The sequence below is a fragment of the Sphingomonas changnyeongensis genome, assembly GCF_009913435.1.
GTDB classification, from domain to species: Bacteria; Pseudomonadota; Alphaproteobacteria; order Sphingomonadales; family Sphingomonadaceae; genus Sphingomonas_B; species Sphingomonas_B changnyeongensis.
Genome location: NZ_CP047895.1, coordinates 825422 through 939283, shown reverse-complemented (window position 1 = coordinate 939283; position 113862 = coordinate 825422). Strand labels below are relative to the sequence as shown.

Here is a 113862-nt window from a genome sequence, read left to right as displayed (position 1 = left end):
ATCAGGTCGAGCGCGAAATATTCGATGAAGAAGTCCGCATCATATTTCAGGCTCTGCTGATACAGCGTGTGCAGCATCGCATGGCCGGTGCGGTCGGCCGCCGCGCAGGTGCGCTGCGCCGGCGGGCCTTCACCCATATTCTGCATCATGCCGCCGAACGGCCGCTGATAGATGCGGCCTTCGGTGGTGCGCGAAAACGGCATGCCGGCATGTTCGAGTTCATAGACCGCAGCCGGTGCCTCGCGGCACAGATATTCGATCGCGTCCTGGTCGCCCAGCCAGTCCGACCCCTTGACGGTGTCGTACATGTGCCAGGTCCAGTGGTCCGGCCCCATATTGCCGAGCGACGCGGCGATGCCGCCCTGCGCGGCGACCGTGTGGCTGCGCGTCGGGAAGACCTTGGTGATGCACGCGGTCTTGAGCCCCGCGCCGGCCACGCCCATCGTCGCGCGCAGGCCGGCCCCGCCGGCCCCCACGATGACGGCGTCATAGCTGTGGTCGATGATCTTATAGGCGTCCGCCATCAGGCAGCTCCCGCAAAGGCGATCTTGAGGATCGAGAAGATGGCCAGCGCGCCCGCGCCGACCGCGTAGAAGTTGAGCGCGACGAGCCAGAGCACGCGCTGCTCATTGTGCTGATAGTCCTCGATGACGACCTGCAGCCCCATGCGGAAATGCCAGAACACGCTGAGCACCGTCAGCATCATCGGCACCGCCGCCAGCGGATCCTGCAGCCACGCGGTCACCGTCGCGTAATCGAGCGACGGCAGCCGGGCGATCGAGAAGATGAACCACAGCATCAGCAGGAAGTTCGATCCCGCCGTCAGCCTGTGGGTCCACCAGTGATGGGCACCCGATTTGGCGGAGCCCAGGCCGCGCACGCGGCCGATCTGCGTTCCCGTTCCCATCAGCCCTTCACCACCAGAATATAGGTCCAGAACAAGGCGGTCGCGACGACCGAGAAGGCCCAGGTCAGCTGGGCCGAGCGTTTGTTCGATTTGAGCTCGAAGTTCGCGCCCATATCCATCACCAGATGGCGGACGCCCGATGCCATGTGCTGGAAGAAGCTGAGGCTGAGCCCGATGCCCAGCACATAGCCGGCGATGTTCAGACCGCCGGATTTGAGCGTGAACAGGTCGAGAAAGCCCTGATAGGCCGCCTCGCCGCTGGCCAGCGCCACCAGCCACCAGACCAGCAATATGGCCCCAACCGTCGCCATGCCCGACCCGGTGGCGCGGTGGAGGATCGACACCGCCATATGCGGGCCCCAGCGCCAGATGGTCAGGTGCGGCGACAAGGGCCGCGTGCGGTTGCTGCTGCTCATATCGAGCCCCTTTGCGTTGCTGTCGGGCTGCGTCTTAGCCCGTCTGCGCCAAGGTGCAACCGGGCGAAGCGGGAAAGCGCAGGTTTAACCGCGGCTTTACCAAAATCCCCTAACCCGGGGGCCAAGCACAGCCTGCCAGGAACCAACGCCGTGACCGCCACATCCTCCGCGTCCCACCCGGCCCGCCAGCCTGTTCGCGCCGCCACCATCGCCGACCGGCTGCGCGAGTTCGACCGCGAAGGCACGCTCGAAGCGCAGCTGCGCGAGGTGAGCACCCTGGTTGACGGCCATCTACCGGATATCGCTGCATTTTTCTGGCAGGCTTACAATGCCTCGCCCAATGTGGCGGCGAAGATCGGCGGCGAGCGCCTGACCCGCTTCGTCGAGGACAGCCTGCTCTACACGCGCGAACGGTTCAGCAATCCGCGCAGCGAACGCTGGGCGGATCTGGCGCGGCAGAATGCGGCGCGGTCAGAGGCGGCGGGCGTGCCGCTGCACACCACGCTGGCGGCGCTCAGCCTGACCTATGACCATGTGATCGACGTGCTTTACGACAAATGCGGCGACGAGCGGGAACGGTTCCGCAACCTTGCCCGCGCGATCCGGCGGATCATGATCATGGAAGCCGACATCATGTCGGCCCATGTCAGCGAACTGCGCGCCAACCGCGCCTCGGCCGAGCGGTCGCAGCATGCCGACATGTTCCAGAGCCGCATCGCAACCGAGGTGTCGAGCGCCTTTTCGCTTGGCGAAACGCTGCGCAACCAGGCGTCCGATGCCTCGGCCGCCGCGCGCGGGATGCTGGGCAAGGCAAGCGAAGTGGCCGCCGCCGCCGAACAGTCGGCGGTCGCGATGCGCGAGGCCGCGCACACCGCCGCCGGGCTGATCCGCGCGATCGAGGATGCGCGCAGCGAGGTCGAAGTCGCGGCCAATATCGCCACCCGCGCCGCCGCCCAGGCCGGCGATGCGGTCAGCGTGTCCGAGGCGCTGTCCGCCCATGCCCAGTCGATCGAATCGATTCTGGGGCTGATCCGCGACATTGCCGGCCAGACCAATCTGCTGGCGCTCAACGCCACGATCGAGGCCGCCCGCGCGGGCGATGCCGGGCGCGGCTTTGCCGTCGTCGCGCAGGAGGTGAAGAGCCTCGCCAACCAGACGGCACGCGCCACCGATGACATCGCCGCCAAGATCGCCACCATTCAGGCGGCAACGCGCACCACGGTCGACGCCAACAGCTCGATCCGCGACACGGTGGGCGAGGTCCAGCAATCGGCCGACCGCATCCGCACGGCGATGGAAACCCAGGCCCAGACGGTGACGATGATCACTGCCGCCGTGGACGAAACCGCCCTGGCCGCCGATTCCATGTCGGCGACCATCGCCGCGATCCGCCAGGACACCGAAAATGTCGCCAGCGAGATCGACCAGCTGGAAACCGGCTTCCGCCGCGTCGACGCCCAGCTGGGCCAGCTGCGCGCCGCGGCGACCGATTATGTGAAGCTGGTGGCCTGAGGGATTGTTTGTGCTGCGACTTGCGGCGCAGGAAGTTGTTTGTTGCGCGCCTCACGGCGCGGGGGCGGCACCGGCCCGCTCCCCCACCCGGCCACCCATATGATACTGCCGTTGGGTGGCCGGGTGGGGGAGCGGGCCGGTGCCGTTCTTCCCCAACAAAAACAAACCCCGCGCTCACGACCAGCCGCCTTGGCGGCCGGCCGCAGACCGGCTAGGCGCCGGGCATGATCCATGTCCTTCTGACCGGCGCGAGCCGGGGCATTGGCGCCGCCGCCGCCGCTGCGCTTTCCGACTGCCGGGTGTTCGGCACCAGCAGCGCCGATGGCGATCTGGCCGATCCGGCAACGCCGCAGGCGATCTGGCACAAGGCGCTCGACGCGCTTGACGGGCGGATCGATGTGCTCGTCAACAATGCCGGCGTGTTCGAAGCCGCCCCGCTCGATCTCGAGCATGACGACTGGGTGGCGGCGTGGGAGCGCACGATGCGCATCAACCTGACCGCATCGGCGGAGCTGTGCCGGCTGGCCGTCCGGCACTTTACCGATCAGGGCGGCGGGCGGATCGTCAATGTCGCCAGCCGCGCCGCCTATCGCGGCGACAGCCCGGCGCACTGGCATTATGCCGCGTCCAAGGCCGGGATGGTCGGCATGACCAAATCGATCGCCCGCGCCTATGCGCGCCAGTCGATCCTTGCCTTCGCCATCTGCCCGGGCTTCACCATGACCGGCATGGCCGAGGATTATCTGGAAAGCCGCGGCGGCGACAGGCTGCTGGCCGACATCCCGCTCGGCCGCGTGGCCATGCCCGAGGAAGTGGCCTCGGCGATCCGCTATCTCGCGCTCGATGCGCCCGCCTCGATGACCGGCGCGGTGCTCGACATCAACGGGGCCTCCTATGTCCGCTGACGCAGGCGGTGCGATCGACAGCTGGAAGGTCTCGCTGCCCTGCACCCGGGCCGAGGCGGAGGCGATCGATGCCGGGCTGATCGACATCGATGCCGTGCTGATGACCAGCGAGGAGGTCGAGGACGACCGCGAACGCTGGCGGCTCGACGCCTATCTGGAGCGCGCGCCCGATGCGGCGATGCTGGCCGCGATCCGCGCGCTGGTGCCGAGCGCGGCCGATATCGAGCCGGTGGTCGAGGCGCTCGGCGCGCAGGACTGGGTGACGCTCAGCCAGCAGGGGCTGGAGCCGATCCGCGAGGGCCGGTTCGTCGTCCATACCAGCGCCCATCCGGTCGCGCCGCCGCCGGGCGGGCGCGCCTTTCTGATCGATGCCGGCCGCGCCTTCGGCACCGGGCATCATGCGACGACATCGGGCTGCCTGGCGATGCTCGACGCGCTGGCCGGCCAGCATTTTGCCAATGTCATCGACATCGGCACCGGCACCGGGCTGCTGGCCTTCGCCGCCGCCCATCTGTGGCCGGACGCGGCGGTGACCGCGACCGATATCGACCCGGCGGCGATCGCGGTCACGGCGGAAAACGCCGCCGCCAACAGCATCGCCGGGCTGAAGCTGATCGTTGCCGACGGCACGCTCGACGACGCGATCGTCGCCGCTGCGCCCTATGATCTGGTGATCGCCAACATCCTGGCCGGGCCGCTGATGTCGATGGCCCCCGAACTGGCGGCGATTGCGGCGGCGGACGCGACCATCCTCCTCGCCGGGCTGCTGGAAACACAGCGCGCCGAGCTGGTTGCCGCCTTTGAAGCCTGTGGCTGCACGCTCGAAGCGGCCGACCGGCGCGGCGACTGGACGATCCTGCGCCTCAAGGCCGGCGCGACCCGGTTCGTGCCGGCAACCCCGCCCGACCCCAAGGGCCGGGACGGCTGGGCGCTCGACATCTAAGCCGTTATTCGCAGCGGCCGATCACCCGGCGGCACGCGACCGGGCATAGTCCTGGGTGCCGCGGGTGATGACGCGGTCGCCGGGCAGGATTTCGGCGATGGAAATGTCGGGCAGCGCCGCCAGCTCGGCATAAAGCGGCGCGAAATCGGTCTCGACCGTGACCCGCAGCAGGTCTTCAAAGCTCGGGATCACGAAATAATTCTGCTGATAATCGTCGATCCGATATTCGGTGCGCATCACCCGGGCGAGGTCGAAGCCCAGCCGGTTGGGGCTTGGATCGTCGAGCGCGAACAGGCTCTCGCCCTTGCTCGACACGATGCCCGAGCCATAGATTTTCAGCCGGCCATCCTCCTCGATCAGCCCGAACTCGACCGTGTACCAGTAGAGCCGCGCCAGCCGGTGGATGGCATTGTAGCGCATCGACCGCAGCCCGCCTTCGCCCCAGGCGACGACATAATCGGCAAATACCGGGTCCGCGAGCATCGGCACATGGCCGAACACATCGTGGAATACATCGGGTTCCTGCAGATAGTCGAGCTGATCGGGCCGGCGGATGAAATTGCCCGCGACGAAGCGGCGATTGGCCAGATGTTCGTAGAACACATGGTCGGGCACCAGCCCCGGCACCGCGACGACCTGCCAGCCGGTCAGCTTCATCAGCCGTTCGGACAGCTCCTCGAAATCGGGGATGCCGGGCTTGGACAGGCGCAGCACATCCAGCCCGCGCAGGAACGCGTCTGACGCGCGGCCGGGCAGCAGCTTGCTCTGCCGCGCAAACAGCCGGTCCCAGGTCGCATGATCCTCGGCGGTATAGGCCGCCCAGTTCTGCGGGATCGTCCAATCGGCACCCGCGCCTTCGGGCGGGCGGTCGAGCACATGCGTTTCCATGCGCCATTCCTAGACCGGGCAGCGCGAAAAAGCGATAAGCCGCTGTGATGGCGGCACGCATCATCATGGCGGCCGGGTTTACCGCGCTCGCCTATCCGGCGCTGGCGGCACTGCTCGGCGCGGTGCCGGTCAATCCGCGCTGGTCGCCGCCCGACACCGGCATCACCGTCCATGTCGCGACCAATGGCGTCCACAGCGGCATCGTGCTGCCGGCATCGGCGCTCGGCGATCTGGTGCGCCCCGGCGACCTGGCCGATCCGCGCCGCGCCGGGCCGCTGATCTGGATCGGCTGGGGCGAGCGCCACGTCTATCTGGGCACCCCGCGCTGGCAGGATGCCCGGCCCGGTCCGCTGATCGCCGCCGCGTTCGGCAGCGACGCCACGCTGATCCATGTCGATCACCTGACCGCGCCGCCACCGGGCGCGCGGCCGCTCCGCCTCAGGCCCCATGAATATCGCCGGCTGGTCGCCGCCATCCGGCGGAGCTTCGCCCCCGGCCGCCCGCGCCCCCTTGCCGGCTATGGCCCGGCGGACGTGTTTTACCCGGCGACCGGGCGCTATTCGCTGCTGTTCACCTGCAATGGCTGGACGGGCGCGGTGCTCCGCGACGCCGGCGTGCGGACCGGCTGGTGGACCCCGCTCAGCGCCACCGTGATGCAGTGGCGGTAGCGGGGGGTGTTTGTTCGGGAAGAACGGCACCGGCCCGCTCCGGTTGTTTGTGCTGCGCCTTGCGGCGCAGGGGCGGCACCGGCCCGCTCCCCCACCCGGCCACCCATATGATACTGCCGTTGGGTGGCCGGGTGGGGGAGCGGGCCGGTGCCGTTCTTCCCAGCAAACAACACCCGGTGCCGCCGTGCGGCGTGAGCCGCACCACCAACAATCCGTTCTTCCCGGCTAACCACTCCCCGCCGCGGCGACGATCGCCGCCCAGCCGGCCTCGTCGATCACGCGGATGCCCAGTTCCTCGGCCTTTTTGAGCTTGGAGCCCGCGCCCGGCCCGGCGACCACCAGATCGGTCTTGGCCGATACCGATCCGGCGACCCGCGCGCCCAGTGCCAGCGCCTGCGCCTTGGCCTCGTCGCGCGACATGGTCTCCAGGCTTCCGGTGAACACCACGGTCTTGCCGGTGACTTCGGAGTCGCGCTCATTGGCCGCAAAGGGCTGGGGGGCGATTTCGCGCAGCAGATCGTCCCAGGCGGCGCGATTGTGCGGTTCGGCGAAGAAATCGGCGAGAGCCTGGGCGACGACCGGGCCGACGCCCTCGACGGCGGTCAGTTCGGCAAAGGCCGCCGGGTCGGTGCCCGCGCGGGTGGCGACATCGGCCAGCGCCTCGACCGTGCCAAAGGCGCGCATCAGATCGCGCGCGGTGACCGACCCGACATGGCGGATGCCGATGCCGAACAGGAAACGCGCGGCCTCGGGCGTCCGGCGCGCCTCGATCGCGGCGAGCAGATTGTCGACCGAGGTTTCCGCCCAGCGTTCGCGGCCGACAAGCTCGGCCCGCCGGGCGCGCAGCCGGAAGATGTCGGCGGGGGCATGGAGCAGGCCGTCGCGGAAAAAGCTTTCGATCGTCACCCCGCCCATGCCGTCAATGTCCATCGCCCCCCGGCTGACGAAATGGCGCAGACGCTCGACCCGCTGGGCCGGGCAGATCAGCCCGCCGGTGCAGCGTATGTCGACCTCGCCCTCCTCGCGCACCGCGTCCGATCCGCATTCGGGGCAGGTGGCGGGAAAGACGAAATCCGGCCGCTGGATCTCGGGCGTCAGATTTTCGAGGATCTGAGGAATGACGTCGCCGGCGCGCTGCAGCGTCACCCGGTCGCCGGGGCGCACGCCCAGCCGGGCGATCTCGTCGGCATTGTGCAGCGTGGCGTTGGTGACGACGACGCCGCCCACCGTCACCGGCTCCAGCCGCGCAACCGGCGTCAGCTTGCCGGTGCGCCCGACCTGGATGTCGATCGCGATCAGCGTCGTCTGCGCGCGCTCGGCGGGAAATTTGTGCGCGACCGCCCAGCGCGGGGCCTTGGCCACCTGGCCCAGCCGCGCCTGCCAGTCGAGCCGGTCGACCTTGTAGACCACACCGTCGATATCGAACGGCAGGTCGGCGCGCAGCGCCTCGATCCGCCGGTAATGGGCAAGCGCGCCTTCCACCTGCTCGGCGCGCAGCAGCAGCTCCGACACCGGCAGCCCCCAGCCGGCAATCGCCTGCATCACCTCATATTGGGTGGCACCGGGCAGGTCCGACGCCTCGCCCCAGCCATGGGCCAGAAAACGCAGCGAGCGCGTGGCGGTGACCGACGGATCCTTTTGCCGCAGCGACCCGGCAGCGGCGTTGCGCGGATTGGCGAACACCCGCTCGCCCGCCAGCCGTTCGTTGAGCGCGGCGAAATCGGCCTTGGCCATGTAAACCTCGCCGCGCACCTCGAAGACGCGCGGCGCATCGCCGTTCAGCCGCGCGGGGATGTCGGCGATGGTGCGGACATTGGCGGTCACATCCTCGCCGACCATGCCGTCGCCGCGCGTCGCCGCCAGCACCAGCCGGCCGTCCTCATAGCGCAGCGAACAGGACAGGCCGTCAATCTTGGGCTCGGCGGTCAGCGCAACCCGCTCGTCCTCGCCCAGATTGAGGAACCGCCTGACCCGGATCACGAACTCCAGCACATCGGCATCGGCAAAGGCATTGTCGAGGCTGAGCATCGCCCGCGCATGCGGCACCTTGGCCAGATGCGCGGCGGGCGCGGCGCCGACCTGGCGCGACGGCGAATCGGCGCGCACCAGCTGCGGCCAGGCCGCCTCCAGCGCCGCATTTTCGCGCACCAGCGCGTCATAATCGGCGTCCGCAATCTCGGGCGCGTCCTCGGCGTGATACAGGCGATTGTGATGCGCGATCAGCGCGGCCAGCTCAGCCAGCCGGCGCGCGGCATCGCCCTCGGTCATCAGGGTCATTGCGGCTCCAGCAGCCGGGCCGCCTGGGCGCGGGCTTCGTCGGTGATGGTGGCGCCCGAGAGCATGCGCGCGATCTCCTCGCGCCGCGCCGCCGCGTCAAGCGGGACGACGCCGGTGCGCGTCACCAGCCCGTCATGGCTCTTGGCGATCAGCCAGTGGCCGGTGCCGCGTGCCGCGACCTGCGGGCTGTGGGTGACGACCAGCAATTGCGCCCGCCCGGCCAGCCGCGCCAGCCGGTCGCCAATCGCACTCGCCACCGCGCCGCCGACGCCGCGATCGATTTCGTCAAAGATCATCGTGCCGGCCCCGCCCTCCTCGGCCAGCGCGACCTTGAGCGCGAGGATGAAGCGCGACAGCTCCCCGCCCGAGGCGATCTTGGCGAGCGGCGCGAACGGCGCGCCCGGATTGGTCGAGATCATGAACTCCACCCGGTCGCGCCCGGCCGCGCCCCATTGCTCCTCGGGCAGCGGCTGCACCGCCGTCTGGAACCGCGCGGCGTCAAGCTTGAGCGGGGCGAGTTCGGCGGCGACCGCGGCGTCGAGCCGGGCGGCAGCCTCTGCCCGCCGGGCGCTGAGCGTCGCGGCCTCGGCCGCATAGGCCGCCCGCGCCTCAGCAGCGGCGGCGGCAAGCGCGGCCAGCCCTTCGCCGCCCGCAGCGATCCGCGCCAGCCGGGCGGCAAGCGTCGCGGCAAGCTCGGCAAGCGCGTCCGGCTCGACCCGGTGCTTGCGGGCGAGCGCGCGCAGCTCGAACAGCCGCGTCTCGATCGCCTCCAGCCGCGCCGGGTCATGCGCCAGCGCCTCATGCGCGCGCGCCAGCCGGTCCTCGGCCTCGGCGGCCTCGATCACCGCCCGGTCGAGCGCCGACAGCGCCTCGGCCAGCAGCGGATGTTCGCCGCCGATCCGGTCCAGCCGCCGCGCGGCCTGACGCAGCCCGGCAAGCGCACCGGCCGAGCCGCCCAGATGCTGGTCGACCGCCCCCAGATCCTCGGCCAGCCGCGCGCCGCGCTGGATCGCCGCCCGCTCCTCGGCCAGCGCCTGTTCCTCGCCGGGTTCGGGGGCAAAGCCGGTCAGTTCAGCGACCGCATGGTCGAGCCATTCGCGGTCGCGGTCGGCATCCTCCTGTTCAGCGCGCGCGGCGATGAGCGCATCCTCGGCGGCGCGCCAGGCGGCGTGCGCGCGGGCGGTGGCGGCACTGTCCAGCCGCCCGAACGCATCGAGCAGCGCGCGGTGGCCGCGCGGGTTGAGCAGGCCGCGATCGTCATGCTGGCCATGGATCTCGACCAGCCCGGCGCCCAGTTCGCGCAGCAGCGCCGCCGACACCGGCTGGTCGTTCACAAAGGCGCGGCTGCCGCCATCGGCCTTGACGATGCGGCGGACGATCACCGGCTCGCCCGGATCGATCTCGACCCCGCTGTCGGCAAGCGCCGGGGCGAGCGGCCCCACCGGCTCGAACGTCGCCGTCACCACCGCCTGCGCCGCGCCCTGGCGGACCAGCCCGGAATCGGCGCGCGCGCCGAGCGCGAGGCCGAGCGCGTCGAGCAGGATCGACTTGCCGGCCCCGGTCTCGCCGGTCAGCACCGACAGCCCCGGCCCGAACCCCAGGTCGAGCGCCTCGATCAGCACCACGTCGCGAATGGAAAGGCCGGTCAGCATCGCCTGCTGGTTAGCTGCATCCGCGCGCGCGCGGCAAGCTTGGTGGTGGTGGCGGGGCAGCGGTGGCGCGGCGGTGGTTGCCAGCGGCACGGCGCGCATGATAGGCGCGCGGCTTTCCCGGCCGGACTTTTCCGGCCCCAGTGCAGGCACAGACCGCAGCAATGTTCGAAACCCCCGCTTACGCCCAAGCCACTGGCGCCGCCGGCGCCGGCAGCGCCGCCTTTTTCGTGCAGATGGTGCCGCTGCTGCTCATCTTCGTCATCTTCTGGTTCCTGCTGATCCGTCCGCAGCAGAAGCGGATGAAGGAGCATCAGGCCAAGCTTGCCGCCGTGAAGAAGGGCGACACCGTCGTCACCGGCGGCGGCCTGGTCGGCAAGGTGACCAAGGTCGAGGACCATCATGTCGAGGTCGAACTTGCGCCGCAGATGCGGGTCCGCGCGGTCAAATCGACGCTGACCGACGTTCAGCCGCTGGGCGGCAGCAAACCGGCGAACGACTGATGCTCGATTTCCCGCGCTGGAAGATCTGGGCGGTCATCGTCACGACCGTCATCGGCATCCTGTTCGCGGTGCCGAGCCTGGTGCCCGAACGGCTGTGGCCGGCCGGCCTGCCCAGCCCGCGCATCAATCTGGGCCTCGACCTGTCGGGCGGCAGCCACATCCTGCTCGAAGCCGACACCGCCGATGTCGCCAAGCAGCGGCTGGCCCAGATGGAAGAAACGATCCGCACCGAAATGCGCCGCAACCAGCCGCGCATCGCGATCGGCGATATTTCGACCGCCAGCGGCCGGATCAGCTTTTTCGTCCGCGACGCGGGCCAGGTCGACCCGGCGGTCGAGCGCGTCCGCGCGCTGACGACCGGCGTCGGCGTGACCGGCCAGCGCGACTGGGATGTGCGCGTTGTCGATTCCAACCGCGTGATCGTGACGCCGACCGAGGCGGGCCTTGCCGATGCCGTCGACAAGGCGATGCAGGTCGCGACCGAGGTGGTGCGCAAGCGCATCGACGAGCTGGGCACGCGCGAGCCGACGATCATCCGCCAGGGCCGGGCACGCATCGTCGTGCAGGTGCCGGGCCTGCAGAACCCCGAAGCGCTCAAGGCGCTGCTCGGCAAGACCGCCAAGCTTGAGTTCAAGCTGGTCGACATCGCCGCCAGCCCGACCGATCTGGCGCAGGGCCGCGCGCCCGTCGGCAGCCAGATCCTGCCCTATCCCGACAATCCGCTGGGCGTGCCGCTGATCGCGGTCAAGCGCAGCGTGCTGATTTCGGGCGACCAGCTGATCGACGCCTCGCAGGGGTTCGACCAGCGCACCAACGCCCCGGTGGTCAACATCCGGTTCGACGGCGCGGGCGGGCGCAAATTCGCGCGGGTGACGCAGGAAAATGTCAACAAGCCGTTCGCGATCATCCTCGACAATCAGGTGATCTCGGCCCCCAACATCAACGAACCGATCCTGGGCGGCCAGGCGCAGATTTCGGGCAATTTCACCGTTGAAAGCGCCAACCAGCTGGCGATCGCGCTGCGCTCGGGCAAGCTGCCGGTCGCGCTCAAGGTGATCGAGGAACGCACGGTCGGCCCCGATCTGGGGCCGATTCGATCCGCAAGGGCGTGATCGCCGGCATCGTCGCGACGGTGGCGCTGATCCTGTTCATGCTGGTCACCTATGCGCGGTTCGGCGTCTACACGTCGCTGGCGCTGGCGGTGAACGCGTTCCTGGTGCTCGGCATCATGGCGATGATCGGCGCGACGCTGACCCTGCCCGGCATTGCCGGCTTCGTGCTGACCATCGGTGCGGCGGTCGACGCCAATGTGCTGATCAACGAGCGCATCCGCGAGGAACAGCGGCGCGGGCGCGGCCCGATCCAGTCGGTCGAGTTCGGCTATAAGGAGGCAAGCCGCGCGATCTTCGACGCCAATGTCACCAATGTGATTTCGGCGATCATCATGTTCGTGTTCGGCTCCGGCCCGGTGCGCGGCTTTGCGGTCGTGCTGGCGATCGGGATCGTCACCTCCGTGTTCACCGGCGTGACCTTCACCCGTCTGCTGGTCGCGGACTGGCTGAAGCGCAACCGCCCGAAAGAGATCGTGATCTGATGCGTCCGCTCAAACTCGTTCCCGACAACACCAACATCCAGTTCCTGCGCTACCGGATTGTGGCGCTCGTGCTGTCGGTCGTGCTGATCCTCGGCTCGGGCGTGCTGGTGGGCGTGCGCGGGCTCAATCTCGGCGTCGATTTTGTCGGCGGGCAGATGCTGCGCGTGCAGTTCGCGACCCCGGTCGATGCCGAGGCGCTGCGCACCACGGTCGACCGGCTGGGGCTGGGCGAGGCGACGATCCAGCAATTCGGCTCGCCGCGCGACATGTCGATCCGGCTGCCGCTGCCGCCGGGCGGTGAGGAGGGCGCGAACCGTGCCGCCAGCCAGGTGCGCGAAGCGGTCGGCAAGGCGTTTCCGGGCGCGCGCTTCGACGCGGTGGAAACGGTGTCGGGCAAGGTGTCGGGCGAGCTGTTCCGCACCGGGGCCTGGGCGCTCGGCCTCGCGATGCTCGGCATCGCGCTCTATATCTGGTTCAGCTTTGAATGGCAGTTCGGGGTGGGGGCGCTGTTCGCGCTGTTCCACGACGTGGCGCTGACCTTCGGCTTTTTCGCGCTGACCCAGCTTGATTTCGACCTCAACGTCGTCGCGGCGATCCTGACGATCATCGGCTATTCGCTCAACGACACCATCGTCACCTATGACCGCATCCGCGAGAATCTGCGCAAATACCGCAAGATGGACATGCGCACCCTGCTCGACCTGTCGGTCAACGAAACGCTGTCGCGCACTATCGTCACCTCGCTGTCGCTGATCATGACGCTGGGCCTGCTGCTCGCGATCGGGCCGGATGTGATCTTCGGCTTCACCGCCGCGATGCTGCTCGGCATCATCATCGGCACCTTCTCGTCGATCTATATTTCCGCCCCGATCCTGTTGTGGCTGAACGTGACCGGCGAAAGCTTCGTCCCCAAATCGGGAGCGGAGCCGGGGGCGGAGCGGATCGGCGGCGCGGAACGCCGGCCCGACTGATGCCCGAGCTGCGCCCAGAGGCCCGGGCGCCCGGCCCGGTCATCACCGGCTTTGCCGGCCCCGGCTTCCGGATCGACGGCGTGGCGACCAGCGGCGGCGCGCTGCTTTCGCCCGACTGGTGGCGGCCGATCGAGGCGACATCGCTCGATCTTGATCTGCTCGCGCCGCTGATCGCGCTCAGGCCCGAGTTCATCCTGATCGGCACCGGGCCGGTGCTCGTGCGCCCCGCCCCGGCGCTTGCGGCCGCGATCGAGGCCGAAGGCATCGGCATCGAGGCGATGGACAGCCGCGCCGCCGCCCGCGCCTGGGGCGTGCTGCGCGGCGAAGGGCGCTGGATCGCCGCCGCGCTGCTGCCGCACGGCTTGCCCCCCCGGATTTAAAGGCGTTAGGACAGGCCCCATGGATTTCCGCTTCTCCCGCCCGCTTGGTCTCGCCGCCTGTGCCGGTCTTGCCGTCATGCTCGCTCTGTCCGGCTGCGCGACCAGCGGGCCGAAGCGCGACACCGCCTATATCGCGCGCGATGTGAACACGCTTTACTCGGCGGCCAAGGCGCGGCTCGACACGCGCCGCTACAAGGAAGCCGCGCAGCTGTTCGACGAGGTCGAGCGCCAGCACCCCTATTCGGTCTGGGCGCGGCGCGCCCAGCTGATGAGCGCATTTTCCTATTATCTGTCGGGCGATTACAACGAATCGATCAGCTCGGCGCAGCGCTTCCTGTCGCTCCATCCGGGCAACAAGGACGCGCCCTATGCCTATTATCTGATCGCGCTCGATTATTACGAGCAGATCAGCGACGTCACCCGCGACCAGAAGCTGACCCAGCAGGCGCTGAATGCCATGGGCGAGCTGACGCGCCGCTATCCCAACACCGCCTATGCCCGCGACGCGCGGCTGAAGCTTGACCTGATCAACGACCATCTTGCCGGCAAGGAGATGGAGGTCGGCCGCTTCTACCAGCGGCGCGGCCAGTGGCTGGCCTCGACCTACCGGTTCCGCAAGGTCACCGACGAATATCAGACCACCACCCACACGCCCGAAGCGCTGCTGCGGCTGACCGAGAGCTATCTGGCGCTGGGCGTGCCCGAAGAGGCGAAAAAGGCCGCCGCCGTGCTGGGCGCCAATTACCCCGGCAGCAAATGGTATGAGCGCGCCTATCGGCTGATCGGCGAGCATATGCCCGAGGCCAAGCGCGCCGGCTGAGCCCGGCGGTTTCAAGCCCGCTTGCCTTTGGCGGCGCGGGCGCATATGTCGCGCCCTCCGGTCGGGGCGTAGCGCAGCCTGGTAGCGCATCACACTGGGGGTGTGGGGGTCGCAGGTTCGAATCCTGTCGCCCCGACCAAAAAATCCTCCCTTTCGCGGGGAGGATTTTTTTCTGTCCTACATATAACCTATCTGGTTATTCCTGCCGCCCTGTTCAAACCAGGAGCGGCGCAGTGATGGTGGACGAACTGATCGACGCAGTGATCGCGCGGGAGGGCGGCTATGTCGATCACCCCGCCGACCGCGGCGGGCCGACCAAATGGGGAATCACCGCCGCCACGGCGCGCGCGCACGGCCATGCCGGGCCGGTCAGCACCCTCTCCCGGGCGGCGGCGGCGGAGATTTACCGGCGCATATACTGGCTCAGGCCCCGCCTCGATGCGGTCGGCACCCGCGCGCCGCTGCTGGCGGCGGAGATGTTCGACACCGGGGTCAATATGGGGCCGCGCACCGCGATCGGCTTTCTCCAGCGTGCGCTCAACGCGCTCAACCGCGGCGCGCGCGATTATGCCGATATCGCCATTGACGGGCGGATCGGGCCACGGACGCTCTCAGCGATCGACGGCTTTCTGGCCACACGCGGACAGGCGGGCGAGACGGTGCTGGTGAAGGCGGTCGAATCGCTGCAGGGCGAACGCTATCTGCGCCTCGCCGAAACGCGCCCGGCCAATGAGGCCTTTGTCTATGGCTGGCTCGCCCACCGCATCGGCCAGGCGGCGGCACCGCGCCCGACCGACGCCCCCAGGACCATCCCCCTTGCCGGAGACGACGCCCATGCCCGTGCTTGATGGCCTGATCGGCCCCGTCGCCCGGCTGATCGACCGGGTGATCCCGGACCCGCGCGCCCGCGACGCGGCCAAGCTCGAACTGCTGCGGCTCGAAGGCACGCAGGAACTGGACGCGCTGCGCATGCAGATGTCGGCGATCCTGGCCGAAGCCGGCGCGGCCGATCCCTGGACCAGCCGGGCCCGGCCGGCCTTTCTCTATGTGATCTATGCGCTGCTGCTGTGGTCGATCCCGATGGGGCTGATCAGCGCGCTGTCACCGCGCTTCGGCGCGGCCATCGCCCAGGGCATGGGCGCCTATCTGGCAAGCCTGCCCGAGCCGCTCTACGCGCTGTTTGCAACCGGCTATCTCGGCTACACGGCGGCGCGCCAATGGGGAAAGTCGCGCGGAACCGATAGATAGGTTTCAGATATCTGATTTTATGCAGCTTTCACCAATGGCCTTGTGCCCGGCAAAAGCCAAGGAGGCGGCACGGAAGCCTGATGCTATGTCCGCTGCTGGGAGTGAAAGCGAAAGCGCCCAATGACCGCAGATGGGTGGGAAGCTGCCGTCAATCAATCACGTCCTGTGCGTCTGGAACCGAGATGACGTTCGAGCAAGACAGGTCAGCTCCAAGAAAGCTCAGCAACATAGACGGCATACCATCGGTGGCGTTCTGCGGCGGCGCATCCGCCCGAAGTTGGAGATACAAGTTAAGCGCCGATAGAAGCGCAGCTCTGACCGACGCAGCCTCAAGCTGCGGCGCTGTCGATGCAAGCGCTTTGTCCCCGTCGAGGCCAAGCATCTCGATCCGTCTGACCCCGCGCTGCGGCAGACCTGCCCGGCGGTATAGCATCGGACCGAGCACCTGTTCACGGAAGAAGGAAAGCATGCCAACCGCTTCGAACAGTTCGCCGCGCAGCAGCTTGGTGGCGGCGTAGTGCAGCCAAATCCAGGCGCGTGCTTCGAACCAGTCCGGGCTCATGTTGGGCCAAGCGATCGTCGCGGCGCCAAGCTGTGCCGCGATGCGTTCGCGATCGCGCGCAAACAGCACCGCAGGCATCTCGATTCGGTGATCAAGATCGGATGCAGTCACGAATTTCAGGTCCACGTGGAGCAGCGGGGGCCCGTAAAGGCAGATCAGCAAGCGCGGCTCGCCCACATGTTCTCCCGAAAAGGCGCTGATCAGCGTGCCCAGGCTTTGTGCAAATGCCATTCGTGAATTCATGACCTGCGGATATGCAACCTCGTCGATCACGAGGACGAAATCCAGATCCGAGTGTTCGTCCAATCCGCCATGGATGAACGAGCCACCCGCAAGCAGACCGTCGACATACGGATGATGCTTCACCGCCGCGAGGATGCGTGCGACAAAAGCGGCGTGAACGGGAGGAAGGGTGCTGGTCATACGTTTCTCTAAGCCAGCACTCCTGCATACTTGAGATAGCTAGGACATTCAATCACGCCTTCATCAGGTGCCTCATGCGAAGGCCGCTTTGGGGTCGGTTTCAGCCTGTCAGGTTTTTTCGAAAGAGGTGCGAAAGCGGACTGTTCCTGAGGCTTCGGACTTTGGAACAAAGGCCAAATCCCATAAGCCAAAGAAGCCCCGACGTCTCGCGCCTGCCCGGCCGCGCGGAGCATCGGAGCGAGGTCGAGGGCGTGGACCGCTGCCCCGCCAATATGGACCCCGCCGCCGCCCAGGACATGGGCGCCTATCTGGCAAGCCTGCCCGAGCCGCTCTACGCGCTGTTTGCAACCGGCTATCTCGGCTACACGGCGGCGCGCCAATGGGGAAAGTCGCGCGGGACCGACAGATAGGTTTCAGATATCTGATTTCGTGCAGCTTTCACCGATGGCCTCGCGTCCGGCAAAGGCCAAGGAGGCGGCACGGAAGCCTGATGCCATGTCCGCTGTCGGGAGTGAAAGCGAAAGCGCCCAATGACCGCAGATGGGTGGTTTTCTGCCACTACTTCATGTAACCAGTGGGCTGCCAGGTTCGGAAGGAGATGTCGTGTGTTCAAGCTCTTGCTGCTTGTTGGCGCGTCCCTAGCCCCAGCGTTCTCTTTCTCGAACGAAGACCGAGGGGGCCATGAAGCTGACATCTTTCGTGCCCCTCTGCTGAGGAGACCAAGGCAACCCTTGAGCAGCTGATTGACCAGGAACCTGAACCGTTGAAGCGCACGACCTCGGCCCGCCAGCATTCACAGGGTGGTCAAATAGCCATGACAACCCTCCAGTATGGGGCAGGTGAGGCAGCAATTGCATACCTTTATCACGATGCCCCTAATGCCGAAGGGGACGATTACATCTGCCGGATCAGGATCGATCCCCAAAGCGAAGCGGGCTTGTTTCTAACTATGAATTGGTGCCTCAGCTTCATCGATCAGGCCTACCGTCCTACCGTAGTTGTTCCTTCGGTGGAGCCGCGTTGACCTGCCATTAGCTGCAACAGTCTCAGCGCCCTTGCTAATGACCGCTTCGGGGTCGGTTTCAGACTGTCAAGTTTTTTCGAAAGAGGTGCAAAAGCGGACTGTTGCCGAGGCTCGGGACTTTGGGACAAAGGCCAAATCCCATAAGCCAAAGAAGCCCCGACGTCTCGCACCTGCATGCCCGCGCGGAGCACCGGAGCGAGGTCAAGGGCGTGGACCGCCGCCCCGCCAATATGGACCCCGCCGCGCAAACCCGTTAGCAGGCGCCATGACCGAACCCGCCGCCCCGGCTTCGCCGGCCCCGATGCCCCCGGCTTCGCCGGCCCCGATGCCATCGCCGTCGCTGTTCCTGTTCGCCATTCTTTACGGCGGGATGGTGTGCATCGCCGGCGTCCTTGGCAACAAGCAGGTGGCGATCGGGCCGCTGGCAGTCGAGGCGGGCATTTTCGCCTTTCTGCTGCTGGTCGTGATTTCAAGCGCGGTCGCCGAGCTTTACGGACAGGCGATCGCCAACCGGCTGGTGCGGATCGGGTTCGTGCCGCTGATCGTGTCGCTGCTGCTGTCGCTGATCGTCTGGTCGCTGCCGCCCGCGCCCGACATGGACCCCGCCTATCGCGACGCCTTCCAGCTGATGATGGGCCAGACATGGCGGATCTGGCTGGGCGGCATCATCGCCTATGGCACGTCGCAGACGCTGAACGTCACGCTGTTTTCCTGGCTGAAGGGCAGCAAGGGCGGTGCGGGCAGCCGGGGGCTGTGGCTGCGCGCCGGCATTGCCAGCATCCTGTCGCAGATCGTCGACACCTTGCTGTTCGTCACCATCGCCTTTTACGGCGTCTTCCCGATCGGCGAACTGATCGCCGGGCAGATGCTGGCCAAGGTCACGCTGTCGGCGCTGCTGGTGCCGGCGCTCATCTATATATTGGTGGGGCTTGCCCGCCGCCTCGACGCCCGCCCGATGGAAATTGCCTGATGACGCCTGCCCCGAACCCTGCCGAGCCCGGACCCGTGTCGCGCGCCGACATTCTGATCGAGGCGCTGCCCTATATGCAGCGCTATGCCGGCCAGACCTTTGTCGTCAAATATGGCGGCCATGCGATGGGCGATCCCGCGCTTGCCGCCAGCTTTGCCCAGGATGTCGTGCTGCTGAAGGCGATCGGCATCAACCCGGTCGTCGTCCATGGCGGCGGCCCGCAGATCGGCTCGATGCTCAAGAAACTGGGCGTCCAGTCGGAGTTTGTGAACGGCCTGCGCGTGACCGACGCGGAAACCGCGACGGTTGCCGAAATGGTGCTGTCGGGCACGATCAACAAGGAAATCGTCACCTGGATCAACCAGGCGGGCGGCCGGGCGGTCGGCATTTCGGGCAAGGACGGCAAGCTGGTGCGCGCCGAAAAGCTCGAACATGTCACCTATGACGCCGACCGCGACGAGGAGACGATCGTCGATCTGGGCTTTGTCGGCGCGCCGGTTTCGGTCGACACCACGCTGATCGATCATCTGGAAATCGCCGGCATGATCCCGGTGGTCGCGCCGATCGGCGTCGACGACAAGGGCGAGACCTACAACATCAATGCCGACACCATGGCCGGCGCTCTGGCTGCTGGGCTGGGCGCGGCGCGGCTGTTCCTGCTGACCGATGTGGCGGGTGTGCTCGACAAATCCGGCCAGCTGCTGACCGATATCGGCCCCGATCAGGTGCGCCGCCTGCGCGAGGATGGCACGATCAGCGGGGGCATGATACCCAAGCTGGAAACCTGCCTGCACGCCGTGGCCAACGGGGTCGATGCGGCGGTGATCCTCGACGGCCGCGTGCCCCATGCGGTGCTGCTCGAAATGTTCACCGACCGCGGCGTCGGCACGCTCGTCCGGGCGTGACCGGGGACCGACCACCGACCGCCTGGCACCCGACGACAGATCAAGGATAACGACCCGACATGACCCTGATCCTGACCGCCCTGCTCTACATCATCAACATTATCTGGTGGATCATCATCATCCAGGCGGTGCTGTCCTGGCTGGTCGCGTTCAACGTGATCAACACCTATAACGATGTCGTGCGGTCGATCTTCGAGGCGCTCGACCGGCTGACGACCCCGCTCTACCGGCCGATCCGGCGCATCCTGCCCGATCTCGGCGCGCTCGACCTGTCGCCGCTGGTGGTGCTGCTGGTGATCGGCCTGATCGACCGGCTGCTCCGCACCCAGCTCGCCTCCATGTATCTGGGCGTCTGAGGGGCGGACGATGGCGGCGCGGATCATCGACGGGCATGGCTTTGCCGCCGGGCTGCGCGCCCGGGTGGCCGAAGGGGCCGAAGCGCTCAAGGCACGGATCGGCCGCGCGCCGGGCCTGGCGGTGGTGCTGGTCGGCGAGGATCCGGCAAGCCAGGTCTATGTCGGCGCCAAGGGCAAGGCGACGCGCGAGGCCGGCATGGCCGGCACCGAATACCGGCTGCCCGCCGAAACCGAACAGGATTCGCTGCTCGCGCTCATCGCCCGGCTGAATGCCGATCCCGCGGTTGACGGCATCCTCGTCCAGCTGCCGCTGCCCGCGCAGATCGACGCCCAGGCGGTGATCGACGCGATCGACCCGGACAAGGATGTCGACGGCTTTCACGCGCTCAATGTCGGGCGGCTGGGGATCGGGCTGGACGGGTTCGTCCCCTGCACACCGCTTGGCTGCCTGATGCTGCTGAAGGCCGAGCTGGGCGACCTGTCGGGGCTGGATGCGGTGGTGATCGGCCGGTCCAACATCGTCGGCAAGCCGATGGCGCAGCTGCTGCTCGCCGAAAGCGCGACCGTGACCATCGCCCATTCGCGCACCCGCGACCTGCCGGCGCTGTGCCGCCGCGCCGATATCGTCGTCGCCGCCGTCGGCCGGCCGCTGATGGTCAAGGGCGACTGGCTGAAACCCGGCGCGACCGTCATCGATGTCGGGATCAACCGCGTCGCGGGGGCCGAGCCGGGCAAGACCCGGCTGGTCGGCGATGTCGATTTCGATTCAGCGCGCGCGGTTGCCGGCGCGATCACCCCGGTGCCGCGCGGCGTCGGCCCGATGACCATCGCCGTGCTGCTGCGCAACACCCTGGTGTCGGCCTGCCGCCGCCACGGCCAGCCGATCCCCGCCGGGCTGTGACGACCCGATGATCGAGCTGTTCGCCTCCGCCTTTGCGACGTTTTTCGTCGTCATCGACCCGCCGGGCTGCGCGCCGATCTTCGCCAGCCTGACCGCGGGCGCGACGCCCGCGCACCGCCGCGCGATGGCGATCCGGTCGGTCATGGTCGCCGCCGCCATCCTGTTCGCCTTTGCGATTTTCGGCGAGGTGTTCCTGCGCGCGCTGGGCATCAGCCTTGATGCATTCCGCATCGCGGGCGGGGTGATGCTGTTCCTGATCGCGCTCGAAATGGTGTTCGAGAAGCGCCAGGAACGCCGCGAATCGCGTGCCGAGGAGGTGAAGGCCCAGCCCGCGATCGAGGATGTGTCGGTGTTTCCGATGGGCATCCCGATGATCGCCGGGCCCGGATCGATCGCCAGCGCCATGCTGCTGATGTCGCGCGGCACCGGATGGTCGGAAAGCCTGACCGTGCTGGCGGCGCTGGGCGGCGTGCTGCTGCTCACCATGGTGGCGCTGCTGGTCGCCGGGCCGCTGATGCGGCTGGTCGGCCACAAGATCGAGGCGATGATCACCCGCGTGCTCGGCGTCATCCTGGCGGCGCTGGCCGTCCAGTTCGTGATCGACGGCATTCGCGGCGCGCTCAGCTAGAGCGGTTTTCGAGCCGTCAGGTGATTCCGCCGACTGGAAACCGCTCTAACGCAGCCGCCACAGCCAATAGGGCGATTTTGCGGGCAGGGTGACGGGCTCCAGCCAGTCGAACCGCTCCCCGCGCTCCAGCCGTGCGTAAAAGCCCTTGGGGCTGCGCGCCTTGTAGACCGTCGATTCGGGCAGATAGGGGCAGACCAGCAGATGCGTCGCGCCATGCGCGCGGATGATCGCGCGCGCGCGCTCCGGCGTGCCGTCAAAGGCGTGATGGACGTCGAGGATCGCGTCGCCATTGCGGTGGTACGGGCCGGCAATCGCCTTGTGATGCGTGACGGTGATCAGCCGGGGGCCGAGATCGACAAAGGTGAAGATGGTCGTCGCCGGCAGGCGGCCTATGGGGGCCAGCGCGGCCAGCGTCGGGCACAGCCGGCTGGCGCGGTTGATCTTGGCGCGCAGCGGGCCGGGGCGCGATTTGGGATAGATAGGCAGCGCGCCGACCAGGCTTGCCGCAGGAACCGCGCACAGCAGCCCCGCCGGCACAATGACCCGCACGAGCAGCCGGGTCGAGGCGCGCGCGCGCAGCACCAGCGTCCACACCATCCCGGCGCAGCCGAACAGGCCGATCAGCTGCGACGCCGGCCCGGCGCGCACCTGCCAGACCAGCATGGCGACCGAGAACAGCGACATCACGATCACCGACAGCCAGGGATAGACCGTCTCGGTGCCGCGCGCACGCCACAGGCAGTAAGCCGCCCCGCCCAGCCCCAGCGCCGGCAGCACCGACAGCCCGGTGAACAGCGGCCAGTCCTGCGCGAACAGCGGCTTGGCCTCACGGACATTGCCCAGCCACAGCCGGTAGAGTTCGGGCGACACGCCCTCGGGCCGGCCATGGCAGCCGGGCCAGGCGAACCAGAAAAAAGCGAGCGTCGCCGCCCCGGCAAAGCCCGCGAACAGCAAGCGGCCGCGCCATGTCTCGGCCGGGGCGATCCCGATGGCGGCAACCGCCAGACAGGCGACCGCAACCGTCGTCAGCCACACCGGGGTCAGCGCGTCGCACAGCGGCTGGCGATTGGCATAGGAGGCAAAGACGACATAGGCGATAATCGTCGCCAGCCCGAAGGACAGCGCATAGGCAAGCATGCGCGGCCGCGCATCGGCATGGACGACCCAGCGCAGCACGATCGAGGCCCCTGCGACCGCGATATAGGGCAGCAGCTCAAGCCCGATCGCCAGCGACACTGCGCTGGCGATGCCCACCACCATGCCCCCGCGCCCGCGCCGCGGATCGGCCAGTGCGGCGATGGTGAGCGCGAGCAGCGCCAGCTGCCAGCCATGATGATCGATCCTGAGCGGGCGGAACATGCCCATCGTGCCATGGGCAAAGGGCAAAAGCGCGGCAGCGAGCAGCCATGCGCCGGGCGCGACCAGCCGCCGCGCGGCCAGCGCCAGCGAAAACATCGCGAGCAGCAGCGGCAGCATCGGCGCGATCGCGACCGCCGCCTTTTCCGCCATCGCCCCACCGATGAACGGGCGCAGGCCAAGGATCAGCGCCGCGATCGGCAGATCGACGATCCGCGACCAGTGGATGTTGAAGCCGCCCGGCGGGTTGAGCTTCATCTGGCGAAGGTCGAACCAGTCCTGCCCGGCCAGCCAGGCGCGGACCTGCGCCATGCGCAGATTGTCGTCGGTGTCGGGCAGGGCGAAGCCGCGGATCGCGCCCGCGCGCTCCGACAGCATCCAGGCGCACAGCAGCAGCCAACAGATCACCAGCACGGCCTGCCAGTGCCGCCCCAGCCAGTCCCAGACCGGCTGTAACGGATCATCGGCGCGACGTTGCGGTTCCCATTGCATGACGAGCGCATTAGGGCGGTCGGCGTGAAAGGTGAACCATTCGATATGCTGATGGCGCGGATTCCGCCCGAACAGCGCGCGCTCTATGGCCAGCTGGTGCGATTCCTGATCACCGGCGGCTTCGTCACCCTTTTGGGCGCGGCCGTCTATGCGGTGCCGGCGCAGTTCATGGGCGTGCCGCCGCTTGCCGCCAATGTGCTTGCCTATCTGGTCGCGGCGCTGATCGGCTATGTCATGCACAGCCGCTGGAGCTTTCGCGGCCATGGCCGGCGCGACAATGTGGCGCGCACCACCGGGCGCTTCGTCATCGTCTCGCTGGTCAGCTTCAGCCTCAACAGCCTGTGGGTCTGGTCGCTGACCGACCTGGCGGGCGGCGAGCCATGGTGGGCGGTGGTGCCGATGGTGTTCGTGACGCCGGTCGTCACCTTCCTGCTCAACCGCAACTGGGTGTTCGGCTGATGGAACGCATCGTCTATGACCGCATGGCGGAGCTGGACAGCCGCCACTGGTGGTATCGCGCCCGGCGCGAGATCCTGGCTGGGCTGATCGCCCGCCACATCCCCTGCCCGCCAATGCCCGGCTGCTCGAAATCGGCTGCGGCACCGGCCACAACCTCGCCATGCTCGCCCGGTTCGGCAGCGTCGACGGGATCGAGATCGATGCGGAGGCGCGTGCGCTGGCGAGCGCCCGGTTCGGCAAGCCGGTGCTCGACGCGCCGCTGCCCGCGCTCGCGGGCGTCGCCGACGCGCATTATGATCTGGTCGCGGTGCTCGACGTGATCGAACATGTCGTCGATGACCGCGCCTCGCTGGTCCGCATCGCTCAGACGCTCAGGCCCGGCGGGCGGATCCTGATCACCGTCCCCGCCCATCCCTGGATGTGGAGCGCGCATGACGAGGTCAATCATCACCAGCGCCGCTACACCGCGCGCGCGCTCAAGGCGGTGATCGCAGATGCCGGGCTGAAGCTTGAGCTGTTCAGCCCGTTCAACGCGCTGCTGTTCCCGCTTGCAGCGGCGGCGCGCATCGCCGGGCGGCTGACCGGCCGCACGTCGAGCGACGACGCGCTGCCGCCCGCGCCGCTCAATGCGCTGTTCGAGGGGATATTCGGGCTGGAACGCTATCTGGTCGGGCGCGTGCCGATGCCGCCGGGCGTGTCGTTCGTCGCCATCGCATCGCCCGCGACATAGCCCAGCCGGGCCGAGGCGCGGCGGCCGTCATGGTCGCCGCCGACAATGTCGGCGACCAGATAGAGCGGCCGCCGCTTCGCCTCGATATAGAGCCGGCCCAGATATTCGCCGATCATGCCGAGCACGAACATCTGCACCGCGCCCAGCGTCACGACGACGAACATCAGCGAGGTCCAGCCCTCGACCGTCGCCCCGCGCGCCCAGGCGATCAGGATATAGCCGAGCAGCAGCACCGACGCGGCCCCCAGCCAGAGGCCGAAATGGCTCGCCAGCCGCAGCGGCGCGACCGAAAATCCGGTCACCGCATCGAGCGCGAAGGCGATCATCTTCGCCAGCGGATATTTGGACGTGCCGGCATGACGCTCGGCCCGATCATAAAGGAACGGGACCTGGCGGAAGCCGATCCACGCCACCATGCCGCGGATGAAGCGCGCCTGTTCGGGCAGGCTGAGCAGCGCGTCGAGCGCGCGGCGGCTCATCAGCCGGAAATCGCCGGTATCGACCGGGATCGGCGTCGGCGACAGCCGCGACAGCAGCCGGTAGAAACCGGCAGCGCTCGCCCGCTTGAACCAGGTCTCGCCCTCGCGCTGGCGGCGCACCGCATAGACGACATCGGCCTCGGCCGCGTCCATTTCGGCCATCATCGCGCCCAGCAGCTCAGGCGGGTCCTGCAGATCGGCATCGATGATCAGGATGCGCGCGCCGCCACACAGATCGAGCCCTGCGGTCAGCGCCAGCTGATGGCCGTGATTGCGCGACAGGTTGACCGCAACGACATGGGGATCGGCGGCGGCCAGCGTCTGCATCACCCGCCAGCTGGCATCGCGCGACCCGTCATTGACGAGCACGATTTCATGCGCGTCGCCCACCGCCGCGCGCGCCGCCGCAGACAGGCGGCGGTGCAGCTCGGGCAGGCACGCCTCCTCATTGTAGCAGGGGACGACGATGGACAGCAGGGGCGACGGGGCTGACGACTGATCCGGGCGGCGCATGGCGGGGTTTCCTATTTCACCACCCGGTAGAGCGCGGAGCGGCCATTCGTCCAGACCAGCGTCAGATCGGCGGCGCGCACCGCCCCGGCGGGGCATGGATCGTCCAGAGATAGTCAAAGGCCTGGCGGTTGAACTCGGCAGCCGCGCGGTCGAGATCCGAGCCTTCGCCGCCCCGGCACCATTTGGGGAAGACGATGTGCGACGGATCGCGGCCATAACGGCCGACGCCCGGCTGGCGGATGCTGATCAGCTGGGCATTGTCGACCGCCCACTGGTCGTTGGTGAAGGAATCGCGGCGCACGATGGCGAGTGCGGGCAGATGCTCGGTCCGGGCGGTCGTCCATTCCCAGCGGCAGTTGCGCGCGACCAGCGACAGCACCGGCGCGCCGCGCGGCAGATGATCGAGCGCGCGCGCCTCGTCCCGGTGCAGCCGGTCGTAAAGCAGGAAACTCGCCGTCGTCGCGCCGGCGCGCAGCCCGACAAAGGCCAGGCCCGCGACCGCGATCACCGTCGCCAGCCGCGCATGGCCGGGGCGGACCGCGACGGCGGCGAGCGCCAGCATCGCGATCCAGGGCAAAAGCCGCATATCGGCATAGGCCGAGCCGACCGCGACGCGCGGCATCAGCACGAACACCCCCAGCCCGAGCAGCGCTGGCAGCGCCAGCACCGGATCGACCCGCAGCCGCCGGTCGACCAAGGCGGTCAGGATCATCAGATAGACGATGCCGGCCGAAATGATGTCGAGATCGCGCCACCGGTCGCGCAGCAGCGACAGCACCCAGTAGAGCTTGGCCCCCAGTTGAAGAAATCCCAGCTGCGCGCCTGGGGCGATTCGCTTTTGACGAGCGCCATCAGCCCGAACGCGGCGGCCAGCGGCAGGCAGGCAATGCCTGCCCCCAGCCCCGCCGCCACCACGCCGCGCCCGGCGCGGCGCAGGCGGACGAACTCCGCCCCGAACGCGCCGATGCCCAGCATCCCCCAGCCGACCATATGGACGACCCAGAGCAGCGCGCCGATGACCAGGAACAGCCCGGCGCGCAGCCTGAGCCTGTCCTGCCGCCCGAGCCGGATCCACAGCGCGAGCGCCGCCAGCGACAGCGCGACCGACAGGCAGAAATTGATGAAGCCGAAATGGAACGGGAAGCCGTAAGCCAGCGGCAGCGCGAACAGCAGATGCGGCTGCACCCGGCCATGCACCTCGCGCGACAGCCACAGCAGCGCCGCGACGGTCAGCACCGGGATCAGCATCACGATCAGCTTGGTGCCCGCCTCGACCCCGATCAGCGGCGCGAGCGGCAGGATCAGCAGGTCGATGCCCAGATTGCCGATCAGCCGCCATTCAAAGCCGAAGCCGGTGGCGAGTGAGGCGACATCGCGCGCGGTCTCGACGCGGTACCGGCCCATATGGCCGATCACGTCGATCAGCGGCGGCACCTGCGGCCACAGCAGCGGCAGCGCCGCCAGCAGCATCAGGGCAATGGCGGTCGCGCGCCGGTCGAGCCAGTTCGGGGAAGACGTCACGCGCGCGCCTCTACCGGGCGGACGCCGCCACCGGCAAGACCCGCCACATCCGCGCCCGGCTGCCGAGGATCAGCACCGGCTCCATCCAGTCGGGGGCATCGCCGGCGCGCAGCCGCGCGGCAAGGCTGCGCGGCGGCAGCGGCACCGGCAGATCGGCCAGGCTTTCCGGGCACAGCAGCACATAATCGACCGCCCACAGCGCCGCCTGATAGCGGGCGGTGTCAGGCGCGGCGAGGATCAGGTCATACCAGGCGCGGTTGCCCGCCTGCGCCGCCGCCACCGGGGCCGCAAGCACGCGGTGGCGCGTCGCCCCCAGCAGATGCCCGCCAAGCTCGGGCGGGGCAGCGACGGTGCCGGGCGCGAGCCGGTCGATCTGGTCGAGCGTGCGCGCCGCCTGGCAGCCCGCGCCGATCGCCGCATGGGCGCGCGCCATCACCGCCGCCGGGCGTCCGCGCGCCAGATCGAGCGCGAGGCCGAGCGTCTGCCAGACGAGCCCGATCGCCGCCAGCGACAGGCCGAGCCGCGCCGGCCAGCGCCGGCCAAGCACCGCGAGCACGGCCCGCGCGAGCAGCGGCACGGCGAGCGCCGCGCCAAAGGCCGCAACCGACAGGTTGGCGAGCCCGCCGAGCAGCGCCCCGGCGACGCCCGCCGCGAGCAGCAGCGCCGCCTGTGCGGCATGCGCGGAGATGTCGTCCTGCCGGTCGCGCACGGGCGCAGCGCGGCGCGCCAGCGACACGGCAAAGGCGGCCAGCCCGGTCGCGCCCAGCCCGGCCGCCGCCACCCATGCCCCCGCCGACTGGCGGATGCCGGCGGCGGCAAAGCCGAAACCATCCGGATGGATCGCGCGCAGCAGCGGATCGTCACCGGCTCCGGCTGCGCAGGCCGGCATCAGCGCCATGATCACCGCCCATGCGAGCAGGGCGAGCGCCGCCGCCGCGCCCAGCCGCCAGCGCGGATCGGCCAGACGCGGGGCGAGCAGGCCGAGCGCGACCAGCGCCAGCCCGGCCACGCCCGCCGCCCCGACCCGCCAACCGCAAAGCCCGGACAGCTGCCGCCCTGAGGCAAAAGCACCGCATCGGCGACGGCCCCGGCGGCCAGCCCCGCGCCGCCGCGCAGGAGCGCGCCGCCGGTCACCGCCGGGCGGTCCGCCGCCCAGATCCCGATCAGCGCGACCAGGGCGGCCAGCAGCGGCGGCGTGGCCTCCGGGCCGATGGCGAGCGCGAGCGCCGCGAGCAGTCCGGCTGCACCGAAGCGGCCGCGCACCAGCGCGAGCATCGCCGCCTCGACCGCGACGATGCCCATGCCCAGCCCGCCAATCGCCCCCGGCCGGAAGGCGGCGGCGGCGGGCGTCGCGAGCGCGGCAAGCACCACGGCGATCAGCGCCGCGCGCGGCCCGGCCAGGGTGCGCGCCAGCGCCGCGGCGATCAGCATATGGGCAAAAAACAGCAGCTCGGGCCACAGCACCAGCGCCACCAGCTCGGCCCGCGCCGGACCGGTCACGGGCGACAGCGCGGCGACAAGCAGCGCCGGCACCAGATCGGGCAGCCGCGACCAGTCGAGCGCGGTGCCGCCCGGCGGGCCGAGACGGAGCTGGGTCAGGTCACCCGCCGCCTGCCCGGCCAGCCAGTCGCGGATCCCGGCCAGGCGCAGCATGTCGTCGGCCATGGGCAGCACCCGCGCCGACAGATCGGCCCAGGCCAGAAACACCTGCAGCGCGGTCAGCGCCACCGCCAGCCCCAGGGCCAGCGGCACCACGCCCGCCATCCGCGCCTCTCTCCCGGGGCGGGAGAGAGACAGGGTCATCCGCGCTGCCCGAGCAGACGGAGCCTCAGCGCATTGAGCTTGATGAACCCTTCGGCGTCGCGCTGGTCATAGGCCCCGGCATCGTCCTCGAAGGTGACGATCTTGGCAGAATAGAGATTGTGGCGCGGATCGGCGCGCCGGCCGACGACATGCGCCGCGCCCTTGTAGAGCTTCAGCCGCACGGTGCCGGTGACATGCTGCTGGCTGTGATCGATCGCCGCCTGCAGCATCTCGCGCTCGGGCGAGAACCAGAAGCCGTTATAGATCAGCTCCGCATAGCGCGGCATCAGCTGGTCCTTCAGATGCGCGGCCCCGCGGTCGAGCGTCACCTGCTCGATCGCGCGGTGGGCAAGATGCAGGATCGTGCCGCCCGGCGTCTCGTACATGCCGCGCGACTTCATGCCCACGAACCGGTTTTCGACCAGATCGAGCCGGCCGATGCCGTGGCGGCGGCCGAAATCATTGAGCCGGGCAAGCAGATCGGCCGGCCCCAGCCCCTCGCCATCGACGGCAACGGCATCGCCGCGCTCGAAATCGATGGTCAGATATTCGGGCGTGTCGGGCGCATCCTCGGGATTGACGGTGCGCGAGAAGACATAATCGGGCACCTCGTCCCACGGATCCTCGAGCACCTTGCCCTCGGACGAGGTGTGCAGCAGGTTCGCATCGGTCGAAAACGGCGCCTCGCCGCGCTTGTCGCGCGGAATCGGGATCTGGTGCGCCTCGGCAAACTCGATCAGGCGGGTGCGGCTGGTCAGATCCCATTCGCGCCAGGGCGCGATCACCTTGATGTCGGGCTGAAGCGCATAATAGCCCAGCTCGAACCGCACCTGGTCATTGCCCTTGCCGGTCGCGCCATGGCTGACCGCGTCGGCGCCGACCGCGCGGGCGATCTCGATCTGCCGCTTGGCGATCAGCGGGCGGGCGATCGAGGTGCCGAGCAGATACTGGCCCTCATAGACCGCGTTCGCCCGCATCATCGGGAACACATAATCGCGCACGAACTCGTCGCGCAGATCGTCGATGAAGATATGCTCGGGCTTGACGCCCATCAGCGCGGCCTTCTGCCGTGCCGGCTCGAGCTCCTCGCCCTGGCCGAGATCGGCGGTGAAGGTCACGACCTCGCAGCCATAGGTCTGCTGCAGCCATTTCAGGATCACGCTGGTGTCGAGCCCGCCCGAAAAGGCGAGGACGACCCGGTTGATCTGCTCCGCGCGCTGGCGCTTGTCCGTCATGCCCACAAACCTCCGTTTCGCCGCCGACTATGCACAAAGCCGCGCGGGCGCAATGGCGGATCAGGCAGGGGCCGGCACCAACGGGGCGGGAGCGGCGCGCAGCCGCGCTTCGGCGGCGGCCATGTAATCGCGCGTGATCGGCAGCGCGCGCCGGTCGCGGACATATTGCAGCTGGTAATTGCACAGCCCGCCGCTTTCAAAGGCGGTCAGCGCGCCGGCCAGATAGAAGCACCACATGCGGTAGAAGCGGGCGTCGTACAGCGCCTCGATCTCGGCACGGCGGGCGACCGTCCGGTCATACCAGTGCTGGATGGTGAGCGCATAATGCAGGCGCAGCGTCTCAATATCGGCGGCGATCAGCCGCGACGGCTCGCTCGCGGCGACAATCTCGCTGAGCGCCGGGATATAGCCGCCGGGGAAGATATATTTGGACGTCCAGCTGTCGGTCACGCCCGGCCCGCCCATGCGGCCGATCGTGTGCAGCAGCATCACCCCGTCCTCGGCCAGCAGATTGCGGCACTGGCGGAAAAACGTCCGGTAATGCGGCGGGCCGACATGTTCGAACATGCCGACCGAGACGATGCGGTCGAACCGCCCGGAGACATCGCGATAATCGACCAGTTCGAACCGCACATGGTCAGCAACGCCCGCTTCGGCGGCGCGGCGGCGGGCGACGCGCAGCTGTTCGTGCGACAGGGTGATGCCCAGCACATCGACCCCGGCGACCCGGTGCAGGTAAAGCGCCAGCCCGCCCCAGCCACAGCCGATGTCGAGCACGCTTTGCCCCGGCGCGAGCGCGAGCTTGGCGGCGATATGCGCCTTTTTGTCGGCCTGTGCGGTCTCGAGGCTCTGGGCGGGATCGGTGAAATAGGCGCAGCTATATTGGCGGTCGGCGTCCAGAAACAGGTCGTAGAGCCCGTCCGACAGATCATAATGATGGGCGACATTGCGCCGCGCGCGCCGCGACCAGTTCAATCGGTCGATCCGCCCCGCGACCGCACCCAGCGCCCGCCGCCAGACAGCGGGCGGTTCCAGCCGACCGCCGGTTTCAAACGGCAGGCCGCCGCGGATCAGCCGGACAAGATCGAGCACATCGCCCTGCTCGACGATCAGCCGCCCATCCATATAGGCCTCGCCCGCGCCGATGCGCGGGTTGCGGGCGATGCGGCCGGGGGTCGCGCGGTCGGCAAAGCGGATCGCGACCGGCGCGCGGCCGGGCGCGGGCTGGCCGTAACGGGCGATCCGGCCATCGGCATAGGTGACGGTCAGTTCACCAGCGCGGACGGCGCGGGCAAGCAGCTGGTCGAGAAGGAACATGGCCGGCCTCGCTTGTGTCCAGAGGATGGATTGGCTGCGCAACGGCCGGGCCGGCCAGGCGGTTGCGCGCGCGGCGGCTCAGATGCCGGCATACCATTCATAACCGGCCAGATCCTCCCACAGCCCGCCCTTGCCGCCATGGATGGCCGCGAGGCTTGCCACCGCTTCGATCCGCATCACATATTTGGCCTGTTTATAGCCCAGCTGCCGTTCGACGCGCAGGCGCAGCGGCGCGCCATGGCCGACGGGCAGGGTGCGGTTGTTCATCCCCCAGGCAAGGATCGTCTGCGGATGGAACGCATCGACCAGATCGATCGATTCATAATATGGCCGCCCGCCCAGGCTGTCGGCGCAGTGAAAGACGATATAGCGCGCCTCCGGCCGCAGCCCCGCCCGGTCGAGCAGCAGCGACAGCGGCGGGCCATGCCATTTGCCGATCGCGCTCCACCCCTCGACACAGTCGTGCCGGGTGATCTGGGTGCGCATCGGCATCGCCTTGATCGCGGCAAGGTCGAGCGCCAGCGGCCGGGCGACCAGCCCGTCGACCCGCAGCCGCCAGTCGGCAAAGCCATTTGCCAGATGCGCGGCATAGTCCGCAGTGCCGGGATTGCGGGTGCCGTTCATGCGGAACACCGGCGACATCTGGTCTTCGCGATATTCGCGCGCCAGCGCCATCCGGTCGACCAGCCGGCGCTGGAGCGCGCGGTGCGCATCCTCGGCCGAAAACAGCAAATGGCGCACCGCCGGCACCTCGCCCAGCCGGTCGCACCCGCCCAGCAGCCCGCCCGCCGCCAGCCCGCCGATCAGCCGCCGCCGCGACAGCGTCACGCCGCCGCTCATGCCGCCGCTCCGGTCATGGGCGCGCGCGAATCGCCGGGCACCCAGCCGGTGATCATCCCCGCAATCTGGCGCAGCGGCCCGGACAGCAGCACCAGCAGCAGATGGATGGCGATGAAGCCGAGCAGCGCGGCGGCAGCGATGAAATGCACGGAGCGCGCCGATTGCCGCCCGCCGAACATGCCGCTCAGCCACGGATAGCCGGCATCCATGCCCGGCGACATGGCAAGGCCGGTCACGATCATCAGCGGGATCAGCCCGAAAATCACCGCCGCATAGCTGATCTTCTGCAAGGTGTTGAACGCCGCCGGATCGGCCGGATCGTGAAAGCGCAGCCGCAGATGGGCGATAATGTCGGCCCGCAGATGCGCCGGGCGCAGCTCGCGCGCGCGCAGCCGCAGATCGCGCGCGGCATGGCCGTTCAGCAGGCTCGCCAGCATGAACCCCAGCAGCGCAAAGGACAGCAGCAGCGCCAGCGCCATGTGCCAGCGCCGGGCGAGCGCCAGATTATAGCCCGAGGGGATCGTCGCCCAGTGCGGAAAGGCGCGGGTGCGCGTCACGCCCGACGCATCGGTCCAGCGCCCCAGCACGCCGCTGGTGTCGAACCGCCAGCCGGCAACCGACAGATAGCCGGTGCGCTCGGTCGCGCCGATGTGCAGCCAGGCGCGGTCGGGATTGGCGCCATATTCACCCCAATAGAGCCGGGGATGGGCGTTGAAGATCATCGCCCCGCTCATCAGCAGCAGCGCGACCGCCGCCGCATTGACCCAGTGCCACAGCCGCGTCGCCAGCCGGTGCCGGTAAATGCCCCGCCCGGCGGCGCGGGCCTGCGTGCCGCTGTCCTGCGTGCCGTCATCCTGCGTGCTGATGCCCATACGCCCTCCCGTTCGCGCGTGCGGCTGGCCCGGTTACAGGCCCCGGCGATCAGCCAAGGCTAGCAGGTGCGGGCGGGCAGCGGGAGGGGCGGAACGGGCGGCTGGCGCGCAGGCGCAGGATCAGCCGAGCGCGGCCTGTTTTTCCTCGACCAGCCGATCAAGCTCCGCCCGGCTCTTTTTCTGGGCGGCCGATTTCAGCTGGCCGCAGGCGGCCATGATGTCGCGGCCGCGCGGCGTCCGCACGGGGGCGGAAATACCGGCTTCGAACACGATGTCGGAAAAACGCTGCACCCGCTCGGGCGTCGAACATTCATAGGGTGCGCCCGGCCAGGGGTTGAAGGGGATGAGGTTGACCTTGGCCGGCAGCCGGTATTTGCGCAGCAGCCGCACCAGCTCGCGCGCATCCTCGTCGCTGTCGTTGCGGTCCTTCAGCATCACATATTCAAAGGTAATGCGCCGGGCATTATTGGCGCCCGGATAGTCGGCACAGGCCTGGAGCAGCTCCTCGATCCCGTATTTGCGGTTGAGCGGCACGATCTCGTCACGCACCTCCTTGGTCACCGCATGCAGCGACACGGCCAGGTTGACGCCGATCTCGGTGCCGGCCTGAGCCATTTTGGGGACGACGCCCGCGGTCGACAGCGTGATGCGCCGCTTGGACAGGGCGATGCCGTCGCCGTCCATCACGATGCGCAGCGCGTCGCGGACATTGTCGAAGTTATAAAGCGGCTCGCCCATGCCCATCATCACGATGTTGGTCAGCAGCCGCCCCTCGGGCTGGCTCGGCCATTCGCCGAGCGCGTCGCGCGCCAGCATCACCTGGCCGACAATCTCGCCCGCACTCAGGTTGCGCACCAGCCGCATCGTGCCGGTGTGGCAGAACCGGCAGTTGAGCGTGCAGCCGACCTGGCTCGACACGCACAGCGTTCCCCGATCGGCATCGGGGATGAACACCATTTCATAATCCTGGCCGTCATCGGACCGCAGCAGCCATTTGCGCGTGCCGTCGGACGAGACCTGCGCCTCGACCACTTCGGGGCGGCCGATGGCGAATCGTTCGGCCAGCCAGGGCTGCTGCGCCTTGGCAATGTCGGTCATCAGCGAGAAATCGGTGACGCCGCGATTGTAGATCCAATGCCACAGCTGCTTGGCGCGCAACCGCGCCTGGCGCGGCTCCAGCCCGGCGGCCTCCAGCGTGTCGCGGATCTGGTCGCGCGCAAGGCCGATCAGGTCAATGCGCCCGTCGGCGCGCGGGGTGGCGGCGCGCGGCACGGGCACGGGGTCGATATGGCCGGGCATCTGCATGGTCGGGGTCATCGCGGTCCCATGTAAGCGGAATGCGGCATTTTTGCGAGCGTCGGGGGGCGAGCCCCCTAACGAGGATTGGGCCGCCGCTCCGAGGAGCGACGGGCCTGATAACGGGGATTGGGCCGCCGCTCCAAGGAGCGGCGGCCCGGCGCTGCGCAACTGAAAGGCGGATCAGGCGAAGGCGGCGGTGGCCGCGCGGCGGCGCAGGCCCATGCCGGCCAGGCCGAAGCCGGTGATCATCATCGCCCAGCTGGCGGGTTCCGGCACCGCGTCGGTGGGCGCGAAGAACACGCGGTCGACCACGAAGTCCTTGGCCGGAATGCCAAAGCTGTTGAAGGTGAACTGGAAGGTGCTCGGCCCGGTGACGGTGGCGACGCCGCTCGACTTGAAGGTCAGCCACTTGCCTGCCGGCTGGCCGCTTGCCGAGAAGCTGGCGAACTGGATGCCGCCGACCGAAGCGGTGAAGCTGGCATCGTTCGGGTTGGCCGCGCCGTTGAACGGCAGATAGACGTCGAAGCCGAAGGTGTAGTTGGTGCCCGAAATCACATTGACGGTCTGCGACAGGGTCTGCGGCCGGGCGAGGTCGGCGACGAAATAGGCGGCCTTGCTGCCGACCGCGTCAAAGCCGGGATTGGCCGCGCTGTTGGTCGCCGGCACGGCCTCGCCATAGGCGCCGGTCGGATAGGCGGTCGCGCTGTTATAGTTGATCACCGCGGGCTGCACCCCGTCGCCGGAGGTGCCGCCCAGCGTCCAGCCATTGAAGCCGTTCTCGAAGCTGCCATTGACCAGCAGGTTGGCGGCAGACGCCGGCGCGGCCAGCGTGGCGGCGAGGACGAACGCGAGAGCGACAGACTTCATGGCTACACCCCTTTTGAAATCGGAGATCCGGACCAGACCGGACTGGATGAAGCCCAAGTAACGATTCGTTTATCATCCGTCTTTGGTTAAATTCGCCCCGTCCCAAAGCGGATCATTAACGATATTTCTTCAGAACAACTGCGCCAGACGCCGGACCGACATCCGCTTATCGACGCACGGCGCAGCCGATCATTGCGGCATCGATCGCCGAGGCCGCCCCGCGCAGCGCATAATGGTCGGCAAATCCGACCCCGCCTGCCGTGCGGCCCGATATCGTCATCTGCTCGGCACTGCGCAGCGCCGCGATGATCGCGGCGTCCATCCGCTGATCGGCGGCCCAGGCATCGACCCCGCGGGCGATCAGCGCGAATCGACGGCCGCCGACCGACAGCACCGGCCCGGCCGCCCCGCCATGCGCGCGGCTGAGGCGCAGGTGCAGCTGCCCGCCCGGCTGGCGGCCGGGCCAGAAGCCGATGCTGGCATAAGGCTGATCGGGCATCGCCCGCCCCGCCGGCGGGGCGGGGCGCACGGGCCGCGCAATCGCATGGCAGCGCCGGGCTGCCGGGTCACGAAACGCCCCCCAGCGGCCATAAATGCCCAGATCCTCGCGCCCCGCCGCCGGCGCGGGCGTCAGGCCGGTCGCGGCGGCGGCGGCCAGCACCGTGCGGATCGCCGCCGCCCGGATCATGCCGGGGCCGCGCCGCCGCCCAGATGGACGATCGCCTCGCGCCCGCCCTCGATGACCACCATCGTGCCCTGCGGCAGATGCGGCGCGACGGGTGCGCGCCAGCGCGGATCGACGGGCAGGCCGGTGAGCAGCCCGCGCAGCACGCGCGACGACATGCCGTGCATGATCACCAGCCGGTCGCCGGGCGCGCGGCCATGATCGGCGATCCAGCCGGACAGGCGGGCGGCGATCTCGTCATACCATTCGCCGCCGGGCGGGCGCACCGCGAACAGATGGGTGTCGCGGCAGACGATCTCGCCCTGCTCGGCGATGATCTCGGCATAGCTGCGCCCGCCCCAGCCGCCGACATTGATCTCGGCCAGCCGCTGGTCGCGGCGGCAGCCATGCCAGTCGCCGCCAATATGTTCGGCGATGATGGCGAGCGTCTGCAGCGCCCGCCCATAGGGCGAGGACCAGAGCTCGAGCGCGGCGGGCGCATCCCCCAGCCAGTCGCGCAGCCCCCGGCCCATCGCATCGGCCTGGGCAAAGCCCGCGCGGGTCAGCGGCGTGTCGAGCTGGTCGCCCTGCATCCGCCGCGCGGCGTTGAACACGGTTTCGCCGTGGCGGGCGATGAAGATGCGGCTCATGCCTCCCGCGCTTCCGGCTTGCGGCTGGCGAGCAGGACTTCGGCAATGGCATAGGTGCGCGGATTGTCGACATCGACCGCCAGCGCCCCGTCGGTCACGAACACCGGCCGGACGCGCACGCCGAAACGGCGCGACAGATTGGCCATGATGCGGTCGAGCGACCACCAGCGGCGGCGAAAGCCGATCAGGTTCCACAGCCCGAACGCCTTCAGGATCGCGCCGGGCGTCTTGATGAACTGGCCGCCGCCGCGAAAGCTTTCCGCCGCGCGCAGCGCCGCCGCATCGGCCAGCCAATAGGCGTTGCAGTTGGAAATCGCGACATCGGCAAACTCGTAGAAACGCCGCTGCCCCTCGGGATGGGCGGCGAGGATCTGTTCGCGGCTGGCAACCGACAGGGCCGCCCCGGCCCCGTCCCGCACCGCCTCGTCATGCAGCCGGCGCAACGCCTCGGGCGTGACCAGCACATTGTCGGCGGTCGTCACCAGCATCGGCCAGGCACGGTCGCCCGCCGCCGCGACCACCGCCTCCAGGCTCTCGACGATCCCCGGCCCGGCGGGCACCGCGATCAGCCGCCCGGCCGCCTGCAGCCGCGCCACGATCGGCAGGCCGGCGATCACCGCCGCGTCATGGATCGAGACATAGATCGGGCTGTCGGGCCATGCCGCCTCGGCGGCTTCGAGCACCCAGACGATCAGCGGCTTGCCGCGGATCGGCACCACCGCCTTGTGGCTGACACCCGCCTGTTCGGCGAGCGGATCGAGCCGGCCGTCGCGCTTGCCGGCGAGGATCAGGATCGCGGGCGAACCCGGCGGCGGCGCAATGGGCGATTGACTTGCCATGCCGGCCCTTTAGCCCATGATCGGCATGACTGAAGCCTTGAAAATCGCCCTGGCGGGCCTGGGAACGGTGGGCGGCGGCGTCGTCCGCCTGCTCGACACCAATGCCGATCTGATCGCGCGCCGCGCCGGGCGGCCGATCGAGATCGTCGCCGTCTCGGCGCGCGACCGGGCGAAGGACCGCGGCGTCGATCTGTCGCGCTTCCGGTGGATCGACGACATGGGCGAGATGGCGGCGCTGGACGGCGTCGATGTGGTCGTCGAACTGATCGGCGGCAGCGACGGCCCGGCGCTCACCCTCGCGCGGCGGACGATCGCCGCCGGCAAGGCGCTGGTGACCGCCAACAAGGCGATGATCGCCCATCACGGGCTGGAACTCGCGAGCGCCGCCGAGGCGGGCAATGTGGCGTTCAAATATGAAGCGGCAGTCGCCGGCGGCATTCCGGTCATCAAGGGGCTGCGCGAAGGCGCGGCGGCCAACCGCATCCAGCAGGTCTATGGCATTCTGAACGGCACCTGCAATTATATCCTGTCGACCATGGAGGCCGAGGGGCGCGACTTTGCCGATGTGCTCGCCGAGGCGCAGGCGCTCGGCTATGCCGAGGCCGATCCCGGTTTCGACATTGACGGGGTCGATGCCGCGCACAAGCTGTCGATCCTCGCCAGCCTCGCCTTTGGCACGCGGATCGATTTTCCCGGCGTCGGCACCACCGGCATCCGCCATGTGCTGGCCGCCGACATCGCCGAGGCGGCGGCGCTCGGCTTCCGCATCCGGCTGCTCGGCCATGCCGAAATGCGCGCCGACGGGCTGTTCCAGCGCATCCACCCGCATCTGGTGCCGGTCAGCCATCCGCTTGCCCATGTCACCGGATCGCTGAACGCAGTGGTGGCCGAGGGCAATTTCGTCGGCCGGCTGCTGTTTCAGGGGCGCGGCGCGGGCGACGGGCCGACAGCCAGCGCGGTCGTGGCGGACCTGATCGACATTGCGCGCGGCGAATATGGCCCGGCCTTTGCCATGCCCGTCGCGGCGCTCGGCGAACAGCCGCCCGCCGATCCGGGTGCGCGCGAAGGCCGTGCCTATCTGCGCTTCACGGTCGACGACAAGGTCGGCGTGCTGGCCGAAATCGCGGCGGCGATGCGCGATTCGGGCGTGTCGATCGAAAGCCTGATCCAGCGCGGCGCGATGCCCGATGGCGGCGTGCTGGTGGCGATCGTCACCCATAAAGGCCCCGAACGTGCGGTCGCCCAGGCGATCGAGCGGCTGGACGGCGCCCCCTGGCTGCGCGGCCAGCCGATGCTGATGCATATCCTCGATTGAGCGGGAGGCCCGCTCCCGGTTGTTTGTGCTGCGCCTTACGGCGCGGGGGCGGCACCGGCCCGCTCCCCCACCCGGCCACCCAACGGCAGGATACGCTATGGGTGGCCGGGTGGGGGAGCGGGCCGGTGCCGCAACTCAAACCAAAACTCCCGGTGCCGTTCTTCCCAATCACAAACAACGGTGCCGCAACTCAAACAAAAACACCCCCTCAGGGGGCGAGCGGCCGCGGTTCGACGCGTCCGGTGCCCAGATTGGTGCTGACGGTGACGCCGGCCATCCCGCAGCCGATCAGGAACGGCCCCGATTCCTCGCACGGGCTGGCCCGGTAGAGCAGGGCGGCGCGCTCGCCATGCGGGCCGAGGTTGCGCGGATCGCCCGGCGTCGGAACCAGAAACGGCACGCGGTAGCGGTCGGCGCCGCGGCGCGCGCACACCAGAATGTCCTGCCCTGCCGGCGCCTGGCAGCGCGGCTCGATACGGGTCATCCGGTCATAGGTCGCAACCGCATCGGGCGGTGGGGCGGCCGGGAGCATCGGCGGCGGTTCGGCCCCGAGCGCCTGCACCAGTCCCGCCATCACGCGCATCAGGATCATGGGCCGCCTCCCCCGCTGTCTTTGCCGGGCAGAGGCTAGAGCAGCGGCGTGAACGATGACTGAACCATGGCCGCGGGGTGATTCTCGACATCGCAACCTTCGTCGCCTATCGCGGCGCGCGTAAGCAGACTGATTATTCGGACAGGGGATGCGTCTTCATGGTCACGGCAAGCCAGAATCTCGACCGCGTGCTGGTGCTCGAAATGGTGCGGGTCACCGAAGCGGCGGCGATTGCGGCGTCGCGGCTGATCGGACGGGGCAATGAAAAGGCGGCCGATGCTGCCGCCGTCGAGGCGATGCGCGCCGCGCTCAACGAGCTTGATGTCAACGGCACCGTCGTGATCGGCGAGGGCGAGCGCGACGAAGCGCCGATGCTCTATATCGGCGAAAAGGTCGGCTCGGGCACCGGCCCGGCGATCGACATCGCGCTCGACCCGCTCGAAGGCACGACGATCACCGCCAAGGCCGGGCCGAATGCGCTTGCCGTGCTCGCCATCGCCGAGAAGGGCTGCCTGCTCAACGCGCCCGACGTCTATATGGACAAGCTGGCCGTCGGCCCCGGCTATCCCGAAGGCGTGATCGACCTTGATCGCAGCCCGGCCGACAATATCCGCGCCATCGCCGCCGCCAAGGGCGTGCGCCCGGACGAGGTGATCGCCTGCGTGCTCGACCGGCCGCGGCATGAAAAGCTGATCGCCGAACTGCGCGAGGTCGGCTGCGGCATCATGCTGATCCCCGATGGCGATGTGGCGGGCGTGATCGCGACGACCGACCCCGACACGACGATCGACGTCTATATGGGGTCGGGCGGCGCGCCCGAGGGCGTGCTGGCGGCGGCGGCGCTGCGCTGCGTCGGCGGCCAGTTCAAGGGCCGGCTGCTGTTCCGCAACGAGGATGAGCGCGCACGCGCGCGCAAATGGGGGATCGAGGATCTGAACAAGATCTACGACCTGACCGAACTTGCCAGCGGCGACTGCATCTTTGCCGCGACCGGCGTGACCGACGGATCGCTGCTCGACGGGGTGAAGCGGCTGAAGGGCGGCCGGATGACCACCGAAAGCGTCGTCATGCGCGCCTCGACCGGCACCGTGCGCTGGGTGCGCGGCGAACACCAGGGCGAAGGCTGAGCCCCGCCCCGCTGGCGGGGCAGCCCTGCCGCTTGGCGCGGCGGGCAGGCAGCGGCTAGGAACGGGGGATGGAGCACCGCCCCCCGATGACAGCCCTGCCGCCTTCCGCTCTCCCCCCGGCCCTGGGGGTGACCCGTTCGGTGCTGGGCCAGCCCTGGCACTGGCGCGGCGCGCCCACCGACGGGATCGACCGCGATCTCAGGCCCGATGATCTGGTCACGCAGCTGCTGATGACGCGCGGCTGCCCGCGCGACGCGGTGCCGATCTACCGCGCGCCGACGATCCGCGCGTTCATGCCCGATCCGTCGATCTTCCGCGACATGGACCGGGCGGCCGCGCGGCTGGCCGATGCGGTCGAGCGCGGCGAGGCGGTGACGGTGTTCGGCGATTATGATGTCGATGGCGCAACCTCGGCCGCGCTGCTGATCCGCCTGCTCGCCGGGCTCGGCCTGTCGCCCGCCGCCTATATCCCCGACCGGCTGATGGAAGGCTATGGCCCAAGCGGCGAGGCGCTGGTCAGGATCGCGGAGAGCGGCACGCGGCTGATCGTCACCGTCGATTGCGGCGCTCAGGCGTTCGAGGCGCTCGCCATGGCCCGCGCGGCGGGGGCAGAGGTGATCGTCGTTGATCATCACAAATGCTCAAGCGCGCTTCCCGAGGCCTATGCGCTCGTCAATCCCAACCGGCTCGACGAGGATGAGGGCGCGGCGCATGGCCATCTGGCGGCGGTCGGCGTCGCCTTTCTGCTGGGTGCGGCGCTGCTGCGCGAGCTGCGCGGACGCGGCCATTTCCGCACCCGGCCCGAACCCCGGCTGATCGACCTGCTCGATCTGGTCGCGCTCGGCACGGTTGCCGATGTGGCGGCGCTCAAGGGCCTCAACCGCGCCTTTGTCGCCCAGGGGCTGAAGGTGATGGCGGCGGGCCGCAATATCGGGCTGACCGCGCTCGCCCGCGCCGCGCGGCTGTCGCGCGCGCCGCTCACCCATGATCTGGGCTTTGCGCTCGGCCCGCGCATCAATGCCGGCGGGCGGGTCGGGCGGTCGGACCTGGGGGTCAGGCTGCTGACCACCAGCGACCCTGACGAGGCCGCCCGAATCGCCGCCGAGCTCGACGCGCTGAACGAAGAACGCCGCGCGATCGAGGCCGAGGTCCAGCAGGCGGCCGAAGCGGCGGCGCGCAGCGACGATGCCGTGCAGATCGTTGCAGGCGCGGGCTGGCATCCGGGGGTGATCGGCATCGTCGCCGGGCGGCTGAAGGAACGGCTGGGCCGGCCGGCAATCGTGATCGGCATCGACGAGGCCGGGATCGGCAAGGGATCGGGCCGGTCGGTCGCGGGTGTCGATCTGGGCGCGGCGGTGATGGCCGCGCGCGATTCGGGGCTGCTGGTCGCGGGCGGCGGCCATGCAATGGCGGCGGGGCTGACGGTAACGGCCGACCGGGTCGATTCGCTGCGCGATTTCCTCAACGAACGGCTGGGCGATGCGGTGGCGGCGGCCACGGCGTCGCGCGCGCTTGCCATCGATGCCGTGGTCAGCCCGCGCGGCCTGTCGCCAAGCCTGATCGAGGCGCTCGACGAGGCCGGGCCTTACGGCATGGGCTGGCCCGCGCCGCGCGTCGCGACCGGGCCGGTCAGGATCGTGCGCGCCGATATTGTCGGCAGCGGCCATGTGCGCACGATTCTGGCCGGCGAGGACGGTGCGCGGGTGAAGGCCGTCGCCTTCCGCGCCGCCGACACCGATCTGGGTCAGGCGCTGCTCGGCGCGCCTGCGGACCGGCGGCTGTGGCTGGCCGGACGGGCCAAAACCGATGATTGGGGCACCCGGCCGGCAGCAGAAATGCATATTGATGACGCAGCATGGGTTGAGTGACTTGACCAGCGCTTCGGACCCGTCTAACGGAGCGCCTCGCCAGCGATGGCCCCTTCGTCTAGCGGTTAGGACGCGGCCCTTTCACGGCTGAAACACGGGTTCGATTCCCGTAGGGGTCACCATCTTTTCCGGCAGTCGTCCTGTGCGCGCCGGGCGCTGGTGAAATCCATTTTGCGATCACTGGCGGACGAAACGGGCGGTTTGCGCGCCCCTTCTGTCCACGCCGCCCATCCTCAGCCCGGCCTTTGCGCGCGGGCCAGATGCCGGCGGAAAAACCGCACCACCTCAGCATTGAACCGGGCGTGGAAAGCCCCCCGGTCGAACCCCTCGGTCGCGCAGATGCGCGCCAGCGCCCCGCCGGCATCGCAGGGCGCGAGGAAATCGAAATGTCCGGCCCCGGGAACGGCGTGGAATTCGGGCCGGCGCGGCAGATCGGCGCGCACGGCATCGGCATAAAAGGGCGCGGGCAGCACCGGGTCATTGTCGGCCCGCCACAGCTGGACGGGCATGGTCACGCGGCTCAGCCCCGTGCGGCCAAAGGTGAAGCCCAGTGCCGGCGCGGCGGCGACCACCGCCTTGATGCGGCGGTCCGGCCGGGCCGTCCATGCGGGATCGGGCAGCGGATGCGCCTTCACCACCCCGCAATCGAAAAAGCCTGGATGATCGGCGCAGTGGCGGCCCATGCGGGCAAGGTCGGGCCGTCCCCCGGCGGCGGCGAGCACGGTGAAGCCGCCCGCCGAAAAGCCGAACGCGCCGACCCGCTGCGGATCGAGCACCGCATGATGCTGCCAGCTTTCCAGCATATGGGTGATGAGCGCCGTAAGCGCGGTGACGCGGCCATTCATCTGCGTCGCCCGGCTCTGGTCGCGCCAATTGTCGCCCGGATGGGTGAGTGACGCGACGACGAAGCCGGCGCGCGCCAGCGCCGCCGCCGTGTCGGAATGGCCGGCAAAATGCCCGCCATTGCCGTGCGACATGACGATCAGCGGCAGCCGGCGGCCGGCCGGGGCGGCACCAGTGATGGCCTGTTGCGCATACAGGCCCAGCCGCTGCGGCTTTGCCGCGCCATAGGCCGGAAACCAGATGCCGATCTCAGTGCCGTCCCCCATGCGCGCCTGCTCAAAGCCGACGCCCGCGCCCGCCTCGGCACGCGTCGCCGCCTGGCCCGGAACGGCAGCGGGGACGGACGCAGGGGCGGCGGCACCCTGGCCATGGGCCGGTGCCGACAGGCACAGCATCGCAGGGGCAAGGCGCAGAAACAGACGAGCAGACATGACGGCACTCCAAAGTTGCGCCGCCGGTATCGACAGGCTTTTCCGGCCCCTGCGAGCCGGATTTCGTGAATGGGCGAACGGGTTCGCGACCCGGCAAACGGGACTGGAGGAAACGGGACGGTCGGAAACGGCACAGGAGCGCGCGCCATCACCCTGCGCTCCCGCGTTATCGCCAGGGCCGGGAGATTCCACCGACCGTCAAATCGCATTAGGAACGGGCATGGCCGATTTCGCCCCCGCTCCTCCTGCCGCCGCTGCCGCCTCTGCCCAACCTGCGCCCGCCGCCTCGGTGCCGGGCAGCGTCGTTCGCGTGCTGGCGCTGACGAGTGCCGGGGGCGTGCTGCTTGGCATGCTGGGGCCGTTTGGCAGCTATCTGAACGGCAGCGCGCCGGTGCGCATCCTCTATTGGGTGGCGAGCATGTGGTGCGGCCTCGCGCTCTACGGGGCCGGGCTGGGGCTGGCGATGCGCCGCCATGCCGGGGGCGGGCGGCGATTCTGGGCGCTGCTGCTGGCGTGGGTACTGGCCGCGAGCGTGCCACAGGCTTGGGCAACGCGGTCGTTCGCCTTCTGGTTGTGGCCCGAACTCGCCCGGCTCGGCCTGTCGCCGGCCATCTGGTACGCTCAGGTCGTCATCATCGGCATGGTGGTGGTGCCGGGAACCGCGCTTGCGATCCGCCGCGCGCGCCGCAGCCGGTCCGTCGCCCCGTCACTGGCCCAGTCCCCGTCGCCTCCCCAGTCGCGCCCGGCCCCGGCAGCGCACGCGGCCCTGTTCAGCAGCGACGTCATCGCGCTGCAGATGGAGGATCATTATGTCCGCATCCATTCGCCGCGCGGATCGGAGCTGGTGCTGATGCCGCTCGCGCGCGCGATCGAGGCGATGGCCGCGGTCGAAGGCCTGAAGACGCACCGGTCGTGGTGGGTCGCGCGCCATGCGGTGGTGCGCGTCGACGGCACCGCCCGGTCGATGAACCTGCACCTGACCAACGGCTTGACCGCCCCGGTGTCGCGCAGCGCCGTCACCACCCTGCGCGCGGCGGGGTGGCTGTGAATAGAAAGGGAGGGCGGGACCACCGCATGACGACAGTTGAAGCAAGGTCGGCAAAGCACTGTTTTCGCCATCGTCACTCGACATAACATCGCCACCGTCCGCCCCATGCCCACCGACAGTGTGGAGCGCGCTATCTTTTGGTTGGCGCCAATCGTTACGCGGCTTTTCGCCCATTGATGCGCGGCCAGGCGCAGAGCTGGACAGATGCGATCGATCATGTGCCCGAAACAACGTTCGGGCTTGATTTCCATGCATGACCATGAGCAGGGCACGTCGACATGAACATGTACCCATGACCATGGACAGGCGGATTGGACAGGGAATGGGCGAAATGCTGTGCTTCCAGATGCGGCGACGGGCGAGTGATGCGGGTCAAGACTAAGCGGACGCGGCACCACCAGACGCGACGCGCGGATATTCCAGCCTTTTTCCGCGCCCATGGCTTCCACATGTTGCTGGCCCTTTTCGTGATCGTTCTGGTCTTTCTGGGCGGATCGAGCCGCTATGACCGGGTCGTGCAGATTCCCGTTCGATTGGTGGCGATTGCGACAATCGCCTGGGCATGCTTCCGTCGCCTGCCGAACGACCTGCCATCTTTGCGCGCGCCGGCGCTGCTGTTGGGCGGCGCGATCATGCTGGTGTTCGTGCAGCTTGTTCCGCTTCCGCCCGCGATCTGGACGGCACTGCCGGGCCGCGAAGACTTTGCCGCGGCGGCAACGCTCGCCGGGATTGCGCAGCCATGGCGTCCGCTTGCCATTGTGCCCGACATGGCGGTCAATGCACTGCTGGCGCTCACGGTTCCGCTGGCCGTTCTATGGGGTCTGGCCGGGCTGGACAGCCGCGCCCGCGAATGGGTGTATCCGACAATCCTTGCCGTCATCGCCTTCGCCCTGAGCGTCGAAACCATCCAGCTGATTACCGGCGGGCAGCTGGTCCGGGCGATTTACGCAACCGGGTTCGACCTTCAGGCGGCGGGCATTTTTGCCAACCGGAACCATCAGGCCCTGCTGCTGGCCATCGGGATCCCGCTGGCGACCGGCTGGCAGGTGATCCGGCGAAGTGGCAATCGCGGCACGATCGCACGCTGGGGCGTCGGGCTGGCACTCGTTCTACTGGTAATGGTGCTGCTCGCCACCGGGTCCCGGGCGGGCCTCGCCCTGGGTGCGGTCGGCCTGGCTGGCGCTGCGGCAATATTTCTGAGCTGGTGGGGTGCCCGTGCGTCAGCCAGCAAACGCAAGTCGACCCTGCTGGTGTTCGGCGCCCTTGCGATTGCGGTGGCTGCGGCCATCGTCGCGGTGGCGTCCGGACGCGGCGAGGCTGTTGAGCGCCTTGTCGGCAACGACCCGTCAGCCGACATGCGGGCGCGCGCCGCGCCCGTGGTGGTCGCGCTTGCCGTTGATTTCCTGCCCTTCGGATCGGGATTTGGATCTTTTGATGCGGTGTTCCGCCGCGTGGAACCGACGGATCTTCTCGACACGATCTATTTCAATCAGGCCCATAACGACCTGCTGCAAATCGTGCTGGAAGGCGGCTTGCCGGCATGCCTGCTGCTACTGGGCGCGATCGCCTGGCTCGGCATGGCGACGATCAGGCTATGGGCGAACCGCACGACGCATGTCGCCGTGGTCCGGGGGCGCGCGGCCAGCCTGGCCCTTGGTCTCATGGCACTCGCCAGCGCGGTCGACTATCCGCTGCGCACCCCAACGATGATGGCGATCGCCGCTGCGCTCGTCTTCATTGTCGCGACGGCGCTTGACCACCTTAGGCTCGCGCGCGGCGAGCGTCTGGCTTGAGGGGCATCCGTTGCTTTACCTAACTACGTGCAGCCCTTATGGCTAACGCGCTTCCTCTAAGTATCGAGCCCGGATTTCCGATGCGTTCCCTTCTAGCCGCATGCGCGGTGCTGATCTTGCTTTCCGCCTGCGCCCAGCGCGCCCAGCTTCGGCCGGCGCCGGGGCTGGCGATCATCACCGACAACTCCGTCCTGCCCGAGCCGGCCCGAGGCGATCTGTCGTCCGGCGAACGCGCCAGCCTGATCGGTCCGCTCGACGTCATCGAGGTGGGCGTGTTCGGCGTCCCCGAACTGAGCCGCGAACTGCAGGTCGACCTGAGCGGTCAGATCACCATGCCATTGGTCGGCCAGGTCGATGCCCGCGGGAAGACGCCGTTGGAACTGTCGGAGGAAATCGCCTCGAGGCTCCGCGGTCGCTATGTGCGCGATCCGGACGTGACGATCAATGTCAAGTCTTCGGTCAGCCAGGTGGTGACCGTCGATGGCGAGGTGAAGGAGCCGGGCCTTTATCCGGTCACGAACCAGACGACGCTGATGCGGGCAATCGCCTCCGCCAAGGGACTTTCCGAGTTCGGCAAGGCCACCGACGTCGTCATTCTTCGTCAGGTAAACGGCCAGCGCATGGCCGGGCTGTACAATCTGTCGGCGATCCGCCGCGGGGTTTATCCGGATCCCTCAATCTTCGCCAACGACGTGGTCGTCGTCGGTGACTCGCCCGCTCGGCGGCTGTTCGGCGATGTGGTCGCGACCGCGCCGCTGCTTGCCGCCCCGCTTGTGGCTATCATCCAGTAGGGATTGTGATGAACCGCCCAGAAGTTTTCAGCCCGCGCGACGCGGGCAGCGTTCTGCCTAAAGCCGGGGCCGCACTTCGTGGCGAAACCGGCCGCGAAGACACGCCAATCGCGCTTGAATATCTGCGGATTGCCAAGCGCTGGAAGTTCCTGATTGCCGGAACGATCGTCGGTTTCATCCTGCTCGGCTTGGTCATCACTCTGCTGATGACGCCCAAATATACGGCGATCACGCGGATCGAAATCGCCCGCGAATCCAAAAAGATCGTCAATCTGCAAGGTGTCGAGCAGGAAGCGAGCGACGCGGACCAGGAATTCTATCAGACGCAATATGGTCTGCTGCGCTCGCAGGGCCTTTCCGAGCGCGTCGTCGGCAAGCTCAAGCTGCAGGACGACCCCGCTTTCTTCCGCATGTTCGGGGTCGACCTGTCCAACCACGGCATCCAGAACGGAGACGCGGAGGGCTTCACGCCCGCGAACCGCGCGCTCCGCACGCGGCTGGCGGCCGAGGCGCTGCTCAAGGTCGTCGGGATCAACCCGATCCGCCTGTCGCGGCTCGTCGATGTGTCAGTCACCACGCCCGATGCGGAACTGTCCGCCCGGATCGCCAATGCCTGGGCCGAGAATTTCATCCAGGCGACGCTGCAGCGCCGTTACGAGGCCAGCTCCTATGCGCGAACGTTCCTCGAGAACCGCCTTGGCCAGCTGCGCCAGCGGCTCGAAGAGTCAGAGCGCCAGCTCGTCGCCTATGCCTCGGCCCAGCGCATCATTAACCTGCCCACGACCGGCGGCCCCAGTGACAGTCGCGCAGAACGTTCGATCGTGGCCGACAATCTGGCATCGCTCAATATCGAGCTTGCCAAAGCCACTGCCGAACGCGTGAAGGCCCAGGCACGGTTCCATCAGCAAAGGGGCCGGGCCGGCGATACGGCCGAGGCGCTCGAAAACCCGGCGATCAACACGCTGCGTGCGCGCCGTGCCGAACTGGCCGCCGATCTGCAGAAGCTGACGTCGCAGTTCGAGGATGACTATCCGGCCGTGCGGGCAATGAAGGCGCAGCTCGCGCAGCTCGATCGCGGCATCGCGCGCGAAGAGGTCCGCGTTTCGGGATCGATCGGCGGCGAGTTCAACAGCGCACTCGACCGCGAGCAGCAGCTCGCCAAACGGGTCGAAGACCTGAAGGGTGATCTGCTGAACCTGAAACGGCGCAGCATCCAGTACAATATCTATCAGCGCGAGGTGGACACCAACCGCGCCCTCTATGACGGCCTGCTGCAACGCTACAAGGAAATCGGGATTACCGGCGGCGTCGGCGTCAACAACATCGCCGTTGTCGATACCGCCTCGGCCCCCGACCGGCGATCCAGCCCGCGCCTGTTCCTCAACCTTTTCATTTCGGCAGTGCTTGGCACGATGCTGGGTGTCGGCGCGGCGCTCCTGCTCGATCATATCGATGAATCGATCACCGATCCGTCGGAAGTGCGGCAAAGGCTCGGCATTCCGCTGCTGGGGACTGTGCCGCGGACCATGGATGTCGAGCCCTCGGATGCGCTCGACGACCGCAAGTCGCCGCTGTTCGACGCGTATCTGGCCGTCCAGGCCAATCTGCGTTTCGTCAGCGAACGCGGTGTGCCCAGCACGCTCTCGGTCACCAGCACGCGGCCTGCTGAAGGCAAGTCGACCACAGCACTTTCGATCGCGACCATGCTTGCACGCAGCGGCCGTCGGGTCGTGCTTGTCGACGGCGACATGCGATCGCCCTCGGTCCAGAGCCTGCTCGATGTCGACCAGTCGCGGGGGCTCAGCAACTATCTGGCTGGCGAGGACGAGCTGCAAGGGCTGCTCGTCCCGACGACGCGCTTCGGCTTTGCAGCAATGACGGCCGGCCCATTGCCGCCCAATGCCGCCGAACTGCTCTCCAGCGACCGGCTGTCGACGCTGCTCAACCGCCTGCTCGAGCAGTTCGACCATGTGGTCATCGACAGTCCGCCCGTGATGGGCCTTGCCGATGCGCCGCTGATCGGCGCGCGCGTCGAAGGCGTGGTCTATGCCGTCGAATCCCATGGCGTGCGCTCGCGTCAGGTCGCGACGGCGCTTGCGCGCCTGTCGGACTCCGGCGCGCGCATCATCGGGGCGGTGCTGACCAAGTTCGAATCCCGCAGGGCGAGCCTCGGCTATGACTATGGCTATGGCTATGGTCAGTCGGGCACGGCGTGAGCCCAACGTCGTGGCGATGGCCGCACTGAACCGCGCCCCGCAGATCATCCTCGTCGCCGGGCTGGCGGTGCTTGCCTGGCAGGCTGTCGCCTTCGGCGTCGGCATCGGACTCCGCCGCTCGGCGCCGGTGCTGGCGGCCCGGTTCGCGCCCGACAATGCACTGGTGCTAGGACGGACGGCGCAATATCAGCTGAAAGACGCCTTTCCCGAAGCGATCGGGACGGCGCGGCGGGCACTGCGACGCGACCCGACCAGCGCCGCTGCCGCCGGTGCCCTGAGCATGGCGTTCGCCCGCCAGGGCCAGATCGACCGATCGGCCGCGATGCTCGAATATTCGCAGGCGATCTCGCGGCGCGATCTGCCAACCCAGCTCTGGGCCATCGAGCTGGCGGTGCAGCGCAACGATATCGGCCGCGCGCTTGGCCATTACGACATTGCTTTGCGGGTCGGCAAAAACATGCCGACCATCCTGTTCCCGATCCTGGCGTCAGCCGCCGCAGATCCGGCGATCCGCGCGCCGCTTGCGCGCATGCTTGCAGCCGGCACCCCGTGGAAGAACAGCTTTCTCGACTATCTGAGCGCGCAAACCCAGGATCTGAGCTCGGCGTCGCAGCTGGTCGACGCGGTCTATCGTTCGGGCGGAACCGTGCGCCATGAACCGATCGGCATCCTTGTCCAGCGGCTGGCGGAGAAGAACGATGTCGCGGCGGCCTGGCGCCTCTATCGCCTCCAGGCCCCGCGTGCCCAGCCGATCGAGGTGCGCAACGGCGACTTCAACGAAACGCTCCGGCTTCCGACCATCTTCGACTGGCGTCTGGAAGATTCCGGCGACGCCCGGGCCGAAATTCTGCGTGGCACCGACGGCGGTGAGCTTCACCTCGAGGCACGCGTGGGCGCGGGCAGCATGGTCGCCAGCCAACGCCTGCTGCTTCCGCCGGGTCGCTTCGCTCTGGAGTTCAAGGCTCGCCCGGCGGAAGGAGCGACCCTGGGGACGAGCAAGTTCGCAATCATCTGCGTCCCGTCGGGCCAGAATCTGGCGGAGACGAAGCTCGCCAGCGGCGGCCGTTCGGTCCATGCCTTTGCGTTCAGCGTCCCCGCCGGCTGCCCGAGCCAGTCATTGCTGTTGACCGCCCAGTCGGAAAGCATGGGGTCGGGCGTGGACGGTGCGGTCGACGGAGTGAGGGTCCGCCGCGTCGCGCCGCCGAACGCCTTGCAATAAGGTTTATGCGTCGGTAAGCGGTCATGTGCGTTCGCACGCCAGCTCGGGTTCACACTAGTTGGACGTTTTCGGTGCCAGAGCGGTCGCACACCAGTTGGGCTTGGGTTGACAAGCAATGTTTGCAGTAAAGTCACTGAGTCCGCAGCCGCTTTATAGATGGCGAAATCAGTTAGGGGGCTGCTTGGTGCTTGCAGCCCTTCTTCCCTATACTGTGCGTTGGCTGACCCTTTCTTCGACTGCCTACCTCCTCCCCCTGCACATCACGCTTGCAGGAAGCGCGGCTGCGATTTTTTTGGGCACATGGCTGTTCCGCAGCATCACGACCTATCCCGGGGCTGAAGCCAGCAGCTACATCCTCCCCGTCTTTTCGGTCGCCTATGGCGTCCTTGCCATGGCGTTCATCGTCGCGCGCCTGGATTATAACATCCCGCTGCTGGTGGCCGGCTATTTCATCAGCCTGGCCTGGTTCTTCTGGCTGGTAGCGATCCTCAGGGGGCGCCAGGCGCTCCGGATCGGCGTGGTCGCCATGGTCGACGGTCAACAGCTGCCGAGCGTGCGCGGCATTCATTGGATTGCCATCGCCACGCCCGCATGCGGGTTCGACGGGCTCGACGCCGTGACCACCGACCTGCGGCAGGACCTGCCTGACGAATGGGATCGCAAGCTGACCGACCTCGCACTGGCGGGCGTGCCTGTCTATCATTTCAAGCATCTGGCGGAATCCCTGACCGGGCGCGTGGAGTTGGAGCATCTGTCCGAAAACAGCTTCGGCTCGCTCAGCCCCGTGTCGGCCTATATGTCGATCAAGCACGCGGCGGACTGGGTTGCAGCGCTGGTCTGCGGCATCCTGTTTCTGCCCGCCCTGTTGATCATCGCGGTCGCGATCAAGTTCAGCTCTCCGGGTCCCGTCCTGTTTCGGCAAACGCGCGTTGGATATCGCGGCCAGCGCTTCACGGTCTTCAAGTTCCGGACGATGCGGATCACGCCGCCAGGCGAGGCGGACGGCCGGACACTGGCCATGACCCAGACCGACGACCAGCGCATCTACCCGCTTGGCAGATTCCTCCGGACGTCGCGACTGGACGAGTTGCCGCAGATCATCAATGTCCTGCGCGGGGAAATGAGCTGGATCGGACCACGGCCCGAAGCGGAAGTTCTGTCCGAGTGGTATGAGCGAGAGATCCCCTTCTACCGCTACCGGCACATCGTGCGCCCGGGGATTGCCGGCTGGGCGCAGGTCTGCCAAGGGCACGTCGTCGAAGTCGAGGATGTCCGCAGCAAGCTGCACTACGACTTTTACTACATCAAGAATTATTCGCTCTGGCTTGACCTTCTTATTGCCATGAAGACTGTTCGCATCATGGTCACCGGCCATGGATCAAAGTGATTTCCTGAAAGGGCGGGGAGAAATCTGAGATGAAGGCCGTTATTCTGGCCGGTGGCCTTGGCACGCGCCTATCCGAAGAGACGCACCTGCGTCCAAAGCCAATGATCGAAATCGGCGGCAAGCCCATATTGTGGCATATCATGAAGATCTATGCGTCACACGGCGTTTCCGACTTCATTATATGCTGCGGGTATCGAGGATATTTCATCAAGGAATATTTCGCCAATTACTTTCTCCACAACTCCGATGTGACGATCGACCTCGCTGCCAACAGCATCGAGGTGCACCATCGGCGCGCCGAACCGTGGAAGGTCACATTGATCGACACCGGCGAGCACACCATGACCGGCGGCCGTCTGAAGCGGATCGCACATCATCTGCGTGACGAGGAAGACTTTTGCTTCACCTATGGGGACGGCGTCGCCGATGTCGACGTGACGGCCCTTATCGCGTTTCACCGTGCGCATGGCCGGATGGCGACCGTGACGGCGGTCAGGCCGCCGGGCCGCTATGGCGCGCTCGATTCCGTCGACGGGCAGGTGCGCGGCTTTACTGAAAAGCCACGGGGCGACGGCGCATTGATCAATGGCGGCTTCTTCGTCCTGTCGCCCAAGGTTATCTCCTACATCGCCGAGGACGCGACCAGCTGGGAGGCCGAACCGCTCGAAACCCTTGCCCGCGAGGGCGAGCTGATGGCTTTCGAGCATCTGGGCTTCTGGCAGCCGATGGACACGCTGCGGGAAAAGAACATGCTCGAGGAACTCTGGAGCAGCGGCCGCGCGCCTTGGAGGACCTGGTGAACATGCCTTCAGGCTCCTTCTGGCGCGGCCGTCGCGTCCTGCTGACCGGCGCGACCGGTTTCAAGGGCGGCTGGCTGGCGATCTGGCTTCGGCGCCTTGGAGCCTCTGTGACCGGTCTGGGCCTTGAGGCACCCGCCCTGTCGCTTTTCGAGGCGTCCGGCCTCGCCGGGCTGATCGACAACAGCATCGTCGACATCCGCGATGCGGATACGCTGAGCGATCTGGTGCGGCGGGCCGAGCCGGAGATCGTGTTTCATCTGGCCGCCCAGCCGCTGGTGCGCGCCAGCTACCAAAGCCCGGTCGAGACATTTGCCACCAACGTCCAGGGCACGGTCAATGTGCTTGAGGCGTGCCGCGGGGCGCCATCGGTGCGCACGATCGTCGCGATCACCACCGACAAGGTCTATGCCAATCTCGAACATGTCCTGCCCTATCGGGAGGATGACCGGCTTGGCGGGCATGACCCCTACAGCGCCAGCAAGGCGGCCTGCGAAATCGCCATCGACTGTTATCGCCGGTCGTTTCTGGCGACTGCGGGGGTCGGCCTTGCCTCGGCGCGCGCCGGCAACGTCATCGGGGGCGGCGACTGGTCGCAGGACCGGCTGCTGCCGGACGCGGTCCGGGCCTGGTCCAGCGGCAGCACGCTGGTCATCCGGCGGCCCGATGCGGTCCGCCCCTGGCAGCATGTGCTTGAACCGCTTGCCGGCTATCTGCTGCTCGCAGAACGCCTGTCCGCACAGCCGGACCTGGCCGGCGCCTTCAACATGGGGCCGCACACCCATGAAGCCGCCGATGTCCGTACGGTGGTCGAGCTGGCGCAGCGCAGCTATGGCGCGGGCGTCGTGGAGTTCGGCCAGGCCGAAGGCCCGCACGAGGCCGGTCTGCTGACGCTCGAGACCGCCAAGGCGCGGAGCGTGCTTGGCCTTGCCCCGCGCTGGTCACTTGCCCAGTGCGTGGACCGGACGATGCAATGGTATCGCGCATTCTATGATGGCGGCGACGCGCTTTCGTTGTGCGAGCGCGATATCGATGGCTGGGAACAGGCCCAATGCGGCGGCTGACGATCGGGGATACGCCCATCGCTGGCGTGAAGACCATCGACCGCCAACTGTTCAGAGATGAGCGGGGCCATTTCGGCCGGCTGTTCTGCGCCGAGACGCTGGCGGAGGCCGGCTGGCCGGGACCCGTCGTCCAGATAAACGAAAGCTGGACGTCGCGCCGTGGCAGCCTGCGGGGCATGCATTACCAGATACCGCCCCATGCGGAGAGCAAGCTCGTCACCTGCATTCGCGGGGCCGTGATGGACGTGGCGGTCGATCTGCGACACGGCTCGCCCACGCTGCTTGGCTGGCATGCCGAAACACTGTCGGCCGAAAACGGGCGCGCCCTGCTGCTGCCGCCCGGCTGCGCCCATGGTTTCCAGGCGCTGACCGACGATGTGCTGCTGGTCTATTGTCACTCGGCCCCGTACGTTCCGGCGGCCGACGCCGGCGTTCAGCCGCTCGATCCCCGGATCGGCATTCGCTGGCCAGTGCCGATCGCCGATCTGTCCGAAAGGGACCGGAACCTGCCGTCCCTGCCCGCCAACTATCTGGGAGTCCGATTTTGAACTGTCGTCATTGCCAGACGCCGCTGCGCACGCCGGTTCTCGACCTGGGCGCAGCGCCGCCCTCAAATGCCTATCTCCAGGCGGCCAAGCTCAACGCCGCTGAGGTCTGGTTTCCGCTGCGGCTGATGGTGTGTGAGAATTGCTGGCTGGTACAGACCGAAGACTATGCCGCCAGCGACGAGCTGTTCACCGAGGACTATGCCTATTTCAGCTCCTATTCCTCGTCATGGCTGAAGCATAGTGAAGCCTATGTCGCCGCGATGCGCGCGCGCTTCGGGCTGGATGGCGACAGCATGGTCGTCGAGGTTGCGGCGAATGACGGCTATCTGCTGCAGTTTGTCGCCGCTGCCGGCATTCCCAATTATGGGATCGAGCCGACTGCCAGCACCGCCCAGGCAGCGCGTGACAAAGGCATCGACATCGTCGAGCGCTTTTTCGGTGTCGCACTCGGCCAGGAGCTTGCCGCTGCCGGCCGATCTGCCGATCTGATGGCCGCGAACAACGTGCTCGCGCACGTTCCCGACATCAACGACTTTGTCGGCGGCTTCGCCGCGTTGCTCAAGCCAACGGGGGTCGCGACCTTCGAGTTTCCGCATCTGCTGCGCATGATCGCGGAGACCCAGTTCGATACCGCCTATCACGAACATTATTCCTATCTTTCGCTGACTGCGGTCGAGCGCATCTTCGCGGCAAACGGGCTGCAGGTGTTCGATGTGGAAGAACTGCCGACCCATGGCGGCAGCCTGCGGGTGTTCGCGCAGCGCGCTGACGGGCCGCACGAAATCTCGCCGCGCGTGGCGGCGCTGCTCGCGCACGAGGACGCAGCCGGGATGCGTTCAGTCGACTATTATGCCAGCTTCCAGGCGCGCGCCGAGAAGGTGAAGCACGACCTGACGGCCTTTCTGATCGAACAGCGGCGCGCCGGCCGCAAAGTGGCCGCCTATGGCGCGGCCGCCAAGGGCAATACCCTGCTGAACTTTGCCGGCATTCGGCCCGACCTTCTTCCCTATGTGGTCGACCGCAACCCGGCCAAGGCAGGCAATTTCATGCCTGGCAGCCGCATCCCGATCGTCGGCGAGGATCATCTGCAGGCCGACAAGCCCGACACGGTGCTGATCCTTCCCTGGAACCTGATGGACGAGGTTGTCGCCCAGCTTTCATATGCGCGCACATGGGGCGCTAAGTTCGTGCGCGCTGTTCCGGCTCTGGAGGTGTTGTGAACCGAATTCATTACACGAAGCCGTCGATCACCGACCTCGAAGTCGCTTATGCGACTGATGCGGCACGCAACGGGTGGGGCCCGGACTGCTACAACTATCTTCACCGGCTTGAGCGCGACTTTGCCGCGCATCTTGGCGTCGCCCATGCCATCGCCACATCCAGCTGCACCGGCGCCTTGCATATGGGACTAGCCGCGCTTGGCATCGGCGAGGGCGATGAAGTCATTCTTGGAGACATCAACTGGATCGCCTCTGCAGCGCCCATCGTTCATGTCGGGGCCAAGCCGGTTTTCGTCGATGTGCTTGAAGACAGCTGGTGCATCGACCCGGACCGGGTCGAGGCAGCCATAACGCCGCGCACAAAAGCGATCATTGCCGTCCATTTGTATGGCAACCTCGCGGCGCTCGACGCGCTATCGGCGATTGCGGATCGTCACGGGCTCGTGATCATCGAGGACGCGGCGGAAGCCCTGGGCTCCGTTTGGCACGGGCGGCGGGCAGGGTCGATCGGGCGGTTCGGCACCTTCTCGTTCCACGGAACGAAGACCATGACGACTGGCGAAGGCGGCATGTTCGTGACCAACGATGCCGAGCTCTACGAACATGTGCTCACACTCAGCAACCATGGTCGCGCACGAAGCCAGCGGCGCCAATTCTGGGCCGACGAGGTGGGCTTCAAGTACAAGATGTCGAACATCGCAGCGGCGATCGGCTGCGCCCAGATCGAGCGGATCGAAGAGCTGGTTGCACGCAAGCGCTGGATCTTCGACCAGTACCGTAGTCGGCTTGCCGGCCTTCCGCTCAGGATGAACCCGGAACCGCAGAATTGTTCGAACGGCTACTGGATGCCGACTATTGTCGTCGATGCGGCGATCCGTTTCGATCGCGCACGACTGCTTGACCGCTTTGCCGAGAACAACATTGACGGACGCGTCTTTTTCTGGCCGCTGAGCATGCTGCCGGCGTTTGAAGAGCGGCGGCAAGAAAACCCCGTCAGCTATGGGCTTTACGAACGTGCGGTCAACCTGCCCAGCTATCACGAAATCAGCGAGGATGACATTCAGCGTGTCTGTGATGTTGTCAGGAACGCATTGTGACGATCCCCGAAATCCTGCTCTGGGGCGGGACGGGACAGGCGCGGGTTCTGCATGAACTGATCGGAGACCGCTATCGGATTGCCGCTGTCGTTGACCGCGCACTCGATCGGTCGCCCTTTGATCAGGCACCCCTGCTGCGCCACGAGGGCGATGTCGAACATTGGCTGGCTTCCCGCGGCGATGCGCCGCTGGTGGCCGCGGTCGCGATAGGGGGTGGGCACGGCGCGGAACGGCGACGCCTGGCGGGCTGGCTGAACGCCAGGGGCGTCGCAACACCCACGCTGATTCACGGCACCGCGGTGATTGCCAGCAACAGCCACGTTGGCGATGGCTGCCAGATCCTGGCCGGTGCAATCGTCGCAGCCGGCGTTCGCCTTGGCTCCAGCGTGATCATCAATACCGGCGCGCAGGTTGACCATGACAGCTCCGTCGGCGATGGCAGCCATATCGGGCCCGGTGCCGTCACCGCCGGCGAGATTTCGATAGGCGAAGACGTGTTCGTTGGAACAGGTGCGATCATTATGCCGCGTGTCTCAATCGGCCGAGGCGCGACAATCGGTGCAGGTGCTGTCGTCGTCAGCAATGTTGCACCCGGGGCCACAGTCGTCGGGTGCCCGGCGCGCCCAATCTCGAAATAGTCAGGGCTTTAGCGAGGAAAACACATGTCACCGAATGAGCAGTTTCTGGTCGAGTGCGCAAAGGAGATCGAACTTCAGGGGGCCAACCAGGAGCTGAGGGACGCGACCACACATTGGATGAATATAGCCAACAAAGGGAAGTATTCGTATCACTTCCAGTGGCTCGGCCGTCCGATCATCCAGTATCCACAGGACGTCATGGCCCTGCAGGAGATCATCTTCGCAGTGCGCCCCACCGTGATCGTCGAGGCCGGCATTGCGCATGGCGGTTCGCTGATACTGAGCGCGTCACTCCTTCGCCTGCTCGACCTCTATGAGGCCGCAGAAAAGGGAGAGGAAACGATCTCCGTGGCGTCCAAGCGCAAGGTTATCGGGATCGATATCGACATCCGCGCGCACAATCGCGCCGCGATCGAAGCCCATCCGCTGTCCGGCAACATCACACTGATCGAGGGTTCAAGCATCGCCCCCGATACGGTGGAGCGCGTGAAACAGCAGGTTCCAGGCGACGCGCGGGTTCTTGTGATCCTCGATTCCAACCACACCCATGAACATGTTCTACGTGAACTCGAAGCCTATGCACCGCTCGTTTCGCCGGGCAGCTACTGCATCGTCTTCGACACTGTGATCGAGGACATGAGCGACGACATGTTCCCCGACCGCCCCTGGGGCAAGGGCGACAACCCGAAAACGGCCGTCTGGGAGTATCTGAAGCACAATCCCGAGTTCACGATCGACCGCAGCGTCGAAAACAAGCTGATGATCACCGTCGCCCCCGACGGCTTTCTGAAGCGCGCCGGATAAACAATGGCTGGGGCGCAGATTCCCCGCCGCACGGCCCTCGCGCTCGCCGCGCTTCCAGCGCTTTCGAGCGCGAGGGCCACATCAACATCGGCGAACCCGGCGTCCCGAACTTTCAATGTTCGCGATTTCGGCGCCAAGGGTGACGGTGTCACCGATGACACCGAGGCGTTCAACCGCGCCGCGCGCGCCGATGCTGAATGGTCGTGGGACCTTCTGTCGTCGATCATCGTCCCGGCCGGCCGCTACCGGATCACCGGCACAGTTTTCCTGCGCAAGGGTCAGTCGCTGATCGGCGAAGGGCTTTCGACCTATATCGACGCCACTGGCGCGCAACGGTCGACCTTTGTTATGGGACGCCGCCGCGATGCCAACCGGGGGACCGAGGATCCCGGCGGGCTGCCCGTGCGGATCGAACGTCTGATGGGGCTGGGCGGCGCGGCTGATCAGGGATTCATCTTCGCGGCCATTCCGGGCTTTCAGATCAGCGGCCTATTCCTGACGGCAGTCGGTCTCGGCATTGAGATCGAGGCCGCCGATGGCATCATTTCCGATATCGAAATCGATCAGTGCCTGACCGCCTTTCTGATCCGGAACAGCCAGAATCTGGTGCTGTCGAACCTCAATCTTTACCTGGCAAACTACGGAGTAAGGTTCGATAGCCGTTGCCGGGACGTGACGATCTCGAACTCCGGGTTCTTCTACACCAGATATGCGGCAATCCTGCTCAACGATGGCGCGCGGGAAATCGATGCGGTCAGCATTGCGGGCTGCACATTTGCCAACAACATCCCGTACGATACCTTCGCGGGCTACATCTACAGCCGCGCCAGCGCGAGCGACGTGCTGGTCACCGGATGCACCTTTCGAAACGCGCCGGGTTATGCCGTCAATCAGGGGGCTGGCACCGATCTGCTGATGTCGGTCCAGGGCTGCGTGTTCGATGGCCAACGGACGAATGCCGTTTATGATCAGAGCCCGTCCCCCAAGGGCCTTCATCTGCGCAACGGCCGGTTTCTGGTATCGAACTGCGTGTTCCGGCGCATGCCCGAAGATGCGATCCGGATCGGCGCAGGCGGCGGCTCGCTCAGTGTCGAGGGCGGCACCATTGAGGACATGCGCGGCGATCCGATCATTGCTGCGGAAACAGCAAACTGGACGATCTGCATCCGCAACCTGAGCGGGCTGGCCCGGATATCGCCGAATAGGGACGGCCTGGCCGTCTCGATGCCGTGGCTTGGCCCGCAGACGCGCTGGCAGGCAACGGTGCTTGCAGGCGGCGGCGGGGGAACATTGACTGCGGCGCAGTTGCTGGTGTCCGCCGCCGGGAACGGTATCGCGGCCGAACCCGTTTGGACGGCCGGCGGACGCCGGTCCGACACACCCCCCAACCGGCCGGACAAGCCGATCGCGGCAGCGAGGCGGCAGGGGCAATCGGTGACGCTGCAGCTGGGCGCACACGCATTCGGCACAGGCTGGCCGCAGATCGATCTCATCGGTCATGCTTGACCGCCAGACACGGTTTACGTAGCGCAGGGCCGATCCCGGTGGATCGGACAGGTACGGCGCAGCATGGTCGGCTGCGTGAGGAAAGCGCCCCTCCCTTATGTTTGTGTTCCTTGTCTGCACCGCAATCACGCTGTTCGTCACCGGCCAGGCGGTCGTGAACCTGTTTCGCGATCGGTTTCCGCATGCCGCTGACCTCGCCACCCTGTCGATTTTCTATTACGGCGTGCCGCTCGCCGTTGCTGGTTATTTCGACCTCAATTACGACCACATGGCATTCTTGGCGCCATTCGCGGCGGATCAGGAACTCGCTCTTTATTCGATCCAGCACATCGCATTCGCGCTTATGGCACTGCAGATCGGGCGCGCAGTGGCACGGCGTATCCCCCCTCCGAAACTGTCCTGGTTCGGCAATAGCGGCGTGCTGACGTTCGAACGCGTGCGCTTCGGCTTTGCCGGCCTGATCGGCCTGATCGCTGTCGGCGTGTATTTGTTCGGCACGCGGGAGTTTCTCGCGGGCTATGCGACTGAGGGGCTGGATGCCACCGGATCGACCGGCAATGCCGTGGTCTATGCGACGCTCGAGTTCATGGGCCTGACGATCGCCTATGCAGTCATTCTCGGCATTTGCGTGGGCCGGATCCCGTTCAAACTGCTGATCCTCACCTGCCTTGCGATCATGCTTGTCATCCTTGCCATCCGGGCAAAGCGGCTTGAGATCGTGTCGGCATTCATACCTCCCGCCTTCATTCTGCTATCACGGCGAACGGCGATCAGTTCGACGTCGTGGCGGGTGATCGCCGGCGCAATCGCGGTGTTCGTGCTCGTCGTGGTTTCGGCCGTGCGCGCCGATGCCGAGCTTGGCTGGGGGCAGGGCATTTTCCTGTTCTTCTCCGAAGGTCTTTATGCCGGCCATTCGCTGCCCGGGATCACCGAACGCCTGCAGACCCAGACCCTTGGCTATGAATATGGAGTGCGCTTCATCAACTCTCTGACCGGCTTCATCCCGCGCTTCGTCTGGGAGGGGAAGGACGAGATGGTCTATGCGGGAAACCTGGCGCTCAAGGGCGTCGCGCCGCTCGGTGCGACAAGCTTTCTTGCAGAAGTGGTATTGCAGGGCGGATTTGGCGCAATCGCGATCTGCTATCTGATCATGGGCTTTGCGTTCGAGCGGATCATGCACTTCCAGAATGGCTGGGACGAGTTCCTGAAGCGGGGCTATATCCCGGCGCGGGTCGGCGCCTATCTGATCGCCGTTGCCATTTTCGTCCCGCATTTCCGGGACGGGATCATCCCGGCGGTGAAGCTGTCGCTGCAGGCGTCCGTCTTTTTCATTCTGCTCTCAGGACTGCGGATCACAAGCGCAGCGCGCACCGGCGCCGGGCCGAGCGGCTCGCCCAATCCGTCGTCCGCCGCCTCGATCGCTGCTTGAAATGCGGAGCGGCGCGGCCCCACCCGCTCAGGCCGCCGCGACGGACAGCCCGAACGGCTTGCCGTCGCGGGTGAAAGCCAACGCCATCGCCAACTATCTCGGCCGTGCCTGGACGACTCTCGTCGGGCTGCTGTCCCTGCCGCTCTTCCTGCTGCTGCTGGGCAGCGAGGCCTATGGCCTGATCGGCGCGTTCGCAGTCGTCCAGGCCTGGACCATGCTGCTCGATTTCGGCCTGACGCCAACGCTCAATCTCGAAATGTCGCGCGCGCGGGCTGGATCGAAATCCTGGCAGTCCACTGCCAACCTGCTGCGATCGATCGAGTTGCTGAGCATCGCAATCGCGGCAATCGCCCTGGTCACGGTGGCGCTCATGTCCGGCATGCTGACAAGGACGTGGCTCCAGCCCCAGAGCCTGGCCCGAAGCGACGTGCAATATGCGGTTGTCTGCATGGGCGCGCTTGCGGCGATACGCTGGATCGAACAGGTGTATCGCGGGGCCATTCAGGGCATCGAGGATCAGGTCTGGCTCAACGGCGCGCTCGTGACCGTTGAAACGCTGCGCTGGGGCGGCGCGCTGCTCGTTATCAGGTTCATCGAGCCGAACGTCCTGCTGTTCTTCGGCTGGAATCTGATGGTAGCGATCGGCTCTGCTTCAATCCTGCGACGCCGCGTGAAGATGGTCCTCCGCGCGCAGGGTGCCGGCCCCGCCCGCCCGGACCTGGCCGAACTGAAGGCGGTTCGCGGCTTTGCGGGCGGGATGTTCCTCAGTGCCCTCCTCACCTTCCTGCTGACCCAGGCCGACAAGATCGTTGTGGGCAGCATGGCGTCTTTGTCGGATTTCGGTCTTTACAGCCTGGCCGCGACGGCGGCGGCGGGCCTGCTCCAGCTTGTCCAGCCGCTGACCACTGCCATTCTGCCACGTTTCACCGCGTTGGCCGCGGCACGTCGGCAAATCGACCTGAGTGACGCATTCCGAGCCGCAAGCGAATGGATGGCGGTGGCCGTGGCTCCGGTCGGGCTGCTGGTGCTGGCGCTCCCCGAGCACGCGCTGATGGCCTGGACAGGGCAGCCCGTAGTCGCGCGCGCAGCCGCGCCGACGCTGTCGCTGCTGATGCTGGCCAGCCTGTTCAACGCCCTCGCGAACATCCCTTACATGCTGCAGCTCGCCCATGGCTGGACATCGCTGACGAACAAGCTGAACGCCCTCCTCATCCTGGCGATGCTGCCGGCCATGATGTGGGCGGCAGAAGACATGGGCGCCGCCGGTGCGGCGGGCGTGCTCGCGGCGCTCAATCTTGCCTCGATGCTCATCCTGTCCTGGCTGGTTCTGTCCCGCCTGCTGCCGGCGGAACGCCTGCGGTGGGCGATGGTGACGGTTGCGATGCCGCTCCTGCTCGGCGGCGGTGTCGCGCTTGCGCTCCGCCTGCTGTTACCACCCATTGGCGGGCGCGCAGCGGCCTTTCTGCAGCTTGGCTTTGGCTTCTTCGCGATCACGTTGACAATGCTGCTGATCATGCCGCATCCGCGGCGCGCGCTGCTGGTGCGGGTGCGCCAGCGGGTTCGGGCCTTCGGCCTCTAGGCCGGCAATATTTCGGAGACCTTCGTGCCGCTCCTCAGCATCGTCATCCCGACCCGGGATCGAGCGCCCTACCTCGCCGCGTCGATCGCGACCGCTCTTCAGTCAACAGACGCGCCGCTGGAAGTCCTGGTGCTCGACAATGCGAGCGCCGACAACACACGTGACATCGTCGCGGCCATCGCCGATCCGCGGTTGCGCTACGAACGGTCCGAACGGCGCCTGAGCATGCGCGACAATTTCGAGCGCGGGCTCCGGCTTGCCCAAGGGGAGTATATCGGCTTCATCGGCGACGATGATGGCATTCTCGGTCACGCTCCCGCCGCCGTTCATGCCATCTTCGACAACCCTAAGGTCGACGCGATCGCTGCCGCACGCGCCCATTATTACTGGCCCGACCTTGAAGGGGGCAGGCGCGGAAGCGCACTCCTTCCACGTGGCGAAGGCATGGAGTTGCGCAACAGCCGGCAGGAACTTCGCAAGCTGCTGGACGACAGCGACTATTACCGCCTGCCATGCATCTATCACGGCTTTGTGCGACGTTCGTTGATCGATCGGAACAGTAAGGATCGCTTTTTCCTGTCCAGCCAGGTCGACATTTATTCGGCGATCGCGCTGTCGATGGCCGGGGTCACTTTCGCTTTCAGCCACGCGCCTCTGGTCATCAATGGCGGTTCGGCGCGCAGCAACGGGGCTTCGCATTTTGGCGGCGGCACCGCAGAAGAACGCAATAAGTGGAAGCAGGAAGACGATCTTGGCTTCCTGCCCGGCTTCGACAATCACGCGACAGTGGGAGTGCTGATCGTGGAATCCGCCCTGCGTTACGCAGCCGCGTTCGATGTCCAGTTGGAGGATATCTTTCCACGCAACGCGATTGATCAGGCAATGCACCGCGAGCATGCGGCGCGCATCGCGCTCGGCCGGCCACTCGACAATTTCGATCAGGCGGCGGCGGCGGCGGGCAGCACCGGGCGGATGCCGCAAACCGGGGGCGCCCTGGACCGCGTGAGGCGGCTGGCGCGATCCTTTTCGGCAACGATGCCGATCGATGCGGCCGCCCGGGGCGTCACTGATGTCAAGGGCGCAGCCGATCTGATCCAGGGTCTGTTGGCGCGCGGCAGGCAGCGCAATTTCGATCGGCCGGGCGAACAGCTGCGCATTGCGCTGCGGATCGGCCGTGGCTGAGTGCCAGGATCGCCCGGTCTGCTTTTTGCAGCTGAAGGCCTTTGGTGATTTTGTGATCGCGAACGCAGCCGCCGAGCGGGTGGCTGCGCAGGATCGGCAGCGGGTAACCATCGCGATCGGCACGCATCTGCAACAGCTTTGCGAAGCCGTCGCGCCGACCGTTCCGGTCATTACGGTCGCGTCACCCGAGGCCAGCGTTCCGGCGATCTTCGACATTCGCAAGCTGGGCCTGTCCGCCGCGCTCAAAAGTGCATGGCAGGTCCGCCGCGCCGTCGAGCGGGCAGCAATCGGCCGGGACGCGCTGATCCTGGTCGATGGCCTGGGCATGCGCGAGCGGTTCGTCATTGGTAGCAGACCGGCGATCGGGATGAGCGCCGCCACGGCCAACATCTATCACGGATATGACGCGCTGTTGCAGGCGGCCGGCATTCGGCTCGCGCCGGCGCAACCGGCGCGGGCAGCAACCGTGCGCAGGGCCGGCATCTTCCCGGGGAGCCGCATCGCCGCGAAAAACCTGCCGGTTGCGCTGGTGGCGGATCTGCTGAACGAGGCCGGCCGCCGGGGCGTGTCCACCGATCTGTATCTGCTTCAGGGAGAGCGCCCCGACCTCGAAGCGAGCGGCCTGCCGCACATCGTCATGCCCCGCCAGTTCACGGCGCTCCGCGCAGCCATCGCCGGCGTGGACTTTGTCGTCTCGGCGGATTCGCTGCCCGCGCATCTCGCCGAAAGCCTGTGCATCGACAGCTTCGTGATCACACCCAGACCAAACGAGTTCTGGATGCCGCGCAGCGTGTTCGACCATCGCAGATGGGGGCTTTTCAACGAACCCGGATTGATCGCCCGGATCGGCGCGCTGCTGTCGGCATGAGGGTTTGACGATGTGGGCACCGGCTGGCAAGGTAACCCTGCTCCAAGAGACCTGCCCGCAGGTGCACTCTCCATTTACACACCGGGCCTTGTGGACTGTCATCACATGAAGAAAATACTGGTCACCGGCGCCGCCGGGTTCATCGGCGCGCACCTCGTCGCGCAACTCCTCGACGATGGACTGACGGTTCGCGCGCTCGACAATCTGTCAACGCAGATCCACGGCCCTGATGGTGCATTCCCTGCGTGGCAAGATCACCCGGGCGTCGAGATCATGCGGGCTTCGATCACGGAGGACGGGGTCTGGGACCAGGCGCTCGACGGCGTCGATGCGGTGGTTCACCTGGCTGCCGAAACCGGCACCGGCCAATCGATGTACGAAATCGCGCGCTACAGTGCCGTCAACACGCAGGCGACTGCGGCGCTGATGGAAGCCGTGGCGCAGCGCGCCGACACCATCCGGCGGATCGTGCTCTCGTCGAGCCGCTCGATCTATGGGGAAGGCGCGTTCAGTTGCCCCGCCTGCGGCCTTGATCCCGTCCATCCCGCACCACGAACGGCCGAGGCGATGCGACGCGGGGAATGGGATCAGCCCTGCCCGCGCTGCGGGGCGCCGATGAACATGCAGCCAACGCGCGAAGACGCGCCGCCCCGCCCGGCATCGGTTTACGCTGCGACGAAACTGGCGCAGGAAGACCTGGTCAGCATCGTGGCGGGAGCAAACAGAATACCGGCGGCCATTCTGCGCTTCCAGAACGTCTATGGCGAAGGGCAATCGCTCAACAATCCTTATACCGGCATCCTATCGATCTTCTCGACCCGGATCCGGCGCGGCCTCGATCTGCCGATTTTCGAAGATGGCGAGGAAACCCGCGACTTCGTCCATGTGTCTGATGTTGTGGCGGCCATCCGCGCCGCACTGCGCGCGCCGGAGGATGTTTCGGGGACCTTCAATGTCGGCAGCGGCGTTGCGACCAGCATCAGGGACGTGGCGAAGCATCTCAATGATGCGTTTGGCGGCAGCTCGACAATCCGGGTGACGGGCGAGTTCCGCGTCGGCGACATCCGACACAATGTCGCAGACCTTGCCCGGCTGCGCACGGTGCTTGGCGTAGAACCCAAGATCGACCTTCCGTCGGGCCTGGCGCGGTTCGCCCGCTGGGTGCTGACCCAGCCTTTGCCGGAAGATCGGCTCGCTCAGGCCAATGAAGAGTTGCGGGCCCGCAGGTTGATGGGCTGAGTACATGAGGCCCGACCTTACCGGCAAACGGATCCTGATGCAGGTCGTACCCTATTTCGGCTATGACCGCGTTCTTGCCGATGCGCTGCGCGCGCGCGGCGCAACGGTGGACGTGCTTGCAGATCGCCCGTTCGGATCGGCCATCATGCACGGGGTTGCCAAGCTCTGCAGGCCCGCGGTGCTCGGCCACGCAACGCGGCTGTATCAACAGCAGGTCGCCGCATTCGGCCGTTCGCACTACGATCATGTCCTCGTCATCAACGGCCAGACCATGTCGTCGAGCTATCTGCGCCAGCTGCGCGTCGATTTTCCGTCAGCCCGGTTCACATTCTACATTTGGGATTCGTTCGAGAACAAACCCTATGCGGTCGCAGCGCTCAGGCACTATGACGCCGCGCTGTCTTTCGACCGGCGCGCGGCGGCCACGCATGGCATCGGCTTTCGGCCGCTGTTCTATTCGCCGGAGTTCGACCTGCCCGCCGGCAGCGCAGCCGACCTCGATCTGAGCTTTATCGGCACCGCGCACAGCGACCGCCCGGCGCTGATCGACGCAATCGACCACAACTTGCCGTCGAGCGCCCGGCGTTACTGGTTCCTCTATCTCAAGGCACCCTGGGTTCTTCATTACCAGCGCCTAACCAACCGCAGTTTTCGCGGCGTGCCGGACTCGATGTTCAGCTATCAGCCGATGCCGAGAGAGAAAGTGCGCGACATTTTCATGCGGTCGCGCACGATTCTGGACATCGAGCATGACCGGCAGACCGGGCTGACAATCCGCACGTTCGAGGCGCTCGGCGCGCGCAAGAAGCTGGTCACGACCAATCCAGATGTGCGGAACTACGATTTCTATGATCCGGCCAACATCCAGATCCTGGACCGCCGCCGACCCGGTCTCGACCCCGCATTCCTGCACGCGCCGGCCCGCGAATTGGCTCCGGCGCTGCGCTATCGATACAGTGTGGACGGATGGATAGACGACGTGCTTGGGGGCGATCATGACGCATGAAGCAATCGCCCGTCCCGATTTCTCGACGGCCAACATACTGGTCGTGGGCGATGCCATGCTCGACCAATATTGGTTCGGCGACGTCGACCGCGTTTCCCCCGAGGCACCGGTGCCTGTCGTCCTGGTCAAGCGCGAGGAGTATCGCCTGGGGGGCGCAGCCAACGTCGCGCTTAATGTGGCGACGCTGGGCGGGAAAGCAACGCTGCTGTCGGTTGTCGGGCGCGATCCGGCGGCAGCACGGATGCGTGACATGCTGGACGGTGCCGGCATCGCGCACGACCTGCAGGACGATGACAGCGTTCAAACGACGCTGAAGCTGCGGGTGAGCGGGCGAGCGCAGCAGCTGCTGCGCATCGATTTCGAAAACCGTCCGAACGCCGACATGCTCGACGTGCTGGCCGGCGCCATGGAGCGCCATGTGGCCGCGCACCGGGTGGTCATACTGTCGGACTATGGCAAAGGATGTCTGGGGCGGGTCGAGCGGAAGATCGACATTGCGCGCCGCATCGGGCGACCGGTGCTGATCGATCCAAAAGGCCGCGACTGGGAGATCTATCGGGGGCGACCGTGCTCACGCCCAATCGGGCGGAACTTGTTCAGGTGGTTGGGGCCTGGCGCGACGATGCGGAGCTTCAAGACAAGGCACAGGCATTGCGCACGCGGCTGGCGCTGGACGCGCTGCTGGTGACCCGGTCGGAAGAGGGCATGACGCTCTTCGACGCCGATGGCGCGCTGCACGTCCCTGCCCAGGCGCGTGAGGTGTTCGACGTCACTGGTGCGGGGGATACGGTTCTCGCGACCCTGGCGGCGATGGTCGCGAGCGGATCGAGTCTGCGTGATGCAGTGCCTGTGGCGAACCGGGCCGGCGGAATCGTCGTCGGCAAGTTCGGCACCTCGGCAATCAATACTTCGGAGTTGTTCGGATGAGAGTGGCGGTCACCGGTGCAGCCGGGTTCATCGGCGGCAATCTTCTGCGTGGGCTGAATGCGATCGGCATTGATGACATCGTTGCGACCGATGACCTGACGGACGGGCGCAAGTACCGCAACCTCGCCAACGCGCGTATCGCCGACTATCTCGATCACCGCGATTTCTACGCGGCGCTCGCCGCGGGACGCCTGGGCGCGTTCGATGCCATCCTCCACGAAGGCGCATGCTCTGACACGATGGAGCATGACGGCCGGCTGATGATGGATCTCAACTATCGATGCAGCCGCCAGCTGCTCGATTACTGCGAAGCCACCGGAACCAGGCTCCTCTACGCATCGAGCGCTGCGGTCTATGGCGGCGAAAGCCATTTTGTCGAACAGCCTCAATATGAGCGGCCGCTCAACGTCTATGGCTATTCGAAGCTTCTGTTCGATCAGGTCGTTCGCAGGCGACAGCACCAAATGAGCCAGGTGGCCGGATTCCGCTACTTCAACGTCTATGGTCCGGGCGAAGCCCATAAAGACCGGATGGCATCGGTTGCCTTCCATCACATCAACCAGCTTCGCGACAGCGGACGGGTCAGGCTGTTCGGCGAATATGGTGGCTACGCGGCCGGCGAGCATCGACGCGATTTCGTCCATGTGGACGATGTGGTGCGCGTGAAGCTGTGGTTTCTCGAGCACCCCGGCCAGTCCGGGATATTCAACCTCGGCACCGGCAGGGCGCAGCCGTTCAACGATATCGCCCGCGCCGTGGTCAACGGCGTGCGGGCGCGCGATCAAAAGCCGCCGCTCGATCTGTCCGCGCAGGTCGCACAGGGGCTGGTCGAATATGTCGAGTTTCCCGAAGCCCTGAAGGGCAAATATCAGAGTTTCACGCAGGCCGATATCAGCAGACTTCGCGCTGCTGGCTATGAGGCCCCGTTCCTTTCGGTCGAGGATGGCGTCGCCGCCTATGTCGACCATGTTCTGGGAGAAGGCTGAGCGCAAAGCGCGTCAGTCGATCAGCGCGTCCTCGACGATCCCGCACAGCGTGTGGCCGATCATGATATGGGCCTCCTGGATGCGCGCGGTGACGTGACTGGGCACCACGATTGCAATATCCGAGAGGCCAACGAGCGCGCCGCCGTCGCGCCCGAGCAGACCGATCGTCACGATCCCAGCCGCACGGGCAAAATCGAACGCCTTGACGATATTGGCCGAATTGCCCGACGTCGAAATCCCGACCAGGCAATCGCCAGCCTTGCCGAGCGCTTGGACCTGACGAACGAAGACATGCTCATAGCCATAGTCGTTGGAAATGCATGTCAGCGCGGAACTGTCCGTGCTCAGCGCCAGCCCCGCCAGCGGCCGGCGATCGTCGATAAAACGCCCGGTCAACTCGGCTGCAATGTGCTGGCTGTCCGCCGCCGAACCGCCATTGCCGCAGAACATGACCTTGCCTCCGGCCCGCAATGCGTCCACCAGAGCGTCGCCGGCACGCGCGACATCGTTTCCGATCGCATCAAGCCTCTGGAAAAGTTCGAGATGCTCGGCAAGATTCTGTGCAAATACGGACATGTTGGCGACCCAGTAAAGCGAGGCGTGGATGGACGGCAAAATCCTAGAGTTGTCAAGAATGTCGATCGATGCCCTGCCGCGGCCGCTGGTCTTCACGAACGGCGTTTTTGATGTACTTCACCGCGGACATGTCACCTATCTGGCAGCCGCCCGCGCACTCGGCGCCGGACTGTTCGTGGCCCTGAACTCCGACGCATCGGCACGGATGCTGGGCAAGGGGCCAGACCGCCCCATCAACCGGGCTGAGGACCGCGCGCTTGTGCTCGCCGCGCTCGAAAGCGTGACGGCTGTCGGTATTTTCGACCAGCGGACGCCGATCGAACTGCTCGAACGCGTGAGACCGGACATTTACGTGAAGGGCGGGGACTACACGCTCGACCAGCTGCCAGAGGCCGAGGTGATGCGCCGCTGGGGCGGCAGCACGATGATTATGCCGTTCGTCGACGGTTATTCGACGACCGACCTGCTGCGCCGGGTCCGGAGCGTCGCATGAACAGCGGCCCCAAGCGGGCAGCATTTCTTGATCGCGACGGCGTGATCAACCTGGATCATGGCTATATCGGCAGGCCGGAGGATTTCGAGCTGTGCCCGGGCGTCCCGGAGGCGCTTCAGCGGCTCCGCGACAATGGCTTTGCGCTGATCGTCGTGACCAACCAGTCGGGCATCGGGCGCGGCTATTTTGCCGAAAGCGACTATCAGGCAGTCACGCAGCGCATGGTGAGCGCCCTTGCCGGTCATGGACTGGAACTTGCCGCCGTTATGCATTGCCCGCACACCCCCGACGCCGGCTGCACGTGCCGTAAGCCGCAGCCGGGGCTGATCCTGTCCGCTGCGGCGCGGCTCGGCATCGACCTGCACCGGTCGGCCATGTTCGGCGACAAGACATCGGATGTTACCGCCGGCCGCGCCGCGGGTGTCGGACGATGCTTCTTCGTCGGCCCGGCGGAGCAGGCACCGGCAGGCGCGGACGGCCATGGGGCGGATTTGCTCTCATGCGTCGGACTGCTATTGGCCGATCAGGCCTGAACGTGGGGGAAGCGGGTGAGTTCGATCAATATCGTTCCGCAAAACAACAATCTCGATATCGTCCGGTTCACCCTGGCCTCGATGGTCTTCATCTCGCATGCGCATGATCTGTCCGGGCTGTCGGCGCTTGCCCTATTGTCTGCAGCCGTGTCGTCCACGCTTGCGGTTCAGGCGTTTTTCATCATCAGCGGCTTTCTGATCTTCCAGAGTTTCGATCGATCCTCGACGCTGAAATCCTATGCAGCGCGGCGGGTCCGACGTATCCTGCCGGCCTATGTCGTCGTGGTGATCAGCTGCGCCGTGCTGCTGGGTGCGCTGAGCACGCTTCCCTTTGGCGCCTATGTCCGTGACCCCGGGCTGTGGCGCTATCTGGGTGCCAACCTGCTGTTCCTGAACTTCCTTGCGCCCGAACTGCCGGGCGTATTCCAGAACAATCTCTTCAGTGCCGTAAATGGCGCATTGTGGACGCTAAAGATTGAGGTCGCCTTCTACGTCTCGGTGCCGATCTGTGTCTGGCTGTGCCGGCGATATGGGCGTGACCTGATACTCGTCCTTATCTATCTGCTGTCGGTGGCTTATGCGGCGGGCTGCCTGTGGTTGGCCGAAACCCGTGGCAGCGGAGCATTCGTCGAACTGTCGCGCCAGCTTCCGGGCCAGATGACCTATTTTGTCGCAGGCGCGGCCTGCTATTATCATTTCGGTCACCTGCGGCAGCGGCCATGGCTAACAGCGGCAGCCGGCCTTATTCTGTTCGGGCTATCCACGGTTGGGTTGGAGCTGGCGCTGCGGCCGATCGGTCTCGCCCTGCTGGTCATGGGCATTTCGTTCGGGCCGTTTGCGGGTCGGTTCGGCCGTCATGGCGACTTTTCCTACGGCATTTACATCATTCATTTTCCAGTGCTGCAGACGCTGATTGCACTTGGGCTGCCCAGCCAATCGCCGCTCGTGTTCCTGCTGGTGAGCATCCTTGCGGTCGGCACGCTGGCGTTCGCAATGTGGCATCTGGTTGAAAAGCGGTTCCTGCGGCGCGACAGCCACTATCGTCGATCCGCCCGCCCTGGCGCTGAACCAGACATGTCGGTGCGCGGGTCGGCGATGCCCCACTGACAGAGGACCGCCAGGCCCAGCAATCGTAGCGATCGGTCGGGCGGGGGAGACGATCCCGACCTCAGTCCTCCGGCCCAGCGCCGGATCGAGGTCGCGGGGGCGCACGAAGCGGGTGAGGCGGGCGCTGCCGGGGGCGAGCGCGGTCCAGGGGCCGTCAAACTCGATTTCGGCGAGTGCGGCGGTCGGGTATTTTTCCTCGACCGCATCGCGCAGCGCGTCGCCGGCGCGGTCGGGGACCAGCATCAGCACCAGATCCTCAAGCCCCGGATTGTGCCCGGCAAGCAGCAGCGACTGCGCCTCGGCCGGGGCCTCGCGCACCACATCGAGCAGCGCGACGCATGACGCCAGATAGACCCGCCGGTCCCAGACCGGGCGCAGCTTCGTGCCATAGCCGTCCCAGACACCGTCGAGCGTCTCGATCACCCGCACGGCGGGCGAGGCGATGACATGGTCGAACACCAGCCCTCGGCGCGCATATGGCGACCGATCGTCTGCGCGGCCTTCAGCCCGCGGGCGTTGAGCGGCCGGTCGAAATCCCGCTGCACGGAATCGTCCCAGCTCGACTTGGCGTGGCGCAGCAGCGTCAGGCGGGTCATTGTCGCTCCGTCAGCACATCCCCGGCCGCGCCATGCCCCAGTTCCGTGACCGATGAAAGACGCGATCGCACCGCCGCGACCGCTTCGGCAAGGCCAAGCCGGCGCACCGGAGTGCCGGGCGGAAAGGCGGTCAGCAGCCGCGACGGCATCGCGCCGGACAAGAGCACGAACACCCCCGGTCATCGCCGCGGCGGATCAGCCGGCCAAAGGCCTGGGCCAGCCGCGCCTTGACCGCCCGGTCTTCATAGGCGCTGCCCCCGCCCGCCAGCTTGCGCGCGGCATGAAGAACGCTGGGCTTAGACCAGGGCACGCCCTCCATCACCACCAGCCGCAGCGAAAATCCGGGCACATCGACGCCGTCGCGCAGCGCATCGGTGCCGAGCAGCGAGGCGGCGGGATCGTCGCGGAAGATATCGACCAGCGTGCCGGTGTCGATCGGATCGACATGCTGGGCGTAAAGCGGCAGCCCGTCGCGCGCCAGCCGGTCGGCGATCCGGGCATGGACGCCGCGCAGGCGGCGGATCGCGGTGAACAGCCCCAGCGTGCCGCCGCCCGCCGCCCCGATCAGCGCGGCATAGGCCCCGGCAAGGGCGGCGACATCGCCCTTTTTGACATCGGTCACGACAAGCACTTCAGCCTGGGCGGGATAGTCGAACGGGCTGGGCGCTTCGAACCGCGCGGCGGGGCGCGGCAGATGCGGCACCCCGGCGCGCGCCTCGGCCGCCGCCCAGTCGCCATTGCTGAGCGTTGCCGAAGTCACGATCACGCCGTGCGCGGGTTTGAGGACCAGTTCGGCGAGCGGCCGGGTCGGGTCGAGCCAGTGGCGGTGGATGCCGATGTCATATTCGCGCCCCTCGGCCCGGTCGACCGCCAGCCAGTCGACGAAATCGCCATCGGCCGGGCCGCCGACCCGGCCGAGCAGCGCGATCCACGCCGCCAGCGTCTCGATCCGCCAGCCGAGACTGGCGATCGCGCCCTCGATCCGCGCCCGCGCCGGGCCGTCGAGCCAGTCGGGCGCGTCGGCCATCACCGCTTCCAGCCGCCGCCCGAGCTGGACGAGCGGCCGGTGCAGCCCCTCAAGCGCCGCCGCTGCCTCGCCCGCCGCCTCGACCAGCGGGCCGCCGGGCTCGGCCAGTTCGGTCTCGAGCGCATAGCCGGCATCCTCGCCCTCGGCCCGGGCATAGACGGTCGCGCGCACCGCCGCGAGCAGCCGTTCGATCGCCCCGAACGGCGCGCCTTCGGCCAGCCGGCCCAGCCACCCGTCGGACGGCAGGGCGAGCGCGGCATTGCCCGCCGCCGCAATCGCCGCCGCGCCCTCGGCATCATAGCCGGCAACGTCCGACAGCCGCGCCGACAGCCCGCGCCGCCGCCCGCGCGATCCGCTTTCCGGGCCGGTCACCCAGCGGCGCAGCTCTATCGCCTCCTGCCCGCTCAGCACGGTTGAGAACATCGCATCGGCGGCATCGAACAGATGATGCCCCTCGTCGAACACCAGCCGGGTCGGGCGGCTGGCGGCTTCGCGGCCGCGCGCGGCGTTGACCATCACCAGCGCATGGTTGGCCACGACGATATCGGCATCGGCGCTGGCCCGGGCGGCGCGCTCGATGAAGCATTTGCGGTAATGCGGGCAGCCGGCAAAGATGCATTCGCCGCGCCGGTCGGTGAGAGCGGTCGCCCCCGCGCGGCGGAACAGGGTCGGCAGCCAGCCCGGCAGGTCGCCGCCCACCATGTCGCCATCCCTGGAATAGGCGGCCCAGCGCGCGACCAGCTGCGCAAACACCGCCGCGCGCCCGGCAAAGCCGCCCTGCAGCGCGTCTTCCAGATTGAGCAGGCAGAGATAGTTTTCGCGCCCCTTGCGCACCACCATCCGGCGGCGGCGCACGGCTGGATCGGGATAAAGCCGTTCCCCTTCGCGGTCGAGCTGGCGCTGCAGCGCCTTGGTATAGGTCGAAATCCACACCGCGCCGTCCGCCGCCTCCGCCCACAGCGAAGCGGGGGCCAGATAGCCAAGCGTCTTGCCGATGCCGGTCCCCGCCTCCGCCAGCAGCAGCGCGGGCGCATCGGGGGCGGGGCGCGGGCCGAAGGCGGCGGCGGCGGCGCGGGCATAGGCGCGCTGGCCGGGGCGCGGTTCGGCCCCGCTGCCGGTCAGGTCCTCCAGCCGGTCCTCGGCCGCGGACGGCGGCACATGGATGGTGCGCGGTGCCGCGCGCGGCGGCCGCTCCTCCCATTCGGGCAGGCGGCTGAACAGCCAGCGCTCGGCCGTATCGGGCCGGGCAAGGTGGCGGCCGATCGCCGCCGCCCAGGACCAGCGCAGCCGCCCCAGCGCCTGCAGCGCCGTCCACGCGCCCTCGCGCTCGGGCCAGTCGGGGGCGGCCATGCGGTCGATCAGCGCCGCCGCCGCATCATGCAGGAAGGTGGCGGCGCGATCCTCCGCGCCCGGCGGATCGAGGCCGAGCGCGCGCGCCAGCCCCGGCGGCGTCGGCACCGCAAAGCGCGCCGGATGCACAAAGGCGAAGAGTTCGAGCAGGTCGAGCCCCGACAGCTCCGGATAGCCGAGCCGGGCGGCCATCAGCGGCGCGTTGAGCAGGATGACCGGCGTATCGGCGGCAATCGCGATCGCCTCGCCCCGGCCCACCCGGCGCGGCGCGGCGCCGCTGTCGGCAAGCCAGATTCCGGCATGGCTTGCGTGCAGCGCCGGATAGGGCAAAGAGGCGGTCATTTCCTTCCCTATGCGAACCAGGAACGAAAGGGCAACAAGAGTGAATGACCTGCGCGCAGCCGCGATGACGTCCAAGGCATGGCCGTTCGAGGAGGCGCGCAAGCTTCTGAAACGCTATGAAGCCGCGCCGCCGGCCAAGGGCCATGTGCTGTTCGAAACCGGCTATGGCCCGTCGGGCCTGCCGCATATCGGCACGTTCAACGAGGTGCTGCGCACCACGATGGTGCGCCACGCCTTTGCCGCGCTGTCGGACCTGCCGACCCGGCTGATCGCCTTTTCCGATGACATGGACGGGCTGCGCAAGGTGCCCGACAATGTCCCCAATCCCGACATGCTGCGCGCCCATCTGGGCAAGCCGCTGACGCGCATCCCCGATCCGTTCGGCAAATATGAGAGCTTTGCGCACCACAACAATGCGATGCTGCGCGCGTTCCTCGACCGCTTCGGCTTTGAATATGAGTTCGCGTCCTCGACCGACTATTATACCGGCGGGCGGTTCGACGACGCGCTGCGCGCGGTGCTGCGCCATTATGGCGCGATCATGGACGTGATGCTGCCGACGCTGCGCGCCGAGCGCCGCGCGACCTATTCGCCGGTGCTGCCGGTCAGCCCGAAATCGGGCGTGGTGCTGCAGGTGCCGGTCGAGGTGATAGACGCCGAAGCCGGGCTGATCGCGTTCGAGGACGAGGGCGAACGCATCGTCCAGAGCGCGCTTGGCGGGCTGTCCAAGCTGCAATGGAAGGTCGACTGGGCGATGCGCTGGGTCGCGCTCGACGTCGATTATGAAATGGCGGGCAAGGACCTGATCGATTCGGTCACCCAGTCGTCGCGCATCGCGCGCGTGCTGGGCGGGCGGCCGCCCGAGGGCTTCAACTATGAGATGTTCCTCGACGAAAAGGGCGAGAAGATCTCCAAGTCCAAGGGCAATGGGCTGAGCCTCGACCAGTGGCTGACCTATGGGCCGGAGGAGAGCCTGGCCTTTTTCGCCTATCGCGAGCCCAAAAAGGCCAAGCAGCTGCATTTCGGCGTGATCCCGCGCGCGGTCGACGAATATTGGCAGTTCCGCGAGAAATATCCGGCGCAGCCGATCGAGCAGAAGCTCGGCAACCCGGTGCACCATATCCATGACGGCAAGGTGCCGGCGGAAACGCTGCCGGTCAGCTTCGGCCTGCTGCTCAATCTGGTCAGCCTGCCGGGCGTGGGCGACCGCGACACGCTCTGGGGGTTCCTGCGCCGCTACGACCCGGCCTTGTCGCCGGAGGCGAACCCGGCGCTCGACCGGCTGGTCGGCCACGCCGTCGCCTATGGGCGGGATTTCGTCGCCGCCACGCTTGTCCGCCGCGCGCCGAGCGCCGAGGAACGCGCCCAGCTGGCCGAACTCGATGCCGCGCTGGCCCGCTTTGCCGAACGGGGATTTGGCGAGGTTGAGCCGGCCCAGGCGATCCAGGACCAGGTCTATGAGATCGGCAAGGCCCATTACGGCAAGGAAGGGCTGCGCAGCTGGTTCCAGGCGCTTTATGAAACGCTGCTCGGATCGAGCCAGGGCCCGCGCATGGGCAGCTTCTTCGCGCTCTACGGGATCGAGAACAGCCGCAAGCTCATCGCCGAGGCGCTGGCGGGCTAGGTTTGTTGCGCGTCCCGGCGCGGAGAGGCGCCGGGGGTTGTTTGTTGCGCGCCTCGCGGCGCGGGGGCGGCACCGGCCCGCTCCGGTTGTTTGTGCTGCGCCTTGCGGCGCAGGGGCGGCACCGGCCCGCTCCCCCACCCGGCCTCCCATCGACAGGATATGCTATGGGAGGCCGGGTGGGGGAGCGGGCCGGTGCCGTTCTTCCTAGCAAACAACGCGACGGCACCCGTCAGCCTCCCCGCCTCAGCCGGCCTTCTTCGCCGCGATCCAGGCGTCGATCTTCTTTTCGAGGATCGCCATCGGCAGCGCGCCGGTCATCAGCACCTGGGCGTGGAAGTCGCGCACGTCGAACTTCGGCCCCAGCTGCGCCTGCGCCTTGGCCTTCAGCCGCGAAATCGTCAGCTGGCCGATCTTGTAGGCGAGCGCCTGGCCGGGGATGGCGATATAGCGTTCGACCTCGGCGGTCGCCTCGGTGCGGCTCATGCCCGAATTGGCGAGCATGTAATCGATCGCCTGATCGCGCGTCCAACCCTTGGCATGGATGCCGGTGTCGACCACCAGCCGCATCGCGCGCAGCATCTCGTCATCCAGACCGCCGAAGCGCTGATAGGGATCGCTTTCCATGCCGAGTTCCGCCCAGAGCTGTTCGGCATAAAGCCCCCAGCCCTCGGCATAGGCGGTGTTGCCGCCAAAGCGCATAAAGGCCGGCAGCGCCTCGTTTTCCTGCGCGAGCGCGATCTGGAAATGATGGCCCGGCGCGCCTTCGTGGAGATAGAGCGTCTCCATGCCCACGACCGAGCGCGACGGTAGGTCATAGGCGTTGAAATAGAAGATGCCCGGCCGGCTGCCATCGGGCGATCCGGGTTCATAGGAGCCGCCCGCCGAGTTCTTCTCGCGGTAAGGCTCGTAATAGCGGATCTCGAGCGGCGTCTTGGGGATGGTCGAAAACTGCTCTCGGATGCGCTGGTCGACCCGCTTGCCGATCGCGTAAAAGCCCTGGAGATAGGTTTCGCGGTCGGCGGGGCGGAAGCGCGGATCGGTGCGCAGATGCTCGAAAAACTGCGGCAGGGTGCCGGCGAAACCGACCTTGACGCGGATCGCGTCCATTTCGCCCTTGATGCGCGCAACCTCGGCCAGGCCGATGCCGTGCACCTCATCCGCCGTCATGTCGAGCGTGGTGTTGCTGGTGATCAGATAGTCGTAAAGCGCCTTGCCGCCCTTCATATGGACAAGGCCGACACCGTCGCGCGCGACCGGGCGATATTCGTTCTTCAGGAAATCGCGCAGCCGCACATAAACGGGCAGGATCTGGTCGCGGATCATCGCCGCCGTCGCCGCGCGCAGCCGCGCCTGATCGGCGGCCGGCACATCCTTGGGAAACTCCTTGACCGGCAGGTAGAAGGTCGATCCTTCAACTCCTTGCGCGATCTGCAGGTCGAGCTGGCCGATCACATTGTCGACGACCAGCCGGGGCTGGACGACGCCCGAAGCCATGCCGCGCCGGAACAGCGCCACCGACCGGTCGAGCAGCGCGACATAGTCGCGGTGCCGGGCAAGGTTGTTCTCATAATCCTTGACGGTCTTGAACGGCGCCGCGCCCTTGCCCGAGGCCAGCCCCGGATAGAAGACATGGAAGCCGAAGAAATGATCGACCGGGCGGACCTGGGTAAGCGCCAGCAGATCGGGCGACAGGCTGCGCAGCGTGTCGCGCGTCTGCCATTCGAACACGTCATAGGCGATCTGGTTGACCGGGGTCAGCGCCGCCCGGTCGATGCCGCGCAGCCGCGCCAGATCCTTTTCCGCCGCCCGGCGCAGCGCGTCATACCAGCGGTCATCGCCGAAATCGCCCAGCCGGTCGGCATAGCGCATGTCACCCCGGAACAGCGCCGAGATCGGGTTGAGCCTCAGGCTTTCCTCGTCGCTGTCGGCGAACAGCTTCGTCAGCGCAGCATCGGCCGCCGATGCTTTGGGTGCGGCGGGGGCCGACTGGTCCCGGGCGGGTGCGGCCACCGCCTGCCCGGCTGCCGCCAGCGCGAGTGCGGCCGAGGCGAGCAGCATGGACATACGCATCATTTTCTCTCCCTGAACAACTGTATGACGCGTATAAGACAGTCGGGTCCGGTTTGAAAAGAGCGTGGCGCACGGCATGGCCGGATTTGCGCGCACGCTTGCATGGCCCGTCCCCTTTTGCTTTGGGACATGCGCCATGACCGAGATCGACCAGCTTCAGCACCAGGCGCTTGCCGCCATCGCCGCCGCGCCCACCCTTGAGGCGCTCGATGCCGAGCGCGTCGCGCTTGTCGGCAAACAGGGCAGCGTGTCCGCGCTCTTGAAGACGCTGGGCGCGATGTCCCCCGAACAGCGGCAGGTGGAAGGGCCGCGCATCAACGGCCTGCGCGAGGCGGTGACCGCAGCGATTGCCGAACGCAAGGCGGCGCTTGAGCAGCAGGCGCTCGATGCGCGGCTGGCGTCGGAGCGGATCGACCTGTCGCTGCCCGCGCCCGAGCGGCCGCGCGGCAGCATCCATCCGGTGTCCCAGGTGATGGACGAGCTGGCGGAAATCTTCGCCGATCTGGGCTTCGCCGTCGCCAGCGGCCCGGAAATCGAGGATGACTGGCATAACTTCACCGCGCTCAACATCCCCGAAACGCATCCGGCGCGGGCGATGCACGACACCTTCTACGTGGAACCAACGTCCACAGAACGTGAGGTTGTCGATCGGTGGGCGTCCGGCCCGGATATCGTGCTGCGCACGCACACCAGCCCGGTGCAGATCCGCACGATGACCAGCCAAAAGCCGCCGATCCGCATCATCGCGCCGGGGCGGGTCTACCGGTCGGATTCGGATGCCACCCACACGCCGATGTTCCACCAGATCGAAGGGCTGGTGATCGATCGCGGCATCCATCTGGGCCATCTGAAATGGACGCTCGAGACCTTCCTCAAGGCGTTTTTCGAGCGTGAGGACATCGTGCTGCGCCTGCGGCCGAGCTATTTTCCATTCACCGAGCCGTCGGCCGAGGTCGATGTCGGCTTCACCTGGACCGACGGCAAGCGGGTGATCGGCGGCAGCGGCGACGTGCCGGGCGGCGGCTGGATGGAGGTGCTGGGCAGCGGCATGGTCCACCGCCGGGTGATCGCGGCATGCGGCCTCGATCCCGATGAATGGCAGGGCTTTGCCTTCGGCACCGGCGTCGACCGGCTGGCGATGCTCAAATATGGCATGGACGATCTGCGCGCCTTTTTCGACGGCGACCTGCGCTGGCTCAGGCATTACGGCTTCGCGTCGCTCGACATTCCCACCCTTTCGGCCGGAGTCGGCGCATGAAGTTCACCCTGTCCTGGCTCAAGGAGCATCTGGAAACCGACGCCGGTCTCGACGAGATCGTGCTGACGCTGACGCGCATCGGGCTTGAGGTCGAAGGCGTCGAGAACCCCGCCGAGCGGCTGCGCGGCTTTCGCATCGCGCGCGTGCTGACCGCCGCGCGCCACCCCCAGGCCGACAAGCTGCAGGTGCTGAGCGTCGATTGCGGCGACGGCCCGTTGCAGGTGGTGTGCGGCGCGCCCAATGCGCGCGCGGGGATGGTCGGCGTGCTCGGCCTGCCCGGCGCGGTCGTGCCGGCCAATGGCATGGCGCTGAAGGTGTCCGCCATTCGCGGCGTCGAATCCAACGGCATGATGTGTTCGTCGCGCGAGCTGGAGCTGGGCGATGATCATGACGGCATCATCGAACTGCCCGAGGATGCGGCGATCGGCACCGCCTTTGCCGATTATGCGGGGCTGGATGATCCGGTGATCGACGTGGCGATCACGCCCAACCGGCAGGATTGCATGGGCGTGCGCGGCATCGCCCGCGATCTGGCGGCGGCGGGCCTCGGCACGCTCCGGCCGCTCGACGCCGTGGTCGCGGACCTGCCGGCAATCGTGCCGCAGGGCGCAGGGCCCGATGTGCGGACCGAGGATGCGGCGGGCTGCCCGGCCTTTTACGGCCAGGCGGTGCGCGACGTGACCAACGGCCCCTCGCCCGACTGGTTGCAGCGCCGGCTGAAGGCGGTGGGGCAGAAGCCGATTTCGGCGCTGGTCGACATCACCAATTATGTCATGCTCGGGCTGGGCCGGCCGCTTCATGTCTATGACATGGCAAAGCTTTCGGGCGGGCTGGTGGCGCGCAAGGCGCAGGACGGCGAAAGCGTGCTGGCGCTCAACGGCAAGAGCTATGCGCTCACCCGCGGCATGACCGTGATCGCCGACGATGCGGCGGTGCACGATATCGGCGGCATCATGGGCGGCGAACATTCGGGCTGTGCGGACGATACCCGCGACGTGCTGATCGAATGCGCCTATTTTGATCCCGAACATATCGCCCGCACTGGCCAGACGCTGATGCTGACCAGCGATGCCCGCACCCGGTTCGAACGCGGCGTCGATCCGGCGTTTCTGGACGAGGGGCTGGCGATCGCAACCCGGCTGGTGCTGGCGCTGTGCGGCGGCACCGCAACCGAGGTGACCCGCAGCGGCGAGCCGCCGGAAGGCGGCGCGGTGATCGGCTATGATCCCCGGCTGGCCGCGACGCTGGGCGGCCTTGCCGTGCCCGCCGCGCGCCAGGTCGAGATCCTCGAAAGCCTGGGCTTTGTCGTCCAGCCGCTCGACGGCAATGGCGATCCGGTCGCGCTGGACGGCGGCTTTGAGGATTTCCGCGTGACCGTGCCAAGCTGGCGGCGCGATGTCGACGGCCCCGCCGATCTGGTCGAGGAGGTGATCCGCATCGCCGGCATCGATCATGTGCCGTCAACGCCGCTGCCGCGCGCCGACGGGGTCGCCCGCCCGACCGCCAGCCCCGAACAGCTGGTCGAGCGGCGGGTGCGCCGCACGGCGGCGGCGCGTGGCCTGAACGAGGCGATCACCTGGTCCTTCCTGTCCGAGGCCGAGGCCGGGGCGGTGGGCGGCGGCGCATGGACGCTCGCCAACCCGATCAGCGAGGATCTGAAGGTCATGCGCCCGTCGCTGCTGCCGGGCCTGATGGGCGCGGCGCGGCGCAACATCGACCGGGGGATGAAGAGCGTCAGGCTGTTCGAACTCGGGCGGCGCTATCTGGCGGATGGCGAGCGGCTGACGCTCGGCTTCGTGCTCGCCGGCGAGCGCGCGGCGCGCGGCTGGGCAAGCGGCCGGGCGCAGCCATTCGACGCGTTCGATGCCAAGGCGGAAGCGCTCGCCCTGCTCGAGGCCGCGGGGGCCCCGGTCGACAATCTGCAGGTGATGGGCGAGGCTGGCGACAGCTATCACCCCGGCCAGTCGGCGACGCTGCGGCTTGGCCCGAAAACGGTGCTGGCGGCGTTCGGCGCGCTGCATCCGGCGCTGGCGCGGCGGTTCGACCTGGCGGTGCCGGTGGTGGCGGGCGAAGTCTATCTGGACGCGGTGCCGGCGCGGCGCGGCGCGACCCGCCAGCGCCCGGCCTATCAGCCGCCCGCGCTGCAGGCGGTGACGCGCGACTTTGCGTTCGTCGCGCCGATGGATCTGGCCGCCGACGCGCTGGTGCGCGCGGTGCGCGGGGCGGACAAGGCGCGCATCACCGGCGCGCGGCTGTTCGACCTGTTCACCGGCACCGGCGTGCCCGAGGGGCAGAAGTCGCTGGCGGTCGAAGTCGTGCTGCAACCGGCCGAGAAAAGCTTCACTGACGAGGATCTGGCCGGCATTTCGGCCCGCATCGTCGCGGCCGCGGCCAAGCTGGGCGCGACGCTGCGCGCCTGAGCGGCGGGGCGGCAACAGGGCGTGGACAAGCGCGCGGTCGTGCGGCCATGATCGGGCGATGACAGCCCGTTCGCCCCGTCCCCCGATCGCCCGCACGCTCGTTTCCGCCCTTGCCCTGTTGCTGTCGGCCTGTGGCGGGGGTGGCGGCGCGGGCGGCCAGAGCGGCGGGCAGACCGGCGGGGGGCAGGTTGGCGGGGGCACGCCGCTGCCGCCGCCGGTGGCCGCCAATTGCAGCCTGTCGGACCGGCAGGCCTGGGCGCGTTCGGTCATCGACGAATGGTATCTCTATCCCGAAACCGTGCCCGGCACGCTGTCGCCGGCGGGCTTTACCAGCGTCCAGGCCTATATCGACGCGCTGACCGCGACCGCGCGCGCGCAGGGGCGCGACCGGTTCTTCACCTTTGTCACCTCGATTGCCGAGGAAAACGCCTTTTTCGCCCAGGGCACGACCGCCGGCTTCGGCATCCGGCTCCAGTCCGATCCGGTGGCCCGGCGGGTGACGATCATCGAGGCTTATGAGGGCGCGCCGGCGCTGGCCGCCGGGCTGGACCGGGGCGACCGGATCGAGGCGATCGGCACCGGCCCGACCTCGCTGACCCCGGTGGAGGATCTGTTCGCGCGCGGCGGCGCGGCCGCGATCACCGACGCGCTGGGACCGAACACCGCCGGGCTGGCGCGCACGCTGCGCGTCTCGGGGCCGACGGGCACGCGGACGGTGAGCGTCACCAAGGCGTCGTTCGACATTCCGCCGGTCTCCAGCCGCTACGGCGTGCAGATCCTGTCCGATGGCGGGCGGCAGGTGGGGTATCTCAACCTGCGCACCTTCATCTCCTCGGCCGATGCGCCACTGCGTCAGGCCTTTGCGCGGTTCCGCGCCGCGGGCGTGACCGATCTGGTCATCGACCTGCGCTACAATGGCGGCGGGCTGCTCAGCATCGCCGAGCTGTTCGGCGACCTGCTCGGGCGCAACCGCTTTGCCGCCGACGTGTTCGGCCAGACCGTCTACCGGCCCGAAAAGGCCGCCAACAACCGCACCCGGCGGTTCCAGACGGTGGCAGAATCGGTCGCGCCCACCCGCATCGCCTTCATCACCACCGGGTCATCGGCCTCGGCCAGCGAGGTGGTGATCAACGCGATGATCCCTTATCTCGGCGCCAACATGGCGCTGGTCGGCGCGAACAGCTTCGGCAAGCCGGTCGGCCAGATCGCGCTCGACCGCGCCGCCTGTGACGACCGGCTGCGCGTGCTGGCCTTCTCGACCCGCAACGCGGCGGGATCGGACAATTATTTCAGCGGGCTGGCAGGGGTGGTGCCGAACAGCTGCCAGGCGGCGGACGATACCGCCCTGCCGCTCGGCGACCGCAACGAAGCCTCGCTGCGCGCCGCGCTCGACTTCATCGCCGGCCGGCCCTGCACGCCGATCCCGACCGGGCAGCAGGCCCGCTCGCTCGGCACCACGCGGACAGCGCCCGAACCGCTGCTGCCCGCCAACCCGAGCGCCGCCCAGCTGGAGCTGCCGGGGCTGTTCTGAGCGGGGCGATGTTGGTGCGTGCCTTGCGGCGCGAGAGCGGCACCGGGTTTTCCTGTGCTGCGCCTTGCGGCGCAGGGACGGCACCGGCCCGCTCCCCCACCCGGCCACCCATATGATACTGCCGTTGGGTGGCCGGGTGGGGGAGCGGGCCGGTGCCGTTCTTCCCGATCAACAGAATCCCGGTGCCGTTCTTCCCAAACAAAAACACCCGATCCCGTTCTTGCCGATGAACACCCCCGGCCCGATGGGCCGGGGGTGGGACAGCTCAGAACTTCACGCCGAACGACACGAACGCCTGGCGCGGATTGCCGTAAAAGGCGGTCGCCACGCCCTCGCGGCCAAGGCTCGGCACCACGGCACCCGCCGCGGTGCGGGTCGGCACGCCGGTGACCGGATCGGTCGCGAGGAACTGATAGCCCGCGACGATGTAGCGCTGGTTGGTGATGTTCTTCACATGCGCGCCGATCGTGTAACGCTGGTCCTCGCTGGTCCACACCAGGCTGGCATCCCACAGCGCATAGCCCGGCTGGTCGAGGAACGGGCTGGGCGTTTCGAACTGGAAGGTCTTGCTGCGATAGGACAGGCTGGTCAGCGCGGTGAACAGCCCACCGGCCAGCGGCACATTGTAATCGAGCGTGCCTGACAGCGTCCATTCGGGCGTGTTCTGGATGCGCCGGAAATCGGCGACGTCGACCGGGCCGCGCCCGGGGACGTTGGTGATGAACTCGTCATATTGCGCGTCGATCCAGCCGAGCGTGCCGGAGAAATTGAGCCGGTCGCCACCCACCGCGAAATCGCGGGCCAGCCCGGCCTGCATCTCAAGCTCGACGCCCTTGAAGGTCGCCTTGCCGGCATTGGTGGTCACGCCGACAAAGGTCGGCACCCCGCCGATGACCGCGCCGACCGAGCCGGGCACCTGCACGTCGCTGTAATCGGCATAGAAGCCGGCGAGCGCGAAGCGCAGCCGATCGTCGAGCATCGACGCCTTCCAGCCCAGTTCGTAGCTGTTCACCTTTTCAGGGTCGAACAGGAAATAGTCGAAGATTTCCGACGCCTCGCGGGTGCCGTTGCCATTGAGGTCGGGTGCGGCCGTCGACAGGCCGCGCGGGTCGAAGCCGCCGCCCTTGAAGCCCTTCTGGTAGGAGGCATAGAGCGTGTGATCCTCGCTCGGCTTCCAGCTGATCGAGGCACGCGGCGTGAACTGCTTGAAGGTTTCAGCGCCGGTGAAATCGGACGTCCGCGCGCCGAGCTGCACGCCCTGGCCGCCCAGCTCGGGCGACGGGCCGCCGAGCAGATTGGCGCGGATGACGCGCGCCCGGCGTTCATCGGAGGTGTAGCGGCCGCCGACCGACAGCGAGATCTGCTCGCTCAGTTCATAGGTGAAATCGCTGAAGATCGCCCAGGTCTTGGTGCGCACGTCGCCGGAGGTCGATGCGCTCAGCCCCGGCAGGAACACCGGGTTGGTGGTCGCCAGCACGACGTCGAAAATGTTGCGCGCCCGCGCATTCAGATAATAGGCGCCGACGATCCCCTGCAGCTTCTCGCCTTCATAGAGAACCTGGAATTCGTTCGAGAATTGCCGGTTGCGGTAGATGGCGGGCACATCGACATCGGCGGCGGGCAGGCTGTCGAAATCGATCGGGGTCTGGCTGCGGTCCTGGCGCCAAGCGATGATGTTCTTGAGCGTGACGGTGTCGTTCAGCGTCCATTCGGCGGTGCCCGACAGGCCGTAAGCCTTCACATCCTGGGTCGGGCGGGTCAGCCCGGCGCGGGTGTCGAACACATCGTCAAGCACCGGCGCGCCCGACAGCAGGCCGGGGATCAGCCGGTGGCCGTTGCGCGGGTTCGAGCGGTCGCGCGTGTAATCACCGACGATGCGCAGGAAGAAATCACCGCGCCGGCCGAACTCGGCATTGGCGCGCATCGCCCAGATGTCCTTGTTGTAATTCTCCAGCCCGTTGACGAGATTCTGCCCGAAGCCGCCACGGCTGAAGCGGCCGATCGACCCGCCAAGCCGGAAATCGTCGCTCAGCGGCGTGCTCGCCGTCGCCACCAGATCGAACTGGTCAAAATTGCCGACATTGCCGCGCACCCGCCCTCGGCCTCGTCGGCGTTCAGGTCGCGCGTCACATATTTGATCGCGCCGCCGATGGTGTTGCGGCCGTAAAGCGTGCCCTGCGGCCCGCGCAGCACCTCGATCCGCTCGACATCGTAAATGTCGAGCACCGCCGCCTGCGGGCGGTTCAGATAGACATCGTCGAGATAGAGGCCGACGCCCGCCTCGAAACCCGCCACCGGATCCTGCTGGCCGACGCCGCGGATGAAGGCGGTGAGCGTGGTGTTGGTGCCGCGCGACACTTCGAGCGTGACGTTCGGCGTCACATCCGAAATCTCGGTGATGTCGATCGCGCCCGTCCGCTCCAGCGTCGCGCCGGAGAAGGAGGTGATGGCGATCGGCACGTCGAGCAGGCTCTCCTCGCGCCGCCGGGCGGTGACGGTGATGTCGCCCAGATCGCTGACCCCGGCCGGCGGTTCGACCTGCTGGGCGGCAAGCGGTGCGGAAACGAGCGCCTGCAGCCCGGCCCCAGCAGAAACAGCGCGCGCGACGACATCCGGTTCATTGGCATCCTTCCCCTCCTGCGGGCGGTCATTTCGGCATGACTTGCGCCCGGTCCACCCCGGCCTATACTGAAACCTGAACCGGGTTTCAACTTTAGCGCGGCGGGAGAGGGAAAATGGCCGGCAGGCGTAGCGGCGCGGCAACAGTTGCAGCTTCGGACGCGGCTTCAGGCCCGGCCGCAGATGGCGCAGCGGCCGAGGCGGCAGCCGGCGGCGCGACCGACAAGACGCCGCGCACCGCGCGCGGGCGCAAGACGCTGCGCGCGATCCTCGATGCGGCGGCGGCGGAGTTTGGCGCGCGCGGCTTTCACGACACCGGCATCACCCACATCACCCAGCGCGCGGGCGTCGCGCTCGGCACCTTCTACACCTATTTCAACTCCAAGGAGGAAGTGTTCCGGGCGCTGGTGCGCGACATGTCGGCGCAGGTGCGCGACCATGTCGCCCCGGCGATCGCAGCGGCGCCGGACGGGCTGGCGGCCGAACGCGCCGGCCTGGCGAGCTTTCTCGGCTTCGTGCGCGCGCACAAGGAAATCTACCGCATCATCGACGAGGCCGAGTTCGTCGATCCCGACAGCTACCGCGCCCATTATCAGAACACCGCCGACCGCATCGCGCTCAGGCTCGGCGAGGCCGAACGGCGCGGCGACCTGAGCATCGCCGACACCGAAGTCGTCGCCTGGGCGATCATGGGGATGAACGTGTTTCTGGGCCTGCGCTTCGGCGTGCTGGGCGATGATCGCACGCCCGATGAAGTGGCCGGGATCGCCAATGCGCTGATCGCGCGCGGGCTGGTGCGGGGGTAGGGCTTCCGGCGCAGGGGGGCGTGTTTGTGCTGCGCCTTCCGGCGCAGGGACGGCACCGGCCCGCACCCCCACCCGGCCTCATGGGCGGCAGGTTACGCTATGGGAGGCCGGGTGGGGGTGCGGGCCGGTGCCGTTCTTCCCACACAAACAACCCCCGGTGCCGTTCTTCCCGGCTAAAACCCCCGCGACCGATCCTCAATCCGGCCGGCTGAGCAGGAAAACCGCATGTTCAGCGCGGAAATTCGCTGCCGCCGCGCTGGTCAGGCTGTCGCCCGACAGGAACCAGCTGCCCTCGACCGCCAGCCCGCGCGCGGCGACAAGGGCGCGGAAATCGTCGATCGTGACATGGTGGATGTTGGGCGTTTCATACCATTGCAGCGGCAGCAGCCGCGTGACCGGCATCCGCCCGCCCCACAGCAGCGACAGCCGCACCCGCCAATGGGCGAAGTTCGGGAAGGACACGAACGCCCGCCGCCCGATCCGCACCAGCTGGTCGAGCACAAGGTCGGGGCGGCGCGTCGTCTGCAGTGTCTGGCTGAGGATCGCATAGTCGAACGCCCCGGCGGGGTAATCGACCAGATCGACATCGGCATCGCCCTGCATCACCGACAGGCCGCGCGCCACGGCGGCGGCGACATTGGCGGGATCAAGCTCCAGCCCGCGCGCATCGACGCCGCGCGCGTCGCGCAGCGCCGCCATCAGCGCACCGTCGCCGCAGCCAATGTCCAGAACCCGCGTGCCGCGCGCGACATTGGCAGCGATGATCGCCAGATCGGGGCGCAGCGCGGTCATTCCCCGGCCCTCAGAAAGCCGTCGACGATGCGGTTCATCTCCGGCGCGTCGAGCAGAAAGGCGTCATGGCCGAACGGGCTTGAAAGCTCGACACAGCTGACCGCCGCGCCGGCGGCGTTGAGCGCATGGGCGATCGCCCGGCTTTCGGCGGTCGGATAAAGCCAGTCGGTGTCGAAGCTGATCAGGCAGAAACGCGCCGCGCTGCCCCGGAACGCGTCGGCCAGCCGCCCGCCATGATCCTCGGCCAGATCGAAATAATCGAGCGCGCGGGTGATGTAGAGATAGGAATTGGCATCGAACCGGTCGGTGAAGCTCAACCCCTGATGGCGCAGATAGCTTTCGACCTGGAAATCGGCGTCGAAGCCGAAGCTCTTGGCCCCGCCCGGCTTGTCGGGCCGCCCCTGCAGGCGGCGGCCGAATTTCTCGGTCAGCCCGGCTTCGGACAGATAGGTGATGTGCGCCGCCATGCGCGCGACCGCCAGCCCCGCGGTCGGCGGATCGCCGCTGGCGTAATAATCGCCGCCGCGCCAGCGCGGATCGGCCATGACCGCCTGACGGCCGACCTCGTGAAAGGCGATGTTCTGCGCCGAATGGCGGGCGGCGGAGGCGATCACCACCGCCGCCTCGACCCGTGCCGGATAGGTGGCGGCCCAGCTGAGCGCCTGCATCCCGCCCATCGACCCGCCGACCACGGCGCGCAGCCGCGCGATGCCGAGATGGTCGAGGAGCGCCGCCTGCGCGCGCACCATGTCGCGGATGGTGATCACCGGAAAGCGCATCGCATAGGGCGTGCCCGTCGCCGGATCGAGGCTCGCCGGGCCGGTCGAGCCCATGCACGATCCCAGCACATTGGCGCAGATGATCAGATGCCGCTCGGGATCGACCGGCTTGCCGGGGCCGACCATGCGCGTCCACCAGCCGGGCTTGCCGGTGCGCGGATGCGGCGAGGCGACATGCTGGTCGCCGGTCAGCGCATGGCAGATCAGGACCGCGTTGTTGCCCGCCGCATTCAGCCGGCCATGGGTTTCATAGGCGATCTCGATCTCGCCAAGCGACGTGCCGCCGTCGAGCGGGAACGGGCCGGGCAGGCGCAGCTGGCGGGACAGGCCGAAACGGGCATCGTCGCTCATCCGCGCCGCTTGGGCGGGGCCGGCCCCGCTTGTCAATCCGCGCCCGCCTGGCCGGCCCGGCGGAAACGGGCGATGAAGAAGCCGTCGAGCCTGCCCTGATCGGCCAGAATCGACGGCAGCGTGCGGACATGGCCGCGCGGATCGGGCAGGATGCCGGGCGGCAGCTCGTCCGCCAGCACCGGCACCGGTTCCAGCCCCGCCGCCTCCGCCGCTGCCAGATGCGCCTCGCCCTCCTGCGGCTCGAGCGAGCAGGTGGCGAACACCAGAATGCCGCCGGGCCGCAGCCAGCCCGCCGCCCGCGCCAGCAGTCGCCCCTGCAGCTCGGCCAGCGCCGCAATGTCCTTGGCGCGCACGCGGTGGAGCACATCGGGGTGGCGGCGGAAAATGCCGGTCGCGCTGCACGGCGCATCGAGCAGGATCGCATCGACAGGCGCAGGCGGCGCCCAGTCGAGCACATCGGCCAGCACCAGCTCCGCCGGCAGGCCGGTGCGCGCCAGATTGTCGCGCAGCCGGTCGAGCCGCGCCGGCGCATTGTCGAGCGCCGTCACCCGCCAGCCCGCCGCCGCCAGCTGCAGCGTCTTGCCCCCCGGTGCCGCGCACAGATCGAGCGCCTGCCGCCCGCCGCCTGCGCCCAGCAGCCGCGCCGGGATCGACGCGGCCAGATCCTGCACCCACCAGCCGCCCTCGGCATAGCCGGGCAGTTCGGTGACGCGGGTGCCGGGCGGCAGCCGGCGGTGGCGGGGGGCGAGCGCCACGCCGTCAAACGCCTCGGGCTCGACAGCGAAGCTGAGATCGATCGGGGCCGGGGCGGCGATCGCCTCTGCCGCGGCATCGATCATGTCGCGCCCCCACGCGGCCAGCCAGCGCTGCGCCACTCCACCCGGCAGGGACGGCCGCGCCGGCAGCGCCACCCGCCGCCGCATCAGCGTGCCGAACACGCCGTGCACCAGCTTGCGCGGCCCGCCATCGACCAGCGGCAGCACGGTGGCGATCGCCGCATGGCCCGGCGTGCCCAGCACCAGCGCCTGCGCCAGCGCGATGCGCAGCGCAAACCGCGCCTTGGCATCGGCGGGCAGCGGCCGGGCGGTCGCCGAATCGATGAGCGCATCGAGATCGGGCAGGCGGCGCAGCACGGCGGCAGCCAGCGCATGGGCAAGCGCCCGGTCGTCGCCGCGCGTCAGCTCGCGCGCGGCGGCATCGAGCGCCGCCTCGAGCGGCAGCCCCCGGCGCAGCACCGCATCGAGCAGCCTGAGCGCCGCCCGCCGTGCCGCCAGCCCCGGCCCGTCCGCCATTTTATCGCCGCCCATGGTCTTGCCCGATCCCTCTGTTGCCCCAATGTTAACCCGGCCCCGCTGTCGGGGTATCACAGCCGCCTGATGTCGAAGGGAGACCGCAATGGGCGAACGCCCGGCCCATGTGAAGCCGCCCGAATATCTGTCCCCCAGCCCGCCGGTGCCGCAACCCGCGCCCAAGGCCGCGCCGGAGGCTGCACAAGGCGAGGATGATCCCCTTGGCCTCAACCCCGTCCGCTATGGCGACTGGGAGTTGAAGGGCATCGCCATCGACTTCTGAGGAGGGTGTTCGTTGCGCGCCTCCCGGCGCGGAGGCGGCACCGGCCCGCTCCCCCACCCGGCCACCCAACGGCAGTATCATATGGGTGGCCGGGTGGGGGAGCGGGCCGGTACCGCGACAACTAAAGACTCCCCGTGCCGCGACTTAAGCCCCCTCCGCGCGCAGTGGCCGGGCGAGGAGCGTCGCCGTCACCGCGCCGACATCGGCACCTTCGGCGAGCAGCGCGCACACCGCATCGACGACCGGCATGTCGACGCCGATCGCCCGCGCCGCCTGTTGCAGCACCGGCGCGGTGAACGCGCCCTCGGCAACCGTGCGGCGATCGGCCATCAGCGCGGCCGCCGGCCTGCCCTCGCCAATCGCCTTGCCGAGCGCGAAATTGCGCGAGCTGGTCGACGAACAGGTCAGCACCAGATCGCCCAGCCCCGACAGGCCGGCCAGCGTCTCGCGCTCCGCCCCGCGCGCCAGCCCGAACCGGGTCATTTCCGCAAAGCCCCGGCTGATCAGCGCCGCACGGGCGTTGAGGCCCAGCCCCCGCCCCTCGACCACGCCGCAGGCGATGGCGAGCACATTCTTGACCGCGCCGCCAATCTCCGCGCCGATCACATCGGCGGACAGATAGGGCCGGAAGGCGGGACCGGCGAGCCGCTGCGCCAGCGCCTGACCGAGCGCGGGATCGGCACAGGCAAGCGTCACCGCCGTCGGCAGCCCGGCCGCCACCTCGTGCGCGAATGTCGGCCCCGACAGCACGGCGAGCGGCCGGCCGGGGCAGAGCTGGGCCACGATGTCGGACATCAGCATGCCCGTGCCCGCCTCGATCCCCTTGGCGCACAGGATGAGCGCGGGGCCGGGCGGAACGGCCAACAGCACGCTGCGCAGATGCTGGGCGGGCGTCACCAGCAGCAGCGCATCGCAGCCGCCAAGATCGGCCAGATCGCCGGTCGCGCGCACCATGGGCGACAGCGCGATGCCCGGCAGAAACAGCGGATTGGCGTGGGTGGCGTTGATCGCCGCGACGACTTCGGCCTCGCGCGCCCAGATCGGCACCTCCGCCCCGCCGGCGGCGGCCAGCTGCGCCAGCGCCGTGCCCCATGCGCCCGCCCCGACGACGCCCAGCTTCATCTCGGTGCCCATCCTGCCCCTGTTCCCTGTTGCCCGTGCCGCCTCACGCCTTGACGCCCGCGCCGCGCGCCGGCGCGGCATCCGGATCGAGCGGCCAGCGCGCGCGCGCCGGCGTGTCGAGCGGATCGGCATGGCCGAGCGCAAAGCGTTCCGCCCCGGCCCAGGCGATCATCGCCGCATTGTCCGTGCACAGCCAGAGCGGCGGCGCGACAAAGGGCAGGCCATGCGCCGTCGCCAACGCCTCCAGCGCCGCGCGCACCCCGCCATTGGCGGCAACGCCCCCGGCGACGACCAGAGCGGTCGCCCCCGGGCTGGCGGCGATCGCCCGCGCGGTGCGGTCGACCAGACAGTCGATCACCGCCTGCTGGAAGGATGCGGCAATGTCCTCGGCGCGGTGGGCCCCGGTGCCATGGGCGCGCAGCACCGCGCTTTTCAGCCCGGCGAACGAGAAATGCGGCTCGGCCGTGCCGACCAGCGGCCGGGGCAGCGGCACCGCACGCGGATCGCCGCGCGCGGCCGCCGCCTCGACACGCGGCCCGCCCGGAAAGCCGAGGCCGAGGATCTTGGCGGTCTTGTCGAACGCCTCGCCCGCCGCATCGTCGATGGTCGTCGCCAGCCGCCGGTAACGCCCGACCCCGGCGACGAACAGCAGCTGGCAATGCCCCCCGACACCAGCAGCAGCAGATAGGGAAAGGCCAGCCCAGCATCGGCAAGGCGGGGGCTGAGCGCATGGCCTTCCAGATGATTGACCGCGATCAGCGGCTTGTCCGCCGCCATCGCCAGCGCCTTGGCCGTCACCAGCCCGACCATGACGCCGCCGATCAGCCCCGGCCCGGCGGTCGCCGCCACCGCATCGACATCGGCCAGACGCAGCCCGGCATCGGCAAGCGCGGCTTCAACCAGCGGGCACAGCGCCTCGACATGGGCGCGCGCGGCGATTTCGGGCACCACCCCGCCAAAGGGGCGGTGCGCCGCTTCCTGCCCGGCCAGCCGGTGGGCCAGCACGCGCCGCCCGTCATCGACAAGCGCCGCCGCCGTCTCGTCGCAACTTGATTCAAGGCCGAGGATGATTGCCATGCCTCGCCCCCTACCTTCTTGCGCCGGTCCTGTCTAAGCTGCGGCCATGGAACGCATTCTCCGGCTCGGCACCCGCGGCTCGCCTCTTGCTCTCACCCAGGCCCGCATGGTCCGCGCCGCATTGGCCGCCGCCCATGGCTGGAGCGAAGAAGATATTGAAATCGTGACATTCAAGACCAGCGGCGACCGGTTTCAGGACCGTGCGCTCGCCGATCTGGGCGGCAAGGCGCTGTGGACCAAGGAGCTGGATGTCGCGCTGACCGAAGGCCGAATCGATTTTGCCGTCCATTCGATGAAAGATGTCGAAACGATCCGCCCGGCGACCATCTGCATCGCCGCCATGCTGCCGCGCGCCGATGTCCGCGACCGGCTGATCGGCGCGGCCTCGATCGCCGCGCTGCCGCAGGGCGCGCGCATCGGCACCAGCTCGCCGCGCCGGGCCGCGCAGCTGAAGCGGGCGCGGCCGGACGTCGAAACCCTGCTCTATCGCGGCAATGTCGAGACGCGGCTGGCCAAGCTTGAGGCGGGCGAAGTCGATGCGACCCTGCTCGCCGCCGCGGGGCTCGACCGGCTGGGGCATGGCGATATCGGCGTCGCGATCGCGACCGACGAGATGCTGCCCGCCCCGGCGCAGGGCGCGGTGGGCATCGAGGCGCGCGCGGGCGATGACCGGATGCGCGACCTACTGGCGGCGATCGATCATCCGGCGACCACCGCCTGCGTGTTTGCCGAACGCGCCTTTCTGGCGCGGCTGGGTGCGGGCTGCCGGTCGCCGGTCGCCGCCCTTGCCGAGCCGGATGGCGGGCTGATGCGGATGCGCGCCGAAATCCTGTCGCCCGATGGCAGCCAGCATGTCGGCGACACCGCCGAAATCGCGGTCGAGGGCGATGCCGAAGAGCTGGCCGAAGAGCTGCTGGGCCGCGCGCCTGCCGAACTGAAGGCGCTGTTCGTCGGATGACGCTGCTGGTGCTGCGCCCCCAGCCCGGGGCCGCGGCAACGGCGGCGCGCGCGCGGGCGCTCGGCCTTGATCCGGTGATCGCGCCGCTGTTCCGGATCGTGCCGCGCGCCTGGGCGCTGCCCGATGCGCGGTTCGATGCGCTGCTGATGACCAGCGCCAACGCCGCCCGCGCGATCGGCACCGCGCCCGCCGGATTGGCCGGCCTGCCGCTCTATGCGGTCGGCCACGCGACGGCGGAGGCGGCAGCCGCTGCCGGCTTTGTCGATATCCGCACCGGCCCCGGCGATGTTGCTGGCACTGCGGCGCGCGCCGCAGCAGACGGGGTGCGGGCGCTGCTGCATCTGGCGGGCGCGGACCGGGTGCCGTCCCCCGCCCTGCCTGAGATCCTGCCGGTCACCGTCTATGCGTCGGAGGCTGTCGATCCGCCGCCTGCTTTGCCGCCGGGGCCGCATCTGGCGCTGCTGCATTCGCCGCGCGCCGCCCGCCACTACCGGGCGCTGGTCGCACCCGATGGGGCGGTGCCCGCGCGTCACCGCATCGCCGCGATCAGCCCCGCCGTCGCCGCGGCGGCGGGCACCGGCTGGGACGCGGTCGGCATTGCGCCCCGAAGCGACGATGACGCGCTGCTGGCGGTCGCCGCGCGTCTGTGTCAGGGATGACGGCATGACCAACGGGTTCGATTCACTCGATGGCGGGCCGCGCCCGGTGCCGCGCCGGTCCGGCGCGTTTCTGATCGGCATGGTCGCCTTTCTGGGCGGGCTGGCGCTGGCCGTCTGGGCGCTGAGCAGCTGGCCGGCGCTGCGCGACATGCTGGCGATCGAAACCGGGCCGCCGCCAGGCGCCACGGCGCCAGTCCAGGTCCAGCCTGTTGCCGCGCCCCCCGCCTCAGCCGCTCCGGCGCTCGCCCCCGCGCTTGCCGCCTCGCTGGACGGGCGGGTGAGCGAGATCGAACTGCGCATCGACCGGGTCGCCGAACGCGCCAATGCCGCCGGGGCCAATGCCGCCCGTGCCGAAGGGCTGCTGATCGCCTTTGCCGCCCGCCGCGCGATCGACCGGGGGCTGGGGCTTGGCTATATCGAGGCCGAGCTGCGCACACGCTTTGGCGCGGCCCAGCCCCAGGCGGTGGCGCTGGTGATCGACGCCGCGCGCCAGCCGGTCACGCTTGAAGACCTGCAGCTGGGGCTGGACGATCTTGCGCCAGCGCTGACCAGCGGCGTTGACAGCGAGGGCTGGTGGACGGCGCTGCGCCGCGAGCTGGGCGGGCTGATCGTCATCCGCAAGGCCGGCACGCCCTCGACAGGCCCGGCCGAACGGCTGCGCCATGCCCGCCGCCTGCTTGCCGGTGGCCAGGTGGACAAGGCGATGGTCGAAATCATCCGCCTGCCCGGCCACAACGAGGCCGGGAACTGGCTCGCCGCCGCGCGGCGCTATGTCCGCACGCGCCAGGCGCTCGACATTCTGGAAACGAGTGCGATCCTGCAGCCGCGCGGCCCGGCGACGCCGCCGCCGCTGCTGCCCGAACCGACCCCCGCCCGCTAAGGCCGCGCACATGGCCTATGCGGTCAAGGAACTGTTCTACACGTTGCAGGGCGAGGGCCGGAATGCCGGGCGCGCGGCCGTGTTCTGCCGCTTTGCCGGCTGCAACCTGTGGAGCGGGCGGGAGGCCGACCGGGCCAGCGCCATCTGCCGCTTCTGCGACACCGATTTTGTCGGCACCGATGGCGATGGCGGCGGGCGCTTTGCCGATGCGGCGGCGCTTGCCGATGCCGTTGCCGCCGCATGGGGCGGCGATGGCGGCCAGCGGCTGGTGGTGATGACCGGCGGCGAGCCGTTGCTTCAGCTCGATCCGCCGCTGATCGACGCGCTGCACGCGCATGGTTTCGAGATCGCGGTCGAAACCAACGGCACCATCGCGCCCCCGCCGGGCATCGACTGGCTGTGCGTCAGCCCCAAATCCACAGCCACGCTGGCGGTCACGTCGGGCGACGAGCTGAAGCTGGTCTATCCCCAGGCCGATGCCCTGCCCGACCGGTTCGCGGGCCTCGATTTCCGGCATTTCCTACTCCAGCCGATGGACGGGCCGGACGTCGCCGCCAACACCCGCGCGGCGATCGCCTATTGCCTCGATCATCCGCGCTGGCGGCTGTCGGTCCAGACCCACAAGCAGCTGGGCATCCGCTAGACCGGTTTGCGATCCGTGTGCATCGGATCGGCGGGACGGCCGGTGCGCGCACCGGCCGTCCCCCAGCGCGTCAGTCGGCGAACACCGGCGCGCGCTTCTGCATATTGGCCATCACCGCCTCGACCTGGTTGGGGCGGCGGATGACCCCCGCCTGCTCGACGCTTTCGGCGACCAGCAGCGGTTCAGGATCGCCGGCGGCGGCGTTATAGAGCCGCTTGGCGGCGCGCATCGCTTCGGGGTTGCGCGCCGCGATCGCCCGCGCCAGCGCCATCGCCTCGGCATGGGGATCATCGGCAAGCCGGGTGACGAAGCCGAGCGTCTGGCCCTCGGCGCCTGAAAACTCGCGCGCCGTATAGGTCAGTTCGCGCAGCACATCGTCGCGCACCAGCGTGCGCCACAGCGCGATGCCCGCCATGTCGGGCACCAGCCCCCATTTCATTTCCATGATCGACAGCCGCGCATCGGGGCGGGCGATGCGGATATCGGCCCCCGACATGATCTGGCAGCCGCCGCCAAAGGCGATGCCCGACACCGCCGCGATCACCGGCACCGGCAGCGCGCGCCAGCCCCAGGCGACATGCTGGAAGATGTTCGCGGGGCCGTGCGTGCGCTGGGTGAGGTCGGCCCCGCCGCCCAGCGCCGCGCTCGCCCCGCCCGAGGCCATGCTCGCCATGTCGAGGCCCGCGCAGAACGCCCGCCCCTCGCCCGACAGCACGACCGCGCGCAGGCCGGGCATCGCCGCCAGCCGGGCAAGTGCGGCCTCGATCCCGGCGAACATCGCCGGATCGAGCGCGTTGAGCTTGTCGGGCCGGTTGAGCCGGACATCGGCGACGCCGCCGTCAAAGGCGATCGTCACCCGGTCTTCATCGGTCGGTGCTGCGGTCATACGATCCTCGTTTCGGTCTTGCCCCAATAGCGGTCGCGCAACAGGCGCTTGTAGAGCTTGCCGGTCGGGTGGCGCGGCAGTTCGTCGACAAAGTCGAACCGGCGCGGCGTCTTCACCCCCGACAGGGCGGCCCGGCAGAAGCGGGTCAGCTCCTCGGCCAGCTCCAGTCCGGGCGCAACCCCCGGCGCGGGTTCGATGACCGCGATCACCTCTTCGCCCATTTCGTCATGCGGCCCGCCGATCACCGCCACATCGCCGACCGACGGGTGGGTGACGAGATGGTTCTCGATCTCCTGCGGATAGATGTTCACCCCGCCCGAAATGATCATGAAGCTCGCCCGGTCGGTCAGATAGAGGAACCCGTCCTCGTCCATCCAGCCGACATCGCCCAGCGTCGACCAGCCATGGCGGTTGCGCGTCTGCGCGGTCTTTTCGGGATCGTTGTGATATTCAAAGCTGGTCGGGCTTTCGAAATAGACCATCCCGGTCTCGCGCGGCGGCAGCACATTGCCGTCCTCGTCGCAGATATGCGCGATGCCGTGGACGGCGCGGCCGACCGAACCGGGATGCGCCAGCCAGTCGACCGGGCCGATCGCGGTCATGCCATTGCCTTCGGAGCCGGCATAATATTCGTGGATCACCGGCCCCCACCAGTCGAGCATCGCCTGCTTGACCGGCACCGGGCAGGGCGCGGCGGCGTGGAAGGCGACCTTGAGCGACGAGGTGTCATAGCCGCGCCGCACCGCCTCGGGCAGTTTCAGCATGCGCACGAAATGGGTCGGCACGAACTGGCCGTGGGTGACCTTGTAGCGCTGGATCGCGGCGAGCGCCGCCTCGGGATCGAAATGGGCCATGACGACCGCGGTGCCGCCCAGCCGCTGGGCGGTCATCGTCCAGCGCAGGGGGGCGGCGTGATAGAGCGGCGCCGGGCACAGATAGATGCTGTCGGCATTCATCCCGTACAGCCCCTGGGCGAGCAGCATCAGCGTGTTGGGCGCGTCGATTTCCGGCGGATCGGGCAGCGCGACCTTGATTCCCTTGGGCCGGCCGGTGGTGCCGGACGAATAGAGCATGTCGACGCCGGCGCTTTCGTCCTCGATCGGCTCGGGCGGCATCAGCGCCAGCGCGGCCTCGGCATCCTCAAAGCCCGGCACATCGCCGTCGAGCACCAGCCGGTCGATCCCGGCGACCGTCAGCGCGGCCGCCGTGCGCGCGAGGCTGGCCTGGGTGATCAGCAGCCGCGCGCCGCTGTCGGTCAGGATGTAATCGACCTCGGCCGGGGTCAGCTTGCTCGACACGCAGACGAAGAACAGGCCGGCACGCTGCGCGCCCCAGGCCAGTTCGAGGTAGCGGAGATGATTTTCAAGGAACAGGGCGACCACGTCGCCGCGGCGGCAGCCGCGCGCCCGGTAGAGCTGGGCGGCGCGGTTCGAACGGGCGTCAAGCTCGGCAAAGCTCAGCGTCTCGCCGGTCTCGGCCATGATCAGCGCCGGTTTGTCGGGTTGGGTCAGGGCATGGCGGGCGGGGTGCATGGGGCGTCTCTCTCCATTGTCGTTATGATGTCGTTATGCCGTTTGTTCTGATGCGGTTGCGGCGGCGTGCGGCATTGCCGTCCGCGTCAAGCCAGCTTAAGCGGGGTCCATGCCGTTCGACACGCGCTTCGACCCCGAACGTTTCGTGCGCACCCTGGCCAGCCGCGCGCATGGCGGGCTGATCGGGCTGCGCTATGTCGGCCATGGCCCGGACTGGGCGGAACTGGCCATCGACTATCGCGACGCGCTGGTCGGCGATCCGGACAGCGGCGTGCTCGCCTCCGGCCCGATCCTGGCGCTGATGGACATGGCGACCAGCATGGCGATCTGGATCCGCCAGGACCAGTTCCGCGCCCAGGCGACACTTGACCTCCGGATCGATTATCTGCGCCCGGCAACGCCCGGCCGCGCGGTGATCGGCCGCGGCGAATGCTATCGGCTGACGCGCAGCATCGCCTTTGTGCGCGGCCAGGCGCATGACGGCGACCCGGACGATCCCATCGCCCATGTCGCGGGCACCTATATGTTCACGGACCTGCCATGAAGCTGCCGCCTTATGCCGAGCTGCTGGAGCTGCGGATCGCGGGCCTGGAAGGGGGCGCGCCCGTCCTTGCCATGCCCTATCATCACGGCGTTGCCGGGCGGCCGGGATTCCTGCACGGCGGCGCCATTGGCGGGCTGCTGGAAATGGCCGCCTTTGCCGCACTTCACGCCGCCTTTGCCGATGCCGACCGCCCGCGCATCAAGCCGGTGACGGTGACGGTCGATTTCATGCGCGGCGGGCGCGAGGTCGAAACCTTCGCGCTCGGCACGGTTGAACGGCTGGGAACGCGCATCGCCAATGTCGTCGCCCATGCCTGGCAGGATGATCGCACGCGGCCGATCGCGGCCGCGCGGATGAACATGCTGCTGCGGCGCGACTGATCGCCGCGCCGCAGCCCCGCCGGCCGGGGGCCATGGCTGTGCGCAAGGCGGCGCAGGGCATTTTCCCGGCCATGGCGCGGATCAGTCGGCGTCGATGCTGACGCCGCACGACGCGCTCACCAGCCCGCCGTCGACGGTCAGCGTCTCGCCGATCACATAGTCGCCCGAGCGCGCGGCCAGATAGAGCGCGGCGGCCGCCATGTCCTCGGGAATGCCGATCCGGCGCGCGGGGATGGCGCGGGCAACTTCGTCGCCATGGTCGCGCGCGGCGCGGTTCATCTGCGACGGGAACGCGCCCGGCGCCAGCGAGGTGACGTTGATGTTGTCGGCAACCAGCCGCGCCGCCATCCGCTTGGTCAGATAGATGAGCGCCGCCTTCGACGTCTGGTAGCTGTAGGTTTCCCAGGGGTTGAGGCGCTGGCCGTCGATCGAGGTGATGTTGATGACCTTGGCCGGCTGCCCGGCCGCGCCCGCCGCCTTGAGCATCGGATAGAGCGCCTGGGTGAGGAAGAAGGGCGATTTGACGTTCAGATCCATCACCTTGTCCCAGCCCTTTTCGGGGAAGGTCTCGAACGCCTCGCCCCAGGCGGTGCCGGCATTGTTGACCAGAATGTCGAGCCGGCTTTCATGCTCGGCAAGCTGCGCGGCGAGCGCCTGGCAGCCGGCGACGGTCGACACGTCCTGCGGCAGCGCGATGCAGTTCGGCCCCAGTTCCTCTGCGGTGGCAAAGCAGTCCTCGGCCCGGCGCGCCGAGATATAGACCTTGGCCCCCTGCGCGATAAAGCCTTGGGCGATCCAGCGGCCGATGTTGCGCGACCCGCCGGTGACCAGCGCGACGCGCCCGTCGAGGCGGAAGAAAGATGCGATGTCCATGATGATCCTCTCCTGAAATATTGGCGGCGACGGTCAGCCGCCGCGCCGGATCGTCTCGCGCGCGATGACGATCTGCTGGATCTGGCTGGTGCCCTCGTAGATGCGGAACAGCCGCACGTCGCGGTAGAGCCGCTCGATCCCGTAATCGGCGAGATAGCCGGCACCGCCATAGATCTGCACCGCCCGGTCGGCGACGCGGCCGACCATCTCGCTGGCGAAATATTTGGCGGCGGCGGCCTCCATCGTCACCGCCTCGCCCCGGTCCTTGGCGGCGGCGGCATCGAGAACGAGCGCGCGGGCGGCAAGCGCCTCGGTCTTGGAATCGGCGATCATCGCCTGGACGAGCTGGAAGTTCGAGATCGGCTGGCCGAACTGCCGCCGCGTGGTGGCATAGCCGACACAGTCGGCGATCAGCCGCTCGGCAACGCCGACACAGACGCCGGCGATGTGCAGCCGCCCGCGATCGAGCACGCGCATCGCGATCTTGAAGCCTTCGCCCTCGGCGCCCAGCAAGTTTTCCGCCGGCACCGGCACATCGTCGAAATGCACGTCGCAGATATGCGCGCCCTTCTGGCCCATCTTGCGTTCGGGCGTGCCGACCGACAGGCCGGGCAGGTCGCGCGGCACCAGAAAGGCCGACACGCCGCCCGCCCCCTCGCCGCCGGTGCGGGCCATGACGGTGAACAGCCCGGCCTTGTTGGCGTTGGTGATGTAGCGCTTGGACCCGGTCAGCCGGTAGACATCGCCGTCGCGCACCGCGCGGGTGCGCACCGATGCGCCGTCGGATCCCGCCTCGGGCTCGGTCAGCGCAAAGCTGGTAATCAGCTCGCCGCTCGCGATCAGCGGCAGATAGCGCGCCTTTTGCGCTTCGGTGCCGGCCATCACCAGCCCCTGGCTGCCGATGCCGACATTGGTGCCGAACGCCGAGCGGAAGGCCGGGGTGGTGCGCCCCAGCTCGAACGCGATGCGCACTTCCTCGGCCATGGACAGGCCAAGGCCGCCATATTCGGGGGCGATCGACAGGCCGTAAAGGCCCATCGCCTTCATCTCGTCGAGCACCGCATCGGGGATCGAATCATCCTCTTCGACCTGCGCTTCGATCGGCCGCAGCCTTTCCGCTACGTAACGACGGACATTCTCCACAAGCGCTTCGAAAGTCTCCGCGTCCAGGGCCATTTTCCTCTCCTTTTCCGCATTCAATCGGGTTGACCTTACGTGTCCGTCAAGTCCAGCTTGCACGCCGGACGCCCAAAAAGGAGCGCCGCAGGATGAGGACGGACATGGAATCAGCCGATGAGCGGGCGCTGAGGCGGCGCGGCCTGACCCTTGGGCTGCTGACCCTGACCTATTTCTTCTCCTATATGGACCGGCAGATCCTCGCGATCCTGATGGAGCCGATCCGCCGCGACCTCGACCTGACCGATCTGCAGCTCGGGCTGGTCGCGGGCTTTGCCTTTGCGCTGTTCTACGCAACGCTCGGCATTCCGGTCGCGCGGCTCGCCGATCGCGGCAACCGGCGCAACATCGTCGCGGTGTCGCTGGCGGTGTGGAGCCTGTTCACCGCTTTGTGCGGGCTGGCGCAGAATTATGCGCAATTGCTCGCCGCGCGGATCGGCGTCGGGATCGGCGAGGCCGGGTCCAGCCCGCCCAGCCATTCGATGATCGCCGATCTCTACCCGCCCGACCGGCGCGCCGGGGCGATGGCCATCTATGCCTCGGGCGTGGTGCTGGGCGGCGGGTTCGGCACGATCCTCGGCGGCTGGCTGGCGCACCAATATGGCTGGCGCACGGCGATCATGGCGGTCGGCCTGCCGGGGCTGGCGCTTGCAGTCATCGTCCGGCTGCTGGTGGTCGAGCCGCGGCGCGGCCTGTCGGAACCGGCGCGCATCACCTCGACCACCCAGCCGCCGCTGGGTGAGGGGTTTACGACCATCTGGGCCAATCCGGCGGCGCGCCATCTGGTGATGGGCGTCACCCTCACCTCGCTGGTCGGCTATGCGCTGACCTCGTTCGGGCTGACCTATTACATCCGCTCCTACAATCTCGACACGGCGACCGTTGGGCTGGTGCTCGGCCCGCTGGTCGCCATTGTCGGCACGATCTCCGGGGTGGGCGGCGGAATGATCGCCGACCGCTGGGCACGCAAGGCGGGCCAGCATGTGCAAAGCTGGCTGGTCGCGATCCTCAAGACCGCGGCGATGCCGTTCATGGCGCTCGTCTACCTCGCGCCCAGCTTTCCGGTCGCGGTCGCCGCCCAGGCGGTGTCGGTGCTGCTCCAGTCGAGCTATCTCGGCCCGAGCTTTGCGCTGATCCAGGGGCTGGCCCCGATCCGGCTGCGCGCGATGTGGGCGGCGATCACGCTGCTGGTCATCAACCTGATCGGGCTGGGGCTCGGCCCGGCGGTCACCGGCGCGCTCAGCGATCTTTACCGGCCATATTTCGGCACGGAATCGCTGCGCTATGCGCTGCTCACCATGGCCGCGATCACCCCCTGGCCGATCTGGCATTACTGGCGCGCCGGCCAGATCCTGAAACAGATTGAGGCCGGGGCCGACGCCGCCGGCAGGACGGGAGACTGACATGCGGTTTGAGGGCAAGGTCGCGATCGTGACCGGGGGCGCATCGGGCATCGGCCGCGCGACGGCGCTGCGGCTGGCGGCCGAGGGCGCGACCGTGGTGATGGGCGACATCGATGCAGAAGGCGGTGCGGCGCTGGCGGCCGAGGGCGGCGGGCGCATCCATTTCCGCCCGACCGACGTGACCGCCGAGGCCGACATCGTCGCGCTGGTCGCCGCGGCGCAGGAACTGGGCGGGCCGCACCTGCTGTTCAACAATGCCGGGGCCGGCGGGCTGCGCGCGCCGATCGACGAGATCGATCTTGCCGGCTGGGACCGGACGATGGCGCTGCTGCTGTCGTCGGTCGCGCTGGGCATCCGCCATGCCGCGCCGGCGATGACCGCGCTTGGCGGCGGGGCGATCGTCAACACAGCCAGCGTCGCCGCGCTGGCGGCGGGGGCTGCGCCCACCGCCTATTCGGTCGCCAAGGCAGGCGTGCGCCATCTGACCCGGATGGCGGCCGCAGACCTTGCCCGCCACCGCATCCGCGTGAACGCCGTGCTGCCGGGCTTCATCACCACCAACATCTTTGCCAGCGCGATGGAGCTGACCGGCACCGTGCGCGACACCGCAAACGCGATGATCGCCCAGGCCGCGTCGAACGCCCAGCCGATCCGCCGTGCCGGCCGCGCGGAAGACATTGCCGCCGCCGTCTGCTTCCTGCTCAGCGACGATGCGTCGTTCATCACCGGCACCGACCTGCTGGTCGATGGCGGGCTGTCGGTCGGGCCGCGGCACAGCTGGGATCCGGACACGCCGGGCCTGTTCGACGCGCTGGCGGTGATCGCGGCCAAATGAGCGGCGCCGAGGTCCCGACCCGGGCGCGGCTTGCGATCGGCATCGGGTCCATCGCCTATGGCATCAAGGACAACGGCTTTTCGGTCTTCCTGCTCGTCTTTTACAATCAGGTGCTGGGCCTGCCGGCCGATCAGGTCGGGCTGGTGCTGCTGTGCGCGCTCATCATCGACGGGCTGATCGACCCGGTGATCGGCGTGCTCAGCGACAGCACGCGCAGCCGGATCGGCCGCCGCCATCCCTGGCTCTATGGCTCGGCGCTGCCGATCGGGCTGAGCTGGCTGCTGCTGTGGAACCCCCCGGCGCTCAGCGCGGAGACGATGGTGCTGCACCTGTTCGCGGTCGCCGTGCTGGTGCGGGCAAGCGTGTCGGCCAATGAGGTACCGGCCGCAGCGCTCGTCCCCGAAATGACGCGCGACTATCATGAACGCACCGCCGTCATCCGCTACCGTTTCCTGTTCGGCTGGGGCGCGGGGCTGGCGATGCTGATGCTCGCTTATGGCGTGCTGCTCACCCCCGGGCCGGGCGGCGGCTTCACCGCGGGCGGGTTTGCGCTGTTCGGCGCGGTCGGCGCGGCGGCGATGGCGATGTCGGTGCTGGTCTCCGCGCTCGGCACCCACCGCGCCTATGCGCGGATGCCCGCCAATGCCGCCCCGCGCCACAGCCTTGGCGGCGAGCTGCGGGGGATCGCCCATGCGCTGTCGAACCGCGCCTTCCTGATCCTGATGGGCATGGGGCTGTTCGCCTTTGCCAATCAGGGGATGATGTTCGCGCTGACCAATTATCTGCTGCCCTATGTCTGGCAGTTCGGGCGCGGCGGCCTGCTTGCCTATTCGGTGTGCCTGTTCATCGGCGTGGTCGGCGCGTTCCTCACGGTGACGCCGCTGGCCCGCCGGCTGGGCAAGAAGGGCGCGGGCGGGCTGCTGGTGCTGCTGGCGGCGGCGGCGGGCACCGCGCCCTATTGGCTGCGGCTGGCCGGGCTGTTCCCGGCCCCCGGCGATCCGGCGCTGGCGCCGCTGTTCCTGCTGCTGGCGATAGCGGGCACCGGGGCGGGCGTGGCGACGATGATCCTGATTTCATCGATGGTCGCCGATCTGGTCGAGGCGGCGGAGGAACGCACCGGCCGGCGCGACGAGGGGCTGTTCTATGCCGGCTTCTTCTTCGTCCAGAAATGCACGACGGGGCTGGGCATCTTCCTTGCCGGGCAGATCGTCAGCCTGTCGGGCTTTCCGGCGCGGGCGGGAATCGGCCAGGTGCCGGATGCGGTGCTCGACCGGCTGACGCTCGGCTATGCGGGCATCACCATCGTCTTTGCGGTGGCGAGCAGCCTGTTCGCCCGCGCCTTCCCGATCGGGCGCGCCGAACATGAGGCGCGGCTCGCCAAGCTTGCCGTAGCGGCAGCGCGGCAGACCGGCCAACATGGCGGTTAACCGCCATTTTTTGGACTGGAAAGCGGCGCTGATCGCCCTTTAGAACAGACCCTGACCAAGGAGAGGGACATGGATTTCGACCTGACCGAACGCCAGCGTTACTGGCGCGACCGGGTGCGCGACTTCATCGAGGCGAACGTCCGCCCGCGCGACCCCGATTACCATGCCGAGCAGCATGAGGGCGACCGCTGGAAGGTGCTGCAGACGATCGAGGATGCAAAGCAAAAGGCCAAGGCGCAGGGCATCTGGAACCTGTTCATGCCGCCGAGCGCCGGGCGGCCGCATGTCGATGACAGCTTCGCGTTCGAAGGGCCGGGGCTGACCAATCTCGAATATGCGCTGTGCGCCGAGGAAATGGGCCGGATCGGCTGGGCGTCGGAGGTGTTCAACTGCTCAGCACCCGACACCGGCAATATGGAGGTGCTCCACCGTTACGGCACCCGCGCGCAGAAGGACCAGTGGCTGAAGCCGCTGATGGAGGGCGAGATCCGTTCGGCCTTTCTGATGACCGAGCCGGCCGTCGCCTCGTCGGATGCGACCAACATCGAGACGCGGATCGAACGCGACGGCGATCATTATGTGCTCAATGGCCGCAAATGGTGGTCGAGCGGCGCGGGCGATCCGCGCTGCAAGATCGCGATCGTCATGGGCAAGACCGATTTCAGCGCCGCCCGCCATTCGCAGCAGTCGATGCTGCTGATGCCGCTCGACGCGCCGGGGGTGACGATCCTGCGCCACCTGCCGGTGTTCGGCTATGACGATGCGCCGCACGGCCATATGGAGATCGAGCTCAAGGACGTGCGCGTGCCCGCCGAGAACATGCTGCTCGGCGAAGGGCGCGGGTTCGAGATCGCGCAGGGCCGGCTGGGGCCGGGCCGCATCCATCATTGCATGCGCACCATCGGCGCGGCGGAGGAAGCGCTGGAGAAGATGTGCCGGCGGCTGCTGTCGCGCGTCGCCTTCGGCAAGGTGATCGCCGAACACAGCGTCTGGGAACAGCGCGTCGCCGAAGCGCGCATCGACATCGAAATGACGCGGCTGTTGTGCCTGAAGGCCGCCGACATGATGGACAAGGCCGGCAACAAGGCGGCGCAGGCCGAAATCGCGATGATCAAGGTCGCGGCGCCGCGCGTCGCGCTCAAGGTGATCGACGATGCGATCCAGGCCTTTGGCGGCGCGGGCGTGTCCGAGGATCCGGGGCTGGCCAAAATGTATGCGGGCATCCGCACGCTGCGCCTCGCCGACGGGCCGGACGAGGTCCATAACCGGTCGATCGCGCGGCTGGAGTTCGGCAAATATGGCGGGCGCGAGGCGATCGACGCCGCGCGGCGGCAGTTCAGCTCGGGCGATCTCGGGGTCGCGCGGTGAAGGCCGCGATCCTGTTCGAGCCGCGCTCGGAGCTGCGCATCGAGGATGTGACGGTCTCCAAGCCCGGCCCGCACGAGGTGCTGATCCGCACCGCCGCGACCGGCGTGTGCCGGTCGGACCTGCATTTCGTCGACGGTGCCTATCCGCATGCCATGCCCTGCATTCCGGGGCATGAGGCGGCGGGGATCGTCGAACAGGTCGGCAGCGAGGTCCGCGCGCTCCGCCCCGGCGATGCGGTCATCACCTGCCTGTCGGCCTATTGCGGCGAATGCGAGTTCTGCGTGACCGGGCGGCTGTCGCTGTGCCTGGGCGCGGCGACGCGGCGCGGCAAGGGCGAGCCGCCGCGCCTGACGCTGACCGCGGACGGATCGGTGGTCAATCAGATGCTCAACCTGTCGGCCTATGCCGAACAGATGCTCGTCCATGAGCATGCCTGTGTCGCGATCAACCCCGACATGCCGCTCGACCGCGCCTGTGTGATCGGCTGTGCGGTGACGACGGGGGCGGGCGCGGTGTTCAACGCCGCCCGGCTGACGCCCGGCGAAACCGTGGCGGTGATCGGCTGTGGCGGGATCGGGCTGGCGGCGGTCAATGCCGCGCGGATCGCGGGCGCAGGCCGGATCATCGCGCTTGACCCGGTGCCCGAAAAGCGCGCGCTCGCCGAAAAGCTGGGCGCGACCGACAGCTTCGATCCGTCGGCCGACGGCACCGCCGGCACGGTGATCGAGCTGACCCGGGGCGGCGTCCATCATGCGATCGAGGCGGTCGGCCGCCCGGCCTCGGGCGACCTTGCGGTCAAGCTGCTGCGCCGGGGCGGGACGGCGACGATCCTTGGCATGATGCCGCTCGACCACAAGGTCGGGCTGTCGGCGATGGACCTGCTCGGCTCCAAGAAGCTGCAGGGCGCGCTGATGGGCGACAACCGCTTTCCGGTCGATATTCCCCGGCTGGTCGATTTCTACATGCGCGGCATGCTCGACCTTGATTCGATCATCGCCGAGCGTGTGCCGCTTGCCGACATCAACCATGCGTTCGACCGGCTGCGCCAGGGCGATGCGACGCGTTCGGTGGTCGTCTACCAATGAGCGGCGCGGACGAAACGATGGTCGGCACCATGGCGGTGCCGGAAAAGGACCGGCTGGACGAAGCGCGGCTGACCGCGTGGTGTAAGGCCAATGTCGCGGGCTTTGTCGGCCCGATCACCCTGTCGCGGTTCAAGGGCGGCCAGTCGAACCCGACCTACCGGATCGACACGCCGGGCACCGCCTATGTGCTGCGCCGCCAGCCATTCGGGCCGCTGCTGCCCTCGGCCCATGCGGTCGACCGCGAATATCGGGTGATCGCGGCGCTGCATCCGGCGGGCTTTCCGGTCGCCCGGCCTTATGGCCTGTGCACCGATCCGGACGTGATCGGATCGATGTTCTACGTGATGGGCCTCGCTGAAGGCCGCAATCTGTGGGACGGGTCGCTGCCCGGCTGCACACCCGATGAGCGGCGCGGCCTTTATCACGCGATGATCGACACGCTTGCCGATCTGCACGCGCTCAATCCCGCCGCGATCGGGCTTGGCGATTATGGCAAGCCGGGCAATTATTTCGAACGCCAGGTCGCGCGCTGGACCAAGCAGTACCGGGCGTCGGAAACCGAAACGATCCCGGAGATGGACCGGCTGATCGACTGGCTGCCGCGCACGATGCCGGTGCAGGACCGGGTGTCGATCGTGCATGGCGACTACCGGATCGACAACATGATCTTCGACGCCGCCCAGCCGCGCGTGGTGGCGGTGCTCGACTGGGAGCTGTCGACGCTTGGCGATCCGCTGGCCGATTTCTCCTATCTGCTGATGAACTGGGTGACCGAGCCGGAAGGCCGGTCGGGGATCAAGGGGCTGGACCTGCCGGCGCTCGGCATCCCGACGCTCGACGAGGCGGTGGCGCGTTACTGCGCCCGCACCGGGCGCGACGGGCTGCCGGAGCTGAACTGGTATTTCGCCTATAACCTGTTCCGCCTCACCGGCATCGTGCAGGGAATCAAGAAGCGCATCGTCGACGGCACCGCCTCCTCGCCCCAGGCAGAGGCGACGGCCGCCCGGGTGCCGGCGCTGGCCGCCGCCGCCTGGCATTTCGCCGCCGCCGCCGGCGCGGCCTGAGGCGGCGCACGCACCAACCCCGCCCAACAACGGCATCATCAGGGAGCACCGATCATCGTGGCCAGCCTGTTCGACCTGACCGGCAAGGTCGCCATCATCACCGGATCGTCGCGCGGCATCGGCAAGGCGACGGCCAGGGCGATGGCGGCGGCCGGTGCCCGCGTCGTGATTTCCAGCCGCAAGGCCGAGGCCTGCGACGCCGCCGCTGCAGAGATCAACGCCGATCATCCGGGGGCCGCGATCGCGGTGCCGGCCAACATTTCCGACAAGGACGCGCTCGCCCATCTGGTCGCCGAGACCGAGCGGCAGCTCGGCCCGGTCGACATTCTGGTGTGCAACGCCGCCTCCAACCCCTATTACGGGCCGATGGCCGGCATGGCCGACGACCAGTTCCGCAAGATCCTGGAAAACAACGTCATCGCCAATCACTGGCTGATCGGCATGGTCGCGCCGGGCATGCGGGCGCGGCGCGACGGCGCGATCATCATCATTTCCTCGATCGCCGGCCTGCGCGGCACGCCGGTGATCGGCGCCTATGGCATTTCCAAGGCCGCCGACATGGCGCTGGCGCGCAACCTGGCGCGCGAGTTCGGCGGCGACAATGTGCGCGTCAACTGCATCGCGCCGGGGCTGATCCGCACCGATTTCGCCCGCGCCTTGTGGGAGGATGCCGACACGCTGCGCCGTTCGACCGAAGGCGCGGCGCTGAAGCGCATCGGCGAGCCGGACGAGATTGCCGGCGCGGCGGTGTTCCTGGCCTCGGCCGCGGGCAGCTTCACCACCGGCCAGACGCTGGTGATCGACGGAGGGCAGACGATATGAGCAGCGCAACGGGCCGGCTGGCCGGGCGGGTGGCGATCATCACCGGTGCCGGATCGGGCATCGGCCGGGCGACGGCGCTGCGTTTCGCCGCCGAAGGTGCGCGGCTGGTGCTCGGCGACCGCAGCGATGCCGTCCATGAAACGGCGGCGCTTGCCGGGGGCGGCGCGGTCGCGCTGGAGATGGATGCGGGGCTGGAGGCTGATGTCGTCCGCCTGGTCGAAACCGCCGTCGATACGTTCGGCGCGCTCGACATCGCCTTTGCCAATGCCGGCATTTCGGGCGGGCTGACCGGCATTTTCGATCACAGCGTCGAGGACTGGCAGCAGATCCTGCAGGTCAATCTGATCGGCCCCTATCTGATCATCAAGCACGCGGCCCCGCGCATCATGAAGCAGGGGCGCGGATCGATCATCCTGACGGCAAGCGTCGCCGGACTGCGCTCGGGCGCGGGCTGCCCGGCCTATTCGGCGTCGAAGGCCGCGGTCATCAACCTTGCGCAGACGGCGGCACAGCAGCTGTCGGCCACCAATGTGCGGGTGAACGCGATCTGCCCCGGGCTGATCCAGACCGGCATGACCCAGCGCGCGTTCGACCATGCCGCCGAAAAGGGCGTGACCGACCGGATCGGCCGCCTCAACCCGCTGCGCCGCGCCGGCCAGCCCGACGAGATTGCGGCGACCGCGCTGTTCCTCGCGTCCGACGAGGCCAGCTATGTCAACGGCCAGGCGATCGTCGTCGATGGCGGGCTGTCCAGTTCGCACCCGGTCACCCGCCAGGAAACCGGCCGCACCGCGGCCTGACCCCCCGATCCAGAACAGCCTTTAAGGAGAGAGCAATGACATCCCCGATTTCCACCGAGATCCGTGACGGGATCCTGATCATCACGTCCAACAACCCGCCGGTGAACGCGCTGGGCGCGGCCGTGCGCGTCGGGCTGGATGCCGCGATCACCGAGCTTGAATCGAACGACGCCATCCAGGCGGCGGTCATCCGCTGCGAAGGCCGCACCTTCTTTGCGGGCGCCGACATCACCGAATTCGGCAAGCCGCCGGTCGAGCCGCTGCTGCCGCAGCTGATCGACCGCATCGAAGCGAGCGCCAAGCCGGTGGTCGCCGCGATCCATGGCACGGCGCTGGGCGGCGGGCTGGAAACCGCGCTGGCCTGTCACTGGCGCGTCGCGGTGCCGTCGGCCAAGCTCGGCGTCCCTGAAGTGAAGCTCGGGCTGCTGCCGGGTGCGGGCGGCACGCAGCGCCTGCCGCGCGTCGCCGGGGTCGAACTGGCCGCCGAAATGTGCGCGACCGGCAACCCGATCAGCGCGAAAAAGGCCGCCGAAGTCGGGCTGGTCGACCAGATCGCCGGCGAGGACCGGCTGCTCGACGATGCGATTGCCTTTGCGCGCACCAAGATCGGCACCGCGCCGCGCCGCAGCCGCGACCTGCCGGTCAAGGGCGATCCGGCGTTCATCGACACATTCGCGGCGCAGAATGCGAAGAAGTTCAAGGGCTTCGACGCGCCGGCCGCCAATCTCGCCTGTGTGCGCGCAGCGGTCGAAAAGCCGTTTGACGACGGCATCGCCTTTGAGCGGCAGGAGTTCATGAAGCTGATGTTCGGCAGCCAGTCGGCGGCGATGCGGCACATCTTCTTTGCCGAGCGCCAGGCCGCCAAGATCGACGGCATCGCCGAAGACATCGCGCTGCGCCCGGTCGCCAAGGTCGGCGTGATCGGGGCCGGCACGATGGGCGGCGGCATCGCGATGAACTTCCTCCAGGCCGGCATTCCGGTGACCATCGTCGAACAGGCGCAGGACGCGCTCGACCGCGGCGTCGGCGTGATCCGAAAGAACTACGACGCCTCGGCGGCCAAGGGCCGGTTCAAGCCCGAACAGGTCGAGGCGATGATGGGCCTGCTGACCCCGTCGCTGACGCTTGAAGATCTGGCCGATTGCGACCTGATCATCGAAGCCGTGTTCGAGAATATGGACGTCAAGAAGGACGTGTTCGGCAAGCTTGACCGCATTGCCAAGCCGGGTGCGATCCTCGCGTCCAACACCTCCTATCTCGACGTGAACGAGATCGCGACGGCGACGGGCCGCGCGGGCGATGTGCTGGGCCTGCATTTCTTCTCGCCGGCCAATGTCATGAAGCTGCTCGAGGTCGTGCGCGGCGCCGAGACCGCGCCCGATGTGCTCGCCACCGCGATGGCGGTCGCCAAGAAGATCGGCAAGGTCGCCGTGGTCGCCGGCGTGTGCGACGGGTTCATCGGCAACCGCATGCTCAAGCCGCGCCAGATCGAGGCGATGAAGCTGCTGATGGAAGGCGCGACGCCCGCCCAGATCGACAAGGTCCATGTCGATTTCGGCATGCCGATGGGCCCGTTCCAGATGTCGGATCTGGCCGGCGTCGATATCGGCTGGCACCGCGATCCGTCGCGGATCGAGAATGTCCGCGACGCGCTGTGCGCCAAGGGCCGCTGGGGCCAGAAGACCGGCAAGGGCTTTTACGATTACGACGAAAATCGCCGCCCGTCGCCGAGCGCCGAGGTGCAGGAGATCCTCGACGCCTTCGCCGCCCAGGCGGGGACGGCGAAGCGCGAGATCAGCGATGCCGAAATCATCGAGCGCACCATCTATCCGATGGTCAATGAAGGCGCGCTGATCCTTGAGGAAGGGATCGCCCAGCGCGCGTCCGACATCGATGTCGTGTGGATCTATGGCTATGGCTGGCCGGTCTATCGCGGCGGCCCGATGTTCTGGGCCGACCTGGAAGGCGCGGACAAGATCCTGGCCGGGCTTGAAAAGCATCTGGCCGCGTTCGGGCCGGAGTTCCGCCTGTCCACGCTGCTCAAGGACAAGGCGGCGGCCAAGGGGCGGTTCACCCGCCCGGCCTGATCGCCTGCGCGCGTCGCCCCGGTCGCCTGACCGGGGTGACGAGGCGTCACCCGCGCTTCCGCAGCGGGTGCCGCTCCGGGCATTGTCCTGCCGCATTTTCCGGGCCGCCGGGTGTTTCCACCCGGCCTGAAAATGCTCTAGGGGGGCGCGCATGACCGAGATCAGGATCACGCGCGCCCTTCTTTCCGTTTCCGACAAGACCGGCCTCGTCGAGCTGGGCCAGGCGCTCGCCGCCCAGGGGGTCGAGCTGGTGTCGACCGGCGGCACCGCCCGCGCGCTGCGCGATGCCGGGCTTGCCGTGCGCGACGTGTCGGACCTGACCGGCTTTCCCGAAATGATGGACGGGCGGGTGAAGACGCTGCACCCGGTGGTCCATGGCGGCCTGCTCGGCGTGCGCGACAATCCCGAACATCAGGCCGCGATGGCCGAACACGGCATCGGCGCGATCGATCTGGTGGTCGTCAACCTCTATCCGTTCGAAGCGACGGTCGCGCGCGGCGCGGCGCGTGACGAGATCATCGAGAATATCGACATTGGCGGCCCGTCGATGGTGCGGTCGGCGGCCAAGAACCATGCCCATGTCGCGATCGTCACCGACCCGGCCGATTATGCGCTGGTCAGCACGGGCACGACCAGCCTGGCCGACCGCCGCCGGCTGGCGGCCAAGGCCTATGCGCTGACCGCGCGTTACGACGCCGCGATCGCCGGCTGGTTCGCCCATGCCGATCAGGGCGAGGCACTGCCCGAGACGCTGCCGGTCGCGCTCACCCGCGGGGCGGTGCTGCGCTATGGCGAAAACCCGCATCAGGCAGCCGCGCTCTATCTGCCCGGCGGCGCGGCCGCGCGCGGCATCGCCCAGGCCGAACAGGTGCAGGGCAAGGACCTGAGCTACAACAATTACAACGACGCCGATGCGGCGCTGGAGCTGGTCGCGGAGTTTCGCGACGGCCCGCCGACCGTCGTCATCGTCAAGCACGCCAATCCCTGCGGCGTGGCGAGCGCCGACACGCTGATCGACGCCTATCGCGCGGCATTGGCCTGTGACAGCGTCTCGGCCTTTGGCGGGATCATCGCAGTCAACCGCCCGCTCGACGGCGACACCGCGCGCGCGATCACCGAGATCTTCACCGAAGTCGTCGCCGCCCCCGACGCCGATGCCGAGGCGCGCGCGGTGTTCGCGCAGAAGAAGAATCTGCGCCTGCTGCTGACCGGCGAGCTGCCCGATCCGGCGCGGCCGGGGCTGATGCTCAAGAGCATCGCCGGCGGCATGCTGGTCCAGACCCGCGACGCCGGGCGCATCGACGAGACCGCGCTCAAGGTCGTGACCAGGCGCGCGCCGACCGCGCAGGAACTGGCCGATTGCCGCTTTGCCTGGACGGTCGCCAAGCACGTCAAGTCGAACGCCATCGTCTATGCCAAGGACGGCTGCACCGCGGGCATCGGCGCGGGGCAGATGAACCGGCTGGAATCGGCGCGCATCGCCGCGTGG

Annotated in this window: 103 protein-coding genes, 2 tRNA genes and 6 pseudogenes (2 of these 111 only partly in view); 73 read left to right on the top strand and 38 right to left on the bottom strand. The window is 68.0% G+C overall.

All coding sequences use genetic code 11. From position 1 onward, the window contains the following. The 3 genes in view from sdhA to sdhC are tightly spaced (each overlapping or abutting the next) and all read right to left on the bottom strand, a layout consistent with a single transcriptional unit that may run on beyond the window. Positions 1-524, bottom strand: partial view of a succinate dehydrogenase flavoprotein subunit gene (sdhA, locus tag GVO57_RS04795; RefSeq protein WP_160592208.1) — the 5' end (the start) only. 1267 nt of this gene lie to the left of the window's left edge; the window shows 524 of its 1791 coding nt (coding positions 1-524); it begins with the start codon at positions 522-524; its stop codon lies beyond the left edge, outside the window. After that, positions 524-907 (bottom strand): succinate dehydrogenase, hydrophobic membrane anchor protein, encoded by a 384-nt coding sequence (gene sdhD, locus GVO57_RS04790; protein ID WP_160592207.1) that lies wholly within the window; start codon positions 905-907, stop codon positions 524-526. The genes sdhA and sdhD overlap by 1 nt, the downstream gene beginning before the upstream one ends. Further along, entirely contained in the window at positions 907-1323 is a 417-nt protein-coding gene (gene sdhC / locus GVO57_RS04785; protein ID WP_160592206.1) for a succinate dehydrogenase, cytochrome b556 subunit, read from the bottom strand. Before sdhC ends, sdhD begins: the two co-directional genes overlap by 1 nt. Before the next feature lie 150 nt (positions 1324-1473). Between sdhC and GVO57_RS04780 the strand changes: the two genes are divergently transcribed. The 3 genes from GVO57_RS04780 to GVO57_RS04770 all read left to right on the top strand — a co-directional run bounded on the left by GVO57_RS04780 (position 1474) and on the right by GVO57_RS04770 (position 4683). Continuing rightward, positions 1474-2835: a methyl-accepting chemotaxis protein gene (locus GVO57_RS04780; protein ID WP_233281476.1), complete on the top strand. Its 1362-nt coding sequence runs from the start codon at positions 1474-1476 to the stop codon at positions 2833-2835. A gap of 224 nt (positions 2836-3059) precedes the next feature. After that, positions 3060-3740, top strand: coding sequence for an SDR family NAD(P)-dependent oxidoreductase (locus tag GVO57_RS04775; protein WP_160592204.1), 681 nt, complete (start codon positions 3060-3062; stop codon positions 3738-3740). Further along, positions 3730-4683, top strand: coding sequence for a 50S ribosomal protein L11 methyltransferase (locus GVO57_RS04770; protein WP_160592203.1), 954 nt, complete (start codon positions 3730-3732; stop codon positions 4681-4683). Before GVO57_RS04775 ends, GVO57_RS04770 begins: the two co-directional genes overlap by 11 nt. 21 nt (positions 4684-4704) lie before the next feature. On the opposite strand, the gene phhA is transcribed toward GVO57_RS04770, so the two are convergent. After that, positions 4705-5571 carry a phenylalanine 4-monooxygenase gene (phhA, locus tag GVO57_RS04765; RefSeq protein WP_160592202.1) on the bottom strand — a complete coding sequence of 289 codons (867 nt, stop codon included), beginning with the start codon at positions 5569-5571 and terminating at the stop codon, positions 4705-4707. Between the two features lie 47 nt (positions 5572-5618). Between phhA and GVO57_RS04760 the strand changes: the two genes are divergently transcribed. Then, on the top strand, positions 5619-6239 hold the full coding sequence (locus tag GVO57_RS04760; RefSeq protein WP_233281475.1) for a DUF2459 domain-containing protein: 621 nt from the start codon (positions 5619-5621) through the stop codon (positions 6237-6239). A 225-nt stretch (positions 6240-6464) separates the two neighbouring features. Here GVO57_RS04760 and ligA read toward each other — a convergent pair whose 3' ends face one another. Together ligA and recN are read right to left on the bottom strand one after the other, a co-directional pair. Then, the gene (gene ligA / locus GVO57_RS04755) at positions 6465-8510 is read right to left on the bottom strand and encodes an NAD-dependent DNA ligase LigA (RefSeq protein ID WP_201752729.1); all 2046 of its coding nucleotides are present in this window, start codon (positions 8508-8510) and stop codon (positions 6465-6467) included. A gap of 2 nt (positions 8511-8512) precedes the next feature. After that, the gene (gene recN / locus GVO57_RS04750; RefSeq protein ID WP_160592200.1) at positions 8513-10168 is read right to left on the bottom strand and encodes a DNA repair protein RecN; all 1656 of its coding nucleotides are present in this window, start codon (positions 10166-10168) and stop codon (positions 8513-8515) included. 161 nt (positions 10169-10329) lie between these two features. Between recN and yajC the strand changes: the two genes are divergently transcribed. The 8 genes and pseudogenes from yajC (at position 10330) to GVO57_RS04710 (ending at position 15681) form a co-directional block, all read left to right on the top strand. After that, complete coding sequence (gene yajC, locus GVO57_RS04745; RefSeq protein WP_160593825.1) at positions 10330-10668, top strand: preprotein translocase subunit YajC; 339 nt, start codon at positions 10330-10332, stop codon at positions 10666-10668. After that, positions 10668-12262: pseudogene (gene secD / locus GVO57_RS04740) on the top strand (protein translocase subunit SecD). Before yajC ends, secD begins: the two are co-directional and overlap by 1 nt. Next, the gene (gene secF / locus GVO57_RS04735; protein WP_160592199.1) at positions 12262-13233 is read left to right on the top strand and encodes a protein translocase subunit SecF; all 972 of its coding nucleotides are present in this window, start codon (positions 12262-12264) and stop codon (positions 13231-13233) included. The pseudogene secD and the gene secF overlap by 1 nt, the downstream one beginning before the upstream one ends. Beyond that, complete coding sequence (locus GVO57_RS04730; RefSeq protein ID WP_160592198.1) at positions 13233-13613, top strand: MTH938/NDUFAF3 family protein; 381 nt, start codon at positions 13233-13235, stop codon at positions 13611-13613. Before secF ends, GVO57_RS04730 begins: the two co-directional genes overlap by 1 nt. A gap of 19 nt (positions 13614-13632) precedes the next feature. Next, positions 13633-14433 (top strand): outer membrane protein assembly factor BamD, encoded by an 801-nt coding sequence (locus GVO57_RS04725; RefSeq protein WP_160592197.1) that lies wholly within the window; start codon positions 13633-13635, stop codon positions 14431-14433. A 62-nt stretch (positions 14434-14495) separates the two neighbouring features. Next, a tRNA-Pro gene (locus GVO57_RS04720) sits at positions 14496-14572 on the top strand. A 97-nt stretch (positions 14573-14669) separates the two neighbouring features. After that, positions 14670-15281: a glycoside hydrolase family 108 protein gene (locus GVO57_RS04715; RefSeq protein ID WP_233281537.1), complete on the top strand. Its 612-nt coding sequence runs from the start codon at positions 14670-14672 to the stop codon at positions 15279-15281. Continuing rightward, the gene (locus GVO57_RS04710) at positions 15268-15681 is read left to right on the top strand and encodes a holin family protein (protein WP_160592195.1); all 414 of its coding nucleotides are present in this window, start codon (positions 15268-15270) and stop codon (positions 15679-15681) included. The genes GVO57_RS04715 and GVO57_RS04710 overlap by 14 nt, the downstream gene beginning before the upstream one ends. Before the next feature lie 148 nt (positions 15682-15829). On the opposite strand, the gene GVO57_RS04705 is transcribed toward GVO57_RS04710, so the two are convergent. Continuing rightward, positions 15830-16666 (bottom strand): nucleotidyltransferase domain-containing protein, encoded by an 837-nt coding sequence (locus tag GVO57_RS04705; RefSeq protein ID WP_160592194.1) that lies wholly within the window; start codon positions 16664-16666, stop codon positions 15830-15832. Positions 16667-16917: 251 nt separating this feature from the next. Between GVO57_RS04705 and GVO57_RS04700 the strand changes: the two genes are divergently transcribed. From GVO57_RS04700 to GVO57_RS04670, 7 genes are all read left to right on the top strand, one after another. Continuing rightward, positions 16918-17076, top strand: coding sequence for a hypothetical protein (locus tag GVO57_RS04700; protein WP_160592193.1), 159 nt, complete (start codon positions 16918-16920; stop codon positions 17074-17076). A gap of 353 nt (positions 17077-17429) precedes the next feature. Continuing rightward, positions 17430-17690 (top strand): hypothetical protein, encoded by a 261-nt coding sequence (locus GVO57_RS04695; protein ID WP_160592192.1) that lies wholly within the window; start codon positions 17430-17432, stop codon positions 17688-17690. Positions 17691-17991: 301 nt separating this feature from the next. After that, entirely contained in the window at positions 17992-18660 is a 669-nt protein-coding gene (locus GVO57_RS04690; protein WP_160592191.1) for a queuosine precursor transporter, read from the top strand. After that, positions 18660-19565 carry an acetylglutamate kinase gene (argB, locus tag GVO57_RS04685; RefSeq protein WP_160592190.1) on the top strand — a complete coding sequence of 302 codons (906 nt, stop codon included), beginning with the start codon at positions 18660-18662 and terminating at the stop codon, positions 19563-19565. The genes GVO57_RS04690 and argB overlap by 1 nt, the downstream gene beginning before the upstream one ends. A 59-nt stretch (positions 19566-19624) precedes the next feature. Then, positions 19625-19921, top strand: coding sequence for a YggT family protein (locus GVO57_RS04680; RefSeq protein WP_160592189.1), 297 nt, complete (start codon positions 19625-19627; stop codon positions 19919-19921). A 10-nt stretch (positions 19922-19931) separates the two neighbouring features. Then, positions 19932-20822 (top strand): bifunctional methylenetetrahydrofolate dehydrogenase/methenyltetrahydrofolate cyclohydrolase FolD, encoded by an 891-nt coding sequence (gene folD / locus GVO57_RS04675; RefSeq protein WP_160592188.1) that lies wholly within the window; start codon positions 19932-19934, stop codon positions 20820-20822. Between the two features lie 7 nt (positions 20823-20829). Further along, a complete protein-coding gene (locus tag GVO57_RS04670; RefSeq protein ID WP_160592187.1) occupies positions 20830-21450 on the top strand; it encodes a MarC family protein in 621 nt (206 codons plus the stop codon). A gap of 45 nt (positions 21451-21495) precedes the next feature. Here GVO57_RS04670 and GVO57_RS04665 read toward each other — a convergent pair whose 3' ends face one another. Beyond that, the gene (locus GVO57_RS04665; protein WP_160592186.1) at positions 21496-23298 is read right to left on the bottom strand and encodes an AcrB/AcrD/AcrF family protein; all 1803 of its coding nucleotides are present in this window, start codon (positions 23296-23298) and stop codon (positions 21496-21498) included. Positions 23299-23349: 51 nt separating this feature from the next. Between GVO57_RS04665 and GVO57_RS04660 the strand changes: the two genes are divergently transcribed. Together GVO57_RS04660 and GVO57_RS04655 are read left to right on the top strand one after the other, a co-directional pair. Then, entirely contained in the window at positions 23350-23757 is a 408-nt protein-coding gene (locus tag GVO57_RS04660; protein ID WP_160592185.1) for a GtrA family protein, read from the top strand. After that, positions 23757-24487 (top strand): annotated as a pseudogene (locus tag GVO57_RS04655) (class I SAM-dependent methyltransferase). Before GVO57_RS04660 ends, GVO57_RS04655 begins: the two are co-directional and overlap by 1 nt. Here GVO57_RS04655 and GVO57_RS04650 read toward each other — a convergent pair. The 14 genes from GVO57_RS04650 to GVO57_RS04585 all read right to left on the bottom strand — a co-directional run bounded on the left by GVO57_RS04650 (position 24418) and on the right by GVO57_RS04585 (position 37386). Next, positions 24418-25479, bottom strand: coding sequence for a glycosyltransferase family 2 protein (locus GVO57_RS04650; RefSeq protein ID WP_160592184.1), 1062 nt, complete (start codon positions 25477-25479; stop codon positions 24418-24420). The pseudogene GVO57_RS04655 and the gene GVO57_RS04650 overlap by 70 nt on opposite strands. A gap of 61 nt (positions 25480-25540) precedes the next feature. Continuing rightward, positions 25541-26257 (bottom strand): hypothetical protein, encoded by a 717-nt coding sequence (locus GVO57_RS04645; RefSeq protein ID WP_160592183.1) that lies wholly within the window; start codon positions 26255-26257, stop codon positions 25541-25543. Next, complete coding sequence (locus tag GVO57_RS04640) at positions 26191-27000, bottom strand: hypothetical protein (protein ID WP_160592182.1); 810 nt, start codon at positions 26998-27000, stop codon at positions 26191-26193. The genes GVO57_RS04645 and GVO57_RS04640 overlap by 67 nt, the downstream gene beginning before the upstream one ends. Before the next feature lie 10 nt (positions 27001-27010). Continuing rightward, the gene (locus GVO57_RS04635; protein ID WP_160592181.1) at positions 27011-28009 is read right to left on the bottom strand and encodes a hypothetical protein; all 999 of its coding nucleotides are present in this window, start codon (positions 28007-28009) and stop codon (positions 27011-27013) included. Beyond that, complete coding sequence (locus tag GVO57_RS15245) at positions 27901-28764, bottom strand: hypothetical protein (protein WP_268830447.1); 864 nt, start codon at positions 28762-28764, stop codon at positions 27901-27903. The genes GVO57_RS04635 and GVO57_RS15245 overlap by 109 nt, the downstream gene beginning before the upstream one ends. A gap of 35 nt (positions 28765-28799) precedes the next feature. Then, complete coding sequence (locus tag GVO57_RS04625; protein ID WP_160592179.1) at positions 28800-30038, bottom strand: argininosuccinate synthase; 1239 nt, start codon at positions 30036-30038, stop codon at positions 28800-28802. A 60-nt stretch (positions 30039-30098) separates the two neighbouring features. After that, positions 30099-31355 (bottom strand): SAM-dependent methyltransferase, encoded by a 1257-nt coding sequence (locus GVO57_RS04620; protein ID WP_160592178.1) that lies wholly within the window; start codon positions 31353-31355, stop codon positions 30099-30101. Positions 31356-31433: 78 nt separating this feature from the next. Continuing rightward, positions 31434-32195, bottom strand: a complete 762-nt coding sequence (locus GVO57_RS04615; protein ID WP_160592177.1) for a molybdopterin-dependent oxidoreductase — start codon at positions 32193-32195, stop codon at positions 31434-31436. Further along, entirely contained in the window at positions 32192-33067 is an 876-nt protein-coding gene (locus GVO57_RS04610; RefSeq protein WP_160592176.1) for a cytochrome b/b6 domain-containing protein, read from the bottom strand. Before GVO57_RS04610 ends, GVO57_RS04615 begins: the two co-directional genes overlap by 4 nt. 120 nt (positions 33068-33187) lie before the next feature. Further along, on the bottom strand, positions 33188-34372 hold the full coding sequence (gene rlmN / locus GVO57_RS04605; RefSeq protein WP_160593824.1) for a 23S rRNA (adenine(2503)-C(2))-methyltransferase RlmN: 1185 nt from the start codon (positions 34370-34372) through the stop codon (positions 33188-33190). A 174-nt stretch (positions 34373-34546) separates the two neighbouring features. After that, complete coding sequence (locus tag GVO57_RS04600) at positions 34547-35233, bottom strand: PEPxxWA-CTERM sorting domain-containing protein (protein WP_160592175.1); 687 nt, start codon at positions 35231-35233, stop codon at positions 34547-34549. Positions 35234-35399: 166 nt separating this feature from the next. Further along, a complete protein-coding gene (locus GVO57_RS04595) occupies positions 35400-35921 on the bottom strand; it encodes a hypothetical protein (protein ID WP_160592174.1) in 522 nt (173 codons plus the stop codon). Beyond that, positions 35918-36547, bottom strand: coding sequence for a histidine phosphatase family protein (locus tag GVO57_RS04590; RefSeq protein WP_160592173.1), 630 nt, complete (start codon positions 36545-36547; stop codon positions 35918-35920). The genes GVO57_RS04595 and GVO57_RS04590 overlap by 4 nt, the downstream gene beginning before the upstream one ends. Further along, complete coding sequence (locus GVO57_RS04585) at positions 36544-37386, bottom strand: nucleotidyltransferase family protein (protein WP_160592172.1); 843 nt, start codon at positions 37384-37386, stop codon at positions 36544-36546. The genes GVO57_RS04590 and GVO57_RS04585 overlap by 4 nt, the downstream gene beginning before the upstream one ends. Positions 37387-37411: 25 nt before the next feature. On the opposite strand from GVO57_RS04585, the gene GVO57_RS04580 reads away from it, so the two are divergent. Next, positions 37412-38701, top strand: coding sequence for a homoserine dehydrogenase (locus tag GVO57_RS04580; protein WP_160592171.1), 1290 nt, complete (start codon positions 37412-37414; stop codon positions 38699-38701). 208 nt (positions 38702-38909) lie between these two features. Here GVO57_RS04580 and GVO57_RS04575 read toward each other — a convergent pair whose 3' ends face one another. Continuing rightward, positions 38910-39293 carry a hypothetical protein gene (locus tag GVO57_RS04575; protein ID WP_160592170.1) on the bottom strand — a complete coding sequence of 128 codons (384 nt, stop codon included), beginning with the start codon at positions 39291-39293 and terminating at the stop codon, positions 38910-38912. A gap of 158 nt (positions 39294-39451) precedes the next feature. Here GVO57_RS04575 and glpX point away from each other — a divergent pair, with 158 nt between their 5' ends. The 3 genes from glpX to GVO57_RS04560 all read left to right on the top strand — a co-directional run bounded on the left by glpX (position 39452) and on the right by GVO57_RS04560 (position 42410). Beyond that, positions 39452-40420, top strand: a complete 969-nt coding sequence (gene glpX, locus GVO57_RS04570) for a class II fructose-bisphosphatase (RefSeq protein ID WP_160593823.1) — start codon at positions 39452-39454, stop codon at positions 40418-40420. Between the two features lie 86 nt (positions 40421-40506). Continuing rightward, complete coding sequence (recJ, locus tag GVO57_RS04565) at positions 40507-42288, top strand: single-stranded-DNA-specific exonuclease RecJ (protein WP_160593822.1); 1782 nt, start codon at positions 40507-40509, stop codon at positions 42286-42288. Positions 42289-42335: 47 nt separating this feature from the next. Beyond that, positions 42336-42410: transfer RNA gene (locus GVO57_RS04560), tRNA-Glu, on the top strand. Between the two features lie 111 nt (positions 42411-42521). Here the strand turns inward: GVO57_RS04560 and GVO57_RS04555 are convergent. Continuing rightward, complete coding sequence (locus GVO57_RS04555) at positions 42522-43562, bottom strand: alpha/beta hydrolase family protein (RefSeq protein ID WP_233281474.1); 1041 nt, start codon at positions 43560-43562, stop codon at positions 42522-42524. 220 nt (positions 43563-43782) lie between these two features. On the opposite strand from GVO57_RS04555, the gene GVO57_RS04550 reads away from it, so the two are divergent. The 23 genes from GVO57_RS04550 (at position 43783) to rfaD (ending at position 68906) form a co-directional block, all read left to right on the top strand. After that, positions 43783-44610, top strand: a complete 828-nt coding sequence (locus tag GVO57_RS04550) for a LytTR family DNA-binding domain-containing protein (RefSeq protein ID WP_160592169.1) — start codon at positions 43783-43785, stop codon at positions 44608-44610. Positions 44611-44975: 365 nt separating this feature from the next. After that, positions 44976-46403, top strand: coding sequence for an O-antigen ligase family protein (locus GVO57_RS04545; protein WP_160592168.1), 1428 nt, complete (start codon positions 44976-44978; stop codon positions 46401-46403). 107 nt (positions 46404-46510) lie between these two features. Further along, a complete protein-coding gene (locus GVO57_RS04540) occupies positions 46511-47194 on the top strand; it encodes a polysaccharide biosynthesis/export family protein (protein WP_233281473.1) in 684 nt (227 codons plus the stop codon). 8 nt (positions 47195-47202) lie between these two features. Next, positions 47203-49410 (top strand): GumC family protein, encoded by a 2208-nt coding sequence (locus GVO57_RS04535; protein WP_160592166.1) that lies wholly within the window; start codon positions 47203-47205, stop codon positions 49408-49410. Positions 49411-49426: 16 nt separating this feature from the next. After that, on the top strand, positions 49427-50629 hold the full coding sequence (locus GVO57_RS04530) for a tetratricopeptide repeat protein (RefSeq protein WP_160592165.1): 1203 nt from the start codon (positions 49427-49429) through the stop codon (positions 50627-50629). Positions 50630-50813: 184 nt separating this feature from the next. Next, positions 50814-52016 carry a sugar transferase gene (locus GVO57_RS04525; RefSeq protein ID WP_233281472.1) on the top strand — a complete coding sequence of 401 codons (1203 nt, stop codon included), beginning with the start codon at positions 50814-50816 and terminating at the stop codon, positions 52014-52016. Between the two features lie 29 nt (positions 52017-52045). After that, positions 52046-52816, top strand: a complete 771-nt coding sequence (rfbF, locus tag GVO57_RS04520) for a glucose-1-phosphate cytidylyltransferase (protein ID WP_160592163.1) — start codon at positions 52046-52048, stop codon at positions 52814-52816. 2 nt (positions 52817-52818) lie between these two features. Further along, on the top strand, positions 52819-53877 hold the full coding sequence (gene rfbG, locus GVO57_RS04515; RefSeq protein ID WP_160593820.1) for a CDP-glucose 4,6-dehydratase: 1059 nt from the start codon (positions 52819-52821) through the stop codon (positions 53875-53877). After that, positions 53865-54425 (top strand): dTDP-4-dehydrorhamnose 3,5-epimerase family protein, encoded by a 561-nt coding sequence (locus GVO57_RS04510; protein WP_160592162.1) that lies wholly within the window; start codon positions 53865-53867, stop codon positions 54423-54425. The genes rfbG and GVO57_RS04510 overlap by 13 nt, the downstream gene beginning before the upstream one ends. Continuing rightward, positions 54422-55645, top strand: a complete 1224-nt coding sequence (locus tag GVO57_RS04505) for a class I SAM-dependent methyltransferase (protein WP_160592161.1) — start codon at positions 54422-54424, stop codon at positions 55643-55645. The genes GVO57_RS04510 and GVO57_RS04505 overlap by 4 nt, the downstream gene beginning before the upstream one ends. Further along, entirely contained in the window at positions 55642-56742 is a 1101-nt protein-coding gene (locus GVO57_RS04500; RefSeq protein WP_160592160.1) for a DegT/DnrJ/EryC1/StrS family aminotransferase, read from the top strand. The genes GVO57_RS04505 and GVO57_RS04500 overlap by 4 nt, the downstream gene beginning before the upstream one ends. Then, positions 56739-57380: a NeuD/PglB/VioB family sugar acetyltransferase gene (locus GVO57_RS04495; RefSeq protein ID WP_160592159.1), complete on the top strand. Its 642-nt coding sequence runs from the start codon at positions 56739-56741 to the stop codon at positions 57378-57380. Before GVO57_RS04500 ends, GVO57_RS04495 begins: the two co-directional genes overlap by 4 nt. A 24-nt stretch (positions 57381-57404) precedes the next feature. Next, complete coding sequence (locus GVO57_RS04490; RefSeq protein ID WP_160592158.1) at positions 57405-58184, top strand: cephalosporin hydroxylase family protein; 780 nt, start codon at positions 57405-57407, stop codon at positions 58182-58184. Positions 58185-58187: 3 nt separating this feature from the next. Then, the gene (locus tag GVO57_RS04485) at positions 58188-59690 is read left to right on the top strand and encodes a glycosyl hydrolase family 28-related protein (protein WP_160592157.1); all 1503 of its coding nucleotides are present in this window, start codon (positions 58188-58190) and stop codon (positions 59688-59690) included. 97 nt (positions 59691-59787) lie between these two features. Then, a complete protein-coding gene (locus GVO57_RS04480) occupies positions 59788-61119 on the top strand; it encodes a hypothetical protein (RefSeq protein ID WP_160592156.1) in 1332 nt (443 codons plus the stop codon). 70 nt (positions 61120-61189) lie between these two features. After that, a complete protein-coding gene (locus GVO57_RS04475) occupies positions 61190-62698 on the top strand; it encodes an oligosaccharide flippase family protein (protein ID WP_160592155.1) in 1509 nt (502 codons plus the stop codon). 24 nt (positions 62699-62722) lie between these two features. After that, positions 62723-63880, top strand: a complete 1158-nt coding sequence (locus tag GVO57_RS04470; RefSeq protein WP_160592154.1) for a glycosyltransferase family 2 protein — start codon at positions 62723-62725, stop codon at positions 63878-63880. Next, positions 63873-64748: a glycosyltransferase family 9 protein gene (locus GVO57_RS04465; RefSeq protein ID WP_160592153.1), complete on the top strand. Its 876-nt coding sequence runs from the start codon at positions 63873-63875 to the stop codon at positions 64746-64748. Before GVO57_RS04470 ends, GVO57_RS04465 begins: the two co-directional genes overlap by 8 nt. Before the next feature lie 105 nt (positions 64749-64853). Continuing rightward, positions 64854-65987 (top strand): NAD-dependent epimerase/dehydratase family protein, encoded by a 1134-nt coding sequence (locus GVO57_RS04460; RefSeq protein WP_160592152.1) that lies wholly within the window; start codon positions 64854-64856, stop codon positions 65985-65987. A gap of 4 nt (positions 65988-65991) precedes the next feature. Continuing rightward, the gene (locus GVO57_RS04455; protein ID WP_233281471.1) at positions 65992-66993 is read left to right on the top strand and encodes a CgeB family protein; all 1002 of its coding nucleotides are present in this window, start codon (positions 65992-65994) and stop codon (positions 66991-66993) included. Beyond that, positions 66983-67681 carry a bifunctional heptose 7-phosphate kinase/heptose 1-phosphate adenyltransferase gene (locus tag GVO57_RS15240; RefSeq protein WP_268830446.1) on the top strand — a complete coding sequence of 233 codons (699 nt, stop codon included), beginning with the start codon at positions 66983-66985 and terminating at the stop codon, positions 67679-67681. Before GVO57_RS04455 ends, GVO57_RS15240 begins: the two co-directional genes overlap by 11 nt. Next, positions 67594-67920: a PfkB family carbohydrate kinase gene (locus GVO57_RS15235; protein ID WP_268830445.1), complete on the top strand. Its 327-nt coding sequence runs from the start codon at positions 67594-67596 to the stop codon at positions 67918-67920. The genes GVO57_RS15240 and GVO57_RS15235 overlap by 88 nt, the downstream gene beginning before the upstream one ends. Positions 67921-67922: 2 nt before the next feature. Beyond that, a complete protein-coding gene (gene rfaD / locus GVO57_RS04445; RefSeq protein ID WP_201752689.1) occupies positions 67923-68906 on the top strand; it encodes an ADP-glyceromanno-heptose 6-epimerase in 984 nt (327 codons plus the stop codon). A 12-nt stretch (positions 68907-68918) separates the two neighbouring features. Here rfaD and GVO57_RS04440 read toward each other — a convergent pair whose 3' ends face one another. After that, positions 68919-69482 carry a D-sedoheptulose-7-phosphate isomerase gene (locus GVO57_RS04440; RefSeq protein WP_160592149.1) on the bottom strand — a complete coding sequence of 188 codons (564 nt, stop codon included), beginning with the start codon at positions 69480-69482 and terminating at the stop codon, positions 68919-68921. A gap of 58 nt (positions 69483-69540) precedes the next feature. Between GVO57_RS04440 and GVO57_RS04435 the strand changes: the two genes are divergently transcribed. From GVO57_RS04435 to GVO57_RS04425, 3 genes are read left to right on the top strand one after another with little or no spacing between them, the layout of a single operon-like run. Further along, a complete protein-coding gene (locus GVO57_RS04435; RefSeq protein ID WP_233281470.1) occupies positions 69541-69975 on the top strand; it encodes an adenylyltransferase/cytidyltransferase family protein in 435 nt (144 codons plus the stop codon). Further along, the gene (locus GVO57_RS04430; RefSeq protein WP_160592147.1) at positions 69972-70508 is read left to right on the top strand and encodes a D-glycero-alpha-D-manno-heptose-1,7-bisphosphate 7-phosphatase; all 537 of its coding nucleotides are present in this window, start codon (positions 69972-69974) and stop codon (positions 70506-70508) included. The genes GVO57_RS04435 and GVO57_RS04430 overlap by 4 nt, the downstream gene beginning before the upstream one ends. A gap of 15 nt (positions 70509-70523) precedes the next feature. Beyond that, entirely contained in the window at positions 70524-71615 is a 1092-nt protein-coding gene (locus GVO57_RS04425) for an acyltransferase family protein (RefSeq protein ID WP_160592146.1), read from the top strand. A 72-nt stretch (positions 71616-71687) separates the two neighbouring features. Here GVO57_RS04425 and GVO57_RS04420 read toward each other — a convergent pair. Continuing rightward, a pseudogene (locus GVO57_RS04420) lies at positions 71688-72211 on the bottom strand (SixA phosphatase family protein); the annotation flags it as partial. Then, positions 72208-74930 (bottom strand): annotated as a pseudogene (locus GVO57_RS04415) (ATP-dependent DNA helicase). The pseudogenes GVO57_RS04415 and GVO57_RS04420, both read right to left, overlap by 4 nt. 64 nt (positions 74931-74994) lie before the next feature. Between GVO57_RS04415 and GVO57_RS04410 the strand changes: the two are divergent. Further along, positions 74995-76554, top strand: a complete 1560-nt coding sequence (locus GVO57_RS04410) for a lysine--tRNA ligase (RefSeq protein ID WP_233281536.1) — start codon at positions 74995-74997, stop codon at positions 76552-76554. Positions 76555-76797: 243 nt separating this feature from the next. On the opposite strand, the gene GVO57_RS04405 is transcribed toward GVO57_RS04410, so the two are convergent. After that, positions 76798-78627, bottom strand: a complete 1830-nt coding sequence (locus tag GVO57_RS04405; RefSeq protein ID WP_407695709.1) for a DUF885 domain-containing protein — start codon at positions 78625-78627, stop codon at positions 76798-76800. Positions 78628-78760: 133 nt separating this feature from the next. On the opposite strand from GVO57_RS04405, the gene pheS reads away from it, so the two are divergent. From pheS to GVO57_RS04390, 3 genes are read left to right on the top strand one after another with little or no spacing between them, the layout of a single operon-like run. Next, entirely contained in the window at positions 78761-79882 is a 1122-nt protein-coding gene (pheS, locus tag GVO57_RS04400; protein WP_160592144.1) for a phenylalanine--tRNA ligase subunit alpha, read from the top strand. Next, positions 79879-82302, top strand: a complete 2424-nt coding sequence (pheT, locus tag GVO57_RS04395) for a phenylalanine--tRNA ligase subunit beta (RefSeq protein WP_160592143.1) — start codon at positions 79879-79881, stop codon at positions 82300-82302. The genes pheS and pheT overlap by 4 nt, the downstream gene beginning before the upstream one ends. 58 nt (positions 82303-82360) lie before the next feature. Then, positions 82361-83833, top strand: coding sequence for a S41 family peptidase (locus GVO57_RS04390; RefSeq protein WP_160592142.1), 1473 nt, complete (start codon positions 82361-82363; stop codon positions 83831-83833). A 265-nt stretch (positions 83834-84098) separates the two neighbouring features. Here the strand turns inward: GVO57_RS04390 and GVO57_RS04385 are convergent. Next, positions 84099-86410 (bottom strand): annotated as a pseudogene (locus GVO57_RS04385) (TonB-dependent receptor). A 158-nt stretch (positions 86411-86568) separates the two neighbouring features. Between GVO57_RS04385 and GVO57_RS04380 the strand changes: the two are divergent. Next, a complete protein-coding gene (locus GVO57_RS04380; protein WP_160592141.1) occupies positions 86569-87258 on the top strand; it encodes a TetR/AcrR family transcriptional regulator in 690 nt (229 codons plus the stop codon). A 195-nt stretch (positions 87259-87453) separates the two neighbouring features. Here GVO57_RS04380 and metW read toward each other — a convergent pair whose 3' ends face one another. From metW to GVO57_RS04365, 3 genes are read right to left on the bottom strand one after another with little or no spacing between them, the layout of a single operon-like run. After that, complete coding sequence (gene metW / locus GVO57_RS04375; protein WP_160592140.1) at positions 87454-88050, bottom strand: methionine biosynthesis protein MetW; 597 nt, start codon at positions 88048-88050, stop codon at positions 87454-87456. Continuing rightward, on the bottom strand, positions 88047-89180 hold the full coding sequence (metX, locus tag GVO57_RS04370; protein WP_160592139.1) for a homoserine O-acetyltransferase MetX: 1134 nt from the start codon (positions 89178-89180) through the stop codon (positions 88047-88049). The genes metW and metX overlap by 4 nt, the downstream gene beginning before the upstream one ends. A gap of 32 nt (positions 89181-89212) precedes the next feature. After that, positions 89213-90487, bottom strand: coding sequence for an RsmB/NOP family class I SAM-dependent RNA methyltransferase (locus tag GVO57_RS04365; protein ID WP_233281469.1), 1275 nt, complete (start codon positions 90485-90487; stop codon positions 89213-89215). An 88-nt stretch (positions 90488-90575) separates the two neighbouring features. On the opposite strand from GVO57_RS04365, the gene GVO57_RS04360 reads away from it, so the two are divergent. After that, on the top strand, positions 90576-90752 hold the full coding sequence (locus GVO57_RS04360) for a DUF1674 domain-containing protein (RefSeq protein WP_160592138.1): 177 nt from the start codon (positions 90576-90578) through the stop codon (positions 90750-90752). A 144-nt stretch (positions 90753-90896) separates the two neighbouring features. On the opposite strand, the gene GVO57_RS04355 is transcribed toward GVO57_RS04360, so the two are convergent. Beyond that, entirely contained in the window at positions 90897-91874 is a 978-nt protein-coding gene (locus GVO57_RS04355) for an NAD(P)H-dependent glycerol-3-phosphate dehydrogenase (RefSeq protein ID WP_160593817.1), read from the bottom strand. Between the two features lie 43 nt (positions 91875-91917). Beyond that, a pseudogene (gene tsaD, locus GVO57_RS04350) lies at positions 91918-92951 on the bottom strand (tRNA (adenosine(37)-N6)-threonylcarbamoyltransferase complex transferase subunit TsaD). Between the two features lie 46 nt (positions 92952-92997). Here tsaD and hemC point away from each other — a divergent pair. Genes hemC through queE form a run of 4 tightly spaced genes read left to right on the top strand, consistent with a single transcriptional unit; the run spans position 92998 to position 96091 of the window. Next, a complete protein-coding gene (gene hemC, locus GVO57_RS04345) occupies positions 92998-93909 on the top strand; it encodes a hydroxymethylbilane synthase (RefSeq protein ID WP_160592137.1) in 912 nt (303 codons plus the stop codon). Next, positions 93906-94568, top strand: a complete 663-nt coding sequence (locus GVO57_RS04340) for a uroporphyrinogen-III synthase (protein ID WP_160592136.1) — start codon at positions 93906-93908, stop codon at positions 94566-94568. Before hemC ends, GVO57_RS04340 begins: the two co-directional genes overlap by 4 nt. Positions 94569-94572: 4 nt before the next feature. Next, positions 94573-95448, top strand: a complete 876-nt coding sequence (locus GVO57_RS04335; RefSeq protein WP_160592135.1) for an MICOS complex subunit MIC60 — start codon at positions 94573-94575, stop codon at positions 95446-95448. 10 nt (positions 95449-95458) lie between these two features. Next, complete coding sequence (gene queE / locus GVO57_RS04330; protein WP_160592134.1) at positions 95459-96091, top strand: 7-carboxy-7-deazaguanine synthase; 633 nt, start codon at positions 95459-95461, stop codon at positions 96089-96091. Positions 96092-96161: 70 nt separating this feature from the next. Here queE and GVO57_RS04325 read toward each other — a convergent pair whose 3' ends face one another. Both GVO57_RS04325 and GVO57_RS04320 read right to left on the bottom strand, forming a co-directional pair. After that, positions 96162-96977: a crotonase/enoyl-CoA hydratase family protein gene (locus GVO57_RS04325; protein WP_160592133.1), complete on the bottom strand. Its 816-nt coding sequence runs from the start codon at positions 96975-96977 to the stop codon at positions 96162-96164. Beyond that, positions 96974-98509 carry an acyl-CoA synthetase gene (locus GVO57_RS04320; RefSeq protein WP_160592132.1) on the bottom strand — a complete coding sequence of 512 codons (1536 nt, stop codon included), beginning with the start codon at positions 98507-98509 and terminating at the stop codon, positions 96974-96976. The genes GVO57_RS04325 and GVO57_RS04320 overlap by 4 nt, the downstream gene beginning before the upstream one ends. A gap of 109 nt (positions 98510-98618) precedes the next feature. Here GVO57_RS04320 and GVO57_RS04315 point away from each other — a divergent pair, with 109 nt between their 5' ends. Together GVO57_RS04315 and GVO57_RS04310 are read left to right on the top strand one after the other, a co-directional pair. Beyond that, entirely contained in the window at positions 98619-99053 is a 435-nt protein-coding gene (locus GVO57_RS04315) for a PaaI family thioesterase (protein ID WP_160592131.1), read from the top strand. Further along, complete coding sequence (locus GVO57_RS04310; RefSeq protein WP_160592130.1) at positions 99050-99433, top strand: PaaI family thioesterase; 384 nt, start codon at positions 99050-99052, stop codon at positions 99431-99433. The genes GVO57_RS04315 and GVO57_RS04310 overlap by 4 nt, the downstream gene beginning before the upstream one ends. 81 nt (positions 99434-99514) lie before the next feature. On the opposite strand, the gene GVO57_RS04305 is transcribed toward GVO57_RS04310, so the two are convergent. Then, complete coding sequence (locus tag GVO57_RS04305) at positions 99515-100306, bottom strand: SDR family oxidoreductase (protein WP_160592129.1); 792 nt, start codon at positions 100304-100306, stop codon at positions 99515-99517. 33 nt (positions 100307-100339) lie between these two features. Next, on the bottom strand, positions 100340-101482 hold the full coding sequence (locus GVO57_RS04300) for an acyl-CoA dehydrogenase family protein (protein WP_160592128.1): 1143 nt from the start codon (positions 101480-101482) through the stop codon (positions 100340-100342). A 92-nt stretch (positions 101483-101574) separates the two neighbouring features. Here GVO57_RS04300 and GVO57_RS04295 point away from each other — a divergent pair, with 92 nt between their 5' ends. From GVO57_RS04295 to purH, 10 genes are all read left to right on the top strand, one after another. Then, a complete protein-coding gene (locus GVO57_RS04295; RefSeq protein ID WP_160592127.1) occupies positions 101575-102885 on the top strand; it encodes a spinster family MFS transporter in 1311 nt (436 codons plus the stop codon). 1 nt (position 102886) lies between these two features. Beyond that, positions 102887-103720, top strand: coding sequence for an SDR family NAD(P)-dependent oxidoreductase (locus GVO57_RS04290; protein ID WP_160592126.1), 834 nt, complete (start codon positions 102887-102889; stop codon positions 103718-103720). Beyond that, positions 103717-105147 carry an MFS transporter gene (locus GVO57_RS04285; protein WP_160592125.1) on the top strand — a complete coding sequence of 477 codons (1431 nt, stop codon included), beginning with the start codon at positions 103717-103719 and terminating at the stop codon, positions 105145-105147. Before GVO57_RS04290 ends, GVO57_RS04285 begins: the two co-directional genes overlap by 4 nt. Before the next feature lie 69 nt (positions 105148-105216). Beyond that, positions 105217-106515, top strand: a complete 1299-nt coding sequence (locus GVO57_RS04280; protein WP_160592124.1) for an acyl-CoA dehydrogenase family protein — start codon at positions 105217-105219, stop codon at positions 106513-106515. Next, complete coding sequence (locus GVO57_RS04275) at positions 106512-107600, top strand: Zn-dependent alcohol dehydrogenase (RefSeq protein ID WP_160592123.1); 1089 nt, start codon at positions 106512-106514, stop codon at positions 107598-107600. The genes GVO57_RS04280 and GVO57_RS04275 overlap by 4 nt, the downstream gene beginning before the upstream one ends. Continuing rightward, complete coding sequence (locus GVO57_RS04270; protein ID WP_201752688.1) at positions 107597-108664, top strand: phosphotransferase family protein; 1068 nt, start codon at positions 107597-107599, stop codon at positions 108662-108664. The genes GVO57_RS04275 and GVO57_RS04270 overlap by 4 nt, the downstream gene beginning before the upstream one ends. A gap of 54 nt (positions 108665-108718) precedes the next feature. After that, positions 108719-109486, top strand: a complete 768-nt coding sequence (locus GVO57_RS04265) for a glucose 1-dehydrogenase (RefSeq protein WP_407695722.1) — start codon at positions 108719-108721, stop codon at positions 109484-109486. Continuing rightward, complete coding sequence (locus GVO57_RS04260; protein WP_160592121.1) at positions 109483-110286, top strand: SDR family NAD(P)-dependent oxidoreductase; 804 nt, start codon at positions 109483-109485, stop codon at positions 110284-110286. Before GVO57_RS04265 ends, GVO57_RS04260 begins: the two co-directional genes overlap by 4 nt. Before the next feature lie 35 nt (positions 110287-110321). Beyond that, positions 110322-112373, top strand: coding sequence for a 3-hydroxyacyl-CoA dehydrogenase NAD-binding domain-containing protein (locus tag GVO57_RS04255; protein WP_160592120.1), 2052 nt, complete (start codon positions 110322-110324; stop codon positions 112371-112373). A gap of 151 nt (positions 112374-112524) precedes the next feature. Beyond that, positions 112525-113862: the 5' portion of a bifunctional phosphoribosylaminoimidazolecarboxamide formyltransferase/IMP cyclohydrolase gene (gene purH / locus GVO57_RS04250; RefSeq protein WP_160592119.1), read on the top strand. The gene runs 234 nt beyond the window's last position; the window shows 1338 of its 1572 coding nt (coding positions 1-1338); the start codon lies at positions 112525-112527; its stop codon lies beyond the right edge, outside the window.

Coding starts and splice junctions, on each gene's coding strand:
- GVO57_RS04365 (WP_233281469.1), bottom strand. CDS start 90,487: ATGGGCGGCGATAAAATGGCGGACGGGCCGGGGCTGGCGGCACGGCGG.
- GVO57_RS04285 (WP_160592125.1), top strand. CDS start 103,717: ATGAGCGGCGCCGAGGTCCCGACCCGGGCGCGGCTTGCGATCGGCATC.
- queE (WP_160592134.1), top strand. CDS start 95,459: ATGGCCTATGCGGTCAAGGAACTGTTCTACACGTTGCAGGGCGAGGGC.
- hemC (WP_160592137.1), top strand. CDS start 92,998: ATGGAACGCATTCTCCGGCTCGGCACCCGCGGCTCGCCTCTTGCTCTC.
- yajC (WP_160593825.1), top strand. CDS start 10,330: ATGTTCGAAACCCCCGCTTACGCCCAAGCCACTGGCGCCGCCGGCGCC.
- GVO57_RS04290 (WP_160592126.1), top strand. CDS start 102,887: ATGCGGTTTGAGGGCAAGGTCGCGATCGTGACCGGGGGCGCATCGGGC.
- GVO57_RS04730 (WP_160592198.1), top strand. CDS start 13,233: ATGCCCGAGCTGCGCCCAGAGGCCCGGGCGCCCGGCCCGGTCATCACC.
- GVO57_RS15240 (WP_268830446.1), top strand. CDS start 66,983: ATGACGCATGAAGCAATCGCCCGTCCCGATTTCTCGACGGCCAACATA.
- GVO57_RS04255 (WP_160592120.1), top strand. CDS start 110,322: ATGACATCCCCGATTTCCACCGAGATCCGTGACGGGATCCTGATCATC.
- GVO57_RS04535 (WP_160592166.1), top strand. CDS start 47,203: ATGAACCGCCCAGAAGTTTTCAGCCCGCGCGACGCGGGCAGCGTTCTG.
- GVO57_RS04715 (WP_233281537.1), top strand. CDS start 14,670: ATGGTGGACGAACTGATCGACGCAGTGATCGCGCGGGAGGGCGGCTAT.
- GVO57_RS04440 (WP_160592149.1), bottom strand. CDS start 69,482: ATGTCCGTATTTGCACAGAATCTTGCCGAGCATCTCGAACTTTTCCAG.
- GVO57_RS04610 (WP_160592176.1), bottom strand. CDS start 33,067: ATGGGCATCAGCACGCAGGATGACGGCACGCAGGACAGCGGCACGCAG.
- GVO57_RS04550 (WP_160592169.1), top strand. CDS start 43,783: ATGGCCGATTTCGCCCCCGCTCCTCCTGCCGCCGCTGCCGCCTCTGCC.
- GVO57_RS04545 (WP_160592168.1), top strand. CDS start 44,976: ATGCGGGTCAAGACTAAGCGGACGCGGCACCACCAGACGCGACGCGCG.
- metW (WP_160592140.1), bottom strand. CDS start 88,050: ATGACCGCGCTGCGCCCCGATCTGGCGATCATCGCTGCCAATGTCGCG.
- GVO57_RS04595 (WP_160592174.1), bottom strand. CDS start 35,921: ATGATCCGGGCGGCGGCGATCCGCACGGTGCTGGCCGCCGCCGCCGCG.
- GVO57_RS04305 (WP_160592129.1), bottom strand. CDS start 100,306: ATGGACATCGCATCTTTCTTCCGCCTCGACGGGCGCGTCGCGCTGGTC.
- GVO57_RS04725 (WP_160592197.1), top strand. CDS start 13,633: ATGGATTTCCGCTTCTCCCGCCCGCTTGGTCTCGCCGCCTGTGCCGGT.
- GVO57_RS04405 (WP_407695709.1), bottom strand. CDS start 78,627: ATGATGCGTATGTCCATGCTGCTCGCCTCGGCCGCACTCGCGCTGGCG.
- GVO57_RS04690 (WP_160592191.1), top strand. CDS start 17,992: ATGCCCCCGGCTTCGCCGGCCCCGATGCCATCGCCGTCGCTGTTCCTG.
- pheS (WP_160592144.1), top strand. CDS start 78,761: ATGACCGAGATCGACCAGCTTCAGCACCAGGCGCTTGCCGCCATCGCC.
- phhA (WP_160592202.1), bottom strand. CDS start 5,571: ATGGAAACGCATGTGCTCGACCGCCCGCCCGAAGGCGCGGGTGCCGAT.
- GVO57_RS04625 (WP_160592179.1), bottom strand. CDS start 30,038: ATGACGGACAAGCGCCAGCGCGCGGAGCAGATCAACCGGGTCGTCCTC.
- GVO57_RS04430 (WP_160592147.1), top strand. CDS start 69,972: ATGAACAGCGGCCCCAAGCGGGCAGCATTTCTTGATCGCGACGGCGTG.
- GVO57_RS04390 (WP_160592142.1), top strand. CDS start 82,361: ATGACAGCCCGTTCGCCCCGTCCCCCGATCGCCCGCACGCTCGTTTCC.
- GVO57_RS04710 (WP_160592195.1), top strand. CDS start 15,268: ATGCCCGTGCTTGATGGCCTGATCGGCCCCGTCGCCCGGCTGATCGAC.
- GVO57_RS04340 (WP_160592136.1), top strand. CDS start 93,906: ATGACGCTGCTGGTGCTGCGCCCCCAGCCCGGGGCCGCGGCAACGGCG.
- GVO57_RS04650 (WP_160592184.1), bottom strand. CDS start 25,479: ATGCGCCGCCCGGATCAGTCGTCAGCCCCGTCGCCCCTGCTGTCCATC.
- rlmN (WP_160593824.1), bottom strand. CDS start 34,372: ATGCAGATGCCCGGCCATATCGACCCCGTGCCCGTGCCGCGCGCCGCC.
- GVO57_RS04270 (WP_201752688.1), top strand. CDS start 107,597: ATGAGCGGCGCGGACGAAACGATGGTCGGCACCATGGCGGTGCCGGAA.
- GVO57_RS04615 (WP_160592177.1), bottom strand. CDS start 32,195: ATGAGCGGCGGCGTGACGCTGTCGCGGCGGCGGCTGATCGGCGGGCTG.
- GVO57_RS04670 (WP_160592187.1), top strand. CDS start 20,830: ATGATCGAGCTGTTCGCCTCCGCCTTTGCGACGTTTTTCGTCGTCATC.
- recJ (WP_160593822.1), top strand. CDS start 40,507: ATGACAGCCCTGCCGCCTTCCGCTCTCCCCCCGGCCCTGGGGGTGACC.
- GVO57_RS04460 (WP_160592152.1), top strand. CDS start 64,854: ATGAAGAAAATACTGGTCACCGGCGCCGCCGGGTTCATCGGCGCGCAC.
- GVO57_RS04705 (WP_160592194.1), bottom strand. CDS start 16,666: ATGACCAGCACCCTTCCTCCCGTTCACGCCGCTTTTGTCGCACGCATC.
- GVO57_RS04620 (WP_160592178.1), bottom strand. CDS start 31,355: ATGTTCCTTCTCGACCAGCTGCTTGCCCGCGCCGTCCGCGCTGGTGAA.
- GVO57_RS04335 (WP_160592135.1), top strand. CDS start 94,573: ATGACCAACGGGTTCGATTCACTCGATGGCGGGCCGCGCCCGGTGCCG.
- GVO57_RS04355 (WP_160593817.1), bottom strand. CDS start 91,874: ATGAAGCTGGGCGTCGTCGGGGCGGGCGCATGGGGCACGGCGCTGGCG.
- GVO57_RS04360 (WP_160592138.1), top strand. CDS start 90,576: ATGGGCGAACGCCCGGCCCATGTGAAGCCGCCCGAATATCTGTCCCCC.
- GVO57_RS04485 (WP_160592157.1), top strand. CDS start 58,188: ATGGCTGGGGCGCAGATTCCCCGCCGCACGGCCCTCGCGCTCGCCGCG.
- secF (WP_160592199.1), top strand. CDS start 12,262: ATGCGTCCGCTCAAACTCGTTCCCGACAACACCAACATCCAGTTCCTG.
- GVO57_RS04770 (WP_160592203.1), top strand. CDS start 3,730: ATGTCCGCTGACGCAGGCGGTGCGATCGACAGCTGGAAGGTCTCGCTG.
- GVO57_RS04510 (WP_160592162.1), top strand. CDS start 53,865: ATGCGGCGGCTGACGATCGGGGATACGCCCATCGCTGGCGTGAAGACC.
- GVO57_RS04320 (WP_160592132.1), bottom strand. CDS start 98,509: ATGCACCCCGCCCGCCATGCCCTGACCCAACCCGACAAACCGGCGCTG.
- GVO57_RS04600 (WP_160592175.1), bottom strand. CDS start 35,233: ATGAAGTCTGTCGCTCTCGCGTTCGTCCTCGCCGCCACGCTGGCCGCG.
- GVO57_RS04410 (WP_233281536.1), top strand. CDS start 74,995: ATGACGTCCAAGGCATGGCCGTTCGAGGAGGCGCGCAAGCTTCTGAAA.
- GVO57_RS04580 (WP_160592171.1), top strand. CDS start 37,412: ATGACTGAAGCCTTGAAAATCGCCCTGGCGGGCCTGGGAACGGTGGGC.
- GVO57_RS04300 (WP_160592128.1), bottom strand. CDS start 101,482: ATGGCCCTGGACGCGGAGACTTTCGAAGCGCTTGTGGAGAATGTCCGT.
- GVO57_RS04590 (WP_160592173.1), bottom strand. CDS start 36,547: ATGAGCCGCATCTTCATCGCCCGCCACGGCGAAACCGTGTTCAACGCC.
- GVO57_RS04325 (WP_160592133.1), bottom strand. CDS start 96,977: ATGACCGCAGCACCGACCGATGAAGACCGGGTGACGATCGCCTTTGAC.
- glpX (WP_160593823.1), top strand. CDS start 39,452: ATGGTCACGGCAAGCCAGAATCTCGACCGCGTGCTGGTGCTCGAAATG.
- GVO57_RS04435 (WP_233281470.1), top strand. CDS start 69,541: ATGTCGATCGATGCCCTGCCGCGGCCGCTGGTCTTCACGAACGGCGTT.
- GVO57_RS04455 (WP_233281471.1), top strand. CDS start 65,992: ATGAGGCCCGACCTTACCGGCAAACGGATCCTGATGCAGGTCGTACCC.
- rfbF (WP_160592163.1), top strand. CDS start 52,046: ATGAAGGCCGTTATTCTGGCCGGTGGCCTTGGCACGCGCCTATCCGAA.
- GVO57_RS04530 (WP_160592165.1), top strand. CDS start 49,427: ATGGCCGCACTGAACCGCGCCCCGCAGATCATCCTCGTCGCCGGGCTG.
- GVO57_RS04665 (WP_160592186.1), bottom strand. CDS start 23,298: ATGCAATGGGAACCGCAACGTCGCGCCGATGATCCGTTACAGCCGGTC.
- GVO57_RS04280 (WP_160592124.1), top strand. CDS start 105,217: ATGGATTTCGACCTGACCGAACGCCAGCGTTACTGGCGCGACCGGGTG.
- folD (WP_160592188.1), top strand. CDS start 19,932: ATGGCGGCGCGGATCATCGACGGGCATGGCTTTGCCGCCGGGCTGCGC.
- GVO57_RS04585 (WP_160592172.1), bottom strand. CDS start 37,386: ATGGCAAGTCAATCGCCCATTGCGCCGCCGCCGGGTTCGCCCGCGATC.
- GVO57_RS04760 (WP_233281475.1), top strand. CDS start 5,619: ATGGCGGCACGCATCATCATGGCGGCCGGGTTTACCGCGCTCGCCTAT.
- sdhC (WP_160592206.1), bottom strand. CDS start 1,323: ATGAGCAGCAGCAACCGCACGCGGCCCTTGTCGCCGCACCTGACCATC.
- GVO57_RS04295 (WP_160592127.1), top strand. CDS start 101,575: ATGAGGACGGACATGGAATCAGCCGATGAGCGGGCGCTGAGGCGGCGC.
- GVO57_RS04660 (WP_160592185.1), top strand. CDS start 23,350: ATGGCGCGGATTCCGCCCGAACAGCGCGCGCTCTATGGCCAGCTGGTG.
- GVO57_RS04680 (WP_160592189.1), top strand. CDS start 19,625: ATGACCCTGATCCTGACCGCCCTGCTCTACATCATCAACATTATCTGG.
- argB (WP_160592190.1), top strand. CDS start 18,660: ATGACGCCTGCCCCGAACCCTGCCGAGCCCGGACCCGTGTCGCGCGCC.
- GVO57_RS04555 (WP_233281474.1), bottom strand. CDS start 43,562: ATGTCTGCTCGTCTGTTTCTGCGCCTTGCCCCTGCGATGCTGTGCCTG.
- GVO57_RS04260 (WP_160592121.1), top strand. CDS start 109,483: ATGAGCAGCGCAACGGGCCGGCTGGCCGGGCGGGTGGCGATCATCACC.
- GVO57_RS04480 (WP_160592156.1), top strand. CDS start 59,788: ATGTTTGTGTTCCTTGTCTGCACCGCAATCACGCTGTTCGTCACCGGC.
- pheT (WP_160592143.1), top strand. CDS start 79,879: ATGAAGTTCACCCTGTCCTGGCTCAAGGAGCATCTGGAAACCGACGCC.
- GVO57_RS04490 (WP_160592158.1), top strand. CDS start 57,405: ATGTCACCGAATGAGCAGTTTCTGGTCGAGTGCGCAAAGGAGATCGAA.
- metX (WP_160592139.1), bottom strand. CDS start 89,180: ATGAGCGACGATGCCCGTTTCGGCCTGTCCCGCCAGCTGCGCCTGCCC.
- GVO57_RS04310 (WP_160592130.1), top strand. CDS start 99,050: ATGAAGCTGCCGCCTTATGCCGAGCTGCTGGAGCTGCGGATCGCGGGC.
- GVO57_RS15245 (WP_268830447.1), bottom strand. CDS start 28,764: ATGGCGGGCGTGGTGCCGCTGGCCCTGGGGCTGGCGGTGGCGCTGACC.
- GVO57_RS04775 (WP_160592204.1), top strand. CDS start 3,060: ATGATCCATGTCCTTCTGACCGGCGCGAGCCGGGGCATTGGCGCCGCC.
- rfbG (WP_160593820.1), top strand. CDS start 52,819: ATGCCTTCAGGCTCCTTCTGGCGCGGCCGTCGCGTCCTGCTGACCGGC.
- recN (WP_160592200.1), bottom strand. CDS start 10,168: ATGCTGACCGGCCTTTCCATTCGCGACGTGGTGCTGATCGAGGCGCTC.
- GVO57_RS04575 (WP_160592170.1), bottom strand. CDS start 39,293: ATGATCCTGATGCGCGTGATGGCGGGACTGGTGCAGGCGCTCGGGGCC.
- sdhD (WP_160592207.1), bottom strand. CDS start 907: ATGGGAACGGGAACGCAGATCGGCCGCGTGCGCGGCCTGGGCTCCGCC.
- GVO57_RS04380 (WP_160592141.1), top strand. CDS start 86,569: ATGGCCGGCAGGCGTAGCGGCGCGGCAACAGTTGCAGCTTCGGACGCG.
- GVO57_RS04315 (WP_160592131.1), top strand. CDS start 98,619: ATGCCGTTCGACACGCGCTTCGACCCCGAACGTTTCGTGCGCACCCTG.